At 61.3% G+C, this 115,343-nt stretch carries 99 protein-coding genes and 3 tRNA genes (1 of these 102 running past the window's edge); 58 read left to right on the top strand and 44 right to left on the bottom strand.

The annotated features are described in order from the left end of the window. Window positions 1-11 precede the first annotated feature (11 nt). Together J3P88_RS17270 and J3P88_RS17275 are read left to right on the top strand one after the other, a co-directional pair. Complete coding sequence (locus J3P88_RS17270) at window positions 12-4,838, top strand: dermonecrotic toxin domain-containing protein (protein WP_434570537.1); 4,827 nt, start codon at window positions 12-14, stop codon at window positions 4,836-4,838. 162 nt (window positions 4,839-5,000) lie between these two features. After that, on the top strand, window positions 5,001-5,999 hold the full coding sequence (locus J3P88_RS17275; protein ID WP_434570539.1) for a FecR family protein: 999 nt from the start codon (window positions 5,001-5,003) through the stop codon (window positions 5,997-5,999). A gap of 177 nt (window positions 6,000-6,176) precedes the next feature. Here J3P88_RS17275 and pvdQ read toward each other — a convergent pair whose 3' ends face one another. Then, window positions 6,177-8,525 (bottom strand): bifunctional acylase PvdQ, encoded by a 2,349-nt coding sequence (gene pvdQ, locus J3P88_RS17280; protein WP_434570541.1) that lies wholly within the window; start codon window positions 8,523-8,525, stop codon window positions 6,177-6,179. 295 nt (window positions 8,526-8,820) lie between these two features. Here pvdQ and J3P88_RS17285 point away from each other — a divergent pair, with 295 nt between their 5' ends. Continuing rightward, on the top strand, window positions 8,821-9,201 hold the full coding sequence (locus J3P88_RS17285) for a fe2+ zn2+ uptake regulation protein (RefSeq protein ID WP_434570543.1): 381 nt from the start codon (window positions 8,821-8,823) through the stop codon (window positions 9,199-9,201). Between the two features lie 9 nt (window positions 9,202-9,210). Here the strand turns inward: J3P88_RS17285 and J3P88_RS17290 are convergent, their stop codons facing one another. Then, on the bottom strand, window positions 9,211-9,399 hold the full coding sequence (locus J3P88_RS17290; RefSeq protein ID WP_434570545.1) for a hypothetical protein: 189 nt from the start codon (window positions 9,397-9,399) through the stop codon (window positions 9,211-9,213). A 239-nt stretch (window positions 9,400-9,638) separates the two neighbouring features. On the opposite strand from J3P88_RS17290, the gene J3P88_RS17295 reads away from it, so the two are divergent. The 16 genes from J3P88_RS17295 to J3P88_RS17370 all read left to right on the top strand — a co-directional run bounded on the left by J3P88_RS17295 (window position 9,639) and on the right by J3P88_RS17370 (window position 34,523). Beyond that, window positions 9,639-11,633: a methyl-accepting chemotaxis protein gene (locus tag J3P88_RS17295; protein ID WP_434570547.1), complete on the top strand. Its 1,995-nt coding sequence runs from the start codon at window positions 9,639-9,641 to the stop codon at window positions 11,631-11,633. Window positions 11,634-11,987: 354 nt separating this feature from the next. Beyond that, the gene (locus J3P88_RS17300; protein ID WP_434570549.1) at window positions 11,988-12,434 is read left to right on the top strand and encodes a DUF411 domain-containing protein; all 447 of its coding nucleotides are present in this window, start codon (window positions 11,988-11,990) and stop codon (window positions 12,432-12,434) included. After that, the gene (locus tag J3P88_RS17305; RefSeq protein WP_186705712.1) at window positions 12,434-12,868 is read left to right on the top strand and encodes a YqaA family protein; all 435 of its coding nucleotides are present in this window, start codon (window positions 12,434-12,436) and stop codon (window positions 12,866-12,868) included. The genes J3P88_RS17300 and J3P88_RS17305 overlap by 1 nt, the downstream gene beginning before the upstream one ends. Window positions 12,869-12,953: 85 nt before the next feature. Next, window positions 12,954-13,985 carry an alpha/beta fold hydrolase gene (locus J3P88_RS17310; RefSeq protein ID WP_434570551.1) on the top strand — a complete coding sequence of 344 codons (1,032 nt, stop codon included), beginning with the start codon at window positions 12,954-12,956 and terminating at the stop codon, window positions 13,983-13,985. Window positions 13,986-13,996: 11 nt separating this feature from the next. Then, on the top strand, window positions 13,997-14,959 hold the full coding sequence (locus J3P88_RS17315; protein ID WP_434570553.1) for a D-2-hydroxyacid dehydrogenase family protein: 963 nt from the start codon (window positions 13,997-13,999) through the stop codon (window positions 14,957-14,959). Window positions 14,960-15,605: 646 nt separating this feature from the next. Then, entirely contained in the window at window positions 15,606-17,177 is a 1,572-nt protein-coding gene (gene glgA, locus J3P88_RS17320; RefSeq protein WP_186705715.1) for a glycogen synthase GlgA, read from the top strand. A 7-nt stretch (window positions 17,178-17,184) separates the two neighbouring features. After that, window positions 17,185-18,987, top strand: a complete 1,803-nt coding sequence (gene treZ, locus J3P88_RS17325; protein WP_434570555.1) for a malto-oligosyltrehalose trehalohydrolase — start codon at window positions 17,185-17,187, stop codon at window positions 18,985-18,987. Next, window positions 18,984-21,062, top strand: a complete 2,079-nt coding sequence (malQ, locus tag J3P88_RS17330) for a 4-alpha-glucanotransferase (RefSeq protein WP_434570557.1) — start codon at window positions 18,984-18,986, stop codon at window positions 21,060-21,062. The genes treZ and malQ overlap by 4 nt, the downstream gene beginning before the upstream one ends. Next, window positions 21,059-23,845: a malto-oligosyltrehalose synthase gene (locus tag J3P88_RS17335; protein WP_434570559.1), complete on the top strand. Its 2,787-nt coding sequence runs from the start codon at window positions 21,059-21,061 to the stop codon at window positions 23,843-23,845. Before malQ ends, J3P88_RS17335 begins: the two co-directional genes overlap by 4 nt. 20 nt (window positions 23,846-23,865) lie before the next feature. After that, window positions 23,866-24,219 carry a DUF2934 domain-containing protein gene (locus J3P88_RS17340; RefSeq protein WP_411384885.1) on the top strand — a complete coding sequence of 118 codons (354 nt, stop codon included), beginning with the start codon at window positions 23,866-23,868 and terminating at the stop codon, window positions 24,217-24,219. Window positions 24,220-24,446: 227 nt separating this feature from the next. Further along, window positions 24,447-26,606, top strand: a complete 2,160-nt coding sequence (glgX, locus tag J3P88_RS17345) for a glycogen debranching protein GlgX (RefSeq protein WP_434570561.1) — start codon at window positions 24,447-24,449, stop codon at window positions 26,604-26,606. 248 nt (window positions 26,607-26,854) lie between these two features. Next, complete coding sequence (locus J3P88_RS17350) at window positions 26,855-27,619, top strand: PIG-L deacetylase family protein (protein ID WP_186705721.1); 765 nt, start codon at window positions 26,855-26,857, stop codon at window positions 27,617-27,619. 431 nt (window positions 27,620-28,050) lie between these two features. After that, complete coding sequence (locus tag J3P88_RS17355) at window positions 28,051-28,815, top strand: endonuclease/exonuclease/phosphatase family protein (RefSeq protein ID WP_189656150.1); 765 nt, start codon at window positions 28,051-28,053, stop codon at window positions 28,813-28,815. Between the two features lie 181 nt (window positions 28,816-28,996). Continuing rightward, window positions 28,997-31,456 carry an autotransporter outer membrane beta-barrel domain-containing protein gene (locus J3P88_RS17360; RefSeq protein WP_434570563.1) on the top strand — a complete coding sequence of 820 codons (2,460 nt, stop codon included), beginning with the start codon at window positions 28,997-28,999 and terminating at the stop codon, window positions 31,454-31,456. Between the two features lie 296 nt (window positions 31,457-31,752). Then, on the top strand, window positions 31,753-32,667 hold the full coding sequence (locus J3P88_RS17365) for an autotransporter domain-containing protein (protein WP_434570565.1): 915 nt from the start codon (window positions 31,753-31,755) through the stop codon (window positions 32,665-32,667). A gap of 230 nt (window positions 32,668-32,897) precedes the next feature. Next, window positions 32,898-34,523 carry an NADP-dependent glyceraldehyde-3-phosphate dehydrogenase gene (locus J3P88_RS17370; protein ID WP_186705725.1) on the top strand — a complete coding sequence of 542 codons (1,626 nt, stop codon included), beginning with the start codon at window positions 32,898-32,900 and terminating at the stop codon, window positions 34,521-34,523. A gap of 18 nt (window positions 34,524-34,541) precedes the next feature. Here the strand turns inward: J3P88_RS17370 and J3P88_RS17375 are convergent, their stop codons facing one another. Then, on the bottom strand, window positions 34,542-35,435 hold the full coding sequence (locus tag J3P88_RS17375; RefSeq protein ID WP_434570567.1) for a DMT family transporter: 894 nt from the start codon (window positions 35,433-35,435) through the stop codon (window positions 34,542-34,544). Between the two features lie 134 nt (window positions 35,436-35,569). Here J3P88_RS17375 and J3P88_RS17380 point away from each other — a divergent pair, with 134 nt between their 5' ends. Further along, complete coding sequence (locus J3P88_RS17380) at window positions 35,570-36,007, top strand: Lrp/AsnC family transcriptional regulator (RefSeq protein WP_003202176.1); 438 nt, start codon at window positions 35,570-35,572, stop codon at window positions 36,005-36,007. 41 nt (window positions 36,008-36,048) lie between these two features. On the opposite strand, the gene J3P88_RS17385 is transcribed toward J3P88_RS17380, so the two are convergent. Beyond that, entirely contained in the window at window positions 36,049-37,398 is a 1,350-nt protein-coding gene (locus J3P88_RS17385) for a hypothetical protein (RefSeq protein WP_434570570.1), read from the bottom strand. Window positions 37,399-38,266: 868 nt separating this feature from the next. Beyond that, window positions 38,267-38,938 (bottom strand): Bax inhibitor-1/YccA family protein, encoded by a 672-nt coding sequence (locus J3P88_RS17390; RefSeq protein WP_014338124.1) that lies wholly within the window; start codon window positions 38,936-38,938, stop codon window positions 38,267-38,269. Window positions 38,939-39,062: 124 nt separating this feature from the next. On the opposite strand from J3P88_RS17390, the gene J3P88_RS17395 reads away from it, so the two are divergent. The 3 genes from J3P88_RS17395 to J3P88_RS17405 all read left to right on the top strand — a co-directional run bounded on the left by J3P88_RS17395 (window position 39,063) and on the right by J3P88_RS17405 (window position 42,190). Next, window positions 39,063-39,150, top strand: a tRNA-Ser gene (locus tag J3P88_RS17395). Between the two features lie 124 nt (window positions 39,151-39,274). Beyond that, a complete protein-coding gene (locus tag J3P88_RS17400; protein ID WP_434570572.1) occupies window positions 39,275-40,129 on the top strand; it encodes an SPFH domain-containing protein in 855 nt (284 codons plus the stop codon). Between the two features lie 264 nt (window positions 40,130-40,393). Next, window positions 40,394-42,190, top strand: coding sequence for a DAHL domain-containing protein (locus J3P88_RS17405; RefSeq protein ID WP_434570574.1), 1,797 nt, complete (start codon window positions 40,394-40,396; stop codon window positions 42,188-42,190). A gap of 150 nt (window positions 42,191-42,340) precedes the next feature. Here the strand turns inward: J3P88_RS17405 and J3P88_RS17410 are convergent, their stop codons facing one another. After that, window positions 42,341-42,532: a DUF2188 domain-containing protein gene (locus tag J3P88_RS17410; protein WP_434570576.1), complete on the bottom strand. Its 192-nt coding sequence runs from the start codon at window positions 42,530-42,532 to the stop codon at window positions 42,341-42,343. Between the two features lie 85 nt (window positions 42,533-42,617). Next, the gene (locus J3P88_RS17415; protein ID WP_434570578.1) at window positions 42,618-43,517 is read right to left on the bottom strand and encodes a polysaccharide deacetylase family protein; all 900 of its coding nucleotides are present in this window, start codon (window positions 43,515-43,517) and stop codon (window positions 42,618-42,620) included. 238 nt (window positions 43,518-43,755) lie between these two features. Here J3P88_RS17415 and J3P88_RS17420 point away from each other — a divergent pair, with 238 nt between their 5' ends. From J3P88_RS17420 to J3P88_RS17430, 3 genes are all read left to right on the top strand, one after another. Beyond that, a complete protein-coding gene (locus J3P88_RS17420; RefSeq protein WP_047226592.1) occupies window positions 43,756-44,010 on the top strand; it encodes a DUF6555 family protein in 255 nt (84 codons plus the stop codon). Between the two features lie 152 nt (window positions 44,011-44,162). Beyond that, window positions 44,163-44,393, top strand: a complete 231-nt coding sequence (locus J3P88_RS17425; protein WP_057450824.1) for a hypothetical protein — start codon at window positions 44,163-44,165, stop codon at window positions 44,391-44,393. A 121-nt stretch (window positions 44,394-44,514) separates the two neighbouring features. After that, entirely contained in the window at window positions 44,515-44,940 is a 426-nt protein-coding gene (locus J3P88_RS17430) for a hypothetical protein (RefSeq protein ID WP_186705732.1), read from the top strand. 29 nt (window positions 44,941-44,969) lie between these two features. Here the strand turns inward: J3P88_RS17430 and J3P88_RS17435 are convergent, their stop codons facing one another. Together J3P88_RS17435 and J3P88_RS17440 are read right to left on the bottom strand one after the other, a co-directional pair. Next, on the bottom strand, window positions 44,970-45,197 hold the full coding sequence (locus tag J3P88_RS17435) for a PLD nuclease N-terminal domain-containing protein (RefSeq protein WP_186705733.1): 228 nt from the start codon (window positions 45,195-45,197) through the stop codon (window positions 44,970-44,972). A gap of 85 nt (window positions 45,198-45,282) precedes the next feature. Further along, complete coding sequence (locus J3P88_RS17440; RefSeq protein ID WP_434570580.1) at window positions 45,283-45,468, bottom strand: hypothetical protein; 186 nt, start codon at window positions 45,466-45,468, stop codon at window positions 45,283-45,285. 281 nt (window positions 45,469-45,749) lie between these two features. Between J3P88_RS17440 and J3P88_RS17445 the strand changes: the two genes are divergently transcribed. Then, window positions 45,750-46,112: an NUDIX hydrolase gene (locus tag J3P88_RS17445; protein ID WP_250964678.1), complete on the top strand. Its 363-nt coding sequence runs from the start codon at window positions 45,750-45,752 to the stop codon at window positions 46,110-46,112. Window positions 46,113-46,205: 93 nt separating this feature from the next. Here the strand turns inward: J3P88_RS17445 and J3P88_RS17450 are convergent, their stop codons facing one another. The 3 genes from J3P88_RS17450 to J3P88_RS17460 form a co-directional block, all read right to left on the bottom strand. After that, a complete protein-coding gene (locus J3P88_RS17450; RefSeq protein WP_434576518.1) occupies window positions 46,206-46,673 on the bottom strand; it encodes a hypothetical protein in 468 nt (155 codons plus the stop codon). A 236-nt stretch (window positions 46,674-46,909) separates the two neighbouring features. Next, window positions 46,910-46,996 (bottom strand) — tRNA-Leu (locus J3P88_RS17455). A 185-nt stretch (window positions 46,997-47,181) separates the two neighbouring features. Next, window positions 47,182-47,255, bottom strand: a tRNA-Cys gene (locus J3P88_RS17460). Window positions 47,256-47,617: 362 nt separating this feature from the next. On the opposite strand from J3P88_RS17460, the gene J3P88_RS17465 reads away from it, so the two are divergent. The 3 genes from J3P88_RS17465 to J3P88_RS17475 all read left to right on the top strand — a co-directional run bounded on the left by J3P88_RS17465 (window position 47,618) and on the right by J3P88_RS17475 (window position 50,627). Continuing rightward, entirely contained in the window at window positions 47,618-48,439 is an 822-nt protein-coding gene (locus tag J3P88_RS17465; RefSeq protein ID WP_434570582.1) for an SRPBCC family protein, read from the top strand. Continuing rightward, on the top strand, window positions 48,439-49,611 hold the full coding sequence (locus J3P88_RS17470; RefSeq protein WP_434570584.1) for a zinc-dependent alcohol dehydrogenase: 1,173 nt from the start codon (window positions 48,439-48,441) through the stop codon (window positions 49,609-49,611). The genes J3P88_RS17465 and J3P88_RS17470 overlap by 1 nt, the downstream gene beginning before the upstream one ends. A gap of 236 nt (window positions 49,612-49,847) precedes the next feature. Next, complete coding sequence (locus J3P88_RS17475) at window positions 49,848-50,627, top strand: TSUP family transporter (RefSeq protein ID WP_434570585.1); 780 nt, start codon at window positions 49,848-49,850, stop codon at window positions 50,625-50,627. Here J3P88_RS17475 and nudC read toward each other — a convergent pair. The 23 genes from nudC to J3P88_RS17590 form a co-directional block, all read right to left on the bottom strand. Beyond that, window positions 50,595-51,425 carry an NAD(+) diphosphatase gene (gene nudC, locus J3P88_RS17480; protein WP_186705741.1) on the bottom strand — a complete coding sequence of 277 codons (831 nt, stop codon included), beginning with the start codon at window positions 51,423-51,425 and terminating at the stop codon, window positions 50,595-50,597. The genes J3P88_RS17475 and nudC overlap by 33 nt on opposite strands. 6 nt (window positions 51,426-51,431) lie before the next feature. Next, the gene (locus J3P88_RS17485; protein ID WP_186705742.1) at window positions 51,432-52,244 is read right to left on the bottom strand and encodes a crotonase/enoyl-CoA hydratase family protein; all 813 of its coding nucleotides are present in this window, start codon (window positions 52,242-52,244) and stop codon (window positions 51,432-51,434) included. A 231-nt stretch (window positions 52,245-52,475) separates the two neighbouring features. Next, a complete protein-coding gene (locus tag J3P88_RS17490; protein WP_434570587.1) occupies window positions 52,476-53,957 on the bottom strand; it encodes an efflux transporter outer membrane subunit in 1,482 nt (493 codons plus the stop codon). After that, window positions 53,954-57,058, bottom strand: a complete 3,105-nt coding sequence (locus J3P88_RS17495) for an efflux RND transporter permease subunit (RefSeq protein ID WP_434570589.1) — start codon at window positions 57,056-57,058, stop codon at window positions 53,954-53,956. The genes J3P88_RS17490 and J3P88_RS17495 overlap by 4 nt, the downstream gene beginning before the upstream one ends. A gap of 202 nt (window positions 57,059-57,260) precedes the next feature. Next, window positions 57,261-60,356 (bottom strand): MdtB/MuxB family multidrug efflux RND transporter permease subunit, encoded by a 3,096-nt coding sequence (locus tag J3P88_RS17500; RefSeq protein WP_434570591.1) that lies wholly within the window; start codon window positions 60,354-60,356, stop codon window positions 57,261-57,263. After that, the gene (locus J3P88_RS17505) at window positions 60,353-61,669 is read right to left on the bottom strand and encodes an MdtA/MuxA family multidrug efflux RND transporter periplasmic adaptor subunit (protein WP_434570593.1); all 1,317 of its coding nucleotides are present in this window, start codon (window positions 61,667-61,669) and stop codon (window positions 60,353-60,355) included. Before J3P88_RS17505 ends, J3P88_RS17500 begins: the two co-directional genes overlap by 4 nt. 191 nt (window positions 61,670-61,860) lie before the next feature. Next, window positions 61,861-62,361 carry a thiol peroxidase gene (gene tpx / locus J3P88_RS17510; RefSeq protein WP_018602018.1) on the bottom strand — a complete coding sequence of 167 codons (501 nt, stop codon included), beginning with the start codon at window positions 62,359-62,361 and terminating at the stop codon, window positions 61,861-61,863. Between the two features lie 125 nt (window positions 62,362-62,486). Beyond that, the gene (locus tag J3P88_RS17515) at window positions 62,487-63,158 is read right to left on the bottom strand and encodes a DUF3313 domain-containing protein (protein ID WP_434570595.1); all 672 of its coding nucleotides are present in this window, start codon (window positions 63,156-63,158) and stop codon (window positions 62,487-62,489) included. Between the two features lie 86 nt (window positions 63,159-63,244). Then, window positions 63,245-63,742, bottom strand: coding sequence for a GNAT family N-acetyltransferase (locus J3P88_RS17520; protein WP_434570597.1), 498 nt, complete (start codon window positions 63,740-63,742; stop codon window positions 63,245-63,247). A gap of 304 nt (window positions 63,743-64,046) precedes the next feature. Then, on the bottom strand, window positions 64,047-65,027 hold the full coding sequence (locus J3P88_RS17525; RefSeq protein WP_186705749.1) for a LysR family transcriptional regulator: 981 nt from the start codon (window positions 65,025-65,027) through the stop codon (window positions 64,047-64,049). Between the two features lie 217 nt (window positions 65,028-65,244). Then, window positions 65,245-66,189: a peptidylprolyl isomerase gene (locus tag J3P88_RS17530; protein WP_186729876.1), complete on the bottom strand. Its 945-nt coding sequence runs from the start codon at window positions 66,187-66,189 to the stop codon at window positions 65,245-65,247. Continuing rightward, window positions 66,186-66,665, bottom strand: coding sequence for a YbjN domain-containing protein (locus tag J3P88_RS17535; RefSeq protein ID WP_434570600.1), 480 nt, complete (start codon window positions 66,663-66,665; stop codon window positions 66,186-66,188). Before J3P88_RS17535 ends, J3P88_RS17530 begins: the two co-directional genes overlap by 4 nt. A 22-nt stretch (window positions 66,666-66,687) precedes the next feature. After that, the gene (locus J3P88_RS17540; RefSeq protein WP_434570602.1) at window positions 66,688-67,335 is read right to left on the bottom strand and encodes a DNA repair protein; all 648 of its coding nucleotides are present in this window, start codon (window positions 67,333-67,335) and stop codon (window positions 66,688-66,690) included. Window positions 67,336-67,350: 15 nt separating this feature from the next. Then, window positions 67,351-69,042, bottom strand: a complete 1,692-nt coding sequence (locus tag J3P88_RS17545; protein ID WP_434570604.1) for a putative porin — start codon at window positions 69,040-69,042, stop codon at window positions 67,351-67,353. Between the two features lie 39 nt (window positions 69,043-69,081). After that, window positions 69,082-69,786, bottom strand: a complete 705-nt coding sequence (locus J3P88_RS17550) for an energy transducer TonB family protein (protein ID WP_434570606.1) — start codon at window positions 69,784-69,786, stop codon at window positions 69,082-69,084. A gap of 2 nt (window positions 69,787-69,788) precedes the next feature. Next, the gene (locus J3P88_RS17555) at window positions 69,789-70,214 is read right to left on the bottom strand and encodes an ExbD/TolR family protein (protein WP_003201710.1); all 426 of its coding nucleotides are present in this window, start codon (window positions 70,212-70,214) and stop codon (window positions 69,789-69,791) included. Window positions 70,215-70,224: 10 nt separating this feature from the next. Continuing rightward, the gene (locus J3P88_RS17560) at window positions 70,225-72,024 is read right to left on the bottom strand and encodes a DUF2341 domain-containing protein (protein WP_186705755.1); all 1,800 of its coding nucleotides are present in this window, start codon (window positions 72,022-72,024) and stop codon (window positions 70,225-70,227) included. 17 nt (window positions 72,025-72,041) lie between these two features. Beyond that, window positions 72,042-73,604, bottom strand: coding sequence for a ShlB/FhaC/HecB family hemolysin secretion/activation protein (locus J3P88_RS17565; RefSeq protein WP_434576521.1), 1,563 nt, complete (start codon window positions 73,602-73,604; stop codon window positions 72,042-72,044). Window positions 73,605-73,672: 68 nt separating this feature from the next. Then, window positions 73,673-74,275 (bottom strand): transposase, encoded by a 603-nt coding sequence (locus J3P88_RS17570; protein WP_411384592.1) that lies wholly within the window; start codon window positions 74,273-74,275, stop codon window positions 73,673-73,675. Between the two features lie 1,600 nt (window positions 74,276-75,875). Beyond that, window positions 75,876-76,673 (bottom strand): transglutaminase family protein, encoded by a 798-nt coding sequence (locus J3P88_RS17575; RefSeq protein WP_434570610.1) that lies wholly within the window; start codon window positions 76,671-76,673, stop codon window positions 75,876-75,878. Next, entirely contained in the window at window positions 76,670-77,620 is a 951-nt protein-coding gene (locus J3P88_RS17580) for an alpha-E domain-containing protein (protein WP_003201699.1), read from the bottom strand. The genes J3P88_RS17575 and J3P88_RS17580 overlap by 4 nt, the downstream gene beginning before the upstream one ends. 3 nt (window positions 77,621-77,623) lie before the next feature. Beyond that, window positions 77,624-79,033, bottom strand: a complete 1,410-nt coding sequence (locus tag J3P88_RS17585; protein WP_186710447.1) for a circularly permuted type 2 ATP-grasp protein — start codon at window positions 79,031-79,033, stop codon at window positions 77,624-77,626. A gap of 493 nt (window positions 79,034-79,526) precedes the next feature. Further along, complete coding sequence (locus tag J3P88_RS17590; protein WP_186710449.1) at window positions 79,527-81,014, bottom strand: hypothetical protein; 1,488 nt, start codon at window positions 81,012-81,014, stop codon at window positions 79,527-79,529. A gap of 202 nt (window positions 81,015-81,216) precedes the next feature. On the opposite strand from J3P88_RS17590, the gene J3P88_RS17595 reads away from it, so the two are divergent. The 7 genes from J3P88_RS17595 to J3P88_RS17625 all read left to right on the top strand — a co-directional run bounded on the left by J3P88_RS17595 (window position 81,217) and on the right by J3P88_RS17625 (window position 86,582). After that, entirely contained in the window at window positions 81,217-81,807 is a 591-nt protein-coding gene (locus tag J3P88_RS17595) for an amino acid synthesis family protein (protein ID WP_434570613.1), read from the top strand. 45 nt (window positions 81,808-81,852) lie between these two features. Continuing rightward, on the top strand, window positions 81,853-82,686 hold the full coding sequence (locus J3P88_RS17600) for an alpha/beta fold hydrolase (protein WP_186710451.1): 834 nt from the start codon (window positions 81,853-81,855) through the stop codon (window positions 82,684-82,686). After that, window positions 82,683-84,164: an aldehyde dehydrogenase gene (locus J3P88_RS17605; protein WP_434570616.1), complete on the top strand. Its 1,482-nt coding sequence runs from the start codon at window positions 82,683-82,685 to the stop codon at window positions 84,162-84,164. The genes J3P88_RS17600 and J3P88_RS17605 overlap by 4 nt, the downstream gene beginning before the upstream one ends. Window positions 84,165-84,176: 12 nt before the next feature. Then, window positions 84,177-84,662 (top strand): flavin reductase family protein, encoded by a 486-nt coding sequence (locus tag J3P88_RS17610; RefSeq protein ID WP_186710455.1) that lies wholly within the window; start codon window positions 84,177-84,179, stop codon window positions 84,660-84,662. A 136-nt stretch (window positions 84,663-84,798) separates the two neighbouring features. Next, window positions 84,799-85,203, top strand: a complete 405-nt coding sequence (locus J3P88_RS17615; protein WP_434570618.1) for a carboxymuconolactone decarboxylase family protein — start codon at window positions 84,799-84,801, stop codon at window positions 85,201-85,203. A gap of 60 nt (window positions 85,204-85,263) precedes the next feature. After that, entirely contained in the window at window positions 85,264-86,016 is a 753-nt protein-coding gene (locus tag J3P88_RS17620) for a GntR family transcriptional regulator (RefSeq protein ID WP_186710459.1), read from the top strand. Between the two features lie 2 nt (window positions 86,017-86,018). Next, window positions 86,019-86,582: an NUDIX hydrolase gene (locus tag J3P88_RS17625; RefSeq protein ID WP_053125541.1), complete on the top strand. Its 564-nt coding sequence runs from the start codon at window positions 86,019-86,021 to the stop codon at window positions 86,580-86,582. A 6-nt stretch (window positions 86,583-86,588) separates the two neighbouring features. On the opposite strand, the gene J3P88_RS17630 is transcribed toward J3P88_RS17625, so the two are convergent. Continuing rightward, window positions 86,589-86,882, bottom strand: a complete 294-nt coding sequence (locus tag J3P88_RS17630; protein WP_434570620.1) for a DUF1330 domain-containing protein — start codon at window positions 86,880-86,882, stop codon at window positions 86,589-86,591. An 80-nt stretch (window positions 86,883-86,962) separates the two neighbouring features. Here J3P88_RS17630 and ribBA point away from each other — a divergent pair, with 80 nt between their 5' ends. From ribBA to J3P88_RS17665, 7 genes are all read left to right on the top strand, one after another. After that, window positions 86,963-88,072, top strand: coding sequence for a bifunctional 3,4-dihydroxy-2-butanone-4-phosphate synthase/GTP cyclohydrolase II (ribBA, locus tag J3P88_RS17635; RefSeq protein ID WP_186710461.1), 1,110 nt, complete (start codon window positions 86,963-86,965; stop codon window positions 88,070-88,072). A gap of 228 nt (window positions 88,073-88,300) precedes the next feature. After that, window positions 88,301-89,326 carry an ABC transporter substrate-binding protein gene (locus J3P88_RS17640; protein ID WP_434570622.1) on the top strand — a complete coding sequence of 342 codons (1,026 nt, stop codon included), beginning with the start codon at window positions 88,301-88,303 and terminating at the stop codon, window positions 89,324-89,326. 2 nt (window positions 89,327-89,328) lie between these two features. Continuing rightward, on the top strand, window positions 89,329-90,255 hold the full coding sequence (locus J3P88_RS17645) for an ABC transporter permease (protein ID WP_189656379.1): 927 nt from the start codon (window positions 89,329-89,331) through the stop codon (window positions 90,253-90,255). 6 nt (window positions 90,256-90,261) lie between these two features. Then, on the top strand, window positions 90,262-91,071 hold the full coding sequence (locus J3P88_RS17650) for an ABC transporter permease (protein WP_053125546.1): 810 nt from the start codon (window positions 90,262-90,264) through the stop codon (window positions 91,069-91,071). A 17-nt stretch (window positions 91,072-91,088) separates the two neighbouring features. After that, on the top strand, window positions 91,089-92,240 hold the full coding sequence (locus J3P88_RS17655) for an ABC transporter ATP-binding protein (protein WP_434570625.1): 1,152 nt from the start codon (window positions 91,089-91,091) through the stop codon (window positions 92,238-92,240). Between the two features lie 44 nt (window positions 92,241-92,284). Further along, the gene (locus J3P88_RS17660) at window positions 92,285-92,770 is read left to right on the top strand and encodes a flavin reductase family protein (protein ID WP_186710474.1); all 486 of its coding nucleotides are present in this window, start codon (window positions 92,285-92,287) and stop codon (window positions 92,768-92,770) included. 30 nt (window positions 92,771-92,800) lie between these two features. After that, window positions 92,801-93,844 (top strand): LLM class flavin-dependent oxidoreductase, encoded by a 1,044-nt coding sequence (locus J3P88_RS17665; protein ID WP_434570627.1) that lies wholly within the window; start codon window positions 92,801-92,803, stop codon window positions 93,842-93,844. A gap of 180 nt (window positions 93,845-94,024) precedes the next feature. Here the strand turns inward: J3P88_RS17665 and J3P88_RS17670 are convergent, their stop codons facing one another. The 3 genes from J3P88_RS17670 to J3P88_RS17680 all read right to left on the bottom strand — a co-directional run bounded on the left by J3P88_RS17670 (window position 94,025) and on the right by J3P88_RS17680 (window position 98,344). Next, a complete protein-coding gene (locus tag J3P88_RS17670) occupies window positions 94,025-96,061 on the bottom strand; it encodes a TonB-dependent siderophore receptor (protein ID WP_434570628.1) in 2,037 nt (678 codons plus the stop codon). A 235-nt stretch (window positions 96,062-96,296) separates the two neighbouring features. Beyond that, window positions 96,297-98,066, bottom strand: a complete 1,770-nt coding sequence (locus J3P88_RS17675; protein ID WP_186710466.1) for a sodium:solute symporter family protein — start codon at window positions 98,064-98,066, stop codon at window positions 96,297-96,299. A gap of 11 nt (window positions 98,067-98,077) precedes the next feature. Further along, on the bottom strand, window positions 98,078-98,344 hold the full coding sequence (locus J3P88_RS17680; RefSeq protein WP_186710468.1) for a DUF4212 domain-containing protein: 267 nt from the start codon (window positions 98,342-98,344) through the stop codon (window positions 98,078-98,080). Between the two features lie 241 nt (window positions 98,345-98,585). Here J3P88_RS17680 and J3P88_RS17685 point away from each other — a divergent pair, with 241 nt between their 5' ends. From J3P88_RS17685 to J3P88_RS17695, 3 genes are all read left to right on the top strand, one after another. Further along, window positions 98,586-100,382 carry a methyl-accepting chemotaxis protein gene (locus J3P88_RS17685; RefSeq protein ID WP_186710470.1) on the top strand — a complete coding sequence of 599 codons (1,797 nt, stop codon included), beginning with the start codon at window positions 98,586-98,588 and terminating at the stop codon, window positions 100,380-100,382. 348 nt (window positions 100,383-100,730) lie between these two features. Continuing rightward, the gene (locus J3P88_RS17690; RefSeq protein ID WP_434570631.1) at window positions 100,731-101,924 is read left to right on the top strand and encodes an MFS transporter; all 1,194 of its coding nucleotides are present in this window, start codon (window positions 100,731-100,733) and stop codon (window positions 101,922-101,924) included. A gap of 185 nt (window positions 101,925-102,109) precedes the next feature. Next, window positions 102,110-102,235: a hypothetical protein gene (locus tag J3P88_RS17695; RefSeq protein WP_411387574.1), complete on the top strand. Its 126-nt coding sequence runs from the start codon at window positions 102,110-102,112 to the stop codon at window positions 102,233-102,235. Between the two features lie 292 nt (window positions 102,236-102,527). Here the strand turns inward: J3P88_RS17695 and J3P88_RS17700 are convergent, their stop codons facing one another. From J3P88_RS17700 to J3P88_RS17710, 3 genes are all read right to left on the bottom strand, one after another. Further along, window positions 102,528-102,692 (bottom strand): nucleoid-structuring protein H-NS, encoded by a 165-nt coding sequence (locus J3P88_RS17700; protein WP_186729880.1) that lies wholly within the window; start codon window positions 102,690-102,692, stop codon window positions 102,528-102,530. Between the two features lie 218 nt (window positions 102,693-102,910). Beyond that, window positions 102,911-103,948, bottom strand: coding sequence for an alpha/beta hydrolase family protein (locus tag J3P88_RS17705; protein WP_434570633.1), 1,038 nt, complete (start codon window positions 103,946-103,948; stop codon window positions 102,911-102,913). Window positions 103,949-104,131: 183 nt separating this feature from the next. Next, window positions 104,132-104,740 (bottom strand): FMN-dependent NADH-azoreductase, encoded by a 609-nt coding sequence (locus tag J3P88_RS17710; RefSeq protein ID WP_434570635.1) that lies wholly within the window; start codon window positions 104,738-104,740, stop codon window positions 104,132-104,134. A gap of 129 nt (window positions 104,741-104,869) precedes the next feature. Here J3P88_RS17710 and J3P88_RS17715 point away from each other — a divergent pair, with 129 nt between their 5' ends. Both J3P88_RS17715 and J3P88_RS17720 read left to right on the top strand, forming a co-directional pair. Continuing rightward, window positions 104,870-105,778, top strand: coding sequence for a LysR substrate-binding domain-containing protein (locus J3P88_RS17715; protein ID WP_434570637.1), 909 nt, complete (start codon window positions 104,870-104,872; stop codon window positions 105,776-105,778). Continuing rightward, on the top strand, window positions 105,775-106,125 hold the full coding sequence (locus J3P88_RS17720) for an MmcQ/YjbR family DNA-binding protein (RefSeq protein ID WP_057449922.1): 351 nt from the start codon (window positions 105,775-105,777) through the stop codon (window positions 106,123-106,125). The genes J3P88_RS17715 and J3P88_RS17720 overlap by 4 nt, the downstream gene beginning before the upstream one ends. A 4-nt stretch (window positions 106,126-106,129) precedes the next feature. Here the strand turns inward: J3P88_RS17720 and J3P88_RS17725 are convergent, their stop codons facing one another. After that, a complete protein-coding gene (locus tag J3P88_RS17725; protein ID WP_434570640.1) occupies window positions 106,130-106,549 on the bottom strand; it encodes a DUF1294 domain-containing protein in 420 nt (139 codons plus the stop codon). Next, window positions 106,546-107,376, bottom strand: a complete 831-nt coding sequence (locus tag J3P88_RS17730) for an undecaprenyl-diphosphate phosphatase (RefSeq protein ID WP_434570642.1) — start codon at window positions 107,374-107,376, stop codon at window positions 106,546-106,548. The genes J3P88_RS17725 and J3P88_RS17730 overlap by 4 nt, the downstream gene beginning before the upstream one ends. A gap of 274 nt (window positions 107,377-107,650) precedes the next feature. Between J3P88_RS17730 and J3P88_RS17735 the strand changes: the two genes are divergently transcribed. From J3P88_RS17735 to J3P88_RS17775, 9 genes are all read left to right on the top strand, one after another. Next, complete coding sequence (locus tag J3P88_RS17735) at window positions 107,651-109,285, top strand: methyl-accepting chemotaxis protein (protein ID WP_434570644.1); 1,635 nt, start codon at window positions 107,651-107,653, stop codon at window positions 109,283-109,285. Window positions 109,286-109,545: 260 nt separating this feature from the next. Continuing rightward, window positions 109,546-110,109, top strand: a complete 564-nt coding sequence (pnuC, locus tag J3P88_RS17740; RefSeq protein WP_186729858.1) for a nicotinamide riboside transporter PnuC — start codon at window positions 109,546-109,548, stop codon at window positions 110,107-110,109. After that, window positions 110,106-110,630 carry an AAA family ATPase gene (locus tag J3P88_RS17745; protein WP_434576524.1) on the top strand — a complete coding sequence of 175 codons (525 nt, stop codon included), beginning with the start codon at window positions 110,106-110,108 and terminating at the stop codon, window positions 110,628-110,630. Before pnuC ends, J3P88_RS17745 begins: the two co-directional genes overlap by 4 nt. Window positions 110,631-110,940: 310 nt before the next feature. Then, window positions 110,941-111,387, top strand: coding sequence for a hypothetical protein (locus tag J3P88_RS17750; RefSeq protein WP_186707662.1), 447 nt, complete (start codon window positions 110,941-110,943; stop codon window positions 111,385-111,387). Between the two features lies 1 nt (window position 111,388). Further along, window positions 111,389-111,982, top strand: coding sequence for an adhesin (locus tag J3P88_RS17755; protein ID WP_186707661.1), 594 nt, complete (start codon window positions 111,389-111,391; stop codon window positions 111,980-111,982). A 62-nt stretch (window positions 111,983-112,044) separates the two neighbouring features. Further along, window positions 112,045-113,022 carry a heme utilization protein gene (locus J3P88_RS17760; protein ID WP_207966555.1) on the top strand — a complete coding sequence of 326 codons (978 nt, stop codon included), beginning with the start codon at window positions 112,045-112,047 and terminating at the stop codon, window positions 113,020-113,022. Window positions 113,023-113,257: 235 nt separating this feature from the next. After that, window positions 113,258-113,938 carry a C39 family peptidase gene (locus J3P88_RS17765; protein ID WP_186707659.1) on the top strand — a complete coding sequence of 227 codons (681 nt, stop codon included), beginning with the start codon at window positions 113,258-113,260 and terminating at the stop codon, window positions 113,936-113,938. Between the two features lie 58 nt (window positions 113,939-113,996). Beyond that, window positions 113,997-114,743, top strand: coding sequence for a hypothetical protein (locus J3P88_RS17770; protein ID WP_411384779.1), 747 nt, complete (start codon window positions 113,997-113,999; stop codon window positions 114,741-114,743). Between the two features lie 46 nt (window positions 114,744-114,789). Next, a protein-coding gene (locus tag J3P88_RS17775; protein WP_434570648.1) for a hypothetical protein crosses the window boundary here: on the top strand, window positions 114,790-115,343 show its beginning. The gene runs 727 nt beyond the window's last position; 554 of the gene's 1,281 nt are visible here — the first part of the coding sequence; the start codon lies at window positions 114,790-114,792; the stop codon falls past the right edge of the window.

Here is a 115,343-nt window from a genome sequence, read left to right on the forward strand (position 1 = left end):
GAGAAGCAACGATGACCACCACGCCCCTGCTATTTCCCGAGGTCCTGAACGCCAAGCGCCCGGACGAGTTGACCGCTCCCCACGGGCTGACCCAGGCCGACCTCGACTGGTTGCACCATGTCTCCCTGCCCAGCCATGCCCAGCGCGCGGCGCAGACGCCGCCGATGTTCGCCGAAACGATTCTGTTGCAGGCAGAGGAAAAACCACTCATTGCACTGGCCGGCTGTTTCGCCCTCTGCGCCTCGTCGAACGGTAGCCAAACCAGCACCGCCCCGGCGTTTCTCTATACGCCAAGTGGTGGAATCGAAAAGTTCGACAACCGGGCATCCCTCGAAGAAGAGATTGACCGGATGCGTCAGGACACTGCGCAGCGCGACGATCTGTTTCGCCTCCTGTCGATTTCCCAGTACAGCGAATTGAACAGCACCACCGACATCAGACAAACCAGGCAAATCATCGACGGGGATATTTTCAGGGCCCAGATCGAGTCCATCGAGAGCGCGCAGAGCATCAATGCCCTGGCCTTGGTGAATGAGCTGCTCCAACTGCCCTCGTTAAGATCAATGCTTGATCAAGTATTGAACGAAGCGCTGCCACGCCTGGATCATCGGCAAATCCGCTTGGCATTCACCAAGGGAACCCATCCGGCGGATCCAAAGGCAATCCCGGTAACTGAAAGCATTCCGCTGAGCGAGGCAGTCCTGGACTACTTCCATCATCAGGGCTGGCCGGCCGGGTATGACATCGATCTGACTCATCCAGGCACACTGGCATCGTTCTACTCGGCGCAGCAATGGGAAAACTTCATAAGGGACACGGCCAAAACACTGATTCCGACGCTGATCAGCTATATCGACGCCTTTTGGGAGGGACGCACGGCTTCTTTCTATATGCCACGACGCAAGCTTTTGTCTCGTGTCATTCACGATGAGCTATGGGCGTGCATTGTGATCGAACGGGAGAAAAGACAACTGACGGATGAACAGAGTCGTGAGCTGTTTCGGCTATTCCGATCGTCTCGGCGAGACGAGACATTGATGTTCATCGAAACGATTCGACTCTGGGAATATGAACCGAATTACGTGGAGCTTGCCGGTTCCATGATGATCAGCGCCAAGGGACATTATCTTTATACGCCCCTCGAAGGTTTTCAAAAGATAAGCAACTATTCAGGTTTCAAAGACAGGCTGTTGGGTCAATCCGCCAGCAGCGCAGAAAAGGAAAAAATCTATAGCCTCCTGAGCCTGGAAGAACGCAACCGCTTCCTGCACTTCGATGAGCCGCAGCTTTCGGGCAAGCCACTGGACTTGCCGGTGGCCGACACCCTGGCAAGCGCGATCATCGAGAAGCAGAAGAATAACTTCCATTACGCATTGGAAATGTCTCGCCAGGCCGATGTCGACATTCATTCGCTCATCGACAAGGCTCTGGATATACGTCCTTTCATTCACAAAAGCCTCTTGAATCAGCCAACCGCCGGGCATTGGGGCACTCATCCCGCGTTTCATGGAGAGCTGCGCCCATCCAATTTCATGGCCGATCAACTGGAAACAAAGATCAAGAGCTATACCGACGTGGAAGAGGCTTTCGACGGCCTTTTCAGTCAGCTACCGACCTCCCCGAACGCTTCGCTGCACCACCGGCTCAGGCCGCTGCTGGCCGAACTGACCAATGTTTTTTCTGTGGGTATCCGCGCCGAGGCCGAACTCCGGGAACTGGATTCGAGCCTGCCGTCGATTGCCCATGAGCTGATCAGTACGGTTTTTGCCTATGACGCCGAGTACCCGGACCGTTCGCAGCGTAAAGCCGTCAGGGGCTTTCGGCCGGATGTCTATTCGTTGACGCTCGCTTGCAGTGAAGAAGGCCGAACGATTCAGTTGCCTCTCGCCCATTGTTTTTTATTAACCGAGCGTGGAGGACTCGATACGCCCCACTCAGGCATGGCGATTCTTTGGACGCCCGCCGATGGCTTGCAGGCTTTTCCTGGCGTCGAGGTGGCCACCCGGCAATTGAACCGAGACCTGCTCGATTCGCAAAGACGCTTTGCTTTGCTCGAGAATCTAACGGCGCCTCAACGCCTGCCACATAGACGCTACCAACTCCACGCGTATGAACTGATCGAAAATAACGTGCTGCTGAATCGGATGAGTTCGTTTATCAAGCACTTTGAGGCCGAATATGGCTATCTGAGCACATTAAAAGCCGGGGATTGGCGGCTTACCGGACCGGCATTGGTCAAAAGTCTTCAGGCACTCGTGAGCAAAGGGGCGCCTACCAATCTGAACCACGTCACATCTATCGCCCAGGCCAATAAACGCCAGCAGAAACTACCTGCCTGGCTTGGCACGGCATCCCTTGAAGAAAAGCGCCTGCACGTAGAAGTGCTCGAGCAATATAAAAACAGCGTGTCCGATGGCAAGGATTACCTGGATGGTATCGAGCCCCTGCGAACTTATGTGCAAAAAAAACTGCACACGCTATTGGACGCGCGCTTTCCTCGGAAAAACCTGGACCCTGAAACTATCCAGATCACGCCCAACCTGGCGATCGTGGGGCCAGCTAGTTCGTTGACTGACTTTGCCTTGCATCACGTCGATGTGACCGAAAAAGGCTTCAAGGTTTCGTCAACCTCCACGCAGCCGTTACCCGTTGGCTTGGACGAGACGGCGGTACGGCAAATGTTGTTGTCGCTGGAAATCCCGACCACCTATAAAAACCATGTAACCCAAGCACTTTCCGGCAGCCCTGCGGATACTCAGCCGAGAAAACGGCGCTTTCGCCAGCAGCTCCCTTGGCAATTGTTGCAATACGCTCATGCGCGGTATCTACAGCAGCATCTTTCTCCGAGGGCGTTCGACCTGGTCCGGCAAGTAATGGACATGCCGGATGCCATCGCTCGTCAAGCGGTCGAAGGCGCCAACGCATTCTTCCGCCCTTTGGAGTTAATCAAAACCGAAGGCGGTGCCGCGATCAAAGCGCTGGGGCTCTACCTATTCAGCTCGACTAGCGATGCAACCAGCCCTCACGTCTTGTATTCGCCCTACCATGACGGTAATCAATTACATGAGTTCAAGGATGAAGCCAGCATCGTTGCCGCATTCAATACACCCGGTGCACTCCAGAATTTGTTGATTCGCCGGCTTCCCCAGGGCCAACAAGCCACATTCAAGAATCTCTTCGCGTCCACGCGCGCAACGCAATCGGAAGTGACCCTGGGCTTCAGCCCAATCAATACAAATATTCTGCATACGCTGTATGAGGACAACACCGCATTACTGGCAGAGATGCTGACCGCGCAAAACCAGGACAATCGTCAATTTGACTGGGCAACGGTTCTCCATGCCTTCAGCTCCGGGGTCAGGATGCTGGGAAGACAGTTACCGGCCAAACTGACATTCCTGGAAACGCTGTGGGAGAGCTATCAGGACTTCAAGGGCTCAGCCGAAGCCTTGCAACAGCATGACTGGAAAACAGGCCTGCACAACTTCATCGCGGGCGCCGCGGAGATGGTGTCGCTTGGTTTCCTGAATCGCGGCGATACCTTCGGCCTTCTCGACCCTATCGAACCGGTTCCTGAAAGTGCTACGCCAGCGACAAGCTGGAAGGACATCGCTTGCACGGCTGCTATGCGCACCGACCTTCAGGTCTTCGAAGCCTTGGACGTGAGCCTCTCGAATCTCCAGCTGGACTGGGCCGAAGGGGTCTACAAGGCCGTGGCGAATGGCAAGTTTTTTGTCCCCCTCGCCGGCAAGGTCTATCAAGTGGCAAAAGCCGGCCAGACCTGGCGAATCATTCACGAACACGGCGAAGGGCCTTTATTGAAAAAATCGGCGGATGGCCGGACGTGGGGAATCGATCCACAGCGCCAATCCATCCGATTTGGCAAGGCCGGGTCGAAGATGGCCATTACCTATAGCGACTTCAAGGCCAAGGGATCACTGAATATTGAGGCACGGGGCATGGCCGAGATACGCAGGAAATATCCGTTCCGGGCCAATGCGATCGTGCAGGCCTTGGAAACCGCGAGGTTTTACTCGTTCAATGCCCTTCAAAATCTCCACGCACTCAAACAGCAGGTTCTTCCGGGCTCTCGGCTGGATCGATACCTTCGATTTTTTTTTGGAGTGAGCAGCGTCGATGCCCGCCTCATTAGCAAAATAGAGAACGCGATTTCGCCGATATGCCAGGCATTGGCCAACCCCTCCTGGGAGCAAATGAATGCGGATCGCATCGTTGTCGGCACCCTTAAACACCTGGAAGACAGGGCGACAGCCTTTGTGCTCGAACCCGCAGCCGTCGGGAGAATTTATATCACTCAGTTTTTCTTCGAAATGGGATTGGATTGGTATAGGTCCGTCGTACCAGAGTCCTTCAACGTCGACGCACATGCCCAAGGAGCGACGTTCATCCATGAAATCTCCCATCAGCTTTTCAATACGATCGATATCATCTACCTGGATGCGGCGATGCCGTTCCTGGACTTGATTTCAACCGCCACTTATCTAGGGAGGGAGAAATACGAAACACAAAAGGAGCTGCAACAGAATGGGCTTTCGTTGAACACTCCAAAATCAAAACTCTTTACGCAATGGGACGAGACTGATAACACATTCAAGGGCATTGAGCTGTTGTCCGTCTATAAGGGGACCGCCCGGGAAATCCTGAAAATAACCGGCGCCAAAAACATGAATGAAGCACGTGACGCATTCCTCGACCCGATTTTGCCGGACACGCGCATCGACGTCATACTACGCAACGCCGACTCCATCACCCTCTTGATTTGTGAATTGGGGCGGCAACTTGATGTGCGTTCCTCTCGACAACTTGCGGTGTCCTGATCCGGGCAAGGGCTGTTGATCTTTTTTTCACGCCAGGTATGCGACGGTACGCCATGACCCAGGTTCGAGCGAAAAAACAGGCTCATTGATGCGCAAACGCCATGACAGCAGTTCTCGGCAGCTCATGCCGAAGGTTAGAATGCGGCAAACCAGGACGAATCAATGACCGAACATACGCTCTCGGAAGCCGAATACGACGCCATTACCGATGCCGCAGCCCATTGGTGCATGCGTTTGCATGCCGTCGACTGCACCGATGCCGAACGGCAGGCGTTCAAGCAGTGGCACGATGCCGATCCGCTGCATGCTTTCGAATACGAAGCCATGTTGGAAATCTGGGCGGTGGCTGATCATCTGCCGCGCGTCGAGCCAGCAGCCCCCGCCCCAGCGTCCAGGCCCCGGTCGCGTTGGAGCCGGTTGGCTGTCGCCGCCGCAGTGCTCGTCGTGGGCCTGCCCGTGGCCGCCTACACCGGTTGGAATCTGGGCTGGGTTGCCAATTCCTACGAGCGATTCGAAGCCGGCACGAGCGTCCGTCAGATCACGCTTGACGACGGCAGCCAGGTCGAACTCAACCTCGGCAGCGAGCTGACCTTCGCCAACTACAAAAACGAGCGCCGGGTGACGTTGAAAAAAGGCGAGGCGTTTTTTGACGTCACCCATGACAAACAACATCCGTTTGTCGTGCGCGCCGGCCAAGGCCAGGTGCGGGTAACCGGGACGCGCTTCAACGTCTGGATGTACCAGGACCAGGTACGGGTCACGCTGGTGGAAGGTTCGGTCAAGGTCATCAGTAACCAGGCGCTCACCCATAACGGCCTGCAACTTTCGCCGGGCATGCAAGCGAGCTACAAGGCGGGCGACCATCAACCGCAAATCCGCGAGACCAATCCCAACGACAGCTCGCTGGCGTGGCGCAACGGCAAGTTGGTGCTGGATAACCTCGCCCTGAGCGACGCGCTGCCGCTGATCAACCGCTACCTCGACCGTCCCGTCATGCTCGCTGACAACAGCACCGGCGGCCTGCGTGTCGGCGGTGTGTACAACATCAGCGAAGTACAGAACCTCGTGGCTTCGTTGCCGAAAGTCCTGCCGGTCTACCTGACGCAGAACAAGGATGGCAACCCGGTGCTCAATTCCATTGGGCAGCGGCCGGTTCAATAACTGAAAAGGCCCCTTTGGGACCTAAATTCTGTTCACTTAAAGGGAATGACAAACCCGTGGCGAGGGAGCTTGCTCCCGCTGGGCTGCGCAGCAGACCCATTTCGTGAGCGCTTCGCGCTCAAGCGGGAGCAAGCTCCCTCGCCACGGGTTTGCCGAACGCCTCAGGTACAACAGCGGTTATTGCGTCACCACCCTGCCCGCCTCATCACGCTCACGAATAATCAGGACCTGATACTGTGGATCAGCCTTGATCTGCTGTTCGGTGAAGGGCAGCACACTCCACTGTTTCTGCGAAAACGCCTGGGTCTGGTCGGCCGAATAAGGCGAAGCAGGGTCGCTGGAAATGGAGAACGCCAACAGCCCCTGGGCTTGTGGACCTTTATCGTCAAACGTCACCACTTGCAGGTAGCTGGTACCGCTGACCACCTCTCGCTTGCCGTTCGCCCCCGGCACACTCTGGATTGCGTTATAGATGCCCAACTCCCCGGGGCCGCCGTGGATCGGTGTCTGCCGGGCGCCGCTGCTGGCCACCTGGACGTCTTGCCACCGGCTGTCCTTCGACAATCCGGCCGCCTTCACCGCCGCCACCGAAGCCAGCATGGCTTCGCGCACGGCCTTGAGCACGGGCGGCCGCTCGATCGCCAGGCCGCGCGGGGTGTGTTGCGGGTCTTTGGGGTCGAACGCAACACGCCATGAATCAGGCAGCGCCTGCAACGGGTCCATGATGTGCTGGAAATACACGAACCCCAAGCCGCTATCCAGGCCGGCCTTGCGATCCCAGGCCTTGAGGCTGGCACAGACCTCGCCCAATGCCGAAGCATCGGGCCGCAGGTCACCGGCGCATACGCCGAGCAGGTCCGGCATCACCTGGTCAGCCAGGTAAACTTGATCGTCCATGACCATGTGTTGCAAATCCTCCACCTTCACCGGCCCGGCCTTGGCCAACTGGCCCATCCGCTCCAGCGCAAAACGCGCGCGCAGCCCCAGTGGCTTGCCGTGCTGGCTGATCAACGGGGAATAACCGGCCAAGGGTTGCGCCGGGTTGACCATCCAGGCCGAATCGTTGGAGTTCTGCACATAATCGCGGCGCAACAGCTGCGGGAGCTTGTCGGCGGCATAAATGCCCTCCTGCACCGCTTTGGCATCGCTGCCCCAGGCACATTCGCTGCGAGAACCATCCAGCACGATCATCTGCAATCCGGCCCTGGGATCGCTGCACCGGGCCAGTTTGTCAGCATCGACGTTCGGCACCACCGACACATTCATGTAGAGGCTTTGCCCCTGGTCGTCCACCGCCAGGGTATTGACCCAGGGAATGCCCTGGATCTTATGGACGGAGGCCTGCAAGTCCTTGAGCGTGACCGCCTTGTTCATGGCGTACCACTGGGCCAGCACCCGATCGTTTTCCAGGTTCGCGTCCCGCAGGCTGTAGGCGAACCGGTTATCCCAGTCCAGCCGGCCGGGCCATTGCACGATCGGGCCGAACCGCGAGCCATAGACCACGCGGGAGACCGTCTGCACCTGGCCGTCGGGTTGCTGGATGTCCACTGTGACCGTCTGTTGGCTCATCGGTACGGACTTGCCATCGAGCAAGTAGCGGGTCGGGTCCTTCGGGTCGAGTTGCAGGCGGTACAGGGTGAAATGCTTGGAACTGTCGACGGTGTGGGTCCAGGCCAAGTGCTGGCTGAAACCGATGTTGATCATCGGCAGGCCTGGCAGCGCCGCGCCCATGACGTCCAGCTTGCCGGGAATGGTCAGGTGCATCTGGTAGAAACGCATGCCGCCCACCCATGGAAAATGCGGGTTCGCCAACAACATCCCACGGCCGTTGAACGAGCGCTCACTGCCGATGGCCAGGGCATTGCTGCCGCGCTCCAGGGCAAAACGCTGCTGCCGGGTCGCGGCGGCAGCGAAACTCGTGGCCGGAGCGGCGGCGAGCGCGGTCGCCTGGGGCGGTTGCGCACCCGCCAGGGCTTCGGCGAATTGGCCGACGCCGCCTTCCACCAGCAACCGACGGGTCAACTTGACCAAGTCCAGCGCAGTGATTGGCCGTACCCACTCGCTGGCGCACTGTTCGGGCAGGCCCTTGGCTTTGTGCTCGGCCAACGCGCGGTTGTAGCCCGCCGCATAGCCTTCGACCAATTGCTGCACTTGAGGCGCCTGGGCCTGCCAGAAACCGGAGACCGCTTGTGGTGTGTTGAGCCAGCTGAAGAACAGATCGCTGACGCGGTTCTCCCGCTGTTCGACCGTGACCTGCTCGGGCCCGAAATAACGCGAGCGCTGGGCATTGACCGTGACGATCTCATTGGCCAGCAGGCACAGGTTGTCCTGGGCGTAGGCATAGCCGATGCCATAACCCAGCCCACGCTCATCCTGAGCCCGGATATGCGGCACGCCAAAACGGGTGCGCCGGATCTCGGCACTGGCCTGCGCCCCATCGTCCCGCGCATTGACCACAGGGCTGAGCCCGAGGGCGATCCCTAGAAAAGCGCCTGCAAGGCCAACCCTCGATAACTGCCCGGACATTCTCACGTTCACTCCTGATGAAAACCGCAAAAACCAGGACGGCTACCGCTGCGCCTGTAGACAACACTCGGCCCGCCTGGGAAATCACACACCGCATGCTGAACCGGAATGTGCCTACCTTGAAAACGAACCGGATAAAAAAAAATTAATGGCCTGGCGCCGCTTGAACACGGGGGTTTGACGAAGCCGGGGCAATTTTTTCACATCACTGTCCTCATGATTGCCCGTCCTCGTTCGTCCTATAACAGGAGAGTATTCGTGACCTTTTCTGATCAGGCTGGTAAGGAGTTTCTGCATGCGTAACGCGCAACTGCCCATGGAGGGCAAGCCAAGGCCGACCGGCGTCTCGCTGAGCGCCACCCACCGTGAATTCGACAGGCCGCCAGAGCGCGGCGGCAACGACCACATCAGGCGCCTGCTCAAGAGCTTCGGGCTGCGGACCAGCCTGATTCGCCTCAAAGTCATCGATGCGCTGCTCAAGGCCGCCCACGAAAACCGCTGCCTGGGCGTGCGTGGTGTGCACAGCCAGTTATTGGGGCTGGACATTCCGTTGTCCTTTCTCAGCGTGCGCGAGGTGTTGAAGCGCCTGTGCAGCGAGGGCGTCGTGACCCTCAACCCCGATAAAAGCTACCGCCTGCACCCCAGCGCGATGGCCGTGCTCGAAGCCGAGGACTGAACCCGGCGCTCAGGGCTTGACCTTGCGCCGCATCACGCCGTTGATCACCACCACGATGACCGCCACGGCAATGGCGATGTATTGAAACAGCTGCTCGCTGATCATGCCCTGGCCCTGCATCCAGGACAGCCCCAGCATGACTGCCAGGACGACGAGGACGATCAGAATCGAGTATTTCAAACGTTGCGAATGAGTCATTGCCAATTTCCTGAATGTATCCGTTCTGTATCCAAAGGCTGCCAGGTCCATACCGTATTGCCGGAATGACGGGCAACCAACGGGGCCCCATGGTACAGCCGAAGGCGTGTCTTCGTGCAATCCACCCGCTTTAATTCCTCGACTGACTGACCTCTAAAGCTGCGTCCCACCAGGCCGATATAGTCAGGACTGCCCATCCGCTTGCTCCAGAAAGTCGCCTTCGTGCAAGGATTTTCCACATGCCCTCATTCCGAACGATTCAGGCTCGCTACACCCTGTCCCTGGTCATTTTCATGCTGGTGTTGTCCCTCCTGACCGTGGTGGGCATCAGTTACCTGGTGGCGCCCAAGCTGCGCCAGACTGAAGAGCAAGTGGCGCTGAACCGCATCGCCGAGGTTGCCGAGCAGATCCAGGGCGAACTGAACAAGGTGCAGGCGCAGCAACGCAGCATCACCCAGACCATCCCGTTGCTCGACAGCGATGCCATCGACAAAGTATTGCCGGGGCTGGTGGACCAGTACGGCGAGTTGAAAGTCTTCGGCGGCGGGATCTGGCCATTGCCCAACCAGCGGGCCGAGGGACGTAGCAAGTTCAGCACGTTCTGGCATCGCGATGCGTCCGGCAAGCTGGTGGTCAATACCTTCTGGAACAGTGACGCCGCGCCCAACTATTACGAACAACCCTGGCACAAGGGCGGCATGGCCACGCCGCCTGGCAAATGCGCCTGGGCCGCAGCCTATAAAGACGACGCCAGCGCCGAGCCCCGCACCAACTGCGCCATGGCCATCCAGAAGAATGGCGTGCCTTACGGCGTGTCCACCATCGACGTGACCCTGGGCTTCTTCAACGACCTGATTGCGCGCAAGGAAGCCGACCTGAGCGCCGAAATGCTGATCGTCGAAGGCGACGGCAAGATCATCAGCAACAGTTCGCGCATCAGCGGGCCGATCGTGTTGAAGAATATCAGCGACTTGGCGGCATCCTCGCCATTCGCTGCCCAGGTCAAGGCAGGCCTGGCCAAGCGTGACCAGCCGTTGCAGCGGGTCGAATTCGACAACAAGGGCGAGGCCAGCACGTTCTTCATGCGCCCTATCGAAGGTTCGCCGTGGTTCCTTGCCACTGCGCTGCCAACCCGACTGATCACCGCCCAACGCGACGATGTGCTGAACACCTTGAGCCTGCTGCAGATCCCAATGGTGATCCTGTTGGTGTTGATGCAACTTTACGCGATCCGCCAATTGACCCACCGCATGAAGGTGCTCAAAGGCAACATCGACGCCCTGTCCACGGGCGATGCCGACCTGACCCGACGCATCATCATCCGGGCCGAGGATGAATTGGGCGCGATCGGTCATTCGGTCAACCGCTTCATCGCTTACCTGCAAGGCATGATCGGTGAAGTCACCCAGGCCACCGGCGCCATGGCGTCGAGCCTCGGCGATCTGCAGCGGACCTCGGCCCACACCAGCGAAATCCTGATGCGCCACGCCTCGGAAACCGACCAGACCGTGACCGCCATCACCCAGATGAGCTCCACGGCTGAAAGCGTCGCGCAAAACGCCGCCGAGACCGCCGCGTTCACCCAACGCGCCAACGAGCATGCCGACCGCTCCCGCGTGGTCGTCGGCGAGGCCTCCAACAGTGTGGTGGCGCTGATCGATGAGGTGGCCAGCGCCACCCGCAAGGTCGAGAGCATGCAACAGGACGCCCAGCGCATCACCGAAATCCTCGGCGTGATCGGCGCCATCGCCGGGCAGACCAACCTGCTGGCCCTCAACGCCGCCATCGAAGCCGCCCGGGCCGGTGAGCAAGGCCGTGGTTTCGCCGTGGTGGCCGACGAGGTCCGCGCCCTCGCCGCTCGCACCCAGGCCAGCACCTCGGAAATCAACGAAATGCTGACCCGCCTGACCCAGGGCGTTAGTTCGTCGGTCTCGGCCATGGAAAACACCCAGGCCAGTTGCCAGTCGGCCGCCGATGCGACGTCACGGGTGAACTCGGGCCTGGACGAAATGGCCGGCTCCGTCAGCCAGATCAACAGCCTGAGCACCCAGATCGCCACCGCCGCCGAGCAACAGAGCGCAGTGACCGAGGAGATCAATCGCAGCATGGTGCAAATCCGCCACATGGTGGAGGAACTGGTGGAAAGCGGCCTGGCCAGCGAGGCCAATACCCGGCAACTGCTGGAAGCCAATACCCGGGTGAATGCGATCATGGGGCGGTTCAAGGTGCGCTGACGCGGACTCAGACCCCACATCCGCCCCTGATCTGTGGGAGTGAGCGTGCTCCTACAGGTTGTTGGTCCACAAACCGTGGCGAGGGAGCTTGCTCCCGCTGGGCTGCGCAGCGGCCCCCTTGCCCAGCACCTCCGTGCGTCAGGTATTTTGAGCAAGCTGTCTTGGGGCCGCTTCGCGCCCCAGCGGGAGCAAGCTCCCTCGCCACACAAGCGATGGGTGATGCCCTCTCAATTGGGGGCAGCTTGTTTACTCTCCCAACCTGACAATTCTGTAATCCCCGCCTCAGCACCCTGTCAGCTCGTGCTCGCTACTCTGTTATCCTCCCTCCAAACCGTACGACACGAGACCACTTCCATGGCCAACCCCCTGCACCTGCTCGCCTTGAGCGCCCTGTTCCTCACCTCCCTGGCCCAGGCCGCCGAGCCGGTGACCATCGATGTGCACCGCGATGCCAATTGCGGCTGCTGCAAAAAGTGGATCTCGCATCTGCAAGAAAACGGCTTCAAGGTCAACGACCATGTCGAGGCCGACATGAGTTCGGTCAAGCAACGCCTGGGCGTGGCGCCGGACCTGCGCTCCTGCCACACCGCCGAAATCAACGGCAAATTCGTCGAAGGCCATGTCCCGGCCGACCAGGTGCTGGCGCTGGGCAAGCGCGATGACTTGCTCGGTGTCGCCGCGCCGGGCATGCCCATGGGCTCGCCCGGCATGGAAATGGATGGCATGAGCGACGCTTATCAAGTGATCGGCCAGAAAAAAGACGGGACCCAAACCGTGGTGGCGGATTACCCGGCCCACTGATGGGCGAAGCCTATCTCGGCTTGTTCCTGGCGGCGTTCGGCGCGGCGACCTTGTTGCCGCTGCAGTCGGAGGCCTTGTTGGTCGGCCTGTTGCTCAGCGAGCGCCACGAAACCTGGTTGCTGCTCGCGGTCGCCACGGTCGGCAACGTCCTGGGTTCGCTGGTGAACTGGTGGCTGGGCACGCGCCTGGAGCACTTCAAGGACCGGCGCTGGTTCCCGGTCAGCCCGGCCCACCTGGACAAGGCTCGCCTGCATTACCAGCGCTTCGGCCGCTGGTCGCTGTTGCTCAGTTGGCTGCCGATCATCGGCGACCCGCTGACCCTGGTGGCGGGAGTGATGGGCGAGCCGTGGCGGCGTTTCCTGCTGATCGTGACCCTGGCCAAAGGCATGCGCTATGGCGTGCTCGCCCTGGCCACGCTGGGCTGGATGGGTTGAACGTTCGGGCCGTTCGGTTGCCTGTGGTTAATGTCGCCATAATCGGGTCGCGCCAGGATCGGCGGCGGCCACAAGGAGATCGACCATGTCCCGAATCATGCCCCGTTGGTTGCCCAGCCTGTTCCTCACCGCCGCCCTGCCCCTGCTCGCCCAGGCCGCCAATCCACCGGAAGGCCCGGCCTACGGTGCGCAGCTGGAAGGTTTCGAATACCCCTACACCCTCAAGCATTTCGCCTTACAGTCCCAGGGCCAATCCTTGCAGATGGGCTATATGGACGTGCCGGCCCAAGGCAAGGTCAATGGCCGCACGGTGGTGCTGATGCACGGCAAGAATTTCTGCGCTGCCACTTGGGGCGATTCGATCAAGACCCTCAGCGAGGCCGGCTACCGGGTCGTCGCGGCAGACCAGATTGGCTTCTGCACCTCGAGCAAACCCGAGTATTACCAGTACAGCTTCCAGCAACTGGCAAACAACACCCAAGCCTTGCTCAAGGCCCTCGGCGTACAGAAAGCCATCGTCCTCGGCCATTCCACCGGCGGGATGCTCGCCACCCGCTACGCGTTGCAGTTTCCCGATCAGGTCGAACGCCTGGCAATGGTCAACCCCATCGGCCTGGAAGACTGGAAAGCCTTGGGCGTACCCTACCGCACCGTGGACCAATGGTACGCCCGTGAGCTGAAGGTCACCGCCGAAGGCATTCGCAATTACGAGCGCACAACCTATTACGCCGGCCGCTGGAAACCTGAGTTCGACCGTTGGGTGGACATGCTTGCCGGCTTGAACAAGGGCCCGGGTCATCAGCAAGTGGCATGGAACTCGGCGCTGATCTACGACATGATCTTCACCCAGCCGGTCTACTACGAGTTCAAGGACCTGACCGTGCCCACCCTGCTGCTGATCGGCACCTCGGACACCACCGCCATCGGCAGCGACATCGCGCCGCCGGCGGTCAAGGCCAAACTGGGTCACTACGAGGTACTGGGCAAGCAGGTGGCCGGGCTGATTCCCCGCGCGACCCTGGTGGAGTTCCCCAATCTGGGGCACGCCCCGCAAATGGAAGAGCCGGATCGGTTCCATAAGGCGCTGCTCGGCTGGCTGGACAAACCCATTCCCTGACGAGGTGATCCATGGCGGTGCAAATAGCAGTCATAGACGATTGGCAAGATGTGGCACGCGGCGTGGTGGATTGGTCGGTGCTCGACAGCGTCGGCCAGGTGACGTTTCTCCACGACTACCCCGCCGACCGCGACACCCTCGCCGAACGCTTGCAGCGCTTCGAGGTGATCTGCGTGATGCGCGAACGCACCGTGTTCGACGAAGGCCTGCTGCGCCGCTTGCCCAATCTCAAGCTGCTGCTCACCGGCGGCATGCGCAATGCCGCCCTGGACCTGAAGGCCGCCGCCGAATTGGGCATCCAGGTCTGCGGCACCGACAGCTACAAACACGCCACGCCCGAACTGACCTGGGCGCTGATCATGGCCCTGACCCGCAACCTGGTGCAGGAAGCCAATGCCTTGCGCGCCGGGCTGTGGCAGCAAGGCCTGGGCGGCGACCTGCACGGCAAGACGCTGGCAATCCTCGGCCTGGGCAGCATCGGCACGCGGGTGGCGCAATTCGGCCAGGTGTTCGGCATGCGGGTCATCGCCTGGAGCCAGAACCTCAGCGCCGAACGAGCCGCCGAAGTGGGCGTGACCTATGTCAGCAAACAGGCGTTGTTCGAACAGGCCGACATCCTCTCTATCCACCTGGTGCTCGGCGAACGCACCCGCGGCCTGGTGGATGCCCAGGCGCTGGCCTGGATGAAATCCGAGGCGCTGCTGGTCAACACCTCCCGCGGGCCTATCGTCGATGAAACCGCCCTGATCGACGCCCTCCAGCACAAACGCTTGGCCGGTGCCGCCCTGGACGTCTTTGCCCAGGAGCCCTTGCCTGCCGCCCATCCGTTCCGAACGCTGGACAACGTACTGGCCACGCCGCACCTGGGTTACGTCAGCCGACGGAATTACCAGCAGTTCTATTCCCTGATGATCGAAGACCTGCTGGCTTGGGCTGCGGGCACGCCGATTCGGTTGCTGACGCCGGCGGGCTGAACCCGCTCCTCAATACCCAGAACATCTCCTGCTGTGGGAGCGGGCTTGCTCGCGAATGGGTGTATCAGTCAGCCAATATGTGGCTGACAGACCGCATTCGCGAGCAAGCCCGCTCCCACAGAAACAGCGTGTTTCAGCGCGGACATTGGCCATCAAAACGCCGCTATTTCACCCGCCCCCCGATGGTGCGTCGCGCCATCCCATCGCGCACATCAGTGAACCAACTCCCTCCCCCTACACTTTTTTCTTTTCAGGAATGTGCACTTCGTCGGTGCGTATTCCCCGACGTCGTGTAAGACATTGCCGCTAAAAAACGTGATTGTCGGACAATGCGACGAACCGAACCGCACCGCTCTAGGATCTGACCTAGACTGCCTAACCGGGGGGAAAACCGACCGGTCATCCAGACGAAAAAAAGTCGAAACTTTTCGCAACGGCGACAGGTCAGGTTAGAGGTAGGGCAACAGCGACTGGTGCAGTCCTTGCACTGGTCATTGCAACAGCTCCTCCAGCTGCTTCGCTTCGCCGCGTTTGGGTAGCCGTTTGCTTTCCTTCGTAGCGCTTGTGCGCCTGGCCGCAGGATTCGGCCAATGAAACAACAGCTCTGGCGCTTGCCGGAAACAGATCGAGAAAATGGGAGATATTTATGATCAGTGCTGCCTTGGAACCACAACAAGTCCGTTCACAATTACCGCCGGCGGCCGAATCGCCGACGGCCCCGGTGTTGGCCACCGGCGGCAAGGCACTGCTCCCCGTCGCTCGACAGAACCCCAATCGCAAGAAAATCCTGTTCGTCACCTCGGAAATCGCCGACCTGGTCAAGACCGGCGGCCTGGGCGACGTGTCCTCGGCACTGCCCCGGGCCATGGCCGGGCTGCATGATGTCCGGGTGCTGATCCCCGGCTATCCGCAAGTGATGAACAGCGGCAATCCGATCCACATCATCGGCGAACTGGGCGGCCACGCCGCACTGCCGCCCTGCAAGATCGGACGCATGGACATGGCCGATGGCCTGGTGATCTACGTCCTGATCTGCCCGGAACTGTTCGCCCGCGAAGGCTCGCCCTACGGCGCCAACAACGGCCGCGACTGGCCCGACAACCACATCCGCTTCGCCCGCCTGGGCCTGGCCGCCGCCGACATCGCCGCCAACCTCGCCCAGATCCACTGGTGCCCGGACCTCGTCCACGCCCACGACTGGCCAGCCGGGTTGGCGCCCGCTTATATGCACTGGCGCGGGCAACGCACCCCGACCCTGTTCACCATCCACAACCTGGCGTACCAGGGCGTGGTCAGCCTCGCCTCCTGCCCGGAGCTGGGCATCCCCGAGCACGCCCTGCAACAGGAAGGCATGGAGTTCTACGGCAAACTGTCGTTCCTCAAGGCCGGGATGGCCTATTCCAGCCATATCACCACCGTCAGCGCCACCTACGCCCAGGAGATCACTACCCCGGCGTTTGGTTGCGGGCTCGACGGTTTCCTCGCGGCCAAGACCCAACAGGGCTTGCTCAGCGGCATTCCCAACGGCATCGATGAAAGCTGGGATTCGGCCACCGATTCGCACCTGTTCCGCCAGTTCGCCATCGGCGACTGGGACGGCAAGGCGGTCAACGCGAGCCATGTGCGGGAGCTGTTCGGACTCGACGACTCCACGGGCCCGCTGTTCGCCGTGGTATCGCGCCTGGTCTACCAGAAAGGCCTGGACCTGACCGAAGCGGTCGCCGAGTTCATCGTCGAGTCCGGTGGCCAGATCGCCATCATCGGCCGTGGCGAACCGGAGGAAGAACAGGCCATGCGCGAACTGGCGCTGCGCTTCCCCGGCCGCATCGGCGTACGCATTGGCTTCAACGAAACCGATGCCCGGCGGATGTTTGCCGGCAGCGACTTCCTGCTGATGCCGTCGCGCTACGAGCCTTGCGGCTTGAGCCAGATGTACGCCCAACGCTTCGGCTCGCTGCCGGTGGCGCGCAATACCGGAGGCTTGGCGGACACCATCGAAGATGGCATCACCGGTTTCCTGTTCGATGAGTCCACGGTGGAGAGCTACAAACAGGCCTTGAGCCGGGCCTTCAAGGTCTTCGAGTTCCCCGACTTGCTCAACGCCATGCGCTGCCGGGCCATGTCGGCGCCGTTCAACTGGTGCAAGGCCGTGGAACCCTACGCCGAACTCTACGAACAGCTGGTGGCAAAGTCCCTGGGAAAATCGGCCAGACAATGAGGTAACAATGACGTCAAGGACGCCTGAAACATGGACCCACGGCGCGGTGATGCTGGATGACGAGCACACCCGCTTCGCCCTCTGGGCCCCGGATGCTTTTTTTGTCAGTGTCGAACTCGACACTGGCGATTCAATACCGCTACTGCCCCAAGCCGACGGCTGGTTCATGATCCAGACCCGTTGCCCCGCCGGCACCCGCTATCGCTACAACATCGACGGCGAGCTGGAGGTGCCGGACCCGGCCTCTCGCGCCCAGGCCGGCGACATCGACCGACACAGCGTAGTGGTCGACCCCCATGCCTACTCCTGGCGGCACACTCAATGGTCCGGTCGCCCCTGGCACGAAGCCGTGATCTACGAACTGCACGTGGGCGCCCTCGGCGGTTTCAATGGCGTCGAACAGCATCTGGCGCGCCTGGCCGGGCTGGGCGTCACCGCCATCGAGCTGATGCCGCTGGCGCAGTTTCCCGGTGATCGCAACTGGGGCTACGACGGGGTCCTGCCCTACGCGCCCCAGGCTTCCTACGGCACACCTGAACAGCTCAAGCATCTGATCGACAGTGCCCACGGTCATGGCCTGTCCGTCATCCTGGACGTGGTCTACAACCACTTCGGCCCTGACGGCAATTACCTGCACCGCTATGCCAAGGGCTTCTTCCGCGAAGACAAGCACACGCCCTGGGGCGCGGCGATCGATTTCCGCCGTCGCGAAGTGCGGGACTTCTTCATCGACAATGCGCTGATGTGGCTGTTGGAATACCGTTTCGACGGTCTGCGCCTCGACGCGGTGCATGCCATCGAAGATCCGGACTTCCTTCAAGAACTGGCAGCCAGGGTGCGCGAGCAGGTGGACCCGGTCCGGCATGTCTGGCTGACGGTGGAAAACGAACACAACCGGGCCAGCCTGCTGGAACAGGGCTACGACGCCCAGTGGAACGACGACGGCCACAATGCCTTGCATGTGTTGCTGACCGGCGAGACCGACGCCTACTACGCCGACTATGCCGAGCAGCCGACGGAACAACTGGCACGCTGCCTCAGCCAGGGCTTTGTCTTCCAGGGCCACATCAATCGCCATGGCGAATCCAGGGGCGAGCCCAGTGGCCACTTGCCGCCGAGCGCATTCGTGCTGTTCCTGCAAAACCATGACCAGATCGGCAACCGTGCCCTCGGCGAACGCCTGCATCAGCTCGCCGCCCCCCAGGCCCTGCAAGCAGCGACGGCCTTGTTGCTGTTGTCACCGATGATCCCGCTGCTGTTCATGGGCGATGAAGCAGCGGCCGAACAACCGTTCCTGTTCTTCACCAGCCACCATGGCGAGCTGGCAGAACTCGTGCGCGAAGGCCGACGAAACGAGTTCAAGGCCTTCAGTGCCTTCGCCGATCCGCAGACACGCGAGCGAATTCCCGACCCCAACGCGGCCGGCACCTTCGAGGCGTCACGCCCGAGCCTGGAACCGCAGCGACCGGAGCAACAGGCCAGCGAGGCGCTGTATCGCCAACTGCTGAAAATCCGCCGTGAGGACATCGTCCCGCGCCTGCCCGGCGCTCAAGCCCTCGGGGCCGATGTGCTGGGCCATGGCGCCGTCAGCGCACGCTGGCGACTGGGCGATGGCAGCGTGTTGCGCATCGACCTGAACCTTGGCGAACGCCCCGTCGAACACCAGGCCCCTGAAGAAGCACGCATTCTTTTCGAACATCCGCAGCAGGCCATGGGTCTGTTGCAACAGGGCGTCCTTGCGCCCTACAGCGCGCTGGTCAGTCTGACGCAGGCGACAACCTTGCCCACCATCACTGGAGAGCGCCTATGAGCGATGCGCAACTGGAAATCCTCGCCGGCCGAGCGGGCCTGGCGGTGGATTGGATCGATGCCAATGGCAGGGCCCAGAAAGTCTCGCCGGCCGTCCTGCGCTCGGTCCTTACCGGCCTGGGCCATCCCGCCGGCAGCGCCCAGGAAATCGACGCCAGCCTGCTGCAGTTGCAGGAAGATCAACAGAACCATCAACTGCCACCGCTGATCACAGCCGATGTCGGGGCCAGCCTGGACTTGGGCCGCTACTTCGAGGCCGGGACGCCCTGCGAAATCAAACTCGAAGACGGCGCGACACTGCACCTGAACCTCGATGCCGAGGCCAGGCTGCCAGGGATGGTCCCGGTGGGCTATCAGCACGTCCATATCCAGAACCAGCATTTCACCCTGGCCGTCGCACCGGCCCGCTGCTACAGCGTGGCCGATGCGGTGGACGACCCGACGCCACGGGCCTGGGGCCTGAGCGCGCAGCTGTACGCCTTGCGACGCCCCGGCGACGGTGGCTTCGGTGACACCCAGGCGCTGGAAGAACTGGCCCGGGTGGCCGGCGAGCGCGGTGCCGAGGCCATTGCCATCAGCCCGATGCACGCCATGTTCAGCAGCGACACCGGACGCTACAGCCCTTATTCGCCATCCAGCCGATTGTTTCTCAACAGCCTGTACGCCGCGCCTGGCACCATCCTCGGTGAACGCGCCCTGCGCACCGCCATCGACGCCACTGGTTTGACCAATCAACTGCGCAACCTGGAAGAACAGCCGCTGATCGACTGGCCGGTCGCCGCCCAGGCCAAGCAGAAAATCCTCCGCGCCCTGTATGACGGGTTCAGCCAGGGCGCGCACCCGTTGCACGAAGACTTCAGCAGTTTTCGTCACAGCAGCGGCGAAGCACTGGAGAACCATTGCCGCTTCGAAGCCTTGCAGGCCGAACGCGCGGCCCGGGGCGAAAGCCTCGACTGGCGGCAGTGGCCGGAAGAACTGCGTGATCCACGCAGCCCGGCGCTGGCCCATTTCGCCGAGGAAAATGCCGATGAGATCGGCTTCTACGCCTTTTGCCAATGGCTGATTGCCCGTTGCCTGGAACGCGCCCAAAGCGCCGCCAAGTCCAGCGGCATGGGCATCGGCCTGATCGCCGACCTGGCGGTGGGCGCCGACGGTGGCGGCAGCCAGGCCTGGAGCCGCCAGGACGAACTGCTCGCGTCACTGACCGTGGGCGCGCCGCCGGACATTCTCAACCGCTCCGGCCAAGGCTGGGGCATCTCGGCGTTTTCCCCGGAAGGCCTGGTGCGCAACGGCTTTCGCGCCTTCATTGAAATGCTGCGGGCCAACTTCGCCCACGCCGGCGGCTTGCGCATCGACCATGTGATGGGCTTGCAGCGGCTCTGGGTGATCCCTAACGATGCCCCACCCAGCGATGGTGCCTACCTGTATTACCCAGTGGACGACCTGCTGCGCCTGCTGGCACTGGAATCCCATCGCCATCAGGCCATCGTGCTCGGCGAAGACCTCGGTACCGTGCCGGATGGCTTGCGGGAAAAACTCATTGCCCGCTCGATCCTGGGCATGCGCGTACTGTTGTTCGAACAGGACAACACCCACTTCAAGCCCATCCTCGACTGGCCGGACAACGCCCTGGCGACCACCAGCACCCATGACCTGCCGACGCTCAACGGCTGGTGGCATGGTCATGACATCGACTGGAACGCCCGGCTGGACCTGATCGACTCGCCCACCGAGATGGACTGGCGCAAACACCGCGAGCGCGAACGCGAAGGCCTGCGCCAAGTGCTGAACCAGGACCCGCAGAATTTTCGCGAAGAACATCGCGAGACCGACCAAGTGCTCGATGCCAGCGTGCGCTTCCTCGGCCACACCCGAGCGCCGCTGGTCTTGCTGCCACTCGAAGATGCCCTGGGCATCGAGGAGCAAGCCAACCTGCCCGGCACCATCGACACCCACCCCAACTGGCGCCGCCGCCTGGCCCAACAGAGCCAGGCGCTGCTGGACCACCCGGACGCCGCCCGGCGCCTGGAAATACTCGCCTGTGCGCGACTTCAGGCGAACGAGCGTGACCGATGAAACAGACGTTGATCCAACCCCTGCGGGCGACGTTACGCCTGCAGTTCCATAAAGGCTTCACCCTGGACGATGCCATCCCCCAGGTGCCGTACTTCGCCTCGCTGGGCATCAGCCATATTTATGCTTCGCCGCTGCTCAAGGCCCGGGCCGGCTCCATGCACGGCTACGACGTTGTCGACCCGACCCTGGTCAACCCCGAACTGGGTGGCGAAGCCGCGCTCAAGCGCTTGGTTGCAACGTTGCGCGAGCATCGGATGGGCTTGATTCTCGACATCGTGTCCAATCACATGGCCGTTGGCGGCAATGACAATCCCTGGTGGCTGGATTTGCTGGAATGGGGACGCCTGAGCCCTTACGGCGAGTTTTTCGACATCCAGTGGCATTCCCCGGACCCGCTGATGGAAGGCCAGTTGTTGCTACCGTTCCTGGGCAGCGACTACGGCGTGGCGTTGCAGGAAGGCACCCTGCAACTGCGCTTCGATTCCGCCCACGGCAGCTTCTATGTCGAGCATTACGAACACCGCTTCCCGATTTGCCCGATGCACTACGGCGAGCTGCTCAGACCCGCCGAAACCCTGCCCGTCGAACAGGCCGAATCGCTCAAGGCACTGGCCGAGCGCTTCACTACACTGAATTACCAGACCGATGCCCACACCCTCGCCTGCCCGCTGCAAGCAGAGTTGCAGGACCTGGCGGCACACGCCGGCATCCTTGCCGCCATTGAGGACAACCTGGGCGCCTACGACTCCACCCAGCCCCAGGGTTTCGAGCGTCTGCATCAGTTGCTGGAGCGCCAGAGCTACCGGCTCGCCAGCTGGCGCACAGCAGCGGACGACATCAATTGGCGGCGTTTTTTCGATGTCAACGAACTGGGCGGGCTGCGGGTCGAGCGCCCGGCCGTATTCGAAGCCACCCATGCCAAGATTTTCGAACTGATCGGCGAAGGCTTGGTGGATGGGCTGCGGATCGATCACATCGACGGTCTCGCAGACCCTCGCGGTTACTGCCGCAAATTACGCAGGCGTCTTGACTCGTTGTCGCCGTCGCGGCACCTGCCGATCTTCGTCGAGAAAATCCTCGGCGATGGCGAGACGTTGCGGCGGGACTGGAACATCGACGGCAGTACCGGCTACGAGTTCATGAACCAGGTCTCGCTGCTGCAGCACGACCCGGCCGGTGCCGCCCCCCTCGCCGAATTCTGGAGCCGGCACAGCGAGCGGCCGGCACACTTCATTGAAGAAGCCCGCCTGGCTCGCCAACAGATTCTCAATGGGTCCTTGGCGGGGGATTTTGAAAGTGTCGCCCAGGCCCTGCTGCAAGTGGCCCGGGACGATGTGATGACCCGCGACCTGACCCTCGGCGCGATTCGGCGGGCCTTGCAGGCGTTAATCGTGCATTTCCCGGTGTACCGCACCTACATCACGCCCTTGGGGCGCTCCGCCGAAGACGAAGTGTTTTTCAACCAAGCCCTGGAAGGTGCCCGGCAAACCCTCAGCGAAGCCGATTGGCCGGTGCTCGATTGCCTGGCCGGCTGGCTCGGTGGAATGCCCTGGCGACAACGCCCGCGGGGCAGCCAGCGTAAACGCCTGCGTCACGCCTGCGTGCGCTTCCAGCAACTGACGTCGCCCGCGGCCGCCAAAGCCGTGGAGGACACCGCGCTCTATCGCTCGGCGGTGCTGCTGTCGCGCAATGACGTCGGCTATAACACCGAGCGCTTCAGCGCCCCGGTGCAAGAGTTCCACCACGCGTGTCTCGAGCGTCTCGAACACTTCCCTGACAACCTGATCACCACCGCCACCCACGACCACAAGCGCGGCGAAGACACCCGCGCCAGACTGGCCGTACTCAGCGAACGCGCCGATTGGTACGCCACCTGCGTCGAACAATGGCGCATCCTCTCGCCTTCGCTGCACAGCGATCCGTCTGCGCCCTCGGCCGGTGATGAACTTATCCTCTACCAAGCGTTGCTCGGCAGTTGGCCGCTGGATCTCGACCTCCAAGACCACAAGGCACTGGTCGAATACAACGAGCGCCTATGGCAATGGCAACGCAAGGCCCTGCGCGAAGCCAAGCTGCAAAGCAGTTGGGCGGCGGTCAACGATGCTTATGAACAAGCCACCCAGATGTTCCTCGAACGCTTGCTGCTGGGCGATGAGGGGCTGCCCTTGCGCAGCGCCATTGCCGAGGCGGTCCACGCCATGGCGCCGGCGGGTGCGCTCAACAGTCTGGCGCAAACTTTGCTGCGCATGACCGTACCCGGCGTGCCGGACCTGTACCAAGGCAACGAGTTCTGGGATTTCAGCCTGGTGGACCCGGACAATCGCCGCCCGGTGGATTTCCAGGCGCGCCGCGAGGCAATGCACGCCGACAACACGCCGGCCGCGCTGGTACGCGATTGGCGTGACGGCCGGATCAAGCAGGCATTGATCGCCAGGACCTTGGCCATGCGGGCCGAGTACCCGCAGCTATGGCGCCAGGGCCGCTACCAGCCGTTGGAAGTACTCGGCGAGCAGGCCCACCGGGTGCTGGCTTTCATGCGTGAGGACTCGCAGCAGCGAGCGATCATTGTCGTACCTGTCCATGTGGCGCATTTGCTGGAAAACAGTGCCGTGCCGCTGGTGGTTGCGTCGGATTGGGGCGATACCCGCGTGTCGTTACCGTTCGCCGCCAAGGATGAAAAACTGAAGGGATTTTTTTCAAGCGCAACAGTCACACCCCAAAGGGAACTGCTGATCAGCGCCGCGCTGGGGAATTTCCCGGTCAATGTCTTTATCCAATCTTGAGTTGAATCAGGAGCACTGCGATGAGTACCGACGATAAACGCATTCGTGAATTCGCCTATCAGATCTGGGAGTCCGAGGGTAAGCCCACCGGGCAGGAAAAACGCCACTGGGAGATGGCGCGCAAGCTCGCCGAAGCCGAAGCGCTGGCGCCGAGCAAGCCACCCAAGGCCGCGAGCAAATCGGCGGCCAGCAAGACCGACGGCGCCAAACCTGCTACCGCCAAGAGCACCACGGCCAAGACTGCCGCGAAGAACACCACGCCCAAGGTCAAGCCAGCGGCCAAGCCTTCCGCGGCGACTGCAGCGACAGTGCCACCGGTCAATAAAGCCGCCGACAAGAAGCCGCGGGCACCGCGCAAGCCGCCGGCGGTTTGATTCGTCCTATCGGTCTCCTCGCTGGGTGGGAGCAAAGCTTGCTCGCGAAACAGGCACCCGTATGCCTGAAGGAACGCGTTGCTTGATCGCGGGCAAGCCTTGCTCCCACAGAGTAGCCACTTTGTCCCATATAACGGGATAAACCCCTCGCCACAGGTGAAGGGTGGAACCTACCCCGCTGTAATGAATCGCATCGCTGTATCTGTCTGTTTTTTGCAGGAGCAACTATGACCCGTCCAAACAAAACCACGCCGCCGCCCATTATCGAGGCTTCGCGGATTCGTGAAGGGCTGCCTTTTCCACTGGGTGCAACCTGGGATGGCCTCGGGGTCAATTTCGCGCTGTTTTCAGCCAACGCCACCAAGGTCGAACTGTGCATTTTCGACGATGTCGGCGAAGTCGAACTCGAACGCATCGAACTGCCGGAATACACCGACGAGATCTACCACGGCTATCTGCCGGATGCCCATCCGGGATTGATTTATGGCTACCGGGTCTACGGCCCGTACGACCCGGCGAACGGCCACCGCTTCAACCCGAACAAGTTGCTGATCGACCCCTACGCCAAGCAACTGGTCGGCCAATTGAAGTGGTCCGAAGCGTTGTTCGGCTATACCATCGGCCACCCCGATGGCGACCTCAGTTTCGATGAGCGTGACAGCGCCCCGTTCGTTCCCAAGTGTAAAGTCATCGACCCCGCACACACTTGGGGTCACGACCATCGCGTCAGCGTGCCCTGGGACAAGACCATCCTGTATGAAACCCACGTACGCGGCCTCACCATGCGTCATCCTTCGGTGCCTGAAAACGTGCGCGGTACCTTCGCCGGGTTGATGGTCGACGATGTGCTGGAGCATATCCGCAAGCTCGGGGTTTCCTCGGTGGAGCTACTGCCCATCCATGCCTTCGTCAATGACCAGCATTTGCTGCACAAAGGCATGACCAACTACTGGGGCTATAACAGCATTGCCTTCTTCGCGCCCGACCCGCGCTACCTGGCCAGTGGCAAGATCGCCGAGTTCAAGGAAATGGTCGCCCACCTGCACGAGGCCAACCTGGAAGTCATCCTCGACGTGGTCTACAACCACACCGCCGAGGGCAACGAACAGGGGCCCACCCTGTCCATGCGCGGCATCGATAACGCCTCGTACTACCGGCTGATGCCCGACGACAAACGCTACTACATCAACGACTCCGGCACCGGCAACACCTTGGACCTGAGCCATCCTTGCGTCTTGCAGATGGTCACCGACTCCCTGCGTTACTGGGCCACGGAAATGCATGTCGATGGCTTCCGCTTCGACCTGGCGACGATCTTGGGCCGCTACCATGATGGCTTCGACGAGCGCCACAGCTTCCTCGTCGCGTGCCGCCAGGACCCGGTGCTGCGCCAGGTGAAAATGATCGCCGAGCCCTGGGACTGTGGCCCCGGGGGCTATCAGGTAGGACGCTTCCCACCGGGCTGGGTCGAATGGAACGACAAGTTCCGCGACACGGTGCGGGCCTTCTGGAAAGGTGACGACGGCCAGCTCGCCGACTTCGCCAGCCGAATGACCGCCTCGGGCGAGATGTTCAACCAACGTGGCCGGCGCCCGTATGCCTCGGTGAACTTTGTCACTGCTCACGACGGTTTCACCTTGCATGACCTGGTGTCGTACAACGACAAGCACAACGAAGCCAACGATGAAAACAACCAGGACGGCAGCAATAACAACCTGTCCTGGAACCATGGCGTCGAAGGCCCGACGGATGACCCTGAGATCAACGCACTGCGCCATCGGCAGATGCGCAACTTTTTCGCCACGTTGTTGTTGGCCCAAGGCACGCCAATGATCGTCGCCGGTGACGAGTTCGCCCGTACCCAGCACGGCAACAATAATGCTTATTGCCAGGACAGCGAGATCGGCTGGGTCAATTGGGACCTTAGCGAGGATGGCGCGGCGCTGCTCAAGTTCGTCAAGCGCCTGATCAAGTTGCGCCTGACCTACCCGATCCTGCGTCGTGGACGCTTCCTGGTGGGCAACTACAACGAGGACATTGGCGTCAAGGACGTGACCTGGTTGGCCCCGGACGGCAGCGAAATGACCATCGAGCAGTGGCAGGACAGCCATGGTCGCTGCCTGGGCATGCTGATGGACGGCCGCGCCCAGGAAACCGGGATTCGGCGCAAGGGGGGCGATGCGACGCTGCTGCTGGTGGTCAACGCACACCATGACATCGTCAACTTCCGCTTGCCGGAAGTCCCTGAAGGCAGTTTCTGGACTTGCATGGTCGACACCAACCAGCCCAACGTTCGTGGACAGGAGCGCTTCGATTTCGAATCCGAGTATTCCGTCACTGGACGTTCACTGCTGCTGTTCGAGCTGCAACGCGAAGAAGAGGATTGAACGATTCGCAGTTAACCCAATGGGGCCGCAAGGATGCGGTTTTTCCATCCAAACCGTCCAGTTAGCCGAAAAAAAAGCAGTTCAGATACACATGTCACGAGACGAATGGGCTGACATGATCAATACTTCCCCTGCGGTAGTCTCCAGGATTCGGAGCGCCGCGAATCGCAGCCATGCCCACATCGGTGCCACCGGACAGTAGGCCCGGTGCATGACTGAAAGATTGAACACCCACAAGGATGTCGCTTATGAAGCCCGCCTCTCGCCTGCCTGGCCGGCAGCACCCGCAAATCTGGAACAGTGCTGCGCAACTGGCCGATATTCCGATCATCAGTACCCAGACGCTCATTCCCGCCGGTGCCCGCGCCGTCATTCTCGCCCCGCACCCGGGCGATGAGGTAGGGGCCTGTGGCGGCTTGCTGCAATTGCTGAGCAACCTCGAACAGCCCATGTTGCTGGTTTCGGTCACCGATGGCGCCCTGGCCCACCCCGGCTCACCGTTGTGGACCGACGAGCGCCTGCGTACGCACCGCCCTCATCCCCAGGAAAGCGTCGACGCCCTGCACCGCCTGGGCATCGACGCCCATGGCCTGCAATGGGTGCGCGGCGGTTTTCCGGAAAAAGACCTCGTGGAACACGAAGCTGAACTGGCCACCTTCATTGCACGACACCTTCGCCCCGGCGACGTGGTGTTCAGCACCTGGCGCCAGGACGGTGACAGCGACCACGACACCGTGGGACGCGCCGGAGCCTTGGCCGCCGACAGGATCGGGGTGGCGTTCAACGAACTGCCGGTGTGGGCCTGGCACTGGCCGGTCCGCGAGCAGAATAAAATCCCCTGGCACCGGGCTCGCAAGCTGCGCCTCGACGTCTGGACCACGGCCCGCAAGCGTCACGCCATGCACGCCTACGTCAGCCAACTCAGCGGCGAACCGGCGAGCGGCATCGCCCCACTGTTGCCCAGGGTCATCCTTGACCGGATGGGTTTGCCGTATGAGATTGTCTTTATCTGAACACACACCTGTGAAAGCGGGTTTGTTCGCGGGTGACGGTGATTCAGACACACCGCTATCGCGAGCAGGCTCGCTCCCACAGTGTTTACCGCTGGGCGTGATGGCTTGAACGCTTTTGTGGCGAGGGAGCTTGCTCCCGCTCGGCTGCGCAGCTGCCGCAAAACCGGACGATACGGTCTGTCTGAAGGAGTGCTGGGGCCTGCTTCGCAGGCCAGCGGGAGCAAGCTCCCTCGCCACAAGAGCGGTGTGTTGGTTGGAATGATCAGGAGTGAAAGCAGAAAAAACTGTGGGAGCGAGCTTGCTCGCGATGGCGATCAGCAAGGCGATGAAAAATCCGGAACTGCCGGTGCCTTGGGTCAGTCGCATGAACAAGTACGTCTGATTCAGGAGCGAACGTGACTCAAGACCCCGATTGGCGAGCCGTCGAACCCATGCCATCGGACGCGCCTGCGACGGTTCATCGGCTGCGGGTCCTGACGGTCAACACCCACAAGGGCTTCACCGCCCTCAACCGGCGCTTCATCCTGCCCGAATTGCGCGAAGCGGTGCGCAGTACCGGTGCCGACCTGGTGTTCCTGCAAGAGGTACTGGGCGAACATGACCGCCACGCGTCACGCTACGACAACTGGCCCCAGACATCCCAGTACGAATTCCTCGCCGACAGCATGTGGAGCGACTTCGCCTACGGCCGTAATGCGGTCTATCCCGATGGCCATCATGGCAACGCCCTGCTCTCCAAATACCCGATCCGCCAGTTCCGCAATCTCGACGTGTCCATCACCGGCCCGGAGCGGCGCGGGTTATTGCATTGCGTGCTGGATGTGCCGGGCCACGCCGAGGTCCATGGCATCTGTGTGCATTTGAGCCTGTTGGAAAGCCATCGCCAATTGCAACTCAAACTGCTCTGCCAACTGCTCGACTCACTACCAGAGAATGCGCCGGTGATCATCGCCGGCGACTTCAACGACTGGCAACTGCGCGGCAACCTCGCCCTCGCCCGCCGTGGTTACCTGCACGAAGCCTTCGAGCACCACCTCGGCCGTCCCGCCAGGACTTACCCGGCTCGCTTCCCGCTGTTGCGCCTGGACCGCGTCTATCTGCGCAACGCCACCAGCCATTCCCCGCAAATACTGGGCAATAAACCCTGGACCCACCTGAGCGATCACCTGCCCCTTTCGGTGGAAGTGCACTTGTAGAACGGGCTCTCCCTCACGCTTTCTGCGCATTGACCTGTAAGTTCTGACAGTAGCGACGGCCTTTATTCGTTGCTAGGGTGCCATTCCATACAGCGAGCGTTGCCAGGCCCTGTGTGCCATCTGTTGCGCAACCGATGCTGAAACCGGTGTCCATGGGGATGCCGATGCAGAGGGAAAGCACATGATTCGGCACGATAAAGGATTCAATCGGCTGTTCAACGCCTTGTGGGTATCGATCCCCTTGCTGTTACCCGCGCCTGCCGTCATGGCGGCCTGTACGCTGACCTCCACCGCAGGCAATGACGCCAATGTCTGCGACAGCGGCACCAGTGGCGCGTTGACCGATCTTCTGGGTGACAACACCCTGACCATGCCCGCCAATGGCAGCGGCGTCATTACCGGCGACGTTACGTTCGGCGCCGGCGTCGACCGCATCGTGATCAACGCTAACGGGGTGATTGACGGTGATGTCCAACAAGGCTCCGGCATGGACGATTTCATCATGAATGGCGGCAGTATCCTGTCCCTGGCCCAAGGGGACAACCTCGATATGTTCTTGATGACCGGCGGCACCATCTTCGGCGCCTTCGAAGACGGCGACATCGCGCAGATGACCGGCGGCACCATCGGCCGGGTCGACATGAAGCTCGATGACAACGTCTTCGATATGTCCGGCGGCAAGATCCTCGGCAACCTGGTGACCGGCTTCGGCCAGGACACCATCATCCTCTCCGCGGGTAGCATCGGCGGCAATGTCAGTGTCAGCGGCGGCAACGACAGCATCACCGTCAGCGGTGGCGAAATCCTCGGCGAGGTCCGGGCCAGTGCCGGCGATGACCAGTTCCAGTGGAGCGGCGGCCTCATTCACTCGGCCATCCTGATGGGTGACGGCAGCGACACGGCGTTGTTGAGTAATCTGGATGAAACCCTGCTCGTAGCCACGCCCAGTCTGAACGGTGGGTTGGGCCAGGACGTCTTGACCTTTGCAGGCAGCACCTCCAGTACCGACGCCCGTTACCTCAATTGGGAAACCGTCAACCTCACCCAAGGCTCGCAACTGGACCTCAACGACACACTGACCCTAGGTGACAGCGCCACCGCCACCGGGACGCTCAACATCGAAAGCGGCAGCACGCTGACAGCGACCCAAGGCATCATCGCCCCTTTCACGGTCGGCCAACTGGCGACGCTCAACAACGCCGGCACGGTGGACCTCACCCAGGGCAACACCCGCACCAACGATACCCTCACCGTTCAAGGCAACTACGTCGGCAACAGTGGTCAGTTGCGCCTGCAAACGGTACTGGGCGCCGACGACTCGCCCAGTGACAAACTGGTAGTCAATGGCGGCACTCTCTCCGGCAGTACCGCCATCACGGTCACGAATCTGGGCGGCACAGGCGGTTTAACGACCCAGGACGGCATCGAAGTGGTCCAGGCCCAAGGCGGCGCGGTCAGTGACATCAGTGCCTTTTCCCTGGCGCAGTCCGTCTCGGCCGGTGCATTCGACTACCGCCTGTTCAAGGGCGGCGTGACCGGCAATGAAAACAACTGGTACCTGCGTTCCAGCGTGGTCGCCGGACCGGTAGCGGCACCTGTCCCGACGACCCCGCCCGCGCCGGGCGCGCCACCCGTGCCAACGCTGCCACCCTTGCCAACGGCGGTGCCCGGCGCCGCTCCCATCCCGTTGTATCGCCCGGAAGTGCCGACCTGGTCGGTGCTGCCTCCGGCGGCGGCGCAATTGACGTTGATGGCCCTCGGCACCTTCCATGACCGCCAGGGTGACCAGCACCTGCTCACGGAAACCGGCGCGTTCGGCGCGGGCTGGGGCCGGGTCTACGGCACGGACCTGAATAGAACCTGGGCCGGCACGGTGGCACCGCAGTTCGATGGGTCGATCAAAGGGTTCCAGGTGGGCAACGATCTGTACAGCTCGCTCCTGTCTGGCGGCCAGACCCAGCGCATCGGCTTCTTCGTCGGTCATACGGAACTGAACGGCGATGTAAAAGGCTTCAACCTGGGTTTCAAAGACCGGCACGCCGGCAAGATCGAACTCGACGGCGACAGCTACGGGCTCTACTGGACGCTCATCGATCCCAGCGGCGGCTACTTCGACGCCGTGTTGATGGGCACGCGACTGAACGGCGACAACCGTTCCGAGCGCGGCTTGAAAATCGACAATCGCGGACATGCCCTGACCGTTTCGGCGGAGGCCGGCTATCCCTTCGCGGTGACCTCCGACTGGGTCTTCGAACCCCAGGCCCAGATCATCCACCAGGAGGTTTCCCTGGATACGCAAGACGATGGGGTTTCCAAGGTCGAATTCGATTCCGACGGCGCCTGGACCGGCCGTCTCGGCGCTCGCCTCAAGGGGCGCTACCAAGTGAGCGGCATGCCCGTGGAACCGTACTTGCGCGCCAACCTCTGGCACACCTTCTCCGGCACCGATTCGGTGACCTTCGACGATACCGAGCGGGTCAAAACCCAACAACAGGCGTCCAGCGGGGACCTGGGCGTGGGGGTCGTCGTGAGCCTGGCGCCAGCCGTCGCCGTATACGCCGCTGCCGACTACAACCAAAACCTCGACAGCAACCAGCAACACAGCATCAGAGGCAATATCGGTGTACGAATCAGCTGGTAGGCAGACGCCCGCGACGGAGGTTTGACGCCGAAACAACTACCTTAATACCCAATTGAAATCAGCGTGTTATTGACGCTGATTTCATCTTGCCATTCGTCGTTCATTTTCTTGACGCACCGCCATCAGTCTTCTTGACTACACCGTACTACCCCCGGAAATACAGTCAGGGGCAGGCCTCTGGAACCCGCCGAGACGGGCCGCCAGAGGCTTGCCCCAATCCATTCGGTCGCCCCTCATTCGGGGTAGGAGAGACGCCAAAAAAGCGAGAAACGCATGCGATTGCAAGGCAGGCCCCCATGAAAACTTCCCACCGTCCGCAAGAATTCTCCACAACTTTTCATACCGTCTCGACGTCGTTGCTGCTGCTTTCATCCATGGAGGTACAGGCCTGGCCTGCCGAGGAGACGACGCAGCCTTGGTATGGCCGAGCAGCGTCTACCCACCTCGATACTGCACACTTTGCAAGCGAGCCGACTACCGGCAAGAGCCCCGCCCTGTTCACCTTACGAAACGACAGCGGCCATACCCAGCGCGTGGGGCTGATCAGCGGACAAAACCAGATCATTTCAACCGGCGGTGGCCTGCTGGTGATGCCCGCACTGGCCGAACCGGGCACAGATGCCCTCAACCTGAAAGGCTCGAGCCTCGGCGCCTATTGGAGCCTGACCGGCCCGGCAGGCTGGCACGTCGACCTGAGCGCCAGCGGCGGCCGGGTCAACGGCTACAGCCGCACCGAACAAGGCCAGCGCCAGGCCGCCGAAGGCCATGCGATGACGTTGTCGGTCGAGGGCGGCTTTCCTATTGGGATCAGCACCCACTGGGTGGTCGAACCCCAGGCGCAACTGATCAACCAGCGCGTCACGCTGGACACGTCGAACGCCGAAAGCGGCTCCGGCGATGAACTGAGCAGTTGGAGTGGCCGTGTTGGCGCACGGCTGAAAGGGACCTATCAGGTCAACGGTCTCGGCGTGGAACCTTACGTTCGAACCAACCTGTGGCACACCGTCCAGAGCGCCGGTACCGTATCCCTGGACAAGGTCGATAAGATCAGCAGCAGCCGAAAATCCTCCACCGTCGAAGTCGGCCTGGGGCTGGTGGCTCGGGTCACGCCGGCGGTCAGCCTGTATGTCAGCGCCGATTACAGCAGCGACGTCGATGACAACGACCTCAACGGCATCATTACCAGCATGGGGGTGCGGATGCGTTGGTGATCTCGACGCTGTGGTCGATGATTCCGTGATCTGAGATTGCTCCCGTGTGCGCAAACAAGGGCTGCTGCGCAGCCCAGCGGGAGCAAGCTCCCTCGCCACGGTCCAAGGACAGCTCCGCCCTCTGCCCCCAAGGCACTTAAAAAACACCTCCATTAAGGCGTATAACGCTAAAAGCGTTTTATCCCTGCTAACCGTCCGACCCTGGCTCATTTCATTGATGGAGTAACGACATGACCACAGCCCCCTTCCTCGCCAACCTGTTCCCCAGTGCCACCGACATCCCCGACGCCTACCGCCTCGAAGGCCGGGTCGAGCAGCGCGAATACCTGGTCGACGGTGTATTGAAAACCTGGCAAGGGCCGTTGGCCGTCGTCCGCAGCCCCGTCTACCTGACCGGCGAGCTGGGCGATGAGCAAGTGATCCTCGGCAGCACGCCACTGCTGGACGCCGAGACCGCCCTAACGGCCCTGGACGCCGCCGTCCGGGCTTACGATCGCGGCCAGGGCCAGTGGCCGACGATGCGCGTCGCCGAGCGTATCCGCCACGTGGAAACCTTCCTGGCGCGCATGCGAGAGCAGCGCGAGGCCGTGGTCAAGTTGCTGATGTGGGAGATCGGCAAGAACCTCAAGGATTCCCAGAAGGAATTCGACCGCACCTGCGATTACATCGTCGACACCATCAACGCCCTCAAGGAACTGGACCGTCGCTCCAGCCGTTTCGAACTGGAACAGGACACCCTCGGGCAGATCCGCCGCGTGCCCCTGGGCGTGGCGTTATGCATGGGGCCCTACAACTATCCGCTGAACGAAACCTTCACCACACTGATTCCGGCCTTGATCATGGGCAACACCGTGGTGTTCAAGCCGGCCAAGCTCGGCGTCCTGCTGGTGCGACCCCTGCTGGAGGCCTTCCGCGACAGCTTCCCGGCGGGCGTGATCAACGTGATCTACGGCAGCGGCCGGGAAACCGTCAGCGCGCTGATGGCCAGCGGCAAGATCGATATCTTCGCCTTCATCGGCACCAACAAGGCGGCCAGTGACCTGAAGAAACTCCACCCGCGTCCGCACCGCCTACGCGCCGCCCTGGGGCTGGATGCGAAGAACCCGGGGCTGGTGCTGCCGGACGTGGACCTGGACAACGCCGTCAGCGAGGCGTTGACTGGCTCGTTGTCCTTCAACGGCCAGCGCTGCACGGCGCTGAAAATCCTGTTTGTCCATGAGGACGTGGCACCCGCATTCATCGAGAAATTCAACGCCAAGCTCGCCAGCCTAAAACCCGGCATGCCCTGGGAAGACGGTGTGGCGCTGACGCCATTGCCCGAAGCGGGCAAGGTCGATTACCTGCATGCGCTGGTCGCCGATGCGGTTGCCAAAGGTGCCGAAGTGAAGAATGCCCACGGTGGCGAATCGCGAAGCTCGTTTTTCTATCCGGCGGTGCTGTACCCGGTGAACACGGCGATGCGGGTCTACCACGAAGAACAGTTCGGCCCGGTCGTGCCCATCGTGCCGTACCGCGACCTCAATACCGTGGTCGATTACGTGCTGGAGTCCGATTTTGGCCAGCAGCTGAGTATCTTCGGCACCAACCCGGCACAAGTCGGCAAGCTGGTGGACACCTTCGCCAACCAGGTCGGGCGCATCAACATCAACGCCCAGTGCCAGCGTGGTCCGGACACGTTCCCGTTCAATGGCCGGAAGAACTCGGCCGAGGGCACCTTGTCCGTCCACGATGCGCTGCGCACCTTTTCCATTCGCACGCTGGTGGCAACCAAGTTCCAGGAAAACAACAAGGCGTTAATCAGCGACATCATCCGTGAGCGCGATTCCAACTTCCTGACCACGGACTACATCTTCTGATCACGCCCAAACGACGGGCTACGACAGGGCTGGACGACGCCACTTGATACCCCAGCCCTGTTGCATGCCGGCAGCCGCCAGCAGGATCGCCGCCACACCCAGCCATTGCAGCGGCTCGAGGCGATGGCCGAAGGCGAACCAGTCGACGAAGATCGCCGCAATCGGATAGATGAACGACAGCGCTCCGGTCAATGCGGTCGGCAACCGCTGAATGGCGCTGTATAGCAGCACGTACATCACGCCGGTGTGCACCATGCCCAAGGTCAACAGGCTGGCCCAGGCCTGGGCGTGTTGCGGCAACGCCGAAAAGTTCGCCCAAGGTGCCAACAGCAACACGCCGGTGCTGACCTGGATCAGCGCAATCAGATGGGGTGGCGTGCCGGTCAGGCGCTTGATGATCAAGGCCGCGATGGCGTACAGCAACGCGGCCCCCAATGCCAATGCGATGCCCAGCAGATAGTCACCGCCGCCCTGCCCCTGCTCACCATGGGCACTGACGATGGCCAGCATTCCGAGAAACGACACCGCCAGCCAGAACAGTTTTTGCGCGGTGATTTTCTCCCCCAGGAACAACGCCGCCAACCCGATCAACATGAACGGCTGCACGTTGTACACCGCCGTGCCGATGGCTATCGACGCACGAGAGTAAGAGGCAAACAACAACACCCAGTTACCGACGATCGCCACACCACTGAGCACCGCCAGGAGAAAGGTGGTACGGGTGAGGATGCCGGGGCGCAACAAGCCAAAGCCGGCGCAGATCAACAACAAGGTCACGGCGCCGAACACGCAGCGCCAGAACACTACATCCAGTACAGGCAGGCCAGAAACCAGTACGAACCAACCGATGGTTCCGGAAATCAGCATGGCGGCGGTCATTTCCAGCGAACCGCGGCGTAAGGTCTTGTCCATCTTCAGGCTCCTTCAGCAAGTGGGCACAGTATGCCGAGCAGACCGGGGCCTTCTCCATGGCTTGAAAAAGGCTAAACTGCGTTTCGACCTTTTTTATCAAGGCAACTTCCCGCGCTTGCCTAACGGAGCTGAAAATGACCGACGACATTGACCAGATCCTCATCAGCGCCCTGATGGAAGATTCCCGACGCTCGCTCAAGGCCTTGGCCAACCTCAGCGGCCTGTCCTCCCCCAGTGTCGCCGAGCGCCTTCGCCGGCTCGAGGAACGTGGCGTGCTCAGGGGCTACACCGTCGAGGTGGACCCCAAGTGCTTCGGCTATCAACTCCAGGCCATCGTGCGTATCCGCCCGCTGCCGGGACAGTTGCAGGAAGTGGAGCGGCAGATCCAGGCCATCGCTGAATTCACCGAATGCGACAAGGTCACCGGCGACGACTGCTTCATCGCGCGCCTGCACGTGCGCTCGATGGAACAGCTCGATACCTTGCTGGACAAGCTCAATGTCCATGCCGAGACCAATACCGCCATTGTCAAGAAAACGCCGGTCAAGCGGCGGTTGCCGCCGATGGCGTGAGTGGAAACCGGCCTCGGATCGTCCGAGGCCGGAAAAGGGTGTTACTCGAGTTCCTCCAACTCCGGACTGCGTTGCACTTTGTGCACTTGTTCCTCAGGCGCGTTGCTCGCCTTGATCAACTTGAGCGTCTGGAGCTTGGCGCAGGCATTGACGCCATCTGCATAGACGCCGCTGTGGTTGCACTTCCAGTCGTAGAAGTTGGCCAGGGCGCCAGACAGTTGCAGGCTGTAGTCCGTGCTTTGCGTGCCCGGGCTGAACGGCTGACCGGCCGGAATGTTCTGGAACCATTTCATCCAGACATCGCCTCCCACAGGTGGCGGGTTGGCCTGGAACGTCGGGTTCATGATCGCCAATTGCTGGTACTCGGCGGTCATGTGGCAACTCAGGCAGGACGCCTGGGGGTTGTCCACCGGCCCATTGAGTCGTCCGTTCCAACCCAGGTGAGTCGGTGGCAGCTCTTGGGTGTTGGCGTTGATTGCGGTCTGTTTCAGGGCCGGGTTGATCTTGGTGACCACCGGTTTGGGGTTGGTATAGTCATTGCCGATTTCCTGGGGATCATTGCCCCACATGATCCCCACCGGCACCAGGTTGTTCCAGTTCGCCTTGCCGGTCATGGCGCCATTGTATTGGAACGTGCCGAACAACCAACCGGTGTCGCTCACGCGGGTGTCGCGCACGGCAATGTCCATCTGAATCAGTGCAACTTTGGTGACGGACCGGTTTGTCGAGTCGAAGGTTTCGGTGGTGTAGGCGTTCCAGAGCAATGGGTTCGCGAGGAACGGCACCGTCTTGACGTCTATATCGGCAAACAGCGCCTTGCAGACCACCGTGCCGTTGGCGAAGCTCTTGGGTTTCGAGGTTTGGCTTGGGTCTGGATTATCCGGGTCTTTCCAGACCTGGCCGATGGTGTAGGCCCCTATGTCGTTATAGATACCCACCGCGTAGGTCTGCCCGCTGCCGGTCTGCGCACTTGCCAGTTGCCCGGGCTGAATCGGTGCCTCCTTGGTCAGCCCGCTGATGCCCTCACGACCGTTGGGGCCGTAATGTTGCCAAGGCATGTGATACCACCGGCGAATCTTGTTCTTTTGTACTTTCCAGCCGATTTCAGTATTGCCTTCCAAGCAATACTTTTTCACTTCCTCCATGTACGGGCGCCAGGTTTCAAAGTCATTGGAGAATGACTTGGGTAAATGTTGGAAGAATCCCGGTATCGAGGATGCGCCCGGGGCCACCGTCGGATAATCCTGGCTGAGCTGGAACGGCGCTCCGGAGTATTCACTCTTGGGCGGGGCGTAACCGAAATCGGGGAAAACTCCGGCATGGACGCTAGCGGTGGACAATGCCCCCGTCAGGGCCAGCCACGCAATGATCTTTCCTTGAGGCTGCTTCATCGATATCTCCTTATAGAGAGACGCCTGCCGTCCCATCGAATTGCTGAGCGATGCGCAGGGTCTCCTTCTGTTATCAGGCTTCGGCACAATGCCCAAGCTTGTTCACGGTCCACGGTGGCGTTCAGTGAAGTGATACACCTCCTTTGCACCCAATAAGTGGGCACGCTCAAACCTGGCTCTGCTAGCCGAATGCGAACGCTATCGAGGGAGTGTGGCGAAGATTTCCGGCGGCGAATCGATCGATCAGCCGCATGCCGACCTTGGCAGTGCAATCCCTTGTCATAGGTGTAGATCATTTATGCAAAGGTGCCATCAGTTTTGGGCTTTTTGTTGGCGATTGGCCACGATACTGAAACCCAGGAGAGCGGGCTTGCTCGCGAAGGCGGAGGGATAGTTTGCTGTGATGCTGTATGTGCCGACCTCATCGCGAGCAAGCTCGCTCCTACAGGAGATCTTGGGTGTTCATGAGTTTTGTGTTTACTGCGGCCCATTGTAGGAGCGAGCTTGCTCGCGATAGCGGTAGCTCAGCCACATAGATGCCGGCATGTGCCCTACTCGCCCTTGCTTTGGATCTTGATCTCGGGCGCCCCGTTAAACCACGCTGGCCGAACGCAGGCACTGCGCAGTGCCGGAGTGAGGGCACAGCCGAGTGGTGGGTATACGGATCACCCACATGGGTTACAAAAAAGTGAGCCGCCGTCAGGGCGGAACCCTAAATAGCCGTGACCGAAGAAACGGATATACACACCCCTCCACGCCATCCAAAAAACACCCAAAAAAAACGGCGCTTTTCATCTCTGAAAAACGCCGCTTCTTTAATGTGAACAGCATCACGCCGAAGCGGACCTTTCACTCATCAAAAATGCAATCAGTCGTCACGCCCCATCAGGCCAAACAGCTGCAGCAAGCTGACGAACAGGTTGTAGATCGATACATACAGGCTGACAGTCGCCATGATGTAGTTACGCTCACCGCCATGAATGATGGCGCTGGTCTGATACAGGATGCAGACCGACGAAAACAGCACGAAGCCGGCGCTGATCGCCAGTTGCAGGCCGCTGATCTGGAAGAAGAAGCTGGCCAGCACCGCGCCCAGCAGGACGAAGAAACCTGCGGTGATGAAACCGCCGAGGAAGCTCATGTCCTTGCGGGAAATCAGCACGTAGGCCGACAGGCCACCAAATACCAGGGCGGTCATTGCAAAGGCCGAGCTGACCACTTCGGCGCCGCCCTGCATTTGCAGGTAGCGATTGAGGATCGGGCCGAGCAGGAAGCCCATGAAACCGGTCAGGGCGAAAGCCGACACCAGGCCCCATGCCGAGTCACGGAGTTTGTTGGTAAGGAAGAAAAGGCCATAGAACCCGATCAGCACGACGAAGATGTTCGGGTAACCCACCCGCATCTGCTGTGCGACGTAGGCCATCACACCGCTGAAAGCGAGTGTGAGTGCCAGCAGGCCGTAAGTGTTGCGCAGGACGCGGCTAACCTCTAGCTGCTCAGCCTGCACGCTGTTGTTCACTGCGTAATCCTGTTCGCGCATGGCGACACTCCTCCGGTTTTGAAACATTCAGTGGCAAGGATCATAACAGACGCTCTGTAACAAGCTACGTAGAGAGTTTGACAGTGTGTTTCATTCGGGTATTATGGCGCCCGCAACGCAATACGGAGGTGTGGCCGAGTGGTTTAAGGCAACGGTCTTGAAAACCGTCGACTGTAACAGGTCCATGAGTTCGAATCCCATCGCCTCCGCCATCTTTTAACGTTAAAGCCCTGATTATTCAGGGCTTTTTCGTGTCTGGCATTCAGAATGCCGGTTGCTGCTTCAACATTGGACACAACTATGGCAAACCCTCCCCAGCCACTCAAGGAAAGAAAAGTGACCAGTAAAACCATCGGTTCCATCGTTGCTGCAATCGCGAGCATCCTCTTGTTATGCGTATTCTTTGGCAGTTGGTACACGGTCGACGAAACCGAGCGCGGCGTGCTGCTGCGCAACGGCGCGCTGGTCGGGGTGGTTGAACCAGGGCTGTCCTTCAAGATGCCGTTCATCGAGTCGGTACGCCTGATCAGCGTCCAGAGCCAAGTGACGGCTTATGAAGACCTCCAGGCCTACAGTAAGGACCAACAGTCCGCCGAGCTCAAGGTGTCCGTGTCCTGGCACATCGCGCCTTCCGATGTCGCGAAGGTCTATACCCAGTTCAAGGACCTTGAAGGCATCCGCGACCGGATGATCAGCCGCCAGGTGCCTACCCAGGTGGAAAACGTCTTTGGCAAGTTCAACGCCGTGGCTGCCGTGCAGAACCGCGTCCAACTGGTCAACGATATTTCCACGGCCATCAAGGCCACCATTACCGGCCCGGTGATCATCGACAGCGTCCAGGTCGAGAACATCGACTTCAGTGACGCCTACGAGAAGGCCATCGAAGCGCGCATGGCCGCAGAAGTCCAAGTCAAGACCCGCGAACAACAGCTCGCCACCGAGCAGGTCCAGGCGCAGATCCGGGTAACCCAGGCCCAGGCGGAAGCTGACTCGCAAGTGGCCCAGGCCAAGGCAGACGCGCTGGCGACCGAACTGCGCGGCAAAGCCGAAGCCGAGGCCATCAAGGCGCGGGCCCAGGCCCTGGCCAGCAACCAGAACCTGGTGGAGCTGACCAAGGCCGAGCGCTGGAATGGCGTGCTGCCAACCACCGTGCTGCCGAACAGCGCCCTGCCCTTCATCGACATCAAGTAACGCCATCGGCGCGGCCTGCCTGGCCGCGCCTGCTCCATCCCGGGAGCGCCCCCGACAGACATCATCCCGCTCGTTAGCGCTACACTCGGCAATGAACCCGACGTTCATCGTTAGCAGGGAGCTCAACGTGCATCCAGGCAAAAGCAGATCGACACGACCCACCGTACGACGATTACCTCGCCTCCCCTTCGGCTCAAGTCTTGAGCATCTCCCGCCTCGGGAATTCACCTACGCATTGATCAGCACCGCGCATAGGAGAACAGCGTGACCACGCTTATAAAAAAATATAAATGGCCCGCCCTGTTGGCCGTCGCGCTTATTGTGTTTTCTGCGCTGATATTCTTTCTGATCAAGTCATACACGTACGACTCATCGACCTACTTCGAATCCCGCGACTTCATTCGCCAACTCAAACAATCCGATGCGAACTGGAACAGCAAGATCCTGAGGAAAAAGATCGGCATCAACAACAACCTCTCCCTGGCCCCGCCACCGGAGGCCGACAGTCGCTGGCAGCAATTGGAGCAGCTCAACAACACCGGCCCCTTGGCGACACTTTGGATGTCCCGTCGCCAGGGCTATGTGGAAGCCGTCAAGAACAAATCCTTGCTGGTGGAGCAATTCGAACGACACAACGCCGATCTACGCACATCCCTGGATGCGCTGCCGCAGGTTGAAGACCAGATACAAACGCGGCTCAAGGACATGAATATCGTAAGCCCGCTGGAACGCATGACCGTGGCGTCCAATGTGCTTGAGTTGACCCTGACAACATTGGAGTTCGCGCTTTATGTCACGACGGACAAAGCCAGGGAGTTGCAAGGCAAGTTAACTGAGCTGGAGCCTTACATCGAACGATTGCCCGCGACTGACCAGGCGCCCTTCAAAACCCTGACCCAGCACGTCAGGACCATCGTCCACGAACAACCGGTCGTCAATGACCTGCTTGACCGCATCAGCGTCATTCCGGTCGCCCAGGAACTGGACAGCATCAATGAATTGTTGAACGAGACACAGCGCAGGACCGCCGCAACGGACCGTCAATACCACATCTACCTGGCCGTGTGCGCAAGCCTGATGGCGCTGTTGATGATCTACCTGGCGGTACGGTTGGTTCGCAGCTACGCCATGATCAACCAGATCAACCAGGCGCTGCAATCGTCCAACGAACGCCTGGAAGAGCGCGTGCAGGAGCGCACCCGTGAGCTGATGGAAGCCGAACGCGAGCTGGTGGAGGCGGCCCGGATGGCGGGCATGGCCGAAATCGCGACGAACGTGCTGCACAACGTCGGGAATGTGCTCAACAGCGTCAATATTTCAGCCGAGGTGGTAACCCGCAAGTTGAGGCACAGCAAGACGCTCGGGCTCACGAAAGCGGTCAACATGATGAATGAACATGCCGAGGACCTTGGCCACTTCATTAGCCACGATGAGAAAGGCCGCTTGCTGCCACGGTACTTCAACGAGTTGGTCGACTCCATCGCCGCCGAACAGACGCTGCTGATCGATGAATTGGCGCAGTTGACCAAGAGCATCGATCACATCAAGGAAATCGTCACGACCCAACAAACCTATGCGGGCGCCGCCAGGCTGATCGAACCGCTCAAGGTCAGCGACCTGTTCGAAGACGCGCTGCGCATGAATTCGGGCGCCCTCAGCAGGCACCACGTCACCGTCATCAAGGATTACCAGGATGTACCCATGATCATGGGCGACAAGCACAGGCTGTTGCTGGTCCTGATCAATCTGATCAGCAATGCCAAGTTTGCGATGTCGCACACCGAGGGACATCCGCGTGAAATGACCTTGGGAATCCGCATTCTCGACGAAACGACGCTTTGCCTGAGCGTCAAGGACCGTGGCGAAGGCATTTCCGCAGAGAACCTGGCGCGCATCTTCAATCACGGTTTTACGACACGCAAGGACGGCCATGGGTTTGGCCTGCACAGCTGCGCCCTGGCGGCGGTAGAAATGAATGGCCGCCTGCACGTCCACAGCGATGGACTGGGGCAAGGTGCGCTGTTTACCTTGGAGATACCGTTGGAGTTGGCGCGTACCTGACTGTGTCGGAGAAAAACGCGTCCCCTGTGGCGAGGGAGCTTGCTCCCGCTGGGCTGCGTAGCGGCCCCTTTTGTGAGCGCTTCGCACTCAAGCGGGAGCAAGCTCCCTCGCCACGGGTTTGTCGCCTGAACAGTATTGGTGAGCATCCACCTATTTCGTGTTTACAGGCCGGCCGCTACGGCTTCTCCGAGTCGGCAACGCGGCGGCGTAGGCCAGCGCTTCCTCGCGGGAAACGAAGGAGCCCAACCGGTCAGCCTGGGTGCAGACCCTCCACGGACCGCTGTTTATGCTGAGCACGTCATAACCATTGATGTGCATTTTCGTCATCATCGCAGTACTCATAGTCACCTCCGACTTCAACCAAGGGTGCATCGCCTACCATACACGCTGATTGTCCATGGGTAGCGACCGGACGTCGGTCGCGACCTCAGTGGGCGTCGGGATCCCACAACCAGTCCCACAGCCCCGGCAAACGTACGTGCTCAGAGCTGTGATCGACCGTCCGAGCCAGCGCCGCTCGCTCCAGCGCCTGGCGATCATCATAGAATGGCCTGACGGCGGTCCTCATGCCGGTCGCGTTGGCGCTGTCGAGCAGTATTTGCAGGTATTCGCGGGCATGCCGGGCGGTATAACGATTGATGTCGTGAAACGTCACCACCACCGGGATCACCCCGTCCACCGCTGGCAGTTGCCCGGCCGCGATGCGCTCGCGCACCTCAGAGAGTTGTCGGACCAGGTTGATGCGCCGCCGGGGGCTCATCGTGATACCCCAGACCTTGCCATCATTTGCGCTCAGGTCGGTCAGCAGAATGTGCAGGCCATGTGCTCGATAAGCTGCCGCAGTGCGCCTGTCGAAGCTCCAGAACGGCGGCCTGACCAGGGACGGCGCCGCGCCGGTCATGGCGGCAATATCATCGCCACCGTGGGTGAGCGATTGCTCCAGCTCATCAGGGCTCAGGAACCGGTGATTGGTGTGCCAGTAGGTGGCCGTATGAAAGGCCAACACATGGCCCTCCTCCTGCTGCCGACGCATTATCGAGCGGCCAATATCGCTGCCACCGGCGCGTGGCGAGCGAGTCTGCAGGAAAAACACTGCCTTGATGCCGGGCTGTACCGGGTTGTCCGCCAGGGCGTCCAGCACCGCCAGGCTAGGGTTCCAGAAAGACGATGCACTGGGCCCATCATCGAATGTCAGCAGGAAACGGATCGGGGGTTGTTCACGCAAGCGTTGCTCGGTTTGCGGCGTCAGTTCGATGGGGGCGCCAATGCAGCCCGACAAACCGATGGCGAGGGCTGCGATGAACAGCACCCTGGCGATGTTTTTCATGTTTTGCCTTTAATTGATGCCGCGTTGCCTCGCCTTTGATCCCTGGCCGACGGTGTTGAAGCCCACCTTGGAGAAGGGTAACCGGGTTTGGTTCCTTGCTGTGAACAATGGCTGCTCGCAAAGTTTGCGCTTGCCCCGCGCTTGAGCCTCGGCGGCATAAATTTGACCGTCTGGAAATTCGATGGAATTTTCCGAATGCCTTTGTATCCATCCGTATAGGACTAATTAGGGAGGATTTATGGGCGGGCCATCGCTTTACATCATTGACTACATGCTTCATGGCGAACCCAAGTCATTCATTATTCGTGCAGAAGTGATGAATAACTCCGAGGCTTGGCATTGGGCCAGCTGCGATGCGGGGGTCGGACGCATACCGAAATTCGGCAGGGAGAAGGTCAAGCGGGTTTCCAAGCCCCTTGCGGAAAAATACGGCATTACCGACGTGCGCTGGCGGGCAAGCGTCGCGCCGGCCTGGGTCAAGGAATCCGGCTGAAATATCACGTACCGTTTCCGGCCCACCGGTTGTCCGACCGGGCGCCGGTTTCTTCGACAGATCCGAAATAACTCAACTACGCTTAAACCACAGCAAGACCCGCCCCTGGCGGGTTCTTGTGCTGCCTCATCAACCCTGAATGGAGGTGTGACATGTCCGAAAAAGAGTCCATCACCACCCTGCTCACCTTGCTGGAATCGCGTCAGGCCAGGCTCACGGCAGCCTGCAAGGAAATCGCCGACTGGGTCGACCACCAAGGCGGGCACCCCACCGCCGTGCGCATTCGAGACCGGCTCAACGACATCGACAAGGACGCCCCGTCGATCCAGAGCGCACTGACCTCGCTCAAGCCCACTGAACCGCCGCTGCCCAAGTTCCGCTGACGCGCCACGCCAGCGATGTTTCCCCCTGAGTTCTACCGGTTGGAAAACTGATGGAACGCGGGCTTTTTTTGCGCCTCGAAATGGATAGGCACCGGTGCAAAAGCCGCAAAGGGAGAATCACATGAATGCCAGAATCCTGCTATTGATCGCTTGTGCGAGCCCCACCGCCGTCATGGCCCAAGGCTGCGACGTCATCACCCGATCCCAGAGCCAGTCGGTTCCGGTGATCGAAAGCCGTAGCTGCTACGAATACAAAGGCGTCCCCGCCGAAACCCTGGACTGGTCTTGCAGCAATGAAAGCAAGGGAACGATCAGTACCCAGAAGCGCAAAGTCGAGCGTTGTGGCGAGGGGTATGTGGCGACATGCCAAGCCAGGCTGACCCAGGAAGCGTTGGCCAACCCGCGCTCAACCAGTAAAGACAAGAGCGGTGGATCGGCCAACCTTCCCGACAACGCCAAAGTGACGTGGTACTACTATGGGGTCGAGCAGTTGCAGCAGGCTCAGCAAGACTGCGAAACCACCGGCGGCGAGTGGAAGAACCAGTGACGGGCCGGCCACGCAGCGCAGTGTTCTCGCTAGCCCTTGCTGTGCTCCGGAGACGACGGTGGCTCCTTGATGCCACGCGGCCCGGCCACGCCCCAGATGACCAGACCCAACACCGGCAGGATGATCAGCAGCAGCGCCCAGCCAGCCTTGGTTCCGGCCGACTTGTCGCTTCGAAACACGCTGATGATCGCCCATAGGTCCACGAGCAGCAGAAGCACCGCGACAGCGATCCAGAAGTAACTGGCTAATTCAGACATGGCTCAATCCTCTTGGCGGTTTAAGGATTAGGCACAGCCGTTCAAGCGCCGTTCAAAGAATTTGCACCCAGGGCGGGCGTGGCGCCTATTCCCGCCCATTCAGATAAGCGACCCATTGCTCGTAGGCTTCATGTTGACGCTGAACCGCCTCATCCCAGCTCGATCCGCTCATTTGATGGACACATATGAGCTTCATCATTTCCGCTGTCGCCGTATCGAGCTCCACCAGGAGCTCATGGGATTTGATCTTGAAGTCTTCAACGGTGGTCATCTGTCTGTCCTTCCCCTGCCGGGGCCAGCCATTGCACCCAACATGGATTCATTTTTTTGCAGCTGATTCAATTTGAGGCGATAACCGGTCAAAAGCCTGGCGCTGGCGGTCGAGCAGACCGATCAGAAGGATGACAGCGCAAATGAACTCAGTCTTTCCCGCCCCGCCACGGTCGTACTGATAAGACCCTGAAAAAATCACATTTGAACGAGCAGGTAATGCCAGGCTCAAATATTGCAGATATATTTCAATTTAATGACAGTCACAGATCGAGTACCGCCATGAAAATTCGAGCGACCGTCATCTGCGAGGACAATCGCCACATTTTGCTGGTTCGCAAAGCCAACAGCCGCTGGGCACTGCCAGGCGGTACCGTTGAACGCGGCGAAACCCATGCCGGGGCAGCCATCCGGGAACTGGCAGAAGAAACGGGCCTGGACGTCGAAAACCTGCTCTACCTGATGCGAATCAATGACGGGCAAACCGAGCATCACGTATTCGAAGCGTCGGTCAGCGACTTGACGGCGGCCAGGCCACAGAATGAAATCAGCGATTGCCTCTGGCACCCGCTGGACGCCATTGCCCAACTGCAAATGAAAAAGGGCACGCGGGATATTCTTGAGGCGTTTCGCCGACGATTGTGAAAGCCGGCACCGACGGTTTACACCTGACAGGTTGCATGAGAATACTCACACAACCTATTGTTTAGGCTGGTAAACAGATTTTTTACGCCGGATTCACTGCTTGCGCCAAGCGGTACTGATGGGATTGAGCACCGTGTTCTTTTCCTGCGTATAGGTCCCGTTCTGCTGCGCTATGGCCTCGCCAGTGTCGACAATCGCGTTCTGGATAAACACGTTCTGCCCATCACCTCGAATGAAGGTGAGCTGGTGAAACGCAGTTTTATTTCCCCAGTCCGGGGAAGGCAGGGAGATAAACTTCACCGTGTAGGTCTCGTCAGTGTATTGACCCTGCAAGACGTAGACGCCGTAGTGGTTCTCTCCCTGGGAGATGATTTTGTACAAACCGTTGCTGTAGTAATAAATTTCCGCATCGGGAAAGGGCTTCTTGTCGTACATTTTCCGATAGTGCAGCACTTGCTTGACGGTCGGCTCGCCAAAGCTGACGGCAAGGGTTTTCCCATCGGCGGACGTTGTCTCCCCAGCGTATGCGGCGCCGCTGCTCATCAAGGCCAACAGGCTCATCGTTGCGATTGTTTTCACTTGATACCTCTCCATGGTCAAAGGATTAGCGCACCGGGCTGGCCTGGACGGAAGATACCGCCTGGCCACACCTTGCTAATCTCAACGCCGAGTGTAGAGGTTTGCCCATGAAAATACCCGGAGGCTGGGAGGCTGGGCTCCGTTTCTTCGGCAGTTTTCATCAGCAGAAACAAACAAGGGTTTGCATCAGCTTTCGCTCGCAAACCCTTGATTTTAGGTGGTGCCCGAAGCCGGAATCGAACCGGCACGCCCTTACGAGCGGGGGATTTTAAGTCCCATGCGTCTACCAGTTTCGCCATTCGGGCGGTAGCGCGGTGAGCCATGGGGCATCGGCAGAAACCGATGACCTGGCTGGTGCAGTAAGAGGGGGAATATATACATCCCTCCTCTTTGAAGCAAGGCAGCTTATGCCCTTTTCAAGACAAAACCTTTCAATGCTTCGAAAATAAAAAAGCTCTGTAAATCATAGATCTACAGAGCTTTTTAATAGTGGAGGCCGAAGTCGGAATCGAACCGGCGTAGGTGGATTTGCAATCCACTGCATAACCATTTTGCTATTCGGCCTCAAGACGCTTGATGCGATGTCGCAACATCAACCGCAGTACAAACCTGGTCAGGAAACAGGGCACTTACTCAGCGCTATCTCGTTGAAAACATTGAGATTTTTTACGTCCCAGTGCGTTCGATGGGCGCAATTATGTACTCATTTGCCTAGGCTGACAACCCCTTGATTTCAAAAAAAAATCGTCGAACGGTCGGCCTGCCCTTCCCTGCCCAAACCTGCTGGCGAATCCCGGACTGCCCTGGCGAACGCTTGAACCGTATCGCCAGGATTCGCCTCATCGGAAAGCCCGTACGTTGATGGAACAACCGCGCCTCCCCTCGGTTCATTCCTTATGTCGCCCCTGGAGAATGAGGACACCATCATGTTTGAACGACCCCAACTGGTTGCGAGCCGGGCTACGGTGCCGACCCCGTCGCACCCTAATCTCGGCACGCAGGAACGTGCCGTATCGCTACTGGCGGGCACCTTGTTGATCGCTAACGGCCTACGCCAAGGCGGGCTCCAGGGCTGGCCACAGGTGCTGCTCGGCGCCTGTGCCGCCTGGCGCGGCTATTCAGGCACATGCAGGATCAAGCACGCGCTGACCCATAGTCCGTTCGAACAAGCCTTTGAACAGGATCGGGACTGGAGCGGCAGCAAAGTCATTTCTCGCAGCATTACCGTGGGCAAACCCAGGGAAGAAGTCTTCGCGTTCTGTCGCAACCCGGGCAACCTGGGTGCGCTGGTGCCCTGGGTCGATGCCATCGAACAAACCGGTGAAGGCACTTACCGCTGGATCGCCCACGGCCCGATGGACAAGACCCTGCACTGTGACATCCAACAGGACGAGCCCAAGGACGGCCGCAAGCTGCACTGGACTGCCGGCCCGGAGACACGATTCAAGCATGACATCCAGATGCACTTCAGCGACGCGCCGGCCGGCCGTGGCACGCAGTTGAAGGTCATCGTCGCCTGCCAAGCGCCCCTCGGTGCCGCCGGTTATGCCTTGGCCGCGGCGATTTCCAAGTTCTCGGACAAAGCCTTGCTGCACCTGCTGCGCAGCATCAAGCAACAACTGGAAACCGGCGAGGTGAGCACCAACCGCATGCACGCCTCCGGCACGAAGGACTTCCTGTTCGTTCATCCGGCCACAGAGGCCCCTCACACATCCGCCCACACGCCTTCCACCGGAGGTAACGCCTGATGCGCGCATTGACTTGGCAAGGCCCGAACAAGCTACAAGTTGAAACCGTCGATGATCCGTCCATTCTCAACCCCCGCGACGCGATCGTGCGGGTGCAGATGTCGTCGGTGTGCGGGTCAGACCTGCATTTGCTGGGCGGCTATGTGCCGACCATGCAGGCCGGCGACATCATTGGCCATGAATTCATGGGTGAAGTCGTGGAGATCGGCTCGGCCGTCAGGTCTTTCGGCAAAGGCGACCGGGTTGTCACCGTTTCGATCATCGGTTGCGGAGAATGCGAACATTGCAGGCGCTCGGATTTTTCCTGCTGCGACAACTCCAACCCCAATCCCAGCGCAACGGACATCGCCTACGGCCAACCGGCGTGCGGCATCATCGGCTACAGCCATGCGTTTGGCGGTTATGCCGGCAGTCACGCAACCTATATCCGCGTGCCGTTCGCCGACGTCAACCTGTTCAAGATCCCCGAGGGCGTCACTGACGAACAGGCAGTATTCGTCTCCGACGCGGTGCCCACTGGTTATTTCGCCGCCGATAACGCCGACATCCAACGGGGCGATACCGTGGCGGTATGGGGTTGCGGCGGGGTCGGGTTGATGGCGATTGCCAGTGCCTATCTGCTGGGGGCCGAACGGGTGATTGCCATCGACCGCCTGCCTGATCGCTTGCAATTGGCGGAAGAAAAGGCCGGTGCCATCGCCCTTAACTATGAAACCACTGACGTGCATGCCGCCTTGCTGGAACTGACCGGTGGCCGGGGCCCGGATCGCTGCATCGACTGCGTGGGCATGGAGGCCCACGGCACAGAGATCGACTATTTCTACGACAAGACCAAGCAAATGATGCGTCTGCACACCGAACGCGGGACGGTGCTGCGCCAGTCGATCCGCGCCTGCCGCAAAGGCGGCACCGTGTCGGTGGTCGGTGTGTATGGCGGCCTGCTGGACAAATTCCCCATGGGCGCCATCGTCAATAAATCCCTGACCCTGCGCTCCGGTCAACAGCCTGGACAGCGTTACGTGGGACGGTTGTTCGAGCACATCCAGAAAGGTGAGCTGGACCCGTCCTATCTGCTGACCCATCCGATGGGACTGGAGCAGTCGGTGGAAGGTTATTCGATGTTCAAGGAGAAGACGCAGAACTGCCTGCGAGCGGTGTTTCGGCCGGAGTGACGATCGAATCTGTGGCGAGGGAACTTGCTCCCGCTGGCTGCGAAGCAGCCCTGAAGCAAGCGACTCGGTGTGGGTGCACTGAATGGAATTTTGGGGTTGCTACGCAACCCAGCGGGAGCAAGCTCCCTCGCCACGGGAATGTCACAGGCCTTAGGCAGTCGCAGCCCTGCACCATTATGGGTAACATACCGGCCTTCCCGCAGCCCTTCTGCGTCCTGCCAAAATAAGCCCATTCCATGCCTTTCGAACTCAGCGTTGACCTCACTACCCTCGCTATCCTCGCCGTTGTCGCCTTCATTGCCGGTTTTATCGATGCCATTGCCGGGGGCGGTGGGCTATTGACCACGCCAGCGCTGCTGACTGCGGGTTTGCCACCGCACCTGGTCCTGGGGACCAACAAACTCAGTTCCACCTTTGGCTCGGCGACGGCCAGCTTCACGTTCTACAAGCGCAAGTTGTTCCACCCAAGGCAATGGACCCATGCCCTCATCGGCACACTGGTCGGCGCCCTGGCCGGCGCCATCGTCGCCCACTACCTGCCAGCCGAGTGGCTGAACAAGATGTTGCCGGTGATCGTCTTCGCCTGCGGCCTGTACCTGTTGTTTGGCGGCACGCCCAAGGCGCCGCTGGACAGCGATGCGCCGATCAAGAAGACGTGGCAGTCATCCCAGGGTTTCAGCCTGGGTTTCTATGACGGCGTGGCCGGGCCGGGTACCGGTGCGTTCTGGACCGTCAGCAGCCTGCTGCTCTACCCCATCGACCTGGTCAAGGCCAGTGGCGTGGCCCGCAGCATGAACTTTGTCAGCAACATCGCGGCGCTGTCGGTGTTCATCTTTTCCGGGCAGGTAGACTGGGTCATCGGCCTGAGCATGGGCCTGTCGGTGATGGTCGGCGCGTTCTTCGGCGCTCGCACCGCCATCAGCGGCGGCGCGAAGTTCATCCGACCAGTGTTCATCACCGTGGTGCTGGGCTTGACCGTGCGCCTAGCCTGGCAGCACTGGTTCAGCGTGGCCTAAGCGCCGCGCCACATACAGGTCGATCAGGTAGCGGGCGATCGAGCGCGAGGCCGGCAACGGTGGCAGGTCGTGGACGTTGAACCATTGGGCGTCCTCGATCTCATCTTCCTGGGGCACGATGTCGCCGCTGGCATATTCAGCGTGGAAACCGAGCATCATCGAATGGGGAAACGGCCAGCACTGGCTGCCCATGTACTGGATGTTCTTCACCTCGATACTGACTTCTTCACGCACCTCGCGGACCAGGCAGTCCTCGGCCGACTCGCCGGGCTCGGCAAACCCCGCCAGGGTACTGTAGACACCCGTGACAAAACGCGGCGAACGGGCCAGCAGGACTTCATCGCCGCGGGTAATCAACACGATCATGCTCGGTGAAATTCGCGGATAGTGACGCAGGTCGCAGGCATCACAATACATCGCCCGCTCCAGTGGGATCTGGTTCATGCGCTTGCCGCAACTGCCACAGAAGCGATGTTCCCGGGCCCAGGTGCCGATCTGCGCCGCATAACCCAACACCTTGTACAGCGTGTGGTCGTCCTCGAGCATGAACGCCCGCAGGCCTTTCCAGTTGCAGCCGGGGATGTCCAGCGGGCTGTGCAACTCCAACAGGTAGACCGGCTCGCCATCCAGGTGACCGATACCGTGTTCGGCGAGGATCGACAGGTCCTGGCGCTTGAGCCATTCGCGGGGAAACAGCGCGCCGTTGTCATCGAACAGAAAACCTTCCGGGCTACGAGCCACGGCCCAGCCGCCGGGAACGTCGGTGTCGAGTACTGCGGTGGTCCAGCGTGAAATCATGGTCAGTCAATCCAGAAATTCGGGTTTCTGTTTGCTCATATGGGCGGCCATGGCCACGCGCAGGTCGGTCGATTGCAACATGGCGGCGTTCCAGGTGGCGACGTATTCCAGGCCGTCATCGATGCTGTGGTCGCGCATGTAGCTGATCATTGCCTTGGTGCCGGTCACGGCAATCGGCGACTTGGCGGCGATGTCCCGGGCAATGCCCATCACACCGTCGAGCAGGCTGGCGGAGTCGCTGTAGACACGATTGACCAGGCCGATGCTGCGCGCTTCGTCGGCACCAAAAGTGCGCCCCGTATAAGCGAGTTCACGCAGCATGCCGTCCCCGACGATCCTCGGCAAGCGTTGCAATGTGCCAACATCGGCGGCCATGCCGATATCGATTTCCTTGATGGAGAATTGGGCGTCCTCGGCGGCATAACGCATGTCGCAAGCAGAGATCAGGTCAATGGCACCGCCCAGGCAATAGCCCTGGATGGCCGCTAGCACCGGCTTGCGGCAATTGTCCACGGCATTGAACGAGGCTTGCAGCTGCAGGATCTTGCGCCGCAGCAACCGCGCATTGCGCCCCACGTCCTTGCCCAGTTCGTTGGCCACGCCTGCCAGCATCATCAGGTCGATGCCGGAGGAAAAATGCTTGCCGGCACCGCTGAGCACCACCACCCGCGCTTCATCGGTGTCGTCGATCCATTGGAAGATCTCAATGATCTCGCGCCAGAAGGCAGCGTTCATCGCGTTGATCTTTTCCGGCCGATTGATCTGCACATGGGCGATGTTGTCTGCAAGTTCGACGTTGAACGCTTGGTATTGCGACATGGCAGTGATCCTTTACCGGCTGAAAAGAGGCGTGAACTATAACAAGCCATCGCGATGGCACGTAGGCAGTGCATCGGCCAAAAGCGGGACTGTTTGACAGCCATTAACTCTGTGGCGAGGGAGCTTGCTCCCGCTGGACTGCGTAGCAGTCCCCTACTTTATGAGCGCTGCGCACTCAAGCGGGAGCAAGCTCCCTCGCCACAAAAGCACCTTGCGGCGCTACCCAATCACTCAGGGCTTTTCGTCCGCCTGCAACTGCCCATCCCAGCCCCCGCCCAGCGCCGCAATCAATTGCACACTGGCAATCAAGCGGCTCTGTTGCAGGCTCAGCACGCTGCGTTCGTTGCTCAGCGCCGTGGCCTGGACAGTCACGACGTCGAGGTAGGCAATCAGCCCGGCCCTGTACTGGTTCTGCGTCAGGCGCAGGGATTCCCGGGCGGCGTCCAGGGCTTCCTGGCGCACGCGGGCTTCGTCTTCCAGCACCTTGAGCTGGATCATGTAGTTCTCCACCTCCCGCAGGCCGTCGAGCACGGTCTGGCGGTAGGTGGCGACGGTCTGGTCATAGATCGCGACGGTGCGGTCGACCTCGGCCGAACGCTGGCCGCCATCGAACAGTGTCATCGCCAGCTGCGGGCCTACCGACCAGAAGCGGTTCGGCACGCTCACCCAGTTGTCATAGGTGCTGCTGCTGTAGCCGCCGCTGAGGCTCAGGGTCAGGTCCGGGTAATACGCAGCCTTGGCGACGCCGATGTTGGCGTTGGCGGCCATCACCGAGCGCTCTGCCGAGGCGATGTCTGGCCGGCGTTCGAGCAGTTGCGAGGGCAGCGCCACCGGGATTTGTGGCAGTGTCGGGATGTCTTGGGTCTCAGCCAGGTTGAATTCGGCCGGTGGCAGGCCGATGAGCACGGCGATGGCATTTTCAAACTGGGCCCGTTGCCAGATCAGGTCGATCAGGTCGCCCTGGGTGGTCTTGAGCTGATTCTGCGCCTGGGCCACCGAGTCCTTGCCGGACACCCCGGCGCGGTACTGGTTTTCGGTCATTTTCAGGGAGCGCTGGTAGTTGTCGACGGTGGTCTGCAACAAGCGCTTCTGTTCGTCGATCACCCGCAACTGCAAGTAATTCTGCACCAGTTCCGATTGCTGGCTCAGGCGCATCGCCGCCAGGTCGGCGAAACTGGCTTGGGCACTCGCCTCGTCGGCTTCCAGGGTGCGGCGCAACTTGCCCCACACATCCGCCTCCCAACTGACGCCGGCCTGGGCGCTGTAGGTGTCGCGAATGCCGCTGGACGAACTGCTCAGGCTTGAACTGCTGCTACCGGTGCCCTGGCTGGAGCGCGTCTTGCCAACGGTCAGGTCCACGGTGGGGAAAAAGGCGCCACGGGCATTACGCACCAGCGCCCGGGCCTGCCGGTACTGGGCTTCGGCCTGGGCCACGGTCTGGTTGGATGCATTGAGCTTGTCCACCAGGCCATTGAGTTGCGCATCGCCGTACAGCTCCCACCAGGCGCCCCGGGCCATCGCATCGCTGGGGTTGGCCTGGCGCCAGCCCTGGGCCTCCTTGTACTGCACCGGGGCGGCGGCCGCGGGACGCTGGTAATCCGGGCCGATGGCGCAGGCGCTGAGCATCGCCACGCACAGCGCCAGGCTCAGCACCCGCGAGCCACGGGCGGTCGCCAGCACGGCGGCAAGATTGAAAGGCGAACGGTCGGTCATAGCGGAGTTTCCAGGGCAGCATCAGTGCGCACGCCACGCCAGCGGTTGAAGCGATGGCGCAGCTTGTCGAGATAAAGGTAAACCACTGGCGTGGTGTAGAGGGTCAGGACCTGGCTGAACACCAGCCCCCCGATGATGGTCAGGCCCAGCGGCTGGCGCATTTCCGAGCCTTCGGCGGCGCCGAGCAGCAACGGCAAGGCGCCAAGGATCGCCGCCAGCGTGGTCATCAGGATCGGTCGCAACCGCAGCAGGCAAGCGCTGCGGATCGACTCCAGCGGCGTCTGCCCGGCACGCTCCAGTTGCAAGGCCAGATCGATCATCAGGATGGCATTTTTCTTCACCACGCCGATCAGCAGGAACAGCCCCAACAACGAGATCAGGCTGAACTCGCTGCCCAGCGCGTAGATCGACAGCAACGCGCCGACCCCGGCCGAAGGCAAGGTGGACAGAATGGTCAGCGGATGAATGTAGCTTTCATACAGCACCCCCAGCACCAGGTACACCGCGAGCAACGCGCCCAAAATCATGAACGGCTGGCTCTTCTGGGTGGCGGCGAACGCGTCGGCGGTGCCAGCCATTTTCACGATGACATCCTCGGGCATCCCGAGCTTGGCGATCGTCCGCTCGATGGCCGCAGTGCCCTGCTCCACCGTCACGCCTTCGGCCATGTCGAAGGAGATGCCCTCGGAGGCGAACTGGCCTTCATGGCTGACCCGGTCGTCCTCCAGGCTGTTCTCGTAATGGGCAATGGCCGACAGCGGTACCCGCACGCCATCGGCGGTGATCACCTGGACCTGTTCGAGGGTGCTCGGGTCCTGGGCATACTTGGGATTGACCTCCATCACCACCTGGTACTGGTTGAGGCTGTCGTAGATGGTGGAAATCTGTCGTTGGCTGTAGGCGTTGTTGAGCACCGCCGTGACCATGTCCATGTCGATGCCCAGGCGCTTGGCCTGGTCGCGGTCCACAACCAGCGTCACCTGCTGCGCCCCGCCACCGTCGCGGGCGTCGATGGCGGTCAGCTCCGGCAACGCCCGGAAGGCCGCCACGACCTTGGGGTACCAGGTGCGCAGCGACGCCAGGTCGGCGCTTTGCAGGATGTAGGAATATTGGGAGGTGGTCTGCTCGCGACCGCCACCGAACTGCAGGTCCTGGTCGGCCATCAACATCAATTGGGCACCGGGAACCTTGGGCATTTCCTTACGCAGGCGCTCGATGACCTTTTGCGCGGAAATATTACGTTCCTTGATCGGCTTGAGACGCACCAGCATGAACGCGTTGTTGGTGCCGTTGTTGCCGCCAATGAAGCCGGCAACGCTTTGCACGGCCTCGTCCTTGAGCACGGCGCGGCGGAAGATTTCCATCTTCGGCTGCATCACGCCGAACGACAGCCCATCGTCGCCACGAACAAAACCGATCAGTTGGCCGGTGTCCTGCTGGGGCATGAAGGTCTTCGGCACCACCACATACAACGCGACGTTCACGCCGATGGTCACCAGCAGGCTCAGCAAGGTCAGGCGTCGATGGCGCAGCACCCAATCCAGGCTGGTGGCGTAACCACGGACCATCCGTTCATTGACCCCCTGGCTCCAACGCTGCAAGCGGTTTTCCTGCCCGGGCACATGGGGCTTGAGCCAGCGGGCGCAAAGCATCGGCGTGAGGGTCAGCGAGACCACCAGCGACACCACGATGGACGCCGCCAGGGTGATGGAAAATTCACGGAACAGGCTCTCGACGATGCCGCCCATGAACAGGATCGACAGGAACACCGCCACCAGCGAGACGTTCATCGACAGCAAGGTGAAGCCCACCTCCTCCGCCCCCCGGTACGCCGCCTGCATCGGTGGCACACCTTCGTCGATGTGCCGGGAAATGTTCTCCAGCACCACGATGGCGTCGTCCACCACCAACCCGGTCGCCAGGATCAACGCCATCAGCGACAGGTTGTTCAGGGAAAACCCGTACAGGTACATCACCGCAAACGTGCCCACCAGCGACACCGGCACCGCCAGGGTCGGGATCAGCGAAGCGCGGAAGTTGCCGAGGAACAGGAACACCACCAGCACCACCAGGGCCACGGCGATCAGCAAGGTCATTTCCGCTTCATGCAGGGTGGCCTTGATCACGGGCGAGCGGTCCATTGCCAGGTTCAGCTTGACGCTGGCCGGCAGCACCGCCTGTAACGCCGGCAGTTGCGCCTTGATCTCGTTGACCGTCTCGATGATGTTGGCGCCGGCCTGGCGGTTGATCACCAGCAATACGGCGGCATCGTCGTTGAAGAAACCGCTGTTGTAACGGTCCTCGACGCTGTCGGTGACTTTCGCCACGTCCTTGAGCCGCAGCACCGAGCCATCCTGGTAACGGATCACCAGCGTTTCGTAGTCCTTGGCCTTTTCCAACTGGTCGTTGGCCTGGACTTGCCACATGCGCCGGTCGTCCTCCACCGAGCCCTTGGGCCGGCGCACGTTGCTATTGGCAATGGCGGTGCGCACATCGTCCAGGGCCACGCCGTACTGATTGAGCAACTGCGGCTCCAGTTCGATGCGCACCGCCGGCAACGAGCTGCCACCGATCTGCACCTCACCCACGCCCGACACCTGGGACAGGCTCTGGGACAGGATGGTCGACGCCAAGTCGTAGAGCTGGCCTTTTTCCAACACATCCGAGGTCAGCGACAGCACCATGATCGGCGCCTGGGACGGGTTGACCTTCTTGTAGGTGGGCATGCTGCGCATGCCGCTGGGCAACAGGTTGCGCGAGGCATTGATGGCCGCCTGCACCTCCCGGGCCGCGCCGTTGATGTCGCGGTCCAGGTCGAATTGCAGGATGACCCGCGTGGAGCCCTGGCTGGAACGGCTGCTCATGGTGTTGACCCCGGCGATGGCGCCGAAGGAACGCTCCAGCGGCGTGGCCACCGTCGAAGCCATCACCTCGGGGCTGGCGCCTGGCAGGTTGGCCTGGACCACGATCACCGGGAAATCCATTTGCGGCAGGGGCGAGACCGGCAGCAGGCCGAAGCACACGCCGCCGAGCAGCATGATCGCGAAGCTCAGGAGCATGGTTGCTACCGGGCGGCGGATGAAGGGGCCGGAGAGGTTCATCGGCCACAGCCCCTTGCTTCAACGGACAGGCTTTTGTGGCAAGGGAGCTTGCTCCCGCTATGTGGGAGCAAGGCTTGCCCGCGATGAAGGCGATGCCGTCTCGCAGAATCGAGGCGTCTGTTTCGCGAGCAAGCTTTGCTCCCACAGCCCAGCGGGAGCAAGCTCCCTCGCCACAAAAGCCCGCTACATTCCAGGGAAGCGGTCATACCCGCACCTCATCCGCCTCAGGCCTGGCAAACCGGCGCCCCAGTCGATCGAAATACAGGTAGATCACCGGCGTGGTGAACAACGTCAAGACCTGGCTCACCAACAACCCGCCCACCATTACCAGACCCAGGGGTTGGCGCAGCTCGGCGCCGGAACCGGTGGCGAGCATCAGCGGTACGGCACCGAACAACGCCGCCAGGGTGGTCATCAGGATCGGGCGGAAGCGCAGCAACGCCGCCTGGTAGATCGCCGTCTGCGGGTCCATGCCCTGGTTGCGTTCGGCGTCGAGGGCGAAGTCGATCATCATGATCGCGTTTTTCTTGACGATGCCGATCAGCAGGATGATGCCGATGATCGCGATCATGCCCAGGTCATTGCCGCTGAGGATCAACGCCAGCAAGGCGCCGATAGCCGCCGAGGGCAAGGTGGAAAGGATGGTGATCGGGTGGATGTAGCTTTCGTACAACACGCCCAGGACGATGTACATGGTCACCACCGCCGCCAGGATCAGCAGCAAGGTACTCGACAACGACGCCTGGAATGCCTGGGCCGCGCCTTGGAATTCGGTCTGCACCCCCACCGGCATGCCGATGTCCCGCTGGACCTTTTCGATCACCTCCACCGCATGCCCCAGGGCCACCCCCGGCGCGAGGTTGAACGACATCATCAGCGCGGGAAACTGACCAATGTGGGCAATCGCCAACTGAGCCTGACGCTCTTCGACCCGGGCCAGGCTCGACAGCCGCACCTGCCCGCCATCGGTGGTCTTGACATGAATCTGGTCCAGCGCCTGCGGACCGATCCGCTCCCCGGCCTGGGCTTGCAGCACCACGCGGTACTGGCTGGCCTGGGTGTAGATAGTGGAAATCTGCCGCTGGCCGAAGGCGTCATACAGCGCATCGGTGATGTTCGACACCGAGACGCCCAGGCGTGACGCCGCGTCGCGGTCGATCACCAGGTAGACCTGCAGGCCCTTGTCCTGCAAATCGCTGGCGACGTCGGTGAGTTCCGGCTGGCGGCCCAGGGCCTCGACCAGGCGCCCGCTCCAGAGACTGAGCAACTCGGCGTCCGGCGATGACAGGCTGAACTGGTACTGGGTACGGCTGACCCGGTCTTCGATGGTCAAGTCCTGCACCGGTTGCATGAACAGGCGAATGCCCACCAGCCGGTCCAGTTGTGGCTGCAAGCGGGCAATGATTTCGGTGGCGCTGTCATCCCGCTCGTCATGGGGCTTGAGGTTGATCAGCAGGCGCCCGCTGTTGAGCGTGGCGTTATCGCCGTCCACGCCGATGTAGGACGACAGGCTCTGCACCGCCGGATCGGCGAGGATCACCTTGGCCAGTAGCTGCTGGCGCTCGCTCATGGCGGCAAAGGAGATCGATTGCGGCGCTTCGGAAATGCCTTGGATGACCCCGGTGTCCTGTACCGGGAAAAAGCCCTTGGGCACGGCCAGGTACAGCACCACCGTCAGCACCAGGCTACCCACCGCCACCAGCAGGGTCAGTGGCTGGTGCTTGAGCACCCATTGCAACTTGCGCCCGTAGGCGGCGATCAGCCAGTCGATCCAGGCGCCGCTGGCGCGATAGAAACGGCCCTGCTCTTCTTCCTTGGGCTCGCGCTTGAGCAAGCGAGCGCACATCATCGGCGTCAGGGTCAGGGACACCACCAGGGAAATCAGGATCGCCACGGCCAGGGTGATGGCGAACTCGCGAAACAAGCGCCCGACCACGTCGGCCATGAACAACAGCGGGATCAGCACGGCAATCAGCGACAGCGTCAGGGAAATCAGCGTGAAGCCAATCTGCTTCGCGCCCTTGAGCGCAGCCTGCATCGGGCTGTCGCCCTCTTCGATGAAACGGGCGATGTTCTCCAGCATGACGATGGCATCGTCCACCACGAAACCGGTGGCGATGGTCAGGGCCATCAAGGTCAGGTTGTTGATGGAGAAACCGGCCAGGTACATCACGCCGAACGTGCCGATCAACGACAACGGCACGGCCACCGACGGAATGATCGTGGCACTGACGCGACGCAGGAACAGGAACGTCACCATCACCACCAGGGCGATGGCGATCAGCAATTCATGCTGCACATCGGTGACCGAGGCACGGATGGTCTGGGTACGGTCGGTCAGCACAGTGACGTCCAGGCCGGCCGGCAGGTTGTCGGTAATGCTCGGCAGCAGGGCCTTGATCCGGTCCACCACCTCGATGACATTCGCGCCGGGCTGGCGCTGGATGTTCAGCAGCACGGCCTGGTTTTCGTTGGCCCAGGCGGCAAGGCGTTCGTTTTCGGCGCCGTCGACGATCTGCGCCACGTCCTTGAGCCGCAACGGCGCGCCGTTGGCGTAGGCCAGGATCAGTTCGGCGTAGTCCTTGGGCGACGTCAACTGGTCGTTGGCGTCGAGCATCGAGACCCGGGTCGGGCCGTCGAAATTGCCCTTGGGCTGGTTGACGTTGGACGCACCGATCAGCGTGCGCACATCCGCCAGGTTGAGGCCGTTGGCCGCCAGGGCCTCGGGGTTGACCTTGATGCGCACCGCCTGGCGCTGGCCGCCAGCGATGGTGACCATGCCGACGCCACTGATCTGGGCGATTTTCTGCGCCATGCGGGTGTCCACCAAGTCATTGAGCTTGGGCAGCAGCATGGTCTTGGACGTGATCGCCAGGGTCAGCACCGGGGTGTCGGCCGGGTTGACCTTGTTGTACACCGGCGGCGCCGGCAGGTCCGTGGGCAGCAGGTTGGTGGCCGCGTTGATGGCGGCCTGCACCTGCTGCTCGGCGACGTCCATGTTGATGTCGAGGTTGAAGCGCAGGGTGATCACCGAGGCGCCGCCGGAACTGGCGGAGGCCATCTGCGTCAGGCCTGGCATCTGCCCGAACTGCCGCTCCAGGGGTGCGGTGACCGCGCTGGTCATCACGTCGGGGCTGGCGCCCGGGTACAGGGTCATCACGCGGATGGTCGGGTAATCGACCTGGGGCAACGCCGACACCGGCAGCAGCCGATAGGCGATCAGGCCAGCCAGGATGATCGCCAGCATGCTCAGGGTGGTGGCGACCGGGCGAAGGATGAACAGTCGCGAGATATTCATGCGCCGCCCTTGTTCGCCTTGTCGGCCGCGGCCGGCTCAGTCGGTGCTGCCGCGGACTTGCCCTGCAGGTGCTCGGTCGGCGTGGTGGGCACGTCCTGGCTGTCGTTGACCACTTCCACTTCGCTGCCTTCCTTCAAGCGATCGGTGCCTTCGAGCACCACTCGATCGCCGGCGGCCAGGCCTTCGGTGACCACGGTGTTGGCGCCGTCGCTGGCGCCGACCTTCAGCTTCTTGATGGTGACCTTGTTGTCACCTTCCAGGGCATAGACAAAGGTGCCGTTGGTGCCGAACTGGATGGCGGCCGTCGGCGCCAGGGTCACGCCCTTGAGGGTGTCGGCCAGCAGGTGGACATTGACAAACTGGTTGGGGAACAGCGACTGGTCGCGGTTCTCGTAGCGGGCCTTGAATTTCAGGGTGCCGGTGGTGACGTCGATCTGGTTGTCCAGGCTCTGCAACACGCCACTGGCCTGGCGCTTCACGTCGCCGCGATCCCACGCTTCGACGGGGAGTTTCGCCCCGCTGCGGTAACGGGCGAGCACCGTGTCGAGGTTGTTTTCCGGCAAGGTGAACACGACGCTGATGGGTTGGGTCTGGGTGATGACCGCCAGGGCGGTGGTGTCGTTGGCCGACACCAGGTTGCCAACGTCCAGTTGACGCAAGCCGACGCGGCCAGTAATCGGTGCGCGGATCTTGGTGAATTCGAGGTTTAGCTTGGCGTCGTTGACGGCCGCCTGATTGGTCTTGACGGTGCCTTGGTACTGGCCCACCAGCGCCGCGGCGGTGTCGAGGGTCTGCTTGGCAATGCTGTCTTCGGCGTACAGGCCGCGATAGCGCTCAAGGTCTACCTGGGCATTTTTCAGCTGGGCCTGGTTCTGCAACAGCGTGCCTTCGGCCTGGAGCAAGGCGTTCTGGTACGGGCGTGGGTCGATCTCGACCAGCAAGTCCCCGGCCTTGACCATTTGCCCCTCTTCGAAGGCGATCTTGACCAGTTCGCCACCCACGCGACTGCGCACGTTGATGGTGTTGAGGGCCGTGACCGTACCCAGCGCCTTGAAGTACAGCGGGAAGTCCCCGGTCGCCACCGGCGCCACCCGCACTGGAATCGGCCCCGTCGCCCCACCGAACCCTGGGCGCATGCTACCGGAACGTCCCACATGCCCCGCGGCGGCTTTCTCCCCTGCCCCATTTTTTTCGGTCGAGCCACTGGGCCAGAACTTCCAGGCCAGCGCTGCGATGACCAGCAGGACGAACAAGCCAAACAGCCAGCGACGGGAATTGCGGGAAACAGAGGATTGCATGGAGTGATCAACCATTGGGCGCGTGGGCTTCTTTTACGGGAGGCTGAACGATAAGCACTGGCGGCTATTTAGCAAAGCGCCTTTACCGGCAATTTACCTTGGGCTTACCTTTCGGATAGTCGGCTAACGCCTTGAAGCACAAAAGAAAACGGCCTGGGCAGGGCCAGGCCGTTAACAATTGTAATAAATACTTTATTTCAATCCACTTATTTCAGGACAGCCAGGGCCGCGTCGTAGTTCGGCTCTTCCGCGATTTCCTTGACCAGCTCGCTGTGCAGCACGGTGTCGTTTTCGTCCAACACCACCACGGCACGGGCGGTCAGGCCTTTCAGTGGGCCGTCGGCAATCGCCACGCCGTAGTCCTGGATGAATTCGGCACCGCGCAGGGTCGACAGGTTCTGGACGTTTTCCAGGCCTTCAGCGCCGCAGAAACGCGCCTGGGCAAATGGCAGGTCGGCGGAGATGCACAGCACCACGGTGTTGTTCAGCTCGTTGGCCTGGGCGTTGAACTTGCGCACGGAGGTGGCGCAGGTCGGCGTGTCGACGCTTGGGAAAATGTTCAGCACTTTGCGCTTGCCGGCGAAGTCCTTCAGGGAAACGTCCGACAGATTGCCGGCAACCAGGGAAAAGGCTGGCGCCTTGGAACCGGCTTGTGGCAACTGGCCGTTGACTTGGACCGGGTTGCCTTTGAGAGTGACTTGAGCCATGAACGGATTCCTTCTGACAGGTTTGAAAATGGTGAGGCCGGAGTTAACCACGAAATGCTCGCGTGACCTACGACCGGACATAAAAAGACACGACGTCGACCTCACCTCCTGCACCGCGACGGTGACTATTTGGCCTTGAGTTTCAGGAATGACTGATGCAGGTCCGACGCCCAGCCATCGATGACCCCTTTGACGTCATCGGGCTTCATGACCTGGGACTCGTTGGACAGCGGCTTGCCGGTGCCTTTGCGCACGACTTGGGCGACCACCGCGTGAGTCCCACCGTCGAGGAAAACCGCTTCGGTGCCCAAGGTGGTTTCCTGGTCGCGAATACCGCTGGCGGTGCTGACAGCCGCCGCCACCAGCGCAATCGGGATCACCTCATAAGGTTTCAAGCCTTCGGTCTTGCTGCTGACAGCCGTAATCGCCGCACGCACCACGAGAACACCCGGCCCCGGAGCGGTCGCCAGGGGCAAGGATTCTTCCGCTTCCCGCTTGAGGGCCTGATCGTAGTACGCGGTGATACCCGACAGCGTGGCCTGGGGGATTTTCACGGTCGGCTGCGGCTTGGGGTACAGCTGCGTCGGCTCGATGTAGAGATGGGTGTACTTGCCCGGATCAATCTTCGGATCGATCCAACGCATGACCACGGCCCCCGACGGCGACTTCTCTTCCTTGAGCCGGCTGTAATCGCCTAGGAACCCGGAATATTCATCCGGCTGGGTCACTTTGCTCGAGCAACCCGCCAAGGCGAGCGAGGCGATGCAAACACAGCCGATCATGGACGAAAACTTCATGCTGTCACTCCTGTAAGCCACACGAGGCGGGGCCGGAACTACAGGTATAGCCAATGGGCGGTTTTTTGCCTGTTCCGGTGCGGTTTTCAGCGCAACCGTGCCATGGCCAGCGTGTCCACCCAGCGACCGTCACGCACGGCATAGTCGCGCAACAGGCCTTCGGTTTCGAAGCCGAACTTGCGATACAGCCCGATGGCCGCTTCGTTGTCGGCGTACACCGTCAGTTCGACTCGCCGCAGGTTCATCCAGTTGTCCGCGACATCCAGCGCGGCGGCCAGCAACATCGAACCCACGCCCTTGCCCTGCCAGGCGACGGCCACGCCCATGCCGAGGCTGCCGCAGTGAGCCCGACGCACCCGTGTGAACTGCTCCAGCCCCAGGTTGCCGATGACTTCACCTTCGTGCAGGGCCACCAGTTTCAACAGGCGCTCGTCATCCATCGCCAGGCGCTTGCGCCAGACTTCGGCGGACTGGAAAGGCATCTGCAGCACCTGGCGCGTCACCGCCGGGTCGTTGTAGAGCGCGGTGACGCCGGGGATATGAACTTCAGTGAAGCGTTCGAGGGTGATCGAAGAGTCAGACATGGGGCTCCTTCCTGGAGGCGCGACAAGGCCGGTCACTATAAACCGCGCCAGGTTATAGGGGGAGCCTGTGGGAGCGAGCTTGCTCGCGAAGGCGGAGTATCAGTCAATGAAGTGTTGAATGTGCCGGCCTCTTCGCGAGCAAGCCCGCTCCCACAAGGGACAGGGGTGCACATGAATTTGTGGCTGCCGAAAATCCAGAGCGGGAGCGGGCTTGCTCGCGAAAGCGGTGGGTCAGCTACGGAGCTGTTGGATATGTTGACCTCATCGCGAGCAGGCTCGCTCCCACAGGGTTAGCGTGGGCCAGTCAGGCCTGGAACCAATCCCGGCGCTCATCCAGTGTGTGTTGGATCAGCTCACGCAGCATCTGCACCTCTGGCGAGCCTTCGGCCTGGGCATTGACGGCCATCCACAAATGTCGCTGCATGGGCAGGCCGAACACGTCCGGCAACGCCACCAGGCCTCGGTCGAAGCGGCTCATGTACTGTGGCAAAAGGCCGATGCAGGCGCTGCAGCGAATCATTTCCAGCATCAGTTCGTAAGATTGCACCTGCACCACACCGGCCCGGCGCTGCTCTATCAGGGCGTTCCACGGTGCGAAACCGTCCACGTGCCGATCCGCCTGCCATTGCACCAGCATGTAGTCATTCAGGTCGTCCAGGCAGTCCGGGCGCGTGGCCGGTCGTGAATAGCGTTTGGCGATGTGCGGCAGATAATCCAACCGCGCCAGTCGATCCGCAGGCAATGTGGCGAAGCTCGGCCCCGGCGCCGACGCCTGGGCATCACTCAACCACAGCACCAGGTCGGCGCTGACGGCTTGCAGCGCCAGTTCACTGTCCAGGGTGATGATCTGCAATCGCACGCTGGCGTTGCGCCGCAACAACGAAATCAGGTCACGCCCGAGGATGTCATGCAAAATCGACTCGGCCACGGCCAGGCGAATCAAGGGCTGATCGTTCGGGGGCGGCGAGTTTTCATGGGCCAGGCTGATCAATCGGGCCTGCAACTGCCGGCCTTCGCGACTGAGGGTCAAGGCGCTGCCCTGGAAGCTGAACAATGATCGTTGCAGCCGCCCCTCCAACTGCGCCAATTGCTTGCGCAGCCAGGTCGCCTTGACGTTGAGGCTGCGGGCCGCTTGCATGAAGCAGCCGCAGCGGGCACTGACCAGGAAACACTGCGCCACCTGCGGCTCGATAGCGCCGGCCATGGCCAGCCAAGGGTCGGGGGCACGCAACGGTGTGCGGTATGCGCTGACAGCCTGGCGTCCTGCTGGCTCGATGAAGGTCATGGGTGACTCCCTGTCGGTGGTACGAATACATGAGGCTACGCGGGGTCTTCAGCCAGGCAAGCTCCCCTGTGGCGAGGGAGCTTGCTCCCGCTGGGTTGCGCAGCAGCCCCAAAAACCTGTCCCCGATTCTTGTTGAAAGATCGCGGTCATTTCGGTGGGGCTGCTACGCAGCCCAGCGGGAGCAAGCTCCCTCGCCACGAGTTAGGTATGGACCTCACTAGAGCCCCTCTTCCAACACCTTGCTCAACTGCGCGCCATCGATGCTCAACGTCGCCGTGTCGAGCATGCCATCCAGGTATGCCTTGGCGATCTGCTCCTGGCGTTCGGCGCGCAGGGCCTGGGTCAGGCGTTCGCGGACTTCGTCCAGGGTCGCTTCCCGGGCCGGTTGCTGTTCGGTGAGCTTGATGACATGGAAGCCCGCCGGGCTCTGCACCGGGTCCGACACCGCGCCGACTTTCAAGCGCGCCACTGCTTCACGCACAGGGGGAACCAGTTGCTGCAACGGCTGATAACCACTGTCCCCGCCCCGTTCGGCACTGGTGCGGTCTTGGGAAAAACGACTGGCCAGGGCGCCGAACTCGGCTGGCGACGCCTGGGCCTTCTTGCTCAGCTCCAGCGCTTGCCGACGCACCGCCTCCACGGTCTGCGGTTCGGTGGCCGCCAGGAAAATCTGGCTGACGCGGTACAGCGCCGGCGCCGTCCAGTTGGCTTTCCCTGCATCGTAGGCCTGCTTCAACTCGTCTTCACTGGGGTAACCGGCCGGCACCTGGCTAACCGACTGCAAGTAATCCCGAAACACGATCTGCTCAGCCGCCGCTCGGGTCTGGCGCTCCACCTCGGGGCGCTGGCGCCAGCCCTGGGCATCGGCCTGTTCCAACACGGCTTTTTCCGCCAGGCGCGCACGGATCCAGCCTTCCAGCGCAGCCCGATTGCCACGCATTTGCTGGCGAACCTCGGGAGCCAGCGCAGCCAGCAAAGCCTTGAGTTCGTCGGGGCTGACCTGCTGGTTGCCCAAGCGGGCCAGACTCGGCGTGTCGGCCGAAGCAACACTGGCGGTCTGCACCGCGGCGACCGGATCGCTTCCCGGCCGCAGGCCCAGCACCAGCGCCACGGCGATCAGGCCCAGCGCCGCGGCGCTGATGACGACGGTCGGCTTTTTCACGATGCGACGGCCTCCTCCAACGGCGCCTCGACGGGCTCGGCCGCGGTTTGCACCCCCGCCGCGTTCTGGCTGTATTCACGCAGGAAGACAATGAACTCCTGCAACAGGCGGTCCCACAGTTCCAAGTGGCTGCGCAGATGATCGGCACTCACGCCCGCCGCGACGACCACGTCCATTTCCATCACCAGGAATTCGCCCTGCAGCGACAACCGGGCAAAGCGCCGCGACGCGTTCCACCGTTCAGCCAGACCGGCCGGCAATTCGCCCTGCACCCGCAACGCACAGCTGAAGGTGAAGTCCAGGTATTCGCCCGCCGTCGCTGCCGGATTGCCGAATCGCACGGCAAAGCCGATGCCCTGGCTGGCGCTGAGCAGCTGCACAATGCCGTTCTGCTCGGTTTCGTTGACCCGATAACCGGCGGCCTGCAACAACTCGGTGAGGGATTTTGCGCCGACGTACTCAATCATTGCGGTCATGTTCGGTTCTTCCTTGTGCTGTTCAGTGAGTGATCGAGGCCTGGGGCGCATCGAAACGGTTCCTGTAGAGATCATCGCCAAACCCTTGGGCCAGCTCTTCGAAACGCACCCGGGCCTTGGCCGCGAACGGCTGGCGGATCTTCACGATGTCGGTCACATCGATGGTTTCGTAGGCATGCAGCAGCGTCTTGGCGACTTCGTACATCTGCTGATTCTTGACCGAACATTGCTGCACTTGTGTGTCACGCGCGATCAATTGCCCCTCCAGGCGGGCGCGCTCGGCCTCTTTGCCACGGGCCAGGGCCAGCAGTTCTTCATAGGCTTTCTTGAACTTGCCGACTTGCTCGTTGCTGGCCGCCACCTGGGCCTGGGCCTGGCTTTGCAGGCTTTGCTGGTGCCCGGCCAGTTGCTCGGTGAGGGCCTGGGCCTTGCTCAGTTGCGCGGTCAATTGCTTGATCTGCGCCTGGGCGTCCTTGGCCTGGTTCTCTGCAGCCTGGCGGGCAGCGCTGGCCTGGGCCTGCTCGCTCTGCAGGGCTTGCAACTGCGCGGTAGTGCTGCGCAATTGTGCCCGCAAGCGCTCTTCCAGGCCTTCGCCGTGAGCCATGCCGCTGAGCAATAGGCCCAGCATCAGCAACGCGGCCGGGCATTGATAATTGGCTCGCCTTTTCATGAGGCCTCCCAGCGCTTAGAAGCGCGTGTTGATTTCAAGCTGCAAGACATCGATGTCGTACGGCGCGCCGTACACCGCTTCGGAACTCAACCAGCGGCCGGTGGCAAAGACGTTGCTTGCCAGGCCATAGTTGCCGCCCAGGAAATACCCCTTGGCATTGGTGCCCCCCAGATGGAATGACGAATCGTTGAAGCCGTCCGGCAAGGCGTCCGGCTGGATGTACTTGTAGCCGGCGAACAGGTTCCAGTCGCCCTCGCGCTTGAGTTCCAGGGAGTTGCCAAGGGTGAACTGGAGCATCCAGGCGTTGGCGCCGCTTTCCACCTCGCCGTTTTCGTCCAGGTTGTTGGCGAACTGCCCTTCGGAGCGCTTGCGCATCTCGCCTTCGTCGTAGCCGAGGTTGTGGACGTAGTGGGCCTGGCTGCGCAGCTTGAGGTCTTCAGGCAAATCGGTGTCCCAGGCGACGTTCAGGTCCAGCAGGTTGAACTCCGAGGCAAGGCCGACGTATTGCGGCTGCGGCGTGGCAGACGGGTTGAGCGGATTGGGCGTGATGTCGCGTAGCAGGAACACGGTGTTGCCCTTCTGCATGAACGCCACCCGCGAACCGTCGCTGTCGCAGCCTGGATCACCGGCCCAGGGCTCGCACGGCGAGGAACGCTGGCCTTCGATGTCGTCGAAGCGGTAATAGGCCATGGCCCCCTTGATCCGGTTGCTGTCGTTGATGGCCCAGTTGGCCCCCAGTTGCGCACCGTACAGCCACTTGTTGTCGCTCTCTTCCTTGTCGCTGCCATTGCTGGTGCTGGTGTCGTTGGTGTACTCCACCGGGAACGCGCCGACAGTACCGAACACACCCCAATCCTGATTGAGCTTGTGGTTGAAATTCGCCGCCACGCCATCGAAGTTCAGGTCACCGGAATACAGCAGGTCGGTGGAGAAAAACGGGTTGGCGAAACGCCCGCCGGTCAGGGTCAATTCGTCCGACGGTTTCCAGTTCAGGTAGCCCTGGTCGAGCCAGATGTCTTTTTTGCCAAAGCCGCCGCCCAGGGTCTGGGTGGTGGACACCGGGTTGTTGTCCGAGCCGGTGCCGATGCGGATGCCCGCCGTCCATTGCGGGGCAATCACGGCCTTCATGCCCAGGCGGGCGCGCAGGCGGAACAGGTTTTCCCGGTCTTCGCGGGTGTTGAGCAACGGCGGCAGGCTGGAGCTGCTGTTGGGATTGACGTCGTAAGGCCCTCTATCATTGAGTCGGGCGAAGTCGACGATCTCGTTGCTGTTGGTGCCCGAGTAATAGCGCGACTCATCCCGCGGGCGAATGTCGCCATCGAAACTGATGCGCGAGACCCAATCCGGGAAGGTGTTGGGCTGAGCCCAGTTTTCCTGCTTGGCGGTGGCCATGACTTCAGCCTTGACCTGATCGCGGATCTGCTCGCGGACGATGTTCGGCACGTATTGCACCCGCACGTCCCCCGGCGCACCGGCCGGCGCAGCGGCTACTGCCGTAGCCGCCTGGCGGGCCTGCACGGCTTCCCGTTCGGCCTGGGCGATCAAGCCATCGGCCTGGTCCTGCTTCAGCACGCCCTGCTGCACCAGCAGGCGGATCAGATTGATCGTGGCGTTTTCCGACGGCGGCGGGGCGGCGGCCGCGTGTCCGGCCAGGCTCAAGACCACCAGGCCGATCGCCCACGACAATCGATTCACATTGGAAATCATCTGCACACAACTCCTGTTGGCAAACTGTCAAATAGTCGGTTAACCCGGCCGCCGTCCCTGCAAGGACAGGCGCACGGGCAAGGTCAGGGAGGCCGGTGGCCGCTCGGTCAAATGGGGCGCGGCACGCAGGGCGGAAATCACTTGCTCGTCCACCTGCGGGTTGCCGCTGGACTTGACCAGCTCAACCCGGGTGATTTCGCCCACGGCACTGAGCCAGACATCGGCCTGCAGCGAGAACGCCAGGCTGCGCAAGTCGGGGTTTTCCCGCAGCAAGCGCTGGAAGGTGAACGCCAGGAACTGGCTGTAGGTGCCATTGCCCAGACGGCCGCCCCCTGCCCCGGCCATGCCGCCGCCCTTGCCGGCGCCGATGTTGAAAGCGTCGTTGCCGGACTGGGCATCGCCGTCCATCTGCATCGGGTTCGCCAGGTCATCGACCGGCGACGGCGGCGCTTCTTCTTCGGGCTTGACCTCTTCGGGTTCAGGGGTCGGTTCGGGCTCGACCACCTTCTCCTCGACTTGGGGCTCCGGTTCCTTGGGTTTTTCCGGCGGCGGCGGTGGCGGCGGTGGCAGCGGGATGATGGCCGGCACCTTCGGCGCTTCGCGGCGCACGCCACTCATGTCGTTGGCCCACTGCCACAGCAACCAGGCCGCCACAGCGCCCAACAGCAGGCCGGCGGCCCACTTGAGCAGGCGCAACGGCGCGGTCTTCACCGGGGGCGGATCGATGGGAAGTCTGGCGGTCATGATCAGCCCTGGCTCGGTTTGCCGGTCACGAGACCGACCTGGGACAGTTCCAGGCGCCGCAACAGGTCCAGTACTTCAATGACTTTCTGGTACTGCACCGTCGCGTCGCCGCGCACGATCACCGGGAAGTCCGGGCTCTGGGCTTTTTCGATGCGCAGGCGCTCTTCCAGCTCGGCCAGGGTCACCGGATAGGCATCGAGGAACACCTGGCCGCCATCGTTCACCGAAATCGCCTTGGTCTTGGCTTCGGACAACGACACCGAGGCGCTGGCCTTGGGCAGGTTGATCTGGATGCCCGACACCTGGGCCGTGGCCGTCAGGATGAACATCACCAGCACCACCATGAGCACATCCACCAGCGGCGTGATGTTGATGCTGTCGACGGCCGCATCATCGTCGTCATCGTGTGAAGCGTTTACGCTAGCCATGGCGATTCCCTCAGGCCGGTACGGACGATTGGACGTGATGGCCGCGGCGATGCGCCGCTTCACCGGACTGGCCTTCGCCGTGCATCTCCGCCAGGCGGGTGATGAATTCGTCGACGAAGACCCGCATGTCGGCGCTGACTTCCTTGTTGCGGGTGATCAGGCGGTTGTAGCCAAACAGCGCCGGGATCGCGACGAACAGGCCCATGGCGGTGGCGAGCAAGGCCGCAGCCATGCCCGGGGCGATGGCGTTGATGTTCACGTCACCGGCCATGGCCGTGCCGAGGAACACCACCATGATCCCCAGCACAGTGCCGAGCAGGCCAATGTACGGACCGCCGGCGATGGCGTTGGACAGGGTCGAGAGTTTCGAACTCAGCGCCTGGTTCTCCCGGGTGCGCACGCCGTCCATGGAGCAGCGGATCGCTTCGATGGTGGCCGCCGACACTGACGAGGTGTCAGCGCCCTGCTCGCGGCGGGTGCGGATTTCCTTGACCGCCACCAGGTACAAGCGCCACAGCGAAGAGTGTTGCAGGCGCTGGGCAAGGTCCTGGTCGTCGGCAAACATCTCCAGGCGTGTGCCGATCCGGGCGAACTGCTCGCGGAAGGCTTCGTTGGCGGCGCTGAGGCGGCTGACCATGCGATTCTTGCGGATCATGATGATCCACGACTGGAACATCATCAGCACCAGTACGCCGATGATCACCCACGCATCCAGCGGCACCGCGTTGAGCAGGAAACCCAGGCTGCCGAAACCGAAGCCGGACTGTTCCTCATCGACGCCGTAGGCCACCAGTTTCGACTCGGCGCCCTGGGCATTGGCGTCGGCCAACAGCAGCGGTGCCGGGCGGGCGACCTTGGACAGCCGCGCTTCGTCCATGGCACCGCTGAAAGGTGCGAAAGTGCCGGCGGAAACGTCAGCGCCCAAGGCCATCGGCGAATTCAATGCCGGCATCGCCACGGCGAGGCTCGCGGTTTCGCGCCCATTGACGTACAGCACGACGCGGTCGCCCGAGGCGGTCAACGCCAAGTGCTGCCACTGGCCGGGGTTCAGTGGTTGGGTCGAGACCGCACGCTGGTCGTTGATCGCTACGAACGGCACACCCTGGTTGACACCCACCAATAGACTGGTGGCGGCTTCACGACGGGCCAGGATGATTTGCTCGCCACTGGCCTGGTCCTGGCGCAGCCAGGTGCTGAAGGTGAATGCCGCACCGGCGCTGTGTTGCAACGATGGGCTGGCGGGCAACAGCAACGGCTGGCCGTTGAACTGCAAGGCACGCCCGATCACCCCGTCGATGCTGACGCCAGCCGCGCCCTGGGCGTTGTTGCCGTAGGCCGTGGTATCCCGGGGCGGTACGCCAGTGGCGCCGTCGAAGTGGTACAGCGCGGTGTAGTCCGGGTCGAAAGTCAACTGGCCGCTGCCCGTGGCCGGCGCCTTCTGGTTGCCGTAGTACATCCACAAGTCCTGGCGTTGGCCACCCTCCACATTCGGCACGTCGACCCAGATCAGTGCCATGCCCATCAGCGGGTCGAAGCTTTCGATCTGGTGATTGAGCACGGTCTTGTCATCGGCGCTGACGAAACGCAGGTCCGAACCGTCGTCCTTGACGCCGTCGAAGGTGAAGTTGCCGGTGTGCAGGCGCACCAGCAACGCCGTGCGGCCCAAGGCCTGGGCGATGGCGGCGCCCTGGGGCGTGGTGTCCACGGAAATCTGTTTGCGATAGTGCCAATCGTCCTGCCACCAGGCATTGGCGGTCGCCGGAAGCACCAGCCCCAGGCAGATCAACAGGGATAACAATAAGCGTTGCATGGACATGACTCCTGGGTTCAAAACGTCGCTTGCAGGTTGAAGTGCAGGCGCGATTCCTGTTTCGAGGTGTTCGGCCCGTCGAGCAGCGGATAGCCCCAGTCGAGGCTGCCGGACAGCCATTTGCTCAGGCTCGCGCGGGTGCCGAGGCCGACGCTGGCGAGGCTGTAGTCGGCTTCCTGGTCGGGCAGTTCGTCGCGTAGATACAGCTGCGCGCCTTCGGCGAAGGCATAGAAGCGCCACTCCTGGACATAACTGCCGAGGAACTTGGCCAGGGACGGCGTGCGCAGCTCCTGGGACAGCAGGTAGCCGTCATCGCCGGTGCGCTCGGCGGCCAGGTAGCCGCGCACCGAGGTGGCGCCACCGGCGGAAAATTGTTCGTTGGAAACCAACGGCCCGGAGGCCAGTTGGAAGGCGGCCTTGGAGGCGGTCTGCCAGTCGTTGCCGAAGGTAAAGGTGTAATTGCCGTCGCCCTTGAGCACGGCGAAGCTGGGGCTGGCGCGATAGCGCTTGTAGTCGAACTCTTCGTCGGAACTGCCATAGCCCAGCAGGCTGCGGGTACCCGCCACCAGGCTCAAGCCGAGGCCCAACTGGCTGTGCTCGGTGTAGCGAAAGCCGTTGTAGGCGAAGGTGAACGGCGCGTACTTGAGCGGCGCCTTGTCGCTGGCGCCGCCGAGGTTGAGTTCCTCCTCGAAGTCCTTGAAATCCACCCCGACTGAAAAGCTGTTGGCCCATGCCCCCGTGGATGGCAGGCTGTAGATCGCCGACACCCCATAGGAATGGCCTTTGCCCAATACGTTGCTGCCGCCGACGGTGGCCACGTTGCTGTCGGATTGGTAACCGGAGAATTGCACACTCCAGCGTTCGCTCAGCGGCGCGGTGTAGGAACCCGACCAGACCTTGGCGTTTTCGGTGTCCTGGGGCGCGGTGAAGAACGTCAGGGAAACGCTGTGGCCCAGTTGCCAGAGGTTGTTGTAGCCCAGGCTCGCGACAGTGCGCAGCTTTTCGGTGTCGGCGCTGTAGTCGTTGTTCAGGCCCAGGCTGGCTTGCCAGGGGTTCTGGTCTTCGACCTGCAAATCCACGTCCATGGTGCCGGGGCGCTGGCCTTCGCGCACCAGCGGCATGACCTGGCGTCCCGGGGTTTTGTTCAACTGCGCCAGTTCGGTCTGAACCTGGGCAAAATCCGGCACCTCGCCTTCCTTGAGTGCCGGCACGTCCTCGCGGATTTCCACGGGAGAATAGTGCTTGGCTCCCACCACACGGACCCGGCCGACCTTGGTCTCGCTGACTTGCAGGTAGACGATGCCGTCGTCGACTTTCTGCTCCGGCAACTCGACGAAGACCGATTGATAACCACGTGCCTGATAGGCTTTCTGCAGCGCTTCCCGGGCGCCCTCGATGTCGCTCAAGGCCTTTTGCGGACCGAGGAACGGGTACACCGCTTCCTCGATGGCCCGGGCATCGAGCACCGTGTTGCCGCGCACGAAATACTCGTTCACGTCCACCAGGCGCGCCGGCGCTGCTTCGGCCTCCTGCCCTCCTTCGGCGGCGATTGCCGACGGCCCCCCGACCGCCAACAGCAGCCAGCCCCACAGCGCTGGCCGCGATTTGAAGAAATGCTCCACACCACCCCCTGAATTCAAAGTACGGCTCAATTGCTTGCGGTCGATGTCGTGGCGTGCCGGGCCAGCCAGGTGTGCAGCAGCGCGAAGTTCAAGGAGAACTCCGGCATTTGCAGCAAGGCGCCACAGAACACTTCACCGATGATTTTCTGGATGAGCCGCACCGCCTGCGCATCGCCCAGCAGCGTAGCGAGGTCCTTGCTCAGGACGTTGAAGCTCCAGACCTTCTGGTTCAGGTCCAGGCCGACAAACCAGCGGAACAGCAGGTTGTAATTGAGTTGTTCGTAGAGTTGCTGCTCGCTGGGCACCGAATAGAGCAGTTGCAGCAGGAGGATGTGCATGGCGGTTTGCGGTGCGATCAGCATCTGGGCGCGGGCATTGAGGCCCTGCAGCACATCGCGATGGTCGTCCAGCAGGTCGTCGATCTGCGGACGCAGCAAGACCAGTGAATGGCCTTGCGGAATGTAACTGGACACTTCCTTGAGCGCGCCCTGCCAGTCATCCTGGGAAACGATCCAGACCCACGGCGCGCCGTAGCGATACACCGAGACCGGCTGCTTGCGCGCCGCCTCGACGATCTTCGACAGCCGCTGGTCAAGCTCCTGCATGCCCACTTTCGAATAACGTTCCATAGTCCCCATCGCCTCACTCCCGGCTTCGCGCCCCGGCTCCAAACGACCTGAAAGGTCCCCTCGAACACGTCACACAGGCATGACGGGAATGGCGATGTGCTACCGAACTTTTGTCATGAAAGCTTCATTTGATAGGGTTTTGAGTGAGTGAGCTTTTTGTGGGAGCGAGCTTGCTCGCGATGGCGGTGGGTCAGTTGGCGCTGATGTCGGCTGGGCAACCGTCATCGCGAGCAAGCTCGGCTCCCACAGGGGGCTTGGGTGTTTCCAGACCTGATGCCGAGCACTCAACCCCGTGGCGAGGGAGCTTGCTCCCGCTGGGCTGCGAAGCGGCCCCAATAAGCTGCATGCGATCTGCCTGGCGCCACGCGGTGCTTGGTTTTGGGGCTGCTGCGCAGCCCAGCGGGAGCAAGCTCCCTCGCCACAAAGGCGGTTTGGTTGAGGACAAAACCCTATGGCCCTCCCACTGGGTTCTCGAGTGGCCACAAGGTTTTTGTCCACCGCCAATTTCAGTGTGCGAGCTTGCTCGCGATGGGGGTGGGTCAGTTGGCGCTGATGTCGGCTGGGCAACCGTCATCGCGAGCAAGCTCGGCTCCCACAGGGGACTTGGGTGTTTCCAGACCTGATGCCGAGCACTCAACCCCGTGGCGAGGGAGCTTGCTCCCGCTGGGCTGCGAAGCGGCCCCAATAAGCTGCATGCGATCTGCCTGGCGCCACGCGGTGCTTGGTTTTGGGGCTGCTGCGCAGCCCAGCGGGAGCAAGCTCCCTCGCCACAAAGGCGGTTTGGTTGAGGACAAAACCCTATGGCCCTCCCACTGGGTTCTCGGGTGGTCACAAGGTTTGTGTTCACCACCCACTCCAGTGTGCGAGCTTGCTCGCGATGGCGGTGGGTCAGTTGGCGCTGATGTCGGCTGGGCAACCGTCATCGCGAGCAAGCTCGGCTCCCACAGGGGACTTGGGTGTTTCCAGACCTGATGCCGAGCACTCAACCCCGTGGCGAGGGAGCTTGCTCCCGCTGGGCTGCGAAGCGGCCCCAATAAGCTGCATGCGATCTGCCTGGCGCCACGCGGTGCTTGGTTTTGGGGCTGCTGCGCACAGCGGGAGCAAGCTCCCTCGCCACAAAGGCGGTTTGGTTGAGGACAAAACCTATGGCCCTCCCACTGGGTTCTCGAGTGGCCACAAGGTTTTTGTCCACCGCCAATTTCAGTGTGCGAGCTTGCTCGCGATGGCGGTGGGTCAGTTGGCGGTGATGTCGGCTGGGCAACCGTCATCGCGAGCAAGCTCGGCTCCCACAGGGGACTTGGGTGTTTCCAGACCTGATGCCGAGCACTCAACCCCGTGGCGAGGGAGCTTGCTCCCGCTGGGCTGCGAAGCGGCCCCAATAAGCTGCATGCGATCTGCCTGGCGCCACGCGGTGCTTGGTTTTGGGGCTGCTGCGCAGCCCAGCGGGAGCAAGCTCCCTCGCCACAAAGGCGGTTTGGTTGAGGACAAAACCCTATGGCCCTCCCACTGGGTTCTCGGGTGGTCACAAGGTTTGTGTTCACCACCCACTCCAGTGTGGGAGCGAGCTTGCTCGCGATGAGGCTTCAGCTTCGGCGTGCCTTTATTGGTGTTGCACCTGCACCATCGAGCTCACCTGCACCCGCGCCTGCATCTGTTCGGCCCCGCCACCCCGGCGCATGCCTCGGACCGGGCAGGCGTCGAGGTAGTCCAGGCCGACCGCCAGTTTCAGGTGGCGGTCTGGAAGGGTCAGGCGGTTGGTCACGTCGAAGCTGTACCAGCCATCGTCGAGCCAGGCTTCCGCCCAGGCGTGGCTCGCCAGGTGGCTTTCATCCTCGGTGCACAAGTAGCCGGATACATAACGCGCGGGAACGCCCAGGCTGCGGGCGCAGGCCAGGAAGGCGTGGGTATGGTCCTGGCAAACCCCCGTTCCACCGGCAAACGCCTCGGCGGCAGTGCTGTTGACCGCCGTCGTGCCGGGGCTGTAGGGCATCCGCGCGGCCAGGCCATTCATCAGATCGGTCAAGGCCGAACGATCCCGTCGCCCTGCGCATTGCTCGACAGCGAAGGCGCTGAGGGTCTCATCCGCCTCGGTGAGACGGCTGGTGCGCAAGAACGGCAGCGGCGACTGGCCGTCCGGCTCCATCGCTATCGACTGATGGATTTCCACCTCGCCATAAGCCGTCAAGACCAAGGCACCGTGGGGCTCGTCCATGGTCATGACGTGAAGGATGTTGCCGTAAGGATCAAGCTGGCTGCGCACCAGTCGCGGTAGTTCCAAGTGCCACTCCAGGATGCGCTGGCGCTGGGTGTCCCGAGGCGTCAGGCGCAGGAACTGGATGCTGGTGCAGACTTCATCGGCGTAGCTGTAGGTGGTGTCGTGGCGTATGGACAGTTTCATACGACCTCCAGGTAAGACTCATGGACCGTCTGGCCCAAGTGGCGGATTTGCCCGATCAAATCCGTCAGCCATTGATGCAGGCCCGAGGCAAGGATCTCGTCGATTCCGGAATAACGCAGTCGCGCATTCAGCTCGGCGGCCAGGCGTTGTGCCGGCCGGCCGTTGTTGCCCGGCAAACTGGCGAGGATATGGTCCAGTTCCTCGATACAGGCATGCAGCGAACGCGGGACGTCGGCCCGCAACAGCAGCATCTCGGACACCTGCTCGGCATTGGGCGCGTTGCGATAGATCTCGTTGAACGCCTCGAACGAAGACAGCGCCCTCAGCAAGGCACTCCACTGGTAATAACCACGGGCCGAGTTGTCACTGACCTCCTCCGACTCCTCGCCGAACATCTCGTAGCGAGCATCCAGCAGGCGCAGGGTGTTGTCGGCCCGTTCGATAAAGGTCCCCAGGCGAATGAAGCAGTAGGCATCGTTGCGCATGATGGTGCCCGACGTCGCGCCCCGGAACAGGTGCGAACGCTCCTTGACCCACTCGCAGAAATGGCTGATGCCGTAGCGCCCCAGGCCATTGCTGGCGATGTTGCGCATTTCCAGCCAAGTGGCGTTGATGTTCTCCCACATATCGGCAGTGATGCGCCCGCGTACCGCATGGGCATTGGTCCGCGCGGCGCGCAGGCAGCTGTAGATACTGCCGGGGTTGGTTTCATCCAGGGCAAAGAAATGCAGCATGCGCTCGGTGTTGAGCGCGTCATAACGGGCGTTGTAATCATCCAGTGTACCGGCCGCCAGCAGTGACATCGCCAGCTCGGCATGGCCATCGCTGCGCCCGGCCTGGGGCATCAGCGACAGCGAATAGCTGACTTCGAGCATGCGCGCCAGGTTCTCGGCGCGCTCCAGGTAGCGGGACATCCAATAGAGGTCCGAAGCAGTTCTTGAAAGCATGTCTTAGTCCTCCACGACCCAAGTGTCTTTGGTGCCGCCGCCCTGGGACGAGTTCACCACCAGCGAGCCCTCGCGCAGCGCCACACGGGTCAGCCCGCCGGGCACCAGGCGCGTTTCCTTGCCCGACAGCACGAACGGACGCAAGTCGATGTGGCGCGGCGCAATGCCGCTCTCGACAAAGGTCGGACACGTGGACAGGCTCAAGGTCGGCTGGGCGATGTAGGCTTCGGGCCGGGCCTTGAGACGCGCGCGGAAATCCTCGATTTCCGCGGCAGTGGCGGCCGGCCCGACCAGCATGCCGTAGCCGCCGGAGCCCTGGGTTTCCTTGACCACCAGATCCGGCAGGTTGGCCAGCACATGGGACAGGTCCTGAGGCTTGCGGCATTGCCAGGTGGGCACGTTCTTCAGGATCGGCTCTTCGGTGAGGTAGAAACGGATCATTTCGTCGACGTAGGGGTAGATCGACTTGTCATCGGCCACGCCCGTGCCGACCGCATTCGCCAGCACCACGTTACCCGCACGGTAAACAGCGATCAGCCCGGGCACGCCCAGCATCGAATCGGGGTTGAACGACAGTGGGTCGAGGTAGGCATCGTCGAGGCGACGGTAAATCACGTCCACCTGCCGGGGGCCAGCGGTGGTGCGCATGTACACGTGGTCGTCGCGCACGAACAGGTCGGCCCCCTCCACCAGCTCCACGCCCATTTCACGGGCCAGGAACGCGTGCTCGAAATAGGCGCTGTTGAAGCGTCCCGGGGTCAACACCACGGCGGTAGGGTTTTCCAGTGGGCTTGAGGTCTTGAGGGTATCGAGCAGCAGGTTCGGGTAATGATCGATGGGCGCCACGCGCTGGGCGGCGAAGAGTTCGGGGAACAGGCGCATCATCATCTTGCGGTCTTCGAGCATGTAGCTCACGCCGCTGGGGGTGCGCAGGTTGTCTTCCAGCACGTAGTAGCTGCCGTCACCGTCGCGAACCAGGTCGACACCGGCGATATGGGCATAGATGCCCCGATGCAGGTCCAGGCCCTGCATCGCGATCTGGTAACCCTCGTTGGCGAGCACTTGCTCGGCCGGAATGATGCCTTCCTTGAGGATGTGTTGACCATGGTAGATGTCGGCCAGGAACATGTTCAGGGCCTGGACCCGCTGGATGCAGCCACGCTCGACCATTTGCCATTCACTGGCCTTGATGCTGCGCGGGATGATGTCGAACGGAATCAACCGTTCAGTGCCCTGCTCGTCGCCATAGAGGGTGAAAGTGATACCGGCGCGATGGAACAGCAGGTCGGCTTCGCGACGGCGTTGCTCCAACAGCTCCAGCGGCGTGTCCGCCAGCCAGCGCGAGAAGGCTTGGTAGTGCGGGCGGCAGTCACCCTGGGCGTCATACATTTCATTAAAAAAAGCGTGGGGCATAGCCAACTCCCTGCCGCGTTCTACACGGCATTTCTTATCACTTCGTCATTCCGACGGTTCGGCCTTGCCTTGCTTTGAGCCCTGCTTTATCGAGTGCGGTCCTGGGATTCCCCTCTGTTTCTTCATGGATGGCGTGTCCTGGCCTGGGAGGCTGGCTTTTCAATGCTTAGCAAAGGGTGTGCCTAAGCGTCACGGCGTCAGGCTCTGGATAGAAAAAGTATTGCAAAACCACTAAAAGGCGAAATTATTTTTCGATCTGGCGACATCAATGACCATAAATGCTGGCGCCCTTTCTCTCGAACGCGGCTTGAACGGCTCTTGAGCGGGTAGAATGGGACAGCCGTGCCCCACAAGGGGGGAAGTTTTTACTCATTCATCCATGGCCAACCGCGCTCATCTCCAGACGACGAAAACCTGAGCGCACTGCAACGTTGCAGGAAAATGCACGGATTCATACCCCTCGCCCCACCTTGAAGCAGCACGGCCGTTCACCTCAAGTAAACGCAGCCTCGACGCTGGCGACGATCATCGCCAGATCAGTGGGCAGGTAACCTCGCTTGACCGCCAGGTTTTCCTCATGGCCTCGCGCGCTCCAGGTAGGCAATTCGGCCACCGGGATACGCTGGTAGAGACGGTTGGTATTGGTCGCCCCGGTCCATTTGGTCGTTCGCGCGATCTGCTGGTTGCCGGCGTCTTCGATGAATCGAGTGCGCATCCCCAGCAAGGCCGCGGCATCCATCGCACCGCTGCGCATGCCCAGGTGCACCAATTTGCAGTTCCATTCGGCACTTTTCATGCGCAGGAAAATGGCATATTCGGCAGCACGGTTGGGCCCGATGATCTTCTGGTTGGGGTTGCCGTTGTCCAGCTTCCAATACTCACCCCAGACCTGAAGATTGTCCCGGGACACCGCCCCTGCATCCTGGTCGAGTTTATTCAGGTGGGTCGTCAGCTTCGCGTTGAGGTCCCGGTTGGTCCTCGGGCGTCCGACCACGATGACGTTCCGCCCTTTTTTCAACAACTGGTGACACACCTGCCCCAACCCCGTCCAACTGTCGTCCAGCTCCGGATGGGCACCCCCGTCCTTGCCGCTGAAGCGGGTCCAGACAATGACGTAGCTCTGGCCCTTGACCACCCCTTTGAGCCCCAGGAACTTGTCGAGGCGATACGCCCAGTAGCGATTGGCATTGGGATCGACATTGTCCCACTGGGCGATGCTGCCCTTGCCGTCGCCATTGAGCACTGACGCAGCCACATCGGTGGTGGCGCCACCCACCGGGCACAGTTTTGCACCCTTGGCGACGCCGGCCAGGAATGCCAGTGCCGCATCGGTGAAGGGCGGCAGTGCACTTTTATTGATCCTGGCGTCGACCACCAGGCGACAGGTTTCGCAGGCAGCCTTGGCATCGGTGACCAACACCGGCAGCAACCGAGCGGCCTTTACCCCACAGGAAGTGCCATAGAACTTGACCAACCGCTTGGCCGCCGTCTCGTCAGCGGCCGCGTAGAACAGGATCAGCTGTGAGGTGAGGTCATGGCGCAACGCCGCGCCGACAGCGAACTGATCACCCGACATGTACGCGCCCTGGTAGTAATAGGTGCACTTCTGGGCGACGAATTGCGCCGGTGTGTTGTTCCGCGCATCGGTGAACAGCGAGTCACCCTTGGTATTCGCCTCGTCCAGCATGTCGTGGTATTTGCGTTTGTCCTGACCCCGTAGATAAAGCGCCAGGGCCTCCAGACACTGGTTGATGCTTTGATTGGCCTGGGCCGGTGGAGTAGCCCCCACCCGCCACTCGAGGGGAAAGGCTTGATCGGGCTGGGCCAGCGCCTGGACGGCCGCCTGGGTTGTCAGAAAGCGAACCTTCAGGTCGTTACCCAGGAAACGCTTGATGAGGGCTTCGTGGGGTTTGAGCGTCACGTAGGTTGGGCTCAACAATGACCAGACGGTAATTGAAACATCGGCGATTTCGAAGGGCATCCTTCCTCCCCCGGACACGTTGCAGGGCTATCCAAAAACATTCGAGTGTCCGCGCACAAAGCGTAGACCAGTTCTTTCGGGGTCGCGGGCGAGCTGCCTTCGGTCGCCTCCCGAACACAAACCTGTTGTAGGGATTTGCGCACTCAGTATTATGGTATACCATCATACGCACACACTTGTTCACCCAATGACGGAGCAGCCCATGAGTTTCGAAATTCGCAAGATCGTCAGCTATGTCGAAGAGACATTCATCGAAGGCGGCAAAGCCACCGACAAACCGGTGACCATGGTCGGGCTGGCGGTCGTCATGAAGAATCCTTGGCTGGGCCGCGGTTTCGTCGAAGACCTGAAACCGGAGATCCGCGCCAACTGCTCCGATCTCGGTGCACTGATGGTCGAGCGCCTGGTGGACATCATCGGCGGCGCCGAGAAAATCGAAGCGTATGGCAAGGCCGCGGTGGTCGGTGCCGACGGCGAAATCGAGCACGCCTCCGCCGTGATCCACACCCTGCGCTTCGGCAACCACTACCGCGAAGCGGTCAAGGCCAAGAGCTACCTGAGCTTCACCAACAAGCGCGGCGGCCCTGGCACCTCGATCCAGATCCCGATGATGCACAAGGACGACGAAGGCCTGCGCTCGCACTACATCACCCTGGAAATGCAAATTGAAGACGCCCCGCGCGCCGACGAAATCGTCGTGGTGCTGGGCTGCGCCGATGGCGGCCGCCTGCACCCGCGCATCGGTAACCGTTACATCGACCTGGAAGAACTGGCCGCCGAGAATGCGCAGTGATCCAGCTTGGGCAACCACAATAAAAAAGCCATGCAGGAGCGCTCCATGATTCGGCTCACCGCTGAACTCACCCCGGCCGGCACCAGCTACCTGGCCACCGGCCAAGGCCAACCCGTGGTCTTGATCCATGGCGTGGGCCTGAACAAAGAAATGTGGGGCGGCCAAGTCGTTGGCCTGGCCACGCAATACCAAGTGATTGCCTACGACATGCTCGGCCATGGCGCCAGCCCGCGCCCCCCCAGCGGTACCGCGTTGCTGGGCTACGCCGACCAGTTGCTGGAGCTGCTCGATCACTTGCAACTGCCCCAGGCGACGGTGATCGGTTTTTCCATGGGTGGCTTGGTGGCCCGGGCGTTTGCCTTGCATTACCCGCAGCGCCTGCAAGGCCTGGTGGTACTCAACAGCGTGTTCAACCGCAGCGCCGAACAGCGCGCCGGCGTCATCGCCCGCACCGCCCAGGCCGCCGAGCATGGGCCGGACGCCAATGCCGAGGCGGCGCTGTCGCGCTGGTTCAGCCGTGAATACCAGGCCGCCAACCCGGCGCAGATCGCCGCGCTGCGCCAGACCCTGGCAGGGAATGACCCGCAGGGTTACCTGACCACCTATGAGCTGTTCGCCACCCAGGACATGTACCGCGCCGATGACCTGGGCAATATCCAGGTTCCAACGCTGATCGCCACCGGTGAACTGGACCCCGGCTCGACGCCGGAAATGGCCCGGCAGCTGGCCGAGCGCATTCCCGGCGCCAGTGTTGCGGTGCTCGCCGAACAGCGGCATATGATGCCGGTAGAGTCACCGCGCCTGGTCAACCAGTTGTTGCTGGAATTCCTCGACACGGCAAGCGCCCGACAAAACCAAATAAAGGGGATCGTTGCATGACACTCGCACGTTTTTCGATGTGCATCGGCGGTGAATGGGTCGATGCCTTGTCCGGCAAGACCTTCGAAAGCCTGAACCCGGCCCTGGCCCAACCCTGGGCCGAGTTGCCTGACGCCGGCGAAGCCGATGTGGAGCGCGCCGTCCAGGCAGCACAAAGCGCTTTCGACAGCCCGGCCTGGCGCGGCCTGAGCGCTACCGCCCGTGGCAAATTGCTGCGTCGTCTCGGTGACCTGATCGCCGAAAACAAAGAACAATTGGCCCAGTTGGAAAGCCGCGACAACGGCAAACTGATCCGCGAAACCCGCGGCCAGGTCGGCTATCTGCCGGAGTTCTTCCACTACACCGCAGGCCTGGCCGACAAGCTCGAAGGCGGCACCCTGCCCCTCGATAAGCCGGACATGTTTGCCTATACGGTGCACGAAGCCATGGGCGTGGTGGCGGCGATCATTCCCTGGAACAGCCCGCTGTACCTCACCGCAATCAAACTGGCGCCGGCCCTCGCGGCAGGCAATACCATTGTGATCAAACCGTCCGAGCACGCCTCGGCAACCATTCTTGAGCTGGCTCGCCTGGCCCTGGAAGCCGGGATCCCGCCGGGCGTAGTCAACGTCATCACCGGCTACGGCCCGAGCACCGGCGCCGCCCTCACCCGCCATCCGCTGGTGCGCAAGATCGCCTTCACCGGCGGCGCGGCCACGGCCCGCCATGTGGTGCGCAGCAGCGCCGAGAACTTCGCCAAGCTTTCCCTGGAGCTGGGCGGCAAATCACCGAATATCATTTTCGCCGACGCCGACCTGGACAGTGCAATCAACGGGGCAATCGCCGGGATTTATGCGGCATCCGGTCAGAGCTGCGTCTCTGGCTCACGGTTGCTGGTGCAGGACGAGATCTACGATGAGTTCGTCTCGCGGCTGGTCGAGCGCGCCCAGCGCATCCGCATCGGCAATCCTCAGGAAGACGCCAGTGAAATGGGCCCCATGGCCACCGCGCAGCAACTGGCCGTAGTCGAGGGCCTGGTTGCCGACGCGATTGCCGAAGGTGCGCGCCTGCGCTTGGGCGGCAAGCGTCCGCCGAACCTGGGCGACGGTTGGTTCTATGAGCCGACGCTGTTCGAATGCGACCGCAACTCGATGAAGATCATGCAGGAAGAAGTCTTCGGTCCGGTGGCCTCGGTGATTCGTTTCAAGGACGAAGCCGAGGCCCTGGCGATTGCCAATGACTCGCAGTTCGGCCTCGCGGCCGGCATCTGGACCCGCGACCTGGGCCGCGCCCATCGCCTGGCCCGGGATGTGCGTTCCGGGATCATCTGGGTCAACACTTACCGTGCGGTGTCGGCCATGGCGCCCATCGGTGGTTTCAAGAACAGCGGCTATGGACGCGAGAGCGGCATCGATTCGGTGCTGGCCTATACCGAACTGAAAACGGTGTGGATCAACCTGTCCCAGGCGCCCATGCCTGATCCGTTCGTGATGCGCTAGGAGTCCTGAGAAATGATCGAACCCGGCATTTACAAAGAAGTCATGAGCTCCTTCCCGTCCGGCGTCACGGTGGTCACCACCCTGGACCCTGAGGGCAATATCGTCGGCATCACCGCCAGCGCGTTCAGCGCGCTGTCGATCGACCCAGCGCTGGTGTTGTTCTGCCCCAACTATGCGTCTGACACCTACCCGGTGCTGCGCGACAGCAAGCAGTTCGCGATCCACCTGCTGTCCGCCGACCAGACCGCCGAAGCCTACGCCTTTGCCGGTAAAGGCAAGGACAAGGCCAAGGGCATCGATTGGCACCTGAGCGAGCTGGGCAATCCGTTGCTGGGCAAAGCCACGGCCATCATCGAATGCGAGCTGTGGCGCGAATACGATGGCGGCGACCACGCGATCATCGTCGGCGCGGTGAAGAACCTGATCCTGCCCGCGCAGCCGGTGACGCCGATGATCTACCACAAGGGCAAGCTGGGGCCACTGCCCGCGCTGGCCTGATGACCATACACATCCCCCTTGTGGGAGCGAGCCTGCTCGCGATAGCGGTGCGACAGTCGAAATTGATCTGCCTGACACACCGCTATCGCGAGCAGGCTCGCTCCCACAGGTTCAGCACTTTTTTCAGGGAGCCCGCATGAGCAATGACAAATACGAACAAGGCCTGAAGATCCGCACCCAGGTGCTGGGCCAGGACTACGTCAACCGTTCCATCGAGAACGCCGATGATTTCACCCGGCCGCTGCAGGAAATGGTCACCGAGTATTGCTGGGGTCATGTCTGGGGTCGCGAGGGTTTATCGCTCAAGGAGCGCAGCATGATCAACCTGGCGATGATCTCCGCCCTCAATCGCCCACACGAACTCAAGCTGCATGTGCGTGGCGCCTTGCGTAACGGCTTGAGTCGTGAGCAAATACGCGAAATTCTGCTTCAGGTCGGTATCTATTGCGGCGTTCCCGCTGCCGTGGACAGTTTCCGGCTTGCCCGTGAAGCCTTCGCTGAAGCCGATGCCGAGGCCTCCAGTCAACCCTTGGCTGTTTGATCTGAACGTGCACGGATGTTGCCCGTTTGGCATGGACAGCCATATTACAGAGCGGACCCCATGAAACGCCTGCCACTCGACGACAGCTTCAAGGTCAATCGCAACCCCGTTACCCTGCGCGAGATCGTGCTGGATAAATTGCGAAGCGCCATCATGAACTTCCAGCTCCTGCCGGGCGACCGCCTGGTCGAACGGGATCTGTGCGATCGCCTGGGCGTGAGCCGCACGTCGGTGCGTGAAGCCTTGCGCCACCTGGAATCCGAAGGTCTGGTGGAGTTTGCCGATGCCAAGGGCCCACGGGTCGCCATCATCACGTTGGCCGATGCCGTGGATATCTATGAACTGCGTTGCGTGCTCGAAGGCCTGATCGTCCAACTGTTCACCCTGCGCGCCAAGGCCAAGGACATCAAGGCCCTGGAGAAAGCCCTCGAGGAAAACCGCAAGGCCCTCAAGGAAGGCGAGCTGCAACAGGTCATCGATTCGGTGCAAGGCTTCTACGACGTGCTGCTCGAAGGCTCCGGCAACCATGTCGCCGCCACCCAGTTGCGCCAGTTGCAGGCGCGCATCAGCTATCTGCGGGCGACCTCGGTGTCCCAGGAAAACCGTCGCGGCAGCAGTAACCAGGAAATGGAACGGATGGTCGAGGCGATCAAGAGCGGCGACCCCCTGGCCGCCCACCAGGCCTGCGTCGACCACGTGCGCGCCGCTGCCAAGGTCGCCCTGGATTACCTCAAGCGCCAACAGGAAGAGACCGGTGAAATCCCCGAAATCATCCCGCCCATCGCCCTCAAAGAACCGCGCATAGGTCGCTAGCCATGTTCAGCCCGAGCTTTTGTCCAAAGTGCGGCGGCAGTGACCTCGATCACCGCCTGCCAGCGGGCGATACCCATGAGCGACTGATGTGTGGTGGTTGCGGCTACATCCACTACGTCAACCCGAAGATCATTGCCGGCTGCATCATCGAGCAGGACGGCAAGTACCTGCTGTGCCAGCGCGCCATCCCGCCGCGCCCGGGCACCTGGACGCTGCCGGCCGGCTTCATGGAAGGCAACGAGACCACTGAACAGGCCGCGCTGCGGGAAGTCTGGGAAGAAACCGGCGTACGCGCTGAAATCGTCTCGCCCTACTCGATCTTCAGCGTGCCGAAGATCAGCGAGGTGTACATCATCTTCCGCGCCATCGCGCTGGAGATCACCGGCCAGTTCGGCCCGGAAACCCTCGCCTGCCAGTTCTTCGCCCCTGAAGACATTCCCTGGGACAGCATCTACTACCCGGCCATCCGGCAGATCCTCGAACGTTATATCGAGGAACGCCAGGCCGGGGTCTATGGCATCTACATGGGCAACGACGACAGCGGCAAGATTCATTTCATCCGCTGACGAATCTCAGGGTGCCACACCCTCGACAATGATCACCTCGGCCCGGGCCACGCCTTCACGGTGCGTCTTGGCCTCCTGATACTGCGCCGAGTGATAGCAGGCCAGCGCCTGTTCGTAGGAATCGAACTCGATCACCACACTGCGCTGCGGCGTGGCCCTGCCCTCCATCGCTTCGCTGCGCCCGCCCCGGGCCAACATCCGACCGCCATACAAGGCGAACGCCGCCGGCGCCCGTTGGGTGTATTGGCTGTATTGATCGGGGTCGGTGACATCCACATGAGCAATCCAGTACGCCTTCATAGTGACCTCTCGGTTTGTTTTGTATTATGGTATACCACGACATCGTTCCAGCAAGCCCCTCAAAACAAAGAGAGCCCGACATGGCCTTTAACAACATTCAGGAAATCATCGAAGACTACCGCCTGGGCAAGATGGTGTTGTTGGTGGATGACGAAGATCGGGAAAACGAAGGTGACCTGCTGCTGGCCGCCGATTGCTGCAATGCCCAGGCCATCAGCTTCATGGCGCGCGAAGCCCGGGGGCTGATCTGCCTGACGTTGACCGATGAGCACTGCCAGCGCCTGGGACTTGAGCAAATGGTACCGAGCAACGGCAGTGTGTTCAGCACCGCGTTTACGGTGTCCATCGAGGCTGCCAGCGGCGTGACCACTGGCATTTCCGCTGCCGACCGGGCGCGCACCGTCGCCGCCGCCGTGGCCGTCGATGCGGGGCCCAACGACATTGTGCAGCCGGGGCATATCTTCCCGCTGCGGGCCAAGGAAGGCGGCGTGCTCACCCGGGCCGGGCACACCGAAGCCGGTTGCGACCTGGCGCGTCTTGCGGGTTTCACCCCGGCCTCGGTGATCGTCGAGGTGATGAATGATGACGGCACCATGGCCCGCCGCCCGGACCTGGAGATTTTCGCTCGCAAGCACGGCATCAAGATCGGCACCATCGCCGACCTGATCCACTACCGCCTGAGCACCGAGCACACGGTGGTGCGCATCGGTGAACGGGAACTGCCGACGGTGCATGGCACCTTCCGCTTGTTCACCTTCGAAGACCGCATCGAAGGCGGCGTGCACATGGCGATGGTCATGGGCGATATCCGTCGGGAAGAACCGGCCCTGGTGCGGGTGCATGTGATCGATCCACTGCGGGACCTGGTGGGTGCCGAATACAACGGCCCGTCCAATTGGACGTTGTGGGCGGCCCTGCAGCGGGTGGCGGAGGAAGGTTGCGGCGTGGTGGTCGTGCTGGCCAATCACGAGTCGTCCCAGGCGCTGCTTGAGCGCGTACCGCAACTGACCCAGCCACCACGACAGTTCAGTCGGTCGCAATCGCGCATCTATTCTGAAGTGGGCACCGGCGCGCAAATTCTCCAGGATCTGGGCGTCGGTAAATTGCGGCACCTGGGACCACCGCTCAAGTATGCGGGGTTGACCGGCTATGACTTGGAAGTGGTGGAAAGTATCCCCTTCGAGGGATAACCCGAGGTTGAACAAAATCCCACAAAAGATCACGAAAAACCTAGGCAGACAGATAGCCGGTACAGCAAAACCCTTGCAGAAAGTTTGGAATACCATAATATGATATTCCATAGACCGAGTGCTTCAGCTAACCGTTGGCACGGTCCCCGCAAGGCCAGTTGAACCAATGCTCCCGATAAGTGGGCGAACAAAAGCCCGCTCAATAAACACAACAATGAGGGCGTGAAAATGGTGTTGAAGAAACGTGCAGCCGCAATTTTTTTTGCTGGCCTACTGAGTATCACCAGCCAGGCGACGATGGCCGCTGAAAGCGTCAACTTCGTCAGTTGGGGCGGCAGCACCCAGGACGCGCAGAAGCAGGCCTGGGCCGACCCATTCAGCAAGGCCAGCGGCATCACCGTGGTCCAGGATGGCCCCACCGACTACGGCAAGCTCAAGGCCATGGTCGAAAGCGGCAACGTGCAGTGGGACGTGGTCGACGTCGAGGCGGACTTCGCCTTGCGCGCCGCAGCCGAAGGCCTGCTCGAACCCCTCGATTTCTCGGTCATCCAACGCGACAAGATCGACCCGCGTTTCGTCTCCGACCACGGTGTCGGCTCGTTCTACTTCTCGTTCGTGCTCGGCTACAACGAAGGCAAGCTCGGCGCGGGCAAGCCAACGGATTGGTCGGCGCTGTTCGACACCAAAACCTACCCTGGCAAACGCGCCCTCTATAAATGGCCGAGCCCCGGCGTGCTTGAGTTGGCCCTGCTGGCCGATGGCGTGTCTCAGGACAAGCTCTATCCGTTGGACCTGGACCGTGCTTTCAAGAAACTCGACACCATCAAGAAAGACATCGTCTGGTGGGGCGGCGGCGCCCAGTCCCAGCAGTTGCTCGCGTCCGGCGAAGCCAGCATCGGCCAGTTCTGGAATGGCCGGATCTACGCCTTGCAACAAGACGGCGCTCCGGTCGGCGTAAGCTGGAAGCAGAACCTGGTCATGGCCGATATCCTGGTCATTCCAAAGGGCTCGAAAAACAAGGCCGCCGCCATGAAGTTCCTGGCCAACGCCAGCAGCGCCAAGGGCCAGGCCGATTTCTCCAACCTGACCGCCTACGCGCCGGTCAACGTCGACAGCGTCGCACGCCTGGATTCGGTGCTCGCCCCCAACTTGCCGACTGCCTACGCCAAGGATCAAATCACGCTTGATTTCGCGTACTGGGCCAAGAACGGTCAGGACATCGCGACACGGTGGAACGAATGGCTGGTCAAATAAAAATGTCGGCATCGGCAACCCAGCACACCGGGGGCGCCGCTGGCGCTGCCGGTGTGGCAACCGTCCCGGCCATTGCACCGCAAGCGCCGTCGCGGCTGCAGCGCTGGCGCGGGGCCGGTAACCTGCTCCCCGCCCTGCTGTTCCTCGGCCTGTTCTTCCTGGCGCCGCTGATCGGCCTGCTGCTGCGCGGTGTGCTGGAGCCGGTGCCCGGGTTGGGCAACTACGAGCAATTGTTCGCCAACTCGGCCTATGCCCGAGTGCTATTCAACACCTTTTCGGTGGCCGGGCTGGTGACGCTGTTCAGCCTGCTGCTGGGTTTCCCCCTGGCCTGGGCCATCACCCTGGTGCCCCGTGGCTGGGGGCGCTGGATGCTGAACATCGTGCTGCTGTCGATGTGGACCAGCCTGCTGGCCCGCACCTATTCCTGGCTGGTGCTGTTGCAGGCCTCCGGGGTAGTGAACAAGGCATTGATGGCCCTGGGCATCATCGACCAGCCGCTGGAGATGGTGCACAACCTCACCGGCGTGGTGATCGGCATGAGCTACATCATGATCCCGTTCATCGTCCTGCCGTTGCAGGCGACCATGCAGGCCATCGACCCGATGATCCTGCAGGCCGGCTCGATTTGCGGCGCTAGCCCGTGGACCAACTTCTTCCGGGTGTTCCTGCCGCTGTGCCGGCCGGGGCTGTTCTCGGGCGGGCTGATGGTGTTCGTGATGTCCCTCGGTTACTACGTGACCCCGGCACTGCTGGGCGGCGCGCAGAACATGATGCTGCCGGAATTCATCATCCAGCAGGTGCAGTCGTTCCTCAACTGGGGCCTGGCCAGTGCCGGCGCGGCCCTGTTGGTGGCGATCACCCTGGTGTTGTTCTACTTCTACCTGAAGCTCCAACCGGAATCCCCGGTGGGTGCCAGCAACGCGAGGTAAGCCGCCATGCTCCTGACTCCCAATGCCATGAGCCGGCGCATGCGGTTCGGCCTGTATTTCACCACCGGGCTGATCGCGCTGTTCCTGCTGTTGCCCATCGTATTCATCGTGCTGCTGTCGTTCGGTTCGTCCCAATGGCTGGTCTTCCCGCCACCGGGCTGGACGCTCAAATGGTACGGCCAGTTCTTTTCCAATCCCGACTGGATGAGCGCGGCGCTGACCAGCCTCAAGGTTGCGGTGCTGACCACCGTCTGCGCCGTAGCCCTGGGCTTGCCCACCGCGTTTGCCCTGGTGCGCGGGCGTTTTCCGGGCCGGGAAATGCTCTACGGCCTGTTCACCCTGCCGATGATCGTGCCGCTGGTGATTATCGCCGTGGCGGTGTACGCACTGTTCCTCAAGCTCGGCTACACCGGGACGATGTTCGCCTTTGTGGTCAGCCACGTCATTGTCGCGCTGCCGTTCACCATCATCTCGATCATCAACTCGCTCAAGCTGTTCGACCAATCCATCGAGGATGCGGCAGTGATCTGCGGTGCCTCGCGCCTGCAAGCGGTGTTCAAGGTGACATTCCCGGCGATTCGCCCGGGCATGGTCGCCGGTGCGCTGTTCGCGTTCCTGGTGTCGTGGGACGAGGTGGTGTTGAGCGTGATGATGGCCAGCCCGACCTTGCAAACCCTGCCCGTAAAGATGTGGACCACCCTGCGCCAGGACCTGACGCCTGTGATCGCCGTCGCTTCGACGCTGCTGATCGGCCTCTCGGTATTGGTGATGGTGATCGCCGCCGCCCTGCGCCGGCGCAATGAAATCAGCGCTTGAGCGCCTAGGAGAACACGATGAGTGCCGTCAAAGACCCCGCACAACAGCACAACAAGACCCTGGTCAGCCTGCGCAACCTGAACAAGCACTACGGCGACTTTGCCGCCGTGGACGATATTTCCCTGGAGATCCAGGACGGCGAATTCCTGACTTTCCTCGGCTCCAGCGGCTCGGGCAAGAGCACCACCCTGTCGATGCTGGCCGGGTTCGAAACCCCCAGCAGCGGCGAGATCCTGGTGGGCGGCAAATCCCTGGTCAACGTACCGCCGCACAAACGTGACATCGGCATGGTGTTCCAGCGCTACTCACTGTTCCCGCACCTGTCGGTGCGCGACAACATTGCCTTTCCCCTGGCGATTCGCAAACTGGCCAGCGCCGAGCGCGAACGCCGGGTCGACGCCATGCTCAAGCTGGTGCAGCTGGGAGAGTTCGCCCATCGTCGCCCTTCGCAACTGTCCGGCGGCCAGCAACAGCGCGTGGCGATTGCCCGGGCACTGGTCTATGAACCGCGCATCCTGCTGATGGATGAGCCTCTTGGGGCCTTGGATAAAAAGCTCCGTGAAGACTTGCAGGACGAACTGCGCCAGTTGCACCGCCGGCTGGGCATCACCATCGTCTACGTCACCCATGACCAGGAAGAAGCCATGCGCCTGTCCCAGCGCATCGCCATTTTCAGCCACGGCAAAATCGTCGGCCTGGGCAGCGGCTATGACCTCTATCAGAACCCGCCGAACGCCTTTGTCGCGTCATTCCTGGGCAATTCCAACTTCCTCAAGCTCAAGGCCCAGGGCAATGCCGTGGCGAGTTTCGAAGGCCAATCGCTGTCGATCCGCCTGACCGCCGGCTTGCAAGCGGACCAGGACGTGCTGCTGATGGTGCGCCCGGAAAAAGCCCTCGCCCTGAGCGTCGAGCAAGCGGCCCAGGAACCCTTGGCGGCCGGTTGGAATGAAGTCTCGGCCAAGGTCGTCGAAGTGCTGTTCCTCGGTGAAAGCCAGACCTGCAGCGTGGTGACGTCCGGCGGCACGGCCATGACCGTCAAGGCGCTGTCCGCCGCCGGCATGCCACTCAAGGCTGGCGACCCGGTGTGCGTGCGCTGGGCAACCGCCGATGCGTGCGTCTACACCCAATGGGCCGAGAGCGACCTGAACAAAGCCGCGGGTGCCCATTGATGAACATCGCGCACCCACAACCGCTACAGCCCGAGGATGGTCCGATGATCGATGCCAGCGTCTACAAACAAGTCATGGGCTCGTTCCCGTCCGGGGTGACGGTGATCACCACCCTCGATGACGACGGCCAGGTCGTCGGCCTCACCGCCAGTGCCTTCAGCTCATTGTCGATGGAACCGGCGCTGGTGTTGTTCTGCCCCAACTACAGCTCCGATTCCTACCCGGTGCTGATCAAGAACAAGCGCTTCGCCATCCATGTCCTTTCCGGCGGCCAACAGGACGAAGCCTATGCCTTCGCCCGCAAAGGCAAGGACAAGGCCCAGGGCATCGAATGGACCTTAAGCGAACTGGGTAACCCGCTGCTGAGCAACGCCACCGCCATCATCGAGTGTGAACTGTGGCGCGAATACGAAGGCGGCGACCACGCCATCATGGTCGGCGCCGTGAAGAACCTGATCGTGCCGCAGCACACACCGGGACCGCTGGTTTATTGCCACGGCAAGATGGGCGCCCTGCCCGTCCTCGCCTGAACCGATCGTCAACAAATAAGAGAAAGCGCCATGAAATTTTCCCTGTTCGTACACATGGAGCGCTGGGACGAAAGCGTCAGCCATCGCCAGCTGTTCGAAGACCTGAGCGAGTTGACCCTGTTGGCCGAGGCCGGCGGTTTCAGCACCGTCTGGATCGGCGAACATCACGCCATGGAATACACCATCTCGCCAAGCCCGATGCCGCTGCTGGCGTACCTGGCCGGCAAGACCACCACCATTCACCTGGGCGCTGGCACCATCATTGCGCCGTTCTGGCACCCGCTGCGAGTGGCCGGCGAATGCGCGCTGCTGGATGTCATCAGCAATGGCCGCATGGAAGTCGGCCTGGCCCGGGGCGCCTACCAGGTGGAGTTCGACCGCATGGCCGGCGGCATGCCGGCTTCCTCCGGCGGCCAGGCCCTGCGGGAAATGGTCCCGGTGGTGCGCGCCCTGTGGCAAGGCGACTACGCCCATGATGGCGAGATCTGGAAATTCCCCACCTCCACCTGCGTGCCCAAGCCAATCCGCAAGCCTCACCCGCCGATGTGGATCGCCGCCCGCGACCCGGACTCCCACAATTTCGCTGTCGCCAACGGCTGCAATGTGATGGTCACGCCATTGATGAAGGGCGACGAGGAAGTCCTGGACCTGAAGAACAAGTTCCAGGCCGCCCTGGACAACAACCCCGACGTGCCACGCCCACAATTGATGGTGCTGCGCCATACCCACGTACACGCAGTGGACAATCCCGAAGGCTGGAAAATCGGTGCCCAGGCGATTTCGAAGTTCTACCGCACCTTTGATGCCTGGTTCGGCAACAAGCAGGTGCCGGTCAACGGCTTCCTCGCGCCGAGCCCGGAAGAAAAATTCGCCGAGCGTCCGGAATTCCAGCTGGAGAACATCCGCAAGAACACCATGATCGGCACGCCGCAGCAAATCATCGAGCGGATCAAGTATTACCAGGAACTGGGAGTGGATGAGTTCAGCTTCTGGTGCGACAACAGCCTGCCCCATGCCGAGAAGAAAAAATCCCTGGAGCTGTTCATCCAGCAGGTGGTGCCGGCGTTTCGGTGATCCTGTGAGAGCGGGCTTGCTCGCGATGGCGTCGGGTCAGTCAAATCATCGTTAACTGACACTCCGCTTTCGCGAGCAGGCTCGCTCCCACAAAAGGGATCGGTGGTTACGCAAGTCTTGAGACCACCCAAAAACAAGTGTGGGAGCGAGCCTGCTCGCGAAGGCGGCCTGAAACTGGAATCAGAACGTCACGCTGGCGCTCAGCCTGGCGGTACGCGGCTCGCCGACATTGACCTGCACCTGGCTGCCGGTGGAGGACGGGTAGTATTGCTTGTCGAACAGGTTGTCGACGTTCAGTTGCAACGACGTCTTGTGCCCGAACACTGGCGACTCCCAGCGCAGGAAGGCGTCGGCGACGGTGTAGCTGCTGAGCCAGAACTCGTTGGCTTTATTGGCCGCACGTTCGCCGACGTAGCGGGCACCGGCGCCGGCGTGCCAGGCACCGAATTCGGCAGGCACGTTCAGGTGGTGGCTCAGGTACAGGCTGGCGGTGTGTTTTGGCGCATCGGGAAGGCGATGGCCCTCGTCCTTGGGATCATCCAGTATTTCGGTGTGGGTGTAGGCATAGGTGCCGATCAAATCCCAACGGTCGGCCAGGCGACCGGTGATGTCCAGCTCCAGACCTTGGGAACCGACCTTGCCGGCGGCTTCCGAGACTTCGTCAACGGTGGTGACTACGTTCTTTTTGACGATGTCGAACAAAGCGAGGTTGATGTTCAGCCCCGGCAGCGGATCGTACTTGGCGCCGATTTCGTAGCTGCGACCCTCCTCTGGTTGGAAGGTACGACGATCCTTGTCGACTACATCATTGGGCTTGAACGACCGGCTGTAGTTACCGTACAGCGAAAGGGTATCGGTGGCTTTATAGACCAGCCCCAGGAACGGCACGAAGGCGTCGCCATTGTCGTCGCGAACCGGCGCACCCTGGACGATCCCTTGAGTGGTGAATTGATCGTAATGCTGGTAACGCCCACCGAAGACCAGGATCCAGCGATCATCCAGGTGCCAGTTGTCCTTGAGATAAATGGAGCTGGAGGTCAGCTGGTTACTCAGGTTGCTCTGTTTTGCGTTCAGCTTGCTAGGTTCTGCCAACCCACCATAAACCGGCGCTGTAATGTCAAACCCTCCTTGCGCATCCCCACGATAGGTCTTGCCACGAAACTGATCCGATACTTGATTATCGACGCCAACCAGTAAGTCGTGACGCTGACCAAACAACTCCTGTTTACCGATGAAATCCCAACTGGCATAACGAGTTTCATCATCATAATGAGCGCCGTTGGCGGCTCGCTGGAAAACACCGGTTTTTGACAGGCTCGGCTGCGCAATCGAAAGGCTATACCGGTCATTGTTCCAGCCATAAGTCACCCGCGTTTTCCACGCCTCACTCAACTCATACTCGAACCGCGCCGTCGCCGTTTCGCGAATACCGACACTCTTGGCCCAAGGCTCATCCAGGCGTTTGTCATAGTCGATATCGGCCGGATGCCCATTGGTAAACACCGTACCCCGATCAAACGGATTGGAATATTCGTTGTACTCATAACTCAGGTTCAACGACGCCCGCTCACCCGTCCACGCCAGGGACGGCGCCACCAGGGTGCTTTCGTTGACGCCGTAGTTGCGCCAGTAATCCTCATGCCCGCGCTCGGCGATCAGGCGATAAGCCAACCCGGTGTCACCCAACGGCCCGGTGGTGTCCAGGGCCATGGTGCCGCCGCCTTCGCTGTAGGCCGAACCGCTCAGCGTGGTGCTTTGGGTGTATTCCGGCTTCTTGCTGATGACGTTGATCAACCCGCCAGGCTCCAGTGCGCCATACAGCATCGAGGCCGGCCCCTTGAGCACTTCGACGCGGTCGGTGGTGGCGCTGAAGTTATGGCCCAGGTTCGAACGCACGCCGTCGCGCAGGATCGAGCCGTCGTCGTTGGTGCCGAAACCACGCTTGACCAGCGAGTCCCGCGAGCCGCCCAAGGTGTTGCCCTGGCTGACGCCGCTGATGAATTTCATCGCGTCGTTCAGCGAGCGCACTTGATAGTCCGCCAAGGTCTGCTGGGTCACCACGTTGATCGATTGCGCCTCTTCCTTGATCGGTACATCGCTCTTGCTCGCCGTGCTGGCTTGCGACGTCGTGTAGCCTTCGTCCTGAATGATCCGACTGCCTTGCACGTTGGTGGTGGGCAGCTCCAGAGTGTCTTGTGCCCTCAGGGGGCTTGCCATGAAACAGCAGGACAGCGCGGGTAAAACACATTTGACGAGAGCATTGCGGTAAGCGAGAGGGGTGGAACGATTCAAGACGCGCACTCACAGAGGGATAGGAATGAGAGCGAATATACTTTGAGAATGATTCCCAGTAAATCTTTCTAACATCTCCCTGCTTGACTCTGCGCACAAAAAAGGGCGCCGGATGATGAATCCGGCGCCCTCGTTGGTTTCCCTCCCCCAGGACTACCCGTTAATGATCGATGGCAGCACCGGCTCCTCTCGGTACTCGAATGTCTTCGACCAAGTGCTGGATGTGCTCCGGCGGTGGCGCGGTAAAGCGTGACACCACCACGGCCGCCAGGAAGTTGAAGGCCATCCCCAACGTACCAATGCCTTCAGGGGACACACCCAGCCACCAATGTTCAGCCGTGTTCATCGTCGGGTTAATGAACTTGAAGTAGACGATGTAGGTGAATGTGAAGGTCAGCCCGACGATCATCCCGGCGATCGCGCCTTCGCGGTTCATGCGCTTGGAGAAGATCCCCATGACAATCACCGGGAAGAACGAAGACGCCGCCAACCCGAAGGCGAACGCCACCACCTGGGCGACGAATGCGGGTGGGTAGATGCCAAACAATCCGGCAATCAGCACCGCCACACCAGCGGCAATGCGTGCCGCGAGCAGCTCCTGCTTTTCGTTGATCGTGGGCATGATGTTGCTTTTGAGCAGGTCATGGGAAATCGAGGTGGAGATCACCAGCAGCAGCCCCGCTGCGGTCGAAAGCGCCGCCGCCAGGCCACCGGCGGCGATTAATGCGATCACCCATCCCGGCAGGCCGGCGATCTCGGGATTGGCCAAGACCATGATGTCGTTGTCGACATAGAGTTCATTGGGCACTGGCGAGAGCTGGTTCTTGAGCAACCGCTGCTCATGCGCCCCGCGCTCGCCGGTAAAACTCGGCGTCCCGACCAGCGCCGCGCCCGGGCTGTACTGGATGATGCCGTCGTTGTTCTTGTCCGCCCAGGCAATCAGTCCAGAGTTCTCCCAGGCCTTGAACCAGGTCGGCGCGGTGCTGTAACTGATATTGGGAATGGAGGTCAGCAGGTTGGTGCGTGCGAAGGCCGCCACGGCCGGCGCGGTGGTGTAGAGAATGGCGATGAACAGCAATGCGTAGCCTGCCGACTTGCGTGCATCCCGGACGGTGGGCGTGGTAAAGAACCGCACGATCACGTGGGGCAGGCCCGCGGTGCCGACCATCAGCGCCATGGTGATGAAAAACACGTCCATGGTCGACTTGGTGCCATTGGTATAGGCAGAAAAGCCTAATTCGGCGCCCAAGCCGTTGAGCCTCTCGATCACGCTCTGCCCCGAACCGGCGGCCTCACTGATAAAGCCCAACTGCGGGATCGGATTGCCAGTGATCATCATCGAGATGAAGATCGCAGGCACCATGTAGGCAAAGATCATCACGCAGTACTGCGCTACCTGGGTGTAGGTAATGCCCTTCATGCCGCCCAGCACCGAATAAAAGAACACGATGGCCATGCCGATCATGACGCCGGTGTTGATGTCCACTTCCAGGTAACGGGAAAAGACGATCCCGACACCGCGCATCTGCCCCGCGACGTAAGTGAAGGAAATGAAGATCACGCAGATCACCGCCACCACCCGCGCCGTCTGCGAGTAATAACGCGCCCCGACGAACTCGGGCACGGTGAACTTGCCGAATTTTCGCAGGTATGGCGCCAGGCACATCGCCAACAGCACGTAGCCACCGGTCCAGCCCATCAGGTAGACCGAGCCGTCGTACCCGGCGAAGGCGATGATCCCGGCCATGGAAATGAACGACGCCGCCGACATCCAGTCCGCACCGGTGGCCATGCCGTTGAGTACCGGGTGCACGCCCTTGCTGGCGACGTAGTATTCGCTGGTGGAGCCGGCACGCGTCCAGATCGCAATCGCGATGTACAACGCGAAGGTGGCGCCTACGACCAGGTAAATCAGGGTTTTTGTGTCCATTCGGGCCGCCCTCAGTCTTCGTGGACGTCATATTTGCGATCGAGCTGATTCATCTTCCAGACATAGAAGAAGATCTCGAGCACAAAGACGTAGATGGAACCCTGCTGGGCGAACCAGAACCCCAGGGGTGTGCCGAAGAAGCTGATGGTATTGAGTGAGTCGACCAGCAAGATGCCAAAACCGAACGACACCACGAACCAGATGGCCAGTAAGACCAGCATCCAGCGTAGGTTTTCCTTCCAGTAGTCACGCGCAGCCTGTTGCTTTTCAGTGGACATGGAGACGCCCTCTATTTGTTTTTATTGTTTTGCACTTCAAACCGTAGCAGTCGTCGGGCAACGCGCTAGTACGACTTTCGTCTAATTCGTAACAGCAGGTATTGACAGCCTGTTTCACCGCAGAAACAGGGTTAACGCGCACCAGCATCGCAAGGTGATATCAAATCGCCCAAATCCGCTAAAGCTTTGCCGCTATCGGTCGAATGTATGCCATCGAATCTTTTTTTTCCCTGGAGCCGTGATGCAGACGTTAAAGGCCTTGTATGAGTCTATCGAGATGCAGTTTTTCGATACCCTCACCAAAAAGCTGTCGAGCCTTTTCCTGTTGGTGCTGGTCAGTGGCTTGCTTTATTGGGTAGCCCTCAGTGCCCGCGCCGAGATCATGCTGTTGTTGCGTAACGCGCAGTTGGACGGCACGTTGCTGGGGCAGATCGAGGGCCGGCTCGACAGCCTCACCCATGCCCTGCTCTTCGGCGCAGTCCTGACCCTGGGCATGATCAGCTTCATGGTCTGGTACTTCCGCCACCTCATCGTGCGCCCCGTCACCACCATGACCAAGGCCCTGGAAGAGATCGCCAACGGCGAAGGCGACCTGTCCAAGGATTTGCCGCTGGTGACCCACGACGAGATCCGCACACTCGCCGCCACCTGCAACCGTTTCCTGGCCAAGCAGCGGGAGATCATCAGCAATGTCCAGGCGCTGACCGTGCACATTGCGGTCGAGTCGGCCCGTTCGCTGAAGAACATCAGCGACTCCAGCGACAGCGCCACCCACCAGGCGCGCTTCGCCAAGGAAGTGATGGACCAGAGCAATACCGCCGTGGGCCGCATCGAAGAGGTTTCGCGCCAGACCCAGGGCATCTCCAGCACCACCGCGCAGAACCTGAGCATGGCCCGCGATTCCTATGCCGAGCTGTTGGAAGTGACTGGCAACATCAGCGAAATCTCCAGCAGCCTTGGTGAGTTCGCCACCCTGGTGAGCGCCTTGAACCAGCGTTCGTCGAGCATCAAGTCGATTGTCGGGTTGATCCAGCAGATCTCGGCCCAGACCAACCTGCTGGCCCTCAATGCCGCCATCGAAGCCGCCCGGGCCGGCGAAAGCGGCCGTGGCTTCGCGGTGGTGGCCGATGAAGTGCGGACCCTGGCACAAAACGTCAGCCGGGCCACCGACGACATCTCGCGCAACATCGACGCCATGCTCGACGAGGTCAGTTCGACCCATGAGCAGACGACCCAGATCAGCCACAGCGCCCGGGAAACCCAGAAAGTGGTGGAGCGCGCCTCAGGCCATTTCGAAAGCATGATCGTCGACTTCGAATCCACCAACGGCAAGCTGGCGGACATCGCGACCCATATCCAACAGTTCGCCGACAGCAACACCGGGATCAACGACCGGGTCACCCAGATTCACGCCGATAGCCAACTGATCGACCAGCGCATGCAGCATTCGGCCACGGCCACCCGCGACCTATCTGGCGTGGCCGAGAAGGTCCAGGCGTTGCTGGGTCGTTTCGTGCTTGGACACGGCAAGCTGGATGCCGCCATCACCCGCGCCAGCGAGTGCCGCGATACGCTGCAAGTACGCCTGGAAGCGCTGCAACGGGAAGGTCTGAACCTGTTCGATCAGAATTACCAGCTGGTGCCCGGCACCGATCCCAAGCAGTACATGACCAGCTACACCGAACGCTTTGCCCAGGTCTGCCAGGAGGAATGCGACAAGCTCACCCGCAGCACACCGGGTGGCAAGGTGTCGTTCATGGTCGACAGCAAGGGCTATTGCCCGGTGAACAACAGTTGGGTCTCCAAGCCGCCGACCGGCGACCGGGCAGTGGATTTGCCGGTGTGCCGCAACAAGCGCATCTTCAACGACCCGATCGGCCTGCGCGCGGCGGGCAACGTCCAGCGCTTCCTGCTGCAGACCTACCTGCGCGATACCGGGGAAATCATGACCGAGATCGACGTACCGCTCTTCTTCGGCGGCCGTCATTGGGGCAACTTGCGGGTGGGCTTCGATGCGGCGGTATTGTTGGCGGACTGATGATGCCTGAGATCCCCCAAAACAATGTGGGAGCGAGCCTGCTCGCGAAGGCGTCGGGTCAGTCGGCATCATCGCTGACTGACACTCCGCTATCGCGAGCAAGCTCCCCACAGGGGATCTGTGGAATGTGCAAATCCTGAGCCCCCCACAAAAGGGTCTGTGGAGTATGCAAATCCTGTGACCATCCCAAAACAACTGTGGCGAGCTTGCTCGCGATGGAGGCGGCACACACAGCATCCATCCAGCCTGAACACCCCGTCCTCCCAATACATTTAGTTAGCCTGCTTTCTTTTATCCCCACCTCGCGCCATGATGAGGCTCTCTTACCGCTGCCCGCGAACGAGCCCCATGCCCACGCCCTCCTCTGCCCCCCATTCCTTGTCGATCACGCTGCAGATCGTCTCCATCGTTTTCTACACCTTCATCGCCTTCCTCTGCATAGGCCTGCCCATTGCCGTGTTGCCCGGGTATGTCCACGAACAGTTGGGCTTCAGCGCGGTGGTGGCCGGGTTGACCATCGGTTCACAGTACCTGGCGACGCTGCTCAGCCGGCCCATGGCCGGGCGGTTGTCGGACAGCGTCGGTACCAAGCGGGCGATTGTCTACGGGTTGTCGGGGATTGTGCTCAGTGGCGTGCTGACGCTGATTTCGACCTTGCTGCAAAGCTTTCCCCTGACCAGCTTGCTGATTCTGATTGCTGGCCGCTTGTTGCTCGGCGTGGCCCAGGGGCTGATTGGCGTGGGCACCATCAGTTGGTGCATGGGCCAGGTGGGGGTGGAGCACACGGCCCGCTCGATTTCCTGGAACGGCATCGCCTCGTATGGGGCCATCGCTATTGGAGCACCGCTGGGGGTGGTGATGGTGGGTGAGCTGGGGTTTGCCAGCCTGGGCATTGCGCTGTCGCTGCTGGCGGGTGCTGCGCTGTTGATGATTCGCAACAAGCCGTCGGTGCCGGTCATTCGCGGCGAGCGCCTGCCTTTCTGGGCAGTATTTGCACGGATTGCACCTTACGGCGCGGGCCTGAGCCTGGCGTCGATCGGCTACGGCACGCTCACCACGTTCATTACGCTGTTTTATGTCAGTCGCGGCTGGACTGGCGCGGCCTGGTGCCTGACAGTCTTTGGCATCTGCTTCATCCTCGCGCGGCTGTTGTTCATTTCCAGCATCGCCCGCTTCGGTGGCTTCAACTCGGCCATCGCTTGCATGAGCATCGAAACCCTTGGGCTGGTACTGCTATGGCTGGCGCCGTCCACTCCGTTCGCTCTGGTTGGCGCTGGGTTGGCCGGCTTCGGGTTGTCGCTGGTGTACCCGGCGCTGGGGGTGGAGGCCATCAAGCAAGTGCCGAACACCAGCCGTGGCGCGGGTTTGAGTGCTTATGCAGTGTTTTTTGACCTGGCGCTGGCGATTGCCGGGCCGCTGATGGGGGCGGTGGCGTTGAACCTGGGTTATTCGTCGATTTTCTTCTGTGCTGCGTTGTTGTCGGTTAGCGGGCTGGGGCTGACGTTGCTGCTGCGGCGTCGGGCCATGAATGCGCCTTTGTAATATTGTTCACTGTCGTTTTTTGGCTTTTTTAGACTGTTCGGTGTTTAGTTGCTCTGGTGTGTATATCCATTTCTGCGGTAACGGCTACTGGCGGTTCCGCTCTTACAGCGGGTCACTTTTGGAAGAGCGCCAAAAGTAACCAAAAACGCTTTGCCCCACCACTCGGTGCCTCGCCTAGGCTCGGCATGCCCTCACTCCGGCATTGCTCCGTGGGCCGCCGCGAAGGGCCATCCATGGCCCAGCGCGGCTACCTCGGCATCCATGCCGAGGTGCCCACTCCACAATGCCTGCGTTCGGCCAGCGTGGTTTAACGGGGCGTCCAGATCAAGATCAAGATCCAAAAGCAAAGCAAAGCAAAGCAAAGCAAGAGCCGTGTATCCAGTATCTATGTGACTGAACCAACGCTATCGCGAGCAAGCTCGCTCCCACATTGGATCTTCAGCAGACACAAGATTCATGTGCGCCACAAAACCTGTGGGAGCGAGCTTGCTCGCGATGGGGTCGGCACATCCAACATCTTCATTGGCTGAACCACCGATATCGCGAGCAAGCTTTGCTCCCACAGATCTGATGGGTGTACGACCGGAAGAGCCAGGTCGGCTCTCAGGCCGCCTCGGGGAGGACGTTGATCTCGGGCGCCCCGTTAACCACGATGGCCGAACGCAGGTATTGTGGAGTGGGCATCCCGGCATGGATGCCGGGATAGCCGCGCTGGGCCATGGATGGCCCTTCGCGGCGGCCCACGGAGCAATGCCGGAGTGAGGGCATGCCGAGCCCTAGCGAGGCACCGAGTGGTGGGGCAAAAGCGTTTTGGTTACTTTTGACTGGGCCGGCTTCCGGGCTTTTCAAAAGTGACCCGCCGTAAGGGCGGAACCATAAGCAGCCGTTACCGCAGAAACGGATATACACACCAACCTTACGTACAAACCATGCCCCTCGGAACGGAAGCTCAGATTCCGGGGAACGCTTAAATGGATAGCAATACCTTATTGATCAGCCGTCTTCATCCCCTCCCGGGTCGCCTTACCCAAGGCCTCGCCGAAAAAGCGGCTGGCCTCGGTAATCATGGTGCGGTGAATGTCCTTGCGATCGACGCCATCGGCATCCGTGCAAAGCGCCGGCATCGCAGCGATCTGCTCGTCGGTGCACAGCGCCAGGAAGACAAAATGCCCCGCGCCGGCCAGGGTCTTGAAATCTGGAGCGGTGGGCAGCTTGCGGGCCAAGGCAGCGGCGTTCTTGTCGAAAGCCACGAGATTGTCACCATCGCCACTGTACAGCAGCACCGGCACATGGACATCGGCCAAAGTATGACGGCCGAACTTCAGGCTCAACGGCGCCATCAGCAACAATGCCCGGACCCTGGGGTCGGCCACGGGTTGCAGGTCATCGCGGTCGGCGATCAACTCGCCCTGGGTGTTGCAGGCGTCACGATCCTCTGGCCGCTCCTTGCAATAGCGGCGCAAGCGATTGAGGTCCGGCGTCGCACCGGACAGGATCAGCGCAGTTTCGCCACCCGCCGAATAACCGATCACCCCAACCTGCCCGGCGTTGACGAACGGCGAGAGCATCGGGTCATTGAGCGTCGCGGTGATGGCTTCGGAAATCTGGATCGGCCGCCCGTACAGGTTGCTCAGGGTGCCAAGCCGGCTGTGGTCCTGGACATTGTCGCCGGGATGAATCACGGCCACCACGACGAACCCCTTGCGCGCCAACGAGGTGGCGAGGTCATGCAGGGCCAATGGGGTGCCGGTATTGCCATGGGACAGCATTAACAGTGGAAAACGGCCGATGGCGATCTGAGCCTCCGGCGCGGCATCGATCTGGTAGCCGCCGAGCAGGCTGGATTGTTCGCGGTCGGTGGACGGATAAAAGGCGATGGCGTGCATCGGCTGCTGATCCAGCGGATCAAGAAAATTCAGCTCATGGAAACCGGCGCTCCAATGCGGATGCGGCCCCGGCGCGGCCTGCACTGAAGCGAAACTGGCAAACAAGCAAAGCAGCAACGCTGCACCAAAACGTGCCATCGAATTTTCCCACCCTCACCAGCGCACGGGAAGGCCCCGTCGCTCGCAGTCTTGGCCGTGCATACCTGCGCCAGATCCCCGGCGCCGAATGCAGCAAAACCCTGCACCCCGGCCATCCAATGACGACGAGAATACAGGGTTTTGCGAAGGTTGCCCGAAGCGCTTGCTGCCTTTACGCAGGTTTTACGCAGCGGCGAACTGCTGGCCGATCTGCAACGTGGCTTCGCTCAGGGCTTTGGTACGCATGTCGTCACCGTAGGCCAGGCCTTCGGCACGGACGAATTCGATATCAGTGATGCCGAGGAAACCGAACACCAACTTGAGATAGTCCTCGTGACCCACGCCGCTCGGTTGGCCGGCATGCAAACCACCCGAGGTGGAAACGATCACCAGTTTCTTGCCACCGCACAGCCCTTCAGGGCCGGCTTCGGTGTAGCGGAACGTCTGGCCGGCCACGGCAATGCGGTCGATCCAGGCCTTGAGCTGGGTCGGAATGCTGAAGTTGTACATCGGCGCGGCGATGACCACCGCGTCAGCCGCCAGGAACTCGGCCATTGCCGACGCGCTGAGATCGGCTTCATGCTTCAGCGCCGCGTCGCGCAATTCAGCGCTGGTACCGGCGGCAACCAGCGTCTGAGCGGAAAAATGGCTGATCGCGTCGGCGGCCAGGTCACGGTAGGTGACGGCGATGCCTGGCTCGGCAGCTTTCCAGGCTTCAACCACTTCGCGGCTCAATTGGCGGGAAGCGGAGTGGTCGCCGAGGATGCTCGAATCGATGTGCAGCAGTTTCATATCAGTGCTCTCCAAATGAGGACCGCAACCAGGCGATCAATTGGAGACAATCCTATCGATGAAGCCAATGATCGATAAGTCCGTATAAATGCGATAGTTTGTCCCACTCACAGGACAATCGAGCTCGACATGCAAGACCTCAATGACTTGTACTACTTCGCCAAGGTCGTCGAAGCCGGCGGGTTCGCGGCAGCCGGGCGCTTGCTGGGCATTCCCAAGTCGCGCCTGTCGCGGCGTATCGCCGAGCTGGAAGACCGCCTCGGCGCCCGACTGCTCCAGCGCACCACGCGCCAGTTGAAACTGACAGCGGTCGGCGAACGTTATCTGCGCCATTGCCAGGCCATGTTGCTGGAGGCCGAGATGGCCGACGAAGCGGTGGCGAGCATGTCCAGTGAGCCCCGCGGCCGATTGCGGGTGTCGAGCCCGGTGGGCCTGGCCCACCAGTTCCTGCCCGTAGTGATCGAAACCTTCCTGGCGAAATACCCCTTGGTGCAACTGGACATGACCCTGCTCAACCGGCGGGTGGACCTGATCGGCGAAGGCATCGACGTGGCATTGCGCGTACGCGACCTGGGGGACGAAGATCCACTGCTGATGACCCGGCGTTTGCGCCGGGCACGGCTGATGCTGGTCGCCTGCCCGGCCTTCGTCGAAGGGCGGCGGATCGAGACTCCCGACGACCTCAAGCCGTTGTCGGTGCTGGGAGCGTTGGAAGCCGATCGCCTGGTGCATCTGCGCCTGGTCAAGGCCGATGGGCAGCAGGCCGAACTGAGCCTGGAGGCCCGCCTGGGCATTGACGACTTCATCGTGCGCCGTGCCTGCGCCCTCGCCGGCCTGGGCTTCACTTTATTACCCAGTATGTATTGCGAGCAGGAATTGCGTGACGGCACACTGGTGGAGCTGCTGCCTGGATGGTCGATGCCCGACGGCTGGCTCCAGGCCGTCTACCCCCATCGGCGTGGCATGCTGCCGGCGGTGCGTGCCTGGATCGATCATTTGGTGGAAGCCTTCGAGGGCTGTGGAGATAGAACGCTATGAAGTTGAGCGAAGAGGATGTCGCGCAGTTTTGCCTGGGCTTGCCCGGTGCCAGGGAAGACTACAAATGGGGCGGCGTGCGAGTGTTCTCCATTGCCGGCAACAAGATGTTCGCCCTCCAGGGCCTGCGGGGCGACTCGTTGGCGTTCAAGGTCGACAAGGATCTGTTCCTGGGTCACTGCGACCGGCCGGGCATTCACCCCGCGCCTTATTTGGCGCGGGCCCAGTGGGTCATCATGCAGGTGCCCTACCCGCTCGGGGCCGAAGAATTGCGTGGCCTGCTGCAACGCTCACATCAATTGGTCGTGAGCAAATTGCCCAAGCGCACGCAGGTGGGCTTGTTGCTCTAGCCATTCAAAATAGAGAGCTGCCCAGGAACAACTGGTCGATCCAGAACACCTGGTGCAACAGCACGATGAACCAGAACACCACTTGAAACGATACTTTACGGGTCTTGTGGCGAAACAACTGCTGGGCCAGCAAGGCCCCGGGCCAACCGCCAGCCAGCTCCAGCGCATGCAGCACATTCTCCGGCGTCCGCCAGGCGTCGGCGCGGGCCTTGCGCTTGTCGCTCCAGTACAGCAGGAACGCCACCAGGCTGACGACACCATAGGCCGCCATAGGCACCCACGACACGCCCCGCAGGCCGAACAGCAGCGAGCCGAACAGCGGCAAGGCGCAGACCAGGGCAAACACCATCAATTTGAGCCGCAGGTTTTGCACGCCGCCGCCGGCATTGCGCCCAGCGCGTTGGCGGGTGCCCGAGTTGTTCATGGCTTGGCAGCTGTCCAGTCAACCCAACCGAACTGCCAGGTGGCCAGGATCAGCAGGCCGAACGCAATCCGATACCAGGCGAACACGGCGTAGCTGTGACTGGCGATGAACCGCAGCAGGCCCTTGACCGCGATCATGGCGAAGATGAACGCCGTGACGAAACCGATGGCGAACACCGGGAAATCCGCCGGCACGAACAGCTCACGGTACTTGTAGCCCGAGTACACGGCCGCACCGACCATGGTCGGCATCGCCAGGAAAAACGAAAATTCGGTGGCGGTCTGGCGCGACAGCCCGAACAGCAAGCCCCCGATGATGGTCGCACCGGAACGGGAAGTACCCGGGATCATCGCAATACACTGGGCCAAGCCGACCTTCAACGCATCCTTCCAGGAAATATCGTCCACCGTTTCAGCATGCACCTGGTGCTGGCGCTTTTCGGCCCAGAGCATCACCAGGCCGCCCACCACCAGAGCGGCGGCCACGGTGACCGGGTTGAACAGGTAATGGTGGATCCAGTCGGCAAACAACACGCCCAATATCACGGCGGGAAAGAAGGCAATCAGCAGGTTGGCGGTAAACCGGCGGGCGCTGGGTTGCGTCGGCAGGCCCAGCACCACGTCGAAGATCTTGCGCCGGAACTCCCAGACCACCGCGAGGATCGCGCCGAGCTGGATGATGATGTTGAATGCCATTGCACGTTCGCCACCGAACTCGAGCAAGTCGGCGACGATGATCTGGTGCCCCGTGCTGGAAATCGGCAGAAACTCCGTCAAACCCTCTACTACGCCAAGAATCAATGCCGAAAAGGCCGTCCACAAATCCATTCATCCCCCAAAAAAGACCCTGCTCATGCGGGTCTTATCGCTATTCAAGTGTCATACAGGTCCACGCAGCGGCTGCACGATAGCTGCGATCATCCAAAAAAAACCAATGAAAAAATCAAAACAGGCTCAGGTTTTGCGCCGCGGGGCCGAAATCCTATCAGACAAGCCCTGATAACGCTGCCGCGTTATGACCCAGGTCAATCATGAATAGCCGCCAGGCGCTAAAGTGCCGGCCGTCGCTAATGACAAGAATAAGAAACCGGAGTGACAGCGTATGAATAGCTTGCGCAGTGTGTCGATCAGCCGACGCTTGTGGCTCATCCTGGTCGTGGCCATCGTGATGTTGTTCACGCTCGGCGCCTTTATGCTCAAGCAGATCCACACGGACCTGTATCAGGCCAAGGTGCAGAAAACCCAGCATGTGGTGCAGACCGCCAGCGGCGTATTGAGCTACTACCATGGGCTGGAAACCGCCGGCACCCTGACCCGCGAGGCGGCGCAGAAGCAAGCCCTCAGCGCGGTGCGAGGCCTGCGCTATGACCAGAGTGACTACTTCTGGATCAACGATCTGACGCCAGTCATGGTCATGCACCCGACCAACCCAAAGCTTGAAGGCCAGAACCTCTCGGCGATCCGCGACCCGAACGGCTACGCGTTGTTCAACGAGATGGTCGCCATCGCCAAGGCCAAGGGCGCCGGCATGATCAACTACCTCTGGCCGAAACCGGGCGCCGAAGCACCGGTCGGCAAGACTTCCTACGTCAAGTTGTTCGAACCGTGGGGCTGGATCATCGGTTCCGGCGTGTACGTGGATGACGTCCAGGCAGAATTCCAGTCCCAGGTGATCAAGGCTTCGTTGATTGGCCTGGCCATCACTCTGGTCATGGGTCTCCTGCTGACCTTGATCGTACGGAGCATCGTCCGCCCGCTCCAAGAGACCGTCAACGCCATGGCCAACATCGCCAGCGGCGAGAGCGACCTGACCCGCACCCTCGACACCCACGGCCAGGACGAAGTCACCCAACTGGCCCGGCATTTCAACGCCTTTACCGCCAAACTGCGCCAAGTGGTGAGCCAATTGCAGGCTTCTGCCAGTGAGCTGGGGCAATCTTCCAACGAATTGGGCAACGACGCGGCTCAAGCCCAGGAACGCAGCCAGCAGCAATCGCAACAAATGGAACTGGTAGCCACCGCGATCAATGAAGTGACGTATGGCGTGCAGGACGTGGCCAAGAACGCCGAGCACGCCGCCAGCGAGATGCGCGACGCCGAATCCCAGGCCCAGCAAGGCCAGGTCAACATCGACGGCAGCTTGCAGCAGATCGATCGCCTGTCCCAGACCATCGACCAGGCGGTGGAAGTGATTCGCACCCTGGCCAGTGAAAGTACCCAGATTGGCAGCGTGCTGGAGGTGATCCGCTCCATCGCCGAGCAGACCAACCTGCTGGCCCTCAACGCTGCGATCGAAGCCGCCCGCGCTGGCGAACAAGGCCGGGGCTTTGCGGTGGTCGCCGATGAAGTGCGGCTGCTGGCCCAGCGTACGCAGAAGTCCACCGCTGAGATCCAGTCGATGATCGAGCGCCTGCAAACCCATTCCGAAGCCGCCGTGAAAGTCATCGGCGACAGCAGCCGTGCCTCGCAACTGACCATCGAACAGGCGGGCCTGGCCGGTGCCAGCCTCAACGCCATCGGCCAGGCCCTGCGCAACCTCAACAGCCTGAACGCCTCCATTGCCAGCGCCACCCTGCAACAGGCCCATGTGGTAGAAGACATCAACCAGAACGTCACCCAGGCAGCCGGACTGTCCCACAGCACCGCCATGGCCGCCGAACAGTCCAGCCAGGCAAGCAGCCGCCTGAAGGCGCTGAGTGAACAGCTTAACGGGTTGCTCAAGCAGTTCCGGGTCTAAGGATTGATGAACCCCTTGTGGGAGCGGGCTTGCTCGCGAATGCGGTGTAACAGTCAGCAAATGCATGACTGAAGCACAGCATTCGCGAGCAAGCCCGCTCCCACATTGGTTCTGTGTGGGTCTTTTCAGGTTGGGTGTTCACCACAGAGCCCAGCGGGAGCAAGCTCCCTCGCCACAGGCTCAACCAACAATGGTATTGGAGCTCTCCACGCCATAGCGTTTACAATCGCCGCCCTCTCCTCTTTCCCCAAGGAACCGCCATGTCCGGGCTTGAACTGTTTGCCGCAGCCCTCGGCGTGATCGCTGTCTGGTTGACCGTCAAGCAGAACCCCTGGTGCTGGCCGATCGGCCTGGTCATGGTGTTGCTGTACAGCTGGATTTTTTTCGAAGTGAAGTTGTACTCGGACATGCTGCTGCAGGTGGTCTACGCAGTGTTGCAACTCTACGGCTGGTGGCAATGGACCCGCGCCGGGCACAATCATGATGGGCGTCAGGTCAGCCATCTCGGTGGACCATCGGTGCTGCTCGGCCTGGCCATCGGCGCGGCGGGCAGCCTGCTGTTGGGCGCCGCCATGGCCCACTGGACCGACGCCGCCCAGCCCTGGCTCGATGCCGCGCTCACCGGTTTCAGCCTCGTCGCTCAATGGTGGATGGCGCAAAAACGCGTGCAATGCTGGCCGTTGTGGATCGTCCTGGACGTGATCTTCGTCGGCCTGTTCATCTACAAGGGCTTGCACCTGACCGCCGCGCTCTACGCCCTGTTCACGTTGCTGGCCGTGCAAGGTTGGCGGGAATGGCGCGCCGACCCGGCCCTGCGCGCATGAAGGTGGTGGTCCTGACCGGCCCGGAATCCAGCGGCAAGAGCTGGCTGGCGGCGCAACTCCAGGCACATTTTGGTGGCGTGCGGGTGGACGAGTACGTGCGCCATTTCATGGAACAGACCCAGCGCGATACGTGCCTGGCGGACATCACTGACATCGCCTCCGGCCAGTTGGCCTGGGAAGACGAGGCACGTGCCCGCCGACCCTCGCTATTGATCCTCGACACCCACCTGTTGAGCAACATCCTCTGGAGCCAGACCCTTTTTGGTGACTGCCCGGACTGGCTCGAACCGGCGTTGCTGGCCCGTCATTACGACTTGCACCTGCTGTTGAGCCCCGAGCAGGTCGAATGGACTGGCGACGGTTTGCGTTGCCAACCCGAGCTGGCAGAACGACTGGCTTTTTTCGACGCCATCGAGGCGTGGCTGAGTCGACATCGGCAACCGTTCCAGATCATTCGGGGCAACTGGGCGCAACGCCAGCGGCAAGTGTTCGCGGCCGTCGCCCAACTGACCGCAGGATGATTTGTCTCACGCTTGAAACATCACGCTCGCGGCAAACCCGGATCCAACATCGTTTCAGATGATTGTCATCAAGACTGTCAAGTCACTGAAACACCCACCCAAAAACCTGGATCCAGAGCCCTGGAACAGCGTGCAGCCGGTTGGCCATCCTGTGCGTTGTCTCAGCGCTGAAACAGGTTTCTTCCCCCGCTGCGCGCGCCTGAACTCAACTCATTGAATTCACAGGTAATTCAAAACCCGGCACAACACCTGCTCTTCCCCACTTCGCAACGCTGACTAGGGCCAGCGTACCGAAGAAGGAATCGATGCCATGGGGATGTTCGACAGGGGTATGACCTGCCTGCTATTCATCGGCTGCGCCGCCGGCGCAACGTTCAGCCTGCCCGCGCAGGCCGAGGGCAACGGCGTCATCGTACTCAACCGTGACGTGCAACCCATCGCAATCGGTCGCAACGGTGGCAAAGACCCCTACCCGACCACCGTCAATGCCAATCCCTCCGAACGCATCAACCAGGCGACCAATAGCACCGAACTGAGCGATGGCGAATTCGCCAGCGTGGCCAGCGGTTCGTCGATCCGCAACATCGTCACCCCCAATACCGGCGTGCAGGGCCTGAACGTGGTCACCAACCCCAACGGCATGCCGGGCATGAATGCCGGCCACGGTGGCGGCAGCGGCGGAGCGATCTCTGGCACCATCAACCGCTCGCTGAGTTCCGGCCTGGCCCCGCTGGGCCGGCTGGCGGGAGGTCAGTGACATGAAACCCGTCCTGTTCCTACTCGCCCTGGTCATGCTGTCCCTGCTCAGTTCTTTCACGGTATTTGCCGATTCGGGCGTGGCGGTGGTCAGCAACGCCAACCTGCAGGATTCCGGCAGCCAGTACACCGGCAACTTCAACGTCAACCAGGCGGCCGGCGACCAGATCCAGCAAACCAACACCCGGGCCATTGCCATTGGCAGCCACGCCCAGGCCAGCACCCGCGTACAGCAAAGCGTCGACACCCAGGCCAACCCCTCCATGAACGCCACCGCCCGTATCGGTGGCCACTCCTTTACCAACGGCAACGGCGTGCTGGGCGTGAACCAGTCCGCCGGGGCCAACAACCAGATGGCCAATGTCATGCGGGTGGGCATCAGTGCCCATCCGCAGAGCATTGACGACAGCGCCCTGTCCCAACAGAACGTGGCGTTGCTACCGAACTCAGGCGCAACTGGCGCCCCAACCGGCAGTCGCCAGGTCGTTACCAGCGACCAGGCCTTCACCGGCAGCCGAGGGGTGATTCAGGTGAACCAGAGTGCCGGGGTGGGGAACCGCATGGCTAACACCCTGAGCATCCGGGTCGCTGACTGATCCGGCGCAGTGGGCATAAGAAAGTACCAACACTTAACCAACGACACGCAAGGAGAAACACCATGAAACCTACAATGGCACTCAAACCATTGGTTTTCGCTCTCGCCGCTGTCATGGCAATGGCTGCACAGGCCGATGGACGGGGCAACGGTAACGGCCACGGTAACGGCCACGGCAATCAAGGCCCAAGAGGTCCCTCGTTCGAACAGTTGCTCTCGATCACGGCCGGGGCTGGCGCCACCGTACTGGATGTGCAGAACAGCGATGGCAACACCGTGACCAACCAGGCCACCCGCAACACCGCTGAAGCCACTGATTCGCTCAATGGCAGCAACGGCAACATGGGCGCCAACATCGCGGGCGGCGACGGTAACCAGCAAGACAACGCCGCCGCGCTGGCCACTGCTGACGAAAGCTTCATCTTCGGTTCGGCTGTTGCTGTTTCCAGCGCCACGCAAGTCAATAGCAACAACTATGTCAAAAACAACTCGACTCAAAACAATGCCTCGCTCACCAATGCCGGCAACGATGGCTCCGGTAATATCGGCATCAACGTGACCGCCGGCAACTTCAACCAACAGAAAAACAACCTGGCCATTGCCGTATCGGGTGGCCGTGTCGCAGAAGCTGCCGCTTCGGCCGATCAGTCCTCCAGCGGCCTTGTGGTGGACAACAAAGGCGTGCGGACCTACAAGACCGATACCCTGACCAGCACCTCCAGCGCCTCCGGCACGTTCAAGGCCAAAGGCACCGGTACCGTCGAAGACGACGGCGGCTGGGGCAACAAAGGTGGCTACGGCGGCGGCCACGATGACGACAAGTTCAAGTTCTCCGCCGTGGGGACTTTCGAACTGGCCGGCAGCAACACCCAGCAGGTGCTGACCCGCGACGGTTGGAAAAACCCTGTGATCAACAACGCCACCATGACCAACTCCATGAACGGCTTCTCCGGTAACGGCGGCGCCAACGTGTCGGCGGGCGTGGGCAACCAGCAAAGCAACTCGCTGTCCATCGCGGCTGGCTGCAAGGCTTGCATGTAAGCGCGGGTGAAACGGAGCCCCGGCAACAGCAATGCTGTTCCCCTAGGGTTTGGATGAATCTTGTGGCGAGGGAGCTTGCTCCCGCTCGGTTGCGCAGCAACCGCAAAAACTTGGGGCCGCTCCGCAGCCCAGCGGGAGCAAGCTCCCTCGCCACGGACTCATTTCAATGCTCTAGACGAACGGTGCCGCTGGGAAACGGGGCTTTTTTCCCGGATGTCCACCAGGCGTATTGATCATGCGTGTCACTGCCGTTTCCCTGTTGCTCTGCCTGGCCTGTATGGCCGAAGCGGCGCAGATGCCGGTCGCCGCCCTGCCTGGCGGCATGCTGGTCTACAAACCGGTGCAAAGCGTACGCGAGCGCAAGTTCAGCGACATCGTCGAACAGAAAACCGACTTCAGTTGCGGCGCCGCCGCCCTGGCGACGGTGCTACGCCAAGCCTATTGGCTCGACGTCGATGAAGAGCACGTCATCAAAGGCATGCTGGTCAATGCCGACCATGACCTGGTTCGCACCCAGGGCTTTTCCATGCTGGACATGAAGCGCTACGTGGAAACCATCGGCATGCGTGCCCGAGGCTACCGGATACCGCCGGAGAAACTCGAAGCGGTGACGATCCCGGTGGTGGTCCTGATGGAAATACGCGGCTACAAGCACTTCGTGGTATTGCAGCGAGCCGACAAGCAATGGGTCTACATCGGCGACCCGGTGCTGGGGCACAAACGCTATTCCCACGATGAGTTCGTCAAAGGCTGGAACGGCATCGTCTTCGCGATCGTCGGCCCGGGCTATGACAAGACCAATGCCCTACGCAGCCCTCCTCAACCCCTGACAGCCCGTAACAAGCTGGACGGTTTCAACCCGGTCAGGGATGCGGAACTGATGGATTTCGGCTTCATACAGAGCGACTTTTTCTAATCGCCGACCACTGCCAACAATAAGTACAAAAAGGAGCAGGACGCTCCGGGAGCAGCACATGAAAACTTCACACTGGCTGTCGCTGGCCTGCCTGCTCGCGACCGCCTCGGGCTATGCCCATGCCGGTTTCAAACCCATCGAGGTCAAGGACCAGGAGCTCGCCGAGCTGCGCGGTCGTTATGTCATGCCCGGCCGCGTCATCAGCTTCGGCATCGTCATGAGCAGTACCTGGCGCAACGCCAGCGGCGACCTGATCGGCGCCAGCAGCACCATGCAAATCCAAGCCGCCACCGTGAAACCCGAGTTCTATGTCTCCACCATCAAGCAAACCGGTAACGGCAGCGTCCCGGAACAGGGCAGCGGCAACATTACCGGTGGCGCCGGCCTTGGCACGAGCCAGGGCGTGACCCAGAGCGTGCGTGCCGCCGGCGACGGCAACACGGCCTACAACAACGTCAACATCAATGTGAAGGAGAGCAACCAGGCGCCCGCGCTTGTCCCCTCCCAAGGCCAACTGTTGACCAAGGGCCAGACCATCAGCGGCAGCAATGCCGCCGGCAGCGTCGCGGTCACTGCCACCGGCAACGGCGTGCAGATGGCGATCCAGGCCAGCCACAACCAGGGCGGCACCTTGCAACAAGTGGCCCAGGGCGGCTTGCTGCAAAACACTCGCCTGTTGGGCAACAGCAACCTGGTCAACAACATGACGCAGCTCAACGTGGTGCTGAACAACAACGGCCCCAGTGCCGGCGCATTGGACTGCAACCTGACCCAACTGCGCGGCCTGCGTAACCTCGGTTATTGAACTACGCTGGTTTCCGATCATTGGGCAAATAGGGACGGCATATTTCATGTATCGATCCGTATCGTTGCGCGCTGTGATGTGTTTAAGCACGTTATTCCCGGCGGCCGTGTTACAGGCGGCCCCGGATGCCGAAATAGAAGCCCTGAAGCAGCAGCTTCTAGAGCTAAAGCAACGATACGAGGTCCAGCAAAAGGCCCTGGCGGTGCTCGAGCAGCGGGTTCGCCAAGTAGAGGACCAACCCGCCGCGCCACAACCCAAGCGCCTGGCCAAATCCCCGGCCGACATGAAAGGCAACCAGACCGCCGGCGGTGCTGCGACAACAGCGGGCGGCAGCGGCTATGGGCAATCCCTGGCCGACGATTCCCAGCCGGCCCAAAGTGTCTCCAACCTCTATGACGAGGCCAGCGGCTTCTTCGGCGGCGGCAAGTTCAGTTTCGAGACCGGCGTGACCTATTCGCGCTATGACACGCGGCAACTGATCCTCAACGGCTTCCTGGCCCTGGATTCGATTTTCCTGGGCAACATCAACCTCGACCGAATCAAGGCCGACACCTGGACGCTGGACCTTACCGGTCGCTACAACTTCGACAATCGCTGGCA

This window comes from Pseudomonas sp. Z3-6, from assembly GCF_051131985.1.
GTDB lineage: Bacteria > Pseudomonadota > Gammaproteobacteria > Pseudomonadales > Pseudomonadaceae > Aquipseudomonas > Aquipseudomonas zanjanensis.

Excerpts from the sequence above, each read along its gene's own strand:
- J3P88_RS17270 (WP_434570537.1), top strand. The coding sequence starts at position 12 with ATGACCACCACGCCCCTGCTATTTCCCGAGGTCCTGAACGCCAAGCGC.
- J3P88_RS17275 (WP_434570539.1), top strand. The coding sequence starts at position 5,001 with ATGACCGAACATACGCTCTCGGAAGCCGAATACGACGCCATTACCGAT.
- pvdQ (WP_434570541.1), bottom strand. The coding sequence starts at position 8,525 with ATGTCCGGGCAGTTATCGAGGGTTGGCCTTGCAGGCGCTTTTCTAGGG.
- J3P88_RS17285 (WP_434570543.1), top strand. The coding sequence starts at position 8,821 with ATGCGTAACGCGCAACTGCCCATGGAGGGCAAGCCAAGGCCGACCGGC.
- J3P88_RS17290 (WP_434570545.1), bottom strand. The coding sequence starts at position 9,399 with ATGACTCATTCGCAACGTTTGAAATACTCGATTCTGATCGTCCTCGTC.
- J3P88_RS17295 (WP_434570547.1), top strand. The coding sequence starts at position 9,639 with ATGCCCTCATTCCGAACGATTCAGGCTCGCTACACCCTGTCCCTGGTC.
- J3P88_RS17300 (WP_434570549.1), top strand. The coding sequence starts at position 11,988 with ATGGCCAACCCCCTGCACCTGCTCGCCTTGAGCGCCCTGTTCCTCACC.
- J3P88_RS17305 (WP_186705712.1), top strand. The coding sequence starts at position 12,434 with ATGGGCGAAGCCTATCTCGGCTTGTTCCTGGCGGCGTTCGGCGCGGCG.
- J3P88_RS17310 (WP_434570551.1), top strand. The coding sequence starts at position 12,954 with ATGTCCCGAATCATGCCCCGTTGGTTGCCCAGCCTGTTCCTCACCGCC.
- J3P88_RS17315 (WP_434570553.1), top strand. The coding sequence starts at position 13,997 with ATGGCGGTGCAAATAGCAGTCATAGACGATTGGCAAGATGTGGCACGC.
- glgA (WP_186705715.1), top strand. The coding sequence starts at position 15,606 with ATGATCAGTGCTGCCTTGGAACCACAACAAGTCCGTTCACAATTACCG.
- treZ (WP_434570555.1), top strand. The coding sequence starts at position 17,185 with ATGACGTCAAGGACGCCTGAAACATGGACCCACGGCGCGGTGATGCTG.
- malQ (WP_434570557.1), top strand. The coding sequence starts at position 18,984 with ATGAGCGATGCGCAACTGGAAATCCTCGCCGGCCGAGCGGGCCTGGCG.
- J3P88_RS17335 (WP_434570559.1), top strand. The coding sequence starts at position 21,059 with ATGAAACAGACGTTGATCCAACCCCTGCGGGCGACGTTACGCCTGCAG.
- J3P88_RS17340 (WP_411384885.1), top strand. The coding sequence starts at position 23,866 with ATGAGTACCGACGATAAACGCATTCGTGAATTCGCCTATCAGATCTGG.
- glgX (WP_434570561.1), top strand. The coding sequence starts at position 24,447 with ATGACCCGTCCAAACAAAACCACGCCGCCGCCCATTATCGAGGCTTCG.
- J3P88_RS17350 (WP_186705721.1), top strand. The coding sequence starts at position 26,855 with ATGAAGCCCGCCTCTCGCCTGCCTGGCCGGCAGCACCCGCAAATCTGG.
- J3P88_RS17355 (WP_189656150.1), top strand. The coding sequence starts at position 28,051 with ATGCCATCGGACGCGCCTGCGACGGTTCATCGGCTGCGGGTCCTGACG.
- J3P88_RS17360 (WP_434570563.1), top strand. The coding sequence starts at position 28,997 with ATGATTCGGCACGATAAAGGATTCAATCGGCTGTTCAACGCCTTGTGG.
- J3P88_RS17365 (WP_434570565.1), top strand. The coding sequence starts at position 31,753 with ATGAAAACTTCCCACCGTCCGCAAGAATTCTCCACAACTTTTCATACC.
- J3P88_RS17370 (WP_186705725.1), top strand. The coding sequence starts at position 32,898 with ATGACCACAGCCCCCTTCCTCGCCAACCTGTTCCCCAGTGCCACCGAC.
- J3P88_RS17375 (WP_434570567.1), bottom strand. The coding sequence starts at position 35,435 with ATGGACAAGACCTTACGCCGCGGTTCGCTGGAAATGACCGCCGCCATG.
- J3P88_RS17380 (WP_003202176.1), top strand. The coding sequence starts at position 35,570 with ATGACCGACGACATTGACCAGATCCTCATCAGCGCCCTGATGGAAGAT.
- J3P88_RS17385 (WP_434570570.1), bottom strand. The coding sequence starts at position 37,398 with ATGAAGCAGCCTCAAGGAAAGATCATTGCGTGGCTGGCCCTGACGGGG.
- J3P88_RS17390 (WP_014338124.1), bottom strand. The coding sequence starts at position 38,938 with ATGCGCGAACAGGATTACGCAGTGAACAACAGCGTGCAGGCTGAGCAG.
- J3P88_RS17410 (WP_434570576.1), bottom strand. The coding sequence starts at position 42,532 with ATGAGTACTGCGATGATGACGAAAATGCACATCAATGGTTATGACGTG.
- J3P88_RS17415 (WP_434570578.1), bottom strand. The coding sequence starts at position 43,517 with ATGAAAAACATCGCCAGGGTGCTGTTCATCGCAGCCCTCGCCATCGGT.
- J3P88_RS17420 (WP_047226592.1), top strand. The coding sequence starts at position 43,756 with ATGGGCGGGCCATCGCTTTACATCATTGACTACATGCTTCATGGCGAA.
- J3P88_RS17425 (WP_057450824.1), top strand. The coding sequence starts at position 44,163 with ATGTCCGAAAAAGAGTCCATCACCACCCTGCTCACCTTGCTGGAATCG.
- J3P88_RS17430 (WP_186705732.1), top strand. The coding sequence starts at position 44,515 with ATGAATGCCAGAATCCTGCTATTGATCGCTTGTGCGAGCCCCACCGCC.
- J3P88_RS17435 (WP_186705733.1), bottom strand. The coding sequence starts at position 45,197 with ATGTCTGAATTAGCCAGTTACTTCTGGATCGCTGTCGCGGTGCTTCTG.
- J3P88_RS17440 (WP_434570580.1), bottom strand. The coding sequence starts at position 45,468 with ATGACCACCGTTGAAGACTTCAAGATCAAATCCCATGAGCTCCTGGTG.
- J3P88_RS17445 (WP_250964678.1), top strand. The coding sequence starts at position 45,750 with ATGAAAATTCGAGCGACCGTCATCTGCGAGGACAATCGCCACATTTTG.
- J3P88_RS17450 (WP_434576518.1), bottom strand. The coding sequence starts at position 46,673 with ATGAGCCTGTTGGCCTTGATGAGCAGCGGCGCCGCATACGCTGGGGAG.
- J3P88_RS17465 (WP_434570582.1), top strand. The coding sequence starts at position 47,618 with ATGTTTGAACGACCCCAACTGGTTGCGAGCCGGGCTACGGTGCCGACC.
- J3P88_RS17470 (WP_434570584.1), top strand. The coding sequence starts at position 48,439 with ATGCGCGCATTGACTTGGCAAGGCCCGAACAAGCTACAAGTTGAAACC.
- J3P88_RS17475 (WP_434570585.1), top strand. The coding sequence starts at position 49,848 with ATGCCTTTCGAACTCAGCGTTGACCTCACTACCCTCGCTATCCTCGCC.
- nudC (WP_186705741.1), bottom strand. The coding sequence starts at position 51,425 with ATGATTTCACGCTGGACCACCGCAGTACTCGACACCGACGTTCCCGGC.
- J3P88_RS17485 (WP_186705742.1), bottom strand. The coding sequence starts at position 52,244 with ATGTCGCAATACCAAGCGTTCAACGTCGAACTTGCAGACAACATCGCC.
- J3P88_RS17490 (WP_434570587.1), bottom strand. The coding sequence starts at position 53,957 with ATGACCGACCGTTCGCCTTTCAATCTTGCCGCCGTGCTGGCGACCGCC.
- J3P88_RS17495 (WP_434570589.1), bottom strand. The coding sequence starts at position 57,058 with ATGAACCTCTCCGGCCCCTTCATCCGCCGCCCGGTAGCAACCATGCTC.
- J3P88_RS17500 (WP_434570591.1), bottom strand. The coding sequence starts at position 60,356 with ATGAATATCTCGCGACTGTTCATCCTTCGCCCGGTCGCCACCACCCTG.
- J3P88_RS17505 (WP_434570593.1), bottom strand. The coding sequence starts at position 61,669 with ATGGTTGATCACTCCATGCAATCCTCTGTTTCCCGCAATTCCCGTCGC.
- tpx (WP_018602018.1), bottom strand. The coding sequence starts at position 62,361 with ATGGCTCAAGTCACTCTCAAAGGCAACCCGGTCCAAGTCAACGGCCAG.
- J3P88_RS17515 (WP_434570595.1), bottom strand. The coding sequence starts at position 63,158 with ATGAAGTTTTCGTCCATGATCGGCTGTGTTTGCATCGCCTCGCTCGCC.
- J3P88_RS17520 (WP_434570597.1), bottom strand. The coding sequence starts at position 63,742 with ATGTCTGACTCTTCGATCACCCTCGAACGCTTCACTGAAGTTCATATC.
- J3P88_RS17525 (WP_186705749.1), bottom strand. The coding sequence starts at position 65,027 with ATGACCTTCATCGAGCCAGCAGGACGCCAGGCTGTCAGCGCATACCGC.
- J3P88_RS17535 (WP_434570600.1), bottom strand. The coding sequence starts at position 66,665 with ATGACCGCAATGATTGAGTACGTCGGCGCAAAATCCCTCACCGAGTTG.
- J3P88_RS17540 (WP_434570602.1), bottom strand. The coding sequence starts at position 67,335 with ATGAAAAGGCGAGCCAATTATCAATGCCCGGCCGCGTTGCTGATGCTG.
- J3P88_RS17545 (WP_434570604.1), bottom strand. The coding sequence starts at position 69,042 with ATGATTTCCAATGTGAATCGATTGTCGTGGGCGATCGGCCTGGTGGTC.
- J3P88_RS17550 (WP_434570606.1), bottom strand. The coding sequence starts at position 69,786 with ATGACCGCCAGACTTCCCATCGATCCGCCCCCGGTGAAGACCGCGCCG.
- J3P88_RS17555 (WP_003201710.1), bottom strand. The coding sequence starts at position 70,214 with ATGGCTAGCGTAAACGCTTCACACGATGACGACGATGATGCGGCCGTC.
- J3P88_RS17560 (WP_186705755.1), bottom strand. The coding sequence starts at position 72,024 with ATGCAACGCTTATTGTTATCCCTGTTGATCTGCCTGGGGCTGGTGCTT.
- J3P88_RS17570 (WP_411384592.1), bottom strand. The coding sequence starts at position 74,275 with ATGGAACGTTATTCGAAAGTGGGCATGCAGGAGCTTGACCAGCGGCTG.
- J3P88_RS17575 (WP_434570610.1), bottom strand. The coding sequence starts at position 76,673 with ATGAAACTGTCCATACGCCACGACACCACCTACAGCTACGCCGATGAA.
- J3P88_RS17580 (WP_003201699.1), bottom strand. The coding sequence starts at position 77,620 with ATGCTTTCAAGAACTGCTTCGGACCTCTATTGGATGTCCCGCTACCTG.
- J3P88_RS17585 (WP_186710447.1), bottom strand. The coding sequence starts at position 79,033 with ATGCCCCACGCTTTTTTTAATGAAATGTATGACGCCCAGGGTGACTGC.
- J3P88_RS17590 (WP_186710449.1), bottom strand. The coding sequence starts at position 81,014 with ATGCCCTTCGAAATCGCCGATGTTTCAATTACCGTCTGGTCATTGTTG.
- J3P88_RS17595 (WP_434570613.1), top strand. The coding sequence starts at position 81,217 with ATGAGTTTCGAAATTCGCAAGATCGTCAGCTATGTCGAAGAGACATTC.
- J3P88_RS17600 (WP_186710451.1), top strand. The coding sequence starts at position 81,853 with ATGATTCGGCTCACCGCTGAACTCACCCCGGCCGGCACCAGCTACCTG.
- J3P88_RS17605 (WP_434570616.1), top strand. The coding sequence starts at position 82,683 with ATGACACTCGCACGTTTTTCGATGTGCATCGGCGGTGAATGGGTCGAT.
- J3P88_RS17610 (WP_186710455.1), top strand. The coding sequence starts at position 84,177 with ATGATCGAACCCGGCATTTACAAAGAAGTCATGAGCTCCTTCCCGTCC.
- J3P88_RS17615 (WP_434570618.1), top strand. The coding sequence starts at position 84,799 with ATGAGCAATGACAAATACGAACAAGGCCTGAAGATCCGCACCCAGGTG.
- J3P88_RS17620 (WP_186710459.1), top strand. The coding sequence starts at position 85,264 with ATGAAACGCCTGCCACTCGACGACAGCTTCAAGGTCAATCGCAACCCC.
- J3P88_RS17625 (WP_053125541.1), top strand. The coding sequence starts at position 86,019 with ATGTTCAGCCCGAGCTTTTGTCCAAAGTGCGGCGGCAGTGACCTCGAT.
- J3P88_RS17630 (WP_434570620.1), bottom strand. The coding sequence starts at position 86,882 with ATGAAGGCGTACTGGATTGCTCATGTGGATGTCACCGACCCCGATCAA.
- ribBA (WP_186710461.1), top strand. The coding sequence starts at position 86,963 with ATGGCCTTTAACAACATTCAGGAAATCATCGAAGACTACCGCCTGGGC.
- J3P88_RS17640 (WP_434570622.1), top strand. The coding sequence starts at position 88,301 with ATGGTGTTGAAGAAACGTGCAGCCGCAATTTTTTTTGCTGGCCTACTG.
- J3P88_RS17645 (WP_189656379.1), top strand. The coding sequence starts at position 89,329 with ATGTCGGCATCGGCAACCCAGCACACCGGGGGCGCCGCTGGCGCTGCC.
- J3P88_RS17650 (WP_053125546.1), top strand. The coding sequence starts at position 90,262 with ATGCTCCTGACTCCCAATGCCATGAGCCGGCGCATGCGGTTCGGCCTG.
- J3P88_RS17655 (WP_434570625.1), top strand. The coding sequence starts at position 91,089 with ATGAGTGCCGTCAAAGACCCCGCACAACAGCACAACAAGACCCTGGTC.
- J3P88_RS17660 (WP_186710474.1), top strand. The coding sequence starts at position 92,285 with ATGATCGATGCCAGCGTCTACAAACAAGTCATGGGCTCGTTCCCGTCC.
- J3P88_RS17665 (WP_434570627.1), top strand. The coding sequence starts at position 92,801 with ATGAAATTTTCCCTGTTCGTACACATGGAGCGCTGGGACGAAAGCGTC.
- J3P88_RS17670 (WP_434570628.1), bottom strand. The coding sequence starts at position 96,061 with ATGGCAAGCCCCCTGAGGGCACAAGACACTCTGGAGCTGCCCACCACC.
- J3P88_RS17675 (WP_186710466.1), bottom strand. The coding sequence starts at position 98,066 with ATGGACACAAAAACCCTGATTTACCTGGTCGTAGGCGCCACCTTCGCG.
- J3P88_RS17680 (WP_186710468.1), bottom strand. The coding sequence starts at position 98,344 with ATGTCCACTGAAAAGCAACAGGCTGCGCGTGACTACTGGAAGGAAAAC.
- J3P88_RS17685 (WP_186710470.1), top strand. The coding sequence starts at position 98,586 with ATGCAGACGTTAAAGGCCTTGTATGAGTCTATCGAGATGCAGTTTTTC.
- J3P88_RS17690 (WP_434570631.1), top strand. The coding sequence starts at position 100,731 with ATGCCCACGCCCTCCTCTGCCCCCCATTCCTTGTCGATCACGCTGCAG.
- J3P88_RS17695 (WP_411387574.1), top strand. The coding sequence starts at position 102,110 with ATGCCCTCACTCCGGCATTGCTCCGTGGGCCGCCGCGAAGGGCCATCC.
- J3P88_RS17700 (WP_186729880.1), bottom strand. The coding sequence starts at position 102,692 with ATGCCCTCACTCCGGCATTGCTCCGTGGGCCGCCGCGAAGGGCCATCC.
- J3P88_RS17705 (WP_434570633.1), bottom strand. The coding sequence starts at position 103,948 with ATGGCACGTTTTGGTGCAGCGTTGCTGCTTTGCTTGTTTGCCAGTTTC.
- J3P88_RS17710 (WP_434570635.1), bottom strand. The coding sequence starts at position 104,740 with ATGAAACTGCTGCACATCGATTCGAGCATCCTCGGCGACCACTCCGCT.
- J3P88_RS17715 (WP_434570637.1), top strand. The coding sequence starts at position 104,870 with ATGCAAGACCTCAATGACTTGTACTACTTCGCCAAGGTCGTCGAAGCC.
- J3P88_RS17720 (WP_057449922.1), top strand. The coding sequence starts at position 105,775 with ATGAAGTTGAGCGAAGAGGATGTCGCGCAGTTTTGCCTGGGCTTGCCC.
- J3P88_RS17725 (WP_434570640.1), bottom strand. The coding sequence starts at position 106,549 with ATGAACAACTCGGGCACCCGCCAACGCGCTGGGCGCAATGCCGGCGGC.
- J3P88_RS17730 (WP_434570642.1), bottom strand. The coding sequence starts at position 107,376 with ATGGATTTGTGGACGGCCTTTTCGGCATTGATTCTTGGCGTAGTAGAG.
- J3P88_RS17735 (WP_434570644.1), top strand. The coding sequence starts at position 107,651 with ATGAATAGCTTGCGCAGTGTGTCGATCAGCCGACGCTTGTGGCTCATC.
- pnuC (WP_186729858.1), top strand. The coding sequence starts at position 109,546 with ATGTCCGGGCTTGAACTGTTTGCCGCAGCCCTCGGCGTGATCGCTGTC.
- J3P88_RS17745 (WP_434576524.1), top strand. The coding sequence starts at position 110,106 with ATGAAGGTGGTGGTCCTGACCGGCCCGGAATCCAGCGGCAAGAGCTGG.
- J3P88_RS17750 (WP_186707662.1), top strand. The coding sequence starts at position 110,941 with ATGGGGATGTTCGACAGGGGTATGACCTGCCTGCTATTCATCGGCTGC.
- J3P88_RS17755 (WP_186707661.1), top strand. The coding sequence starts at position 111,389 with ATGAAACCCGTCCTGTTCCTACTCGCCCTGGTCATGCTGTCCCTGCTC.
- J3P88_RS17760 (WP_207966555.1), top strand. The coding sequence starts at position 112,045 with ATGAAACCTACAATGGCACTCAAACCATTGGTTTTCGCTCTCGCCGCT.
- J3P88_RS17765 (WP_186707659.1), top strand. The coding sequence starts at position 113,258 with ATGCGTGTCACTGCCGTTTCCCTGTTGCTCTGCCTGGCCTGTATGGCC.
- J3P88_RS17770 (WP_411384779.1), top strand. The coding sequence starts at position 113,997 with ATGAAAACTTCACACTGGCTGTCGCTGGCCTGCCTGCTCGCGACCGCC.